The organism is Pseudogemmobacter faecipullorum (assembly GCF_020539525.1).
GTDB classification, from domain to species: domain Bacteria; phylum Pseudomonadota; class Alphaproteobacteria; order Rhodobacterales; family Rhodobacteraceae; genus Pseudogemmobacter; species Pseudogemmobacter faecipullorum.
On sequence record NZ_JACDXX010000012.1, the window covers coordinates 56567 to 147738 of the forward strand.

Sequence of the window (91172 nt, forward strand, 5' to 3'; positions counted from 1 at the left end):
CCGCCCCCCTGCAATGCGCGGTAAAGCCAGAGCAAAGCCGGTTGTGCGGGCTGGCCGGTGTGATGGGTGAAAAACTGCCAGCCAACGGCGCGGCTGAGCGCGGTCAGGCGGTCTTTGCGCGCGGCCAGACGGGCGAGGTAGCGGCTGCGCAATTCGCCTGCCTGCTGGGTCTCATGGCGGACAGCGCCGCCCATCGATTCGAAGACCACCCTGCCGTCGAAGGGGAAATCCTCTTCCGCCGGATCAAGGATCTGCACCAGCGCGCCTTTGACACCGCGATCCGCCGCCTTTGCCAGCGATGCCTCTACCCCCTCGAGCGGGCCGAGGAAATCCGAGAAGAACACGGCGCGGCCATGGCTGACCATGCCTGCGGTCTCGGGCGCGGCATAATCCTGCGTGGCCGTTTCCGCCGCGCGCGCCAGATCCTGGACCAGGCGCAAAAGATGGCTGCGGCCCGAACGCGGCGGGGCCAGCCCGGCAAGCCCGACCCTTTCACCGCCGCGCAGCAACAGGACCGACAGAGCCAGCGCCAGCAGCCGGGCGCGCTCGCCTTTGGCCGCGCGGGATATATCGCCGCAAAAGCTCATGCTTTTCGACGGATCGACCCAGAGGGTGACCGATTGCGCCGCCTGCCATTCGCGTTCACGGATGAAATGCCCGTCCGAGCGGGCCGAGCGGCGCCAGTCAATCGCCCGCGCCGGATCGCCCTGATGCGCGGCGCGGTATTGCCAGAATTCATCGCCCGATCCGGCACGGCGACGACCATGTTCGCCCAGCATCAGCGTGGCTGCCAGCAGCTCGGCCTCGGCCAGCAGCGCCGGCAGCGACTGGCCGAGCGCCTCGGCCCGCGCTTGCAGCAGGCTGGTCACGCGGCAGCCTCAAGCCCGAGAATGCGCGCCGAGGTCCGCGAGATCAGCTCCGGCAGGGTCTCGCCCCGGGCGCGGGCGGCAAAGGACAAAGACATCCGGTGCGTCAGCGTGGCCTGGGCCAGCGCTGCCACATCCTCAACCGAGGGGACAAGGCGGCCCTGCAGCAAAGCCCGCGCCCGTACCGTCAGCATCAGCGCCTGAGCGGCCCGCGGACCGGGGCCCCAGGCGAGGCTGTCTTTCAGATCGCGGCCCTCGGCCTCGCCCGGACGGCAGGCGCGGACCAGATCGAGGATGGCCTCAACCACTTTCTCACCGACCGGCATACGGCGGATCAGCGCCTGGGCAGCCAGCAGCGAGCCGGTGTCAAACACCTGTTTCGCCTCGCCTTCCTCGGTGCCGGTGGTGGCGAGGATGATGGCGCGCTCGACCGCGCGCGAGGGGTAATCAACATCGACCTGAACGAGGAAGCGGTCGAGCTGCGCCTCGGGCAAAGGATAGGTGCCCTCCTGTTCAATCGGGTTCTGCGTCGCCAGAACATGGAAGGGGCGGCCCAGCGGGCGGTGCTGCCCGGCGACGGTCACTTCCTTTTCCTGCATCGCCTGCAGCAAGGCCGATTGCGTACGCGGGCTGGCACGGTTGATCTCATCGGCCAGCAAAAGCTGACAGAACACCGGCCCCTCGAGGAAGCGAAACGCCCGGCTGCCATCCTGCGCGGTTTCCAGCACTTCCGAGCCGATGATATCGGCGGGCATCAGATCGGGGGTGAACTGGATGCGGTTCGCATTCAGCCCCATCACCGTGCCGAGCGTATCGACCAGACGGGTCTTGCCAAGGCCCGGCAGACCGACCAGCAGCGCATGCCCCCCGCAGAGCAGCGCCGAGAGCACCAGCTCGACCACTTTTTCCTGGCCGATGAAGCGGCGCTCGATTGAGCTGCGTGCCTCAGAAAGCCGCGCTCCGAGCGCCTCGATCCCGGCCACGAGGGCCTGGTCTGCACCGGCAAGGTCCTGCATCGAAAAGCTCCCTGATCTTCTGTTGCGCTGTATTAGATCGAAATCCCGCGCCGGGTACAAACAGCAAAACCCGACCCCCAGCCGGGCAGGCACAAATCCTCGTGAGAGCGCCGGCGGAGCAGGCTGCCGGGCCGCCGCCCCGGGATAATCTGCAAAGGCGGCGGAACAAAGACCAGAGCACGCGATTGTCAGCCAGCCCCCCCTTGCCAGAACCGGTGCAAGCGCGGAAACAGGGCGCAGTGATCCGGGAGAAGGCCAGGATGGCACAGGAAGATGCAAAATCGCCTTCGGCAGAAGGACTGGCTGCGGCCGCGAGTTCGGCGGCAAAGGGCGGGAAACTGCCCCCCGTTCATCTGTGGAACCCCGATTTCTGCGGTGATCTTGATATCCGCATCGCCCGCGACGGCACCTGGTATTATCTCGGCTCTCCGATTGGCCGCGCGCCGCTGGTGAAGCTTTTCTCCTCGATCCTGAAGCTGGAAGCGGGAAAATACTACCTGGTCACCCCGGTCGAGAAGGTCGGGATCACGGTCGAGGATGCGCCGCTGCATGCGGTGGATTTTGAGGTCTCGGGCCAGGGTCGCGATCAGAGCCTGACCTTTACCACCCGCACTGAGGATGTGGTCACCGCCGGACCCGGACATGTTCTGCGCATTGTCCAGGACCCGGCGAGCGACGCCCCCTCGCCCTATATCATGGTGCGCGCCGGGCTTGAGGCCCGGATTGACCGCAAAAGCTTCTTCCGTCTGGTGGATTTGGGTTGCCACGAGACCCACGAGGGGGATAGCTGGTTCGGCCTCTGGTCCTCGGGGCAGTTTTTTCCGGTAATCCGATCTTCAGAACTGGCCTGACCCCATTCCCATGCCCCGCTTTGCCGCCAATCTGACCCTGCTCTTCACCGAAGTGCCGATGCTCGACCGCCCCGACTGGGCGCGTCGCACCGGCTTTGACGGCGTTGAGGTTTTGTTTCCCTATGATCACCCGGTTGCCGACTGGGAACGGGCTCTGGGCGATCTGCCGCTCGTGCTGATCAATACCCCGCCCGGGGACTGGCTCTCGGGGGATCGGGGCTTTGCCGCGCGTCCGGGCGATGAGACCACCTTCCGCGATGGTTTCCTGCATGCCGCCGATTATGCCACCCGGCTGAAAGTGCCGACGGTGCATGTGATGGCAGGTGTGGCGCGCGGCCCCCAGGCCGAGGCGGTTTTCACCGAGAACCTCGCCTGGGCCGCCGAACAGGCGCCGAATCTGCGGCTGACCATCGAGCCGCTGAACCCCGAGGATATGCCCGGCTATTTCCTCAATGATTTCGATCAGGCGGCGCGGATCCTTGATGATCTGAACCATCCCCGCATCGGTCTGCAATTCGACATCTGGCATGCGGCCCGGCTGCATGGCGATGCCGAAAGGGTCTGGGAAGACCATGAAGCGCGGGTCAATCATGTACAGATCGCCGGTTTCCCCTCGCGCAATGAGCCTGGCGGCGGTGGCTTCTCGCTGCCGAGGCTCTGCGATGCGGTGGCGGGGCTGGATCAGGTCTGGATCGGCGCCGAATACCGCCCGGCACGCGGCACGGCCCAGGGGCTGTTCTGGCTTCAGGCGCTGAAATCACGCGACCGGCTGATCGGCGACTGATCCCCTGCCGGAAGGCCCGGCCCCAAAACCTGACAAAGTGAAAGGGCCCCGGCATGTTCCGGGGCTTTTTCATTTCCAAAGCAAAATGTTATCAGCCGCAGGGATGGCTAGAGCAGCTGTGCGCGGGCATTGGCCACCAGCTTTTGAAGATCTTTCAGGCTTTGCCCGCCAAACAGCCCGTCATGGCCGGCAATAAAGGTCGGCGTGCCTGCCAGGCCCAGATGATCGCCAAGCGCCATGCTGTGATCGATATGCGCCAGCACATCGGCCGAGCCGGCATCAGCCTTCAGCTTGTCCAGGTCAAGCCCCGCCGCTTTGGCAGCCCGGGTTGCGGTCGCCTTTCCGGCCCGCCCCTTCTCCGCCATCAGCGCCTTATGAAACGCCAGATATTTTCCCTGTTTCAGCGCCGCGAGCGAGAAGGTCGAGGCCTCATAGCTGTCTTCGCCAAAGATCGGCCATTCGCGGAACACCAGCCGCAGCTGCGGATCGGCAGCCACCAGCTGCAGCATCACCGGCATGATCTTGCGGCACCAGGGGCAGTTATAGTCAAAGAATTCGGTCAGGGTGATATTGCCTGCCGGATTGCCCAGCACCGGCGCCATGCCCTCGCGCTCAATCGCCGCGCGCAGTTCCGACGGCATCGGATTGTCATGAGGCTGCGCCTGCGCCGCACCCGGGCCAGGCCGGAGCAGTAAAGCCCCTGCCGCCCCGGCTCCAAGGCTCAGAAATCCGCGCCGGTCGCTCATCTGCATTATCCTGTCCCTCTTCGGCGCAGCCACAGTCTCAGATCAGCCGGACCCGCGTGCCAACCGGCACCATAGCGAAAAGCTCGGCAATATGTTCATTATAAAGGCCTACACAGCCCGAAGACGAGGGCCGCCCGATCTTGCGCGTGTCATGGGTGCCATGGATCAGATAGGCCGGCCAGGAGAGATAGAGCGCATGGGTGCCGAGCGGATTATCCGGCCCCGGCGGCAGGAAAGCCGGCAGGCTGGGATCGCGTTCCCTCATATTGGCGGTCGGCGTCCAGCTCGGGCCCACTTTCTTGCGCACCACTTCGGTATAGCCGCGCCGGGTCAGCTCTTCGGTCAGCGGGATAGAGCTGGGGTAGAGCCGGTAATCCTCGCCATTGCCGGCCCAGTAATGCACCGCGCGCGAGGCGAAATCGGCGACGATCACTCCACTCCCGAGCCGGTCGAAATGATCGCGCCAGCTCTGCATGCGAAAGGCCGAGGAATTGTGACGCGGCGCGGCGCCCTCGGCTGCCAGCAAAAGCGTGGGCGCGGCGAGCGCCACCAGACCCGCGCCCGCCCCCAGAAGCGCGCGCCGTTTCATCAGATTGCCACTCATGACCCTACACTCCGTCTGTTTCCGGCAGCTTAAGTGCGGCAAGGTGCAAAATTAACCCCGCTGCCGATCACAATCAGCGCAGCGGGGTCACAGAGATGTGAATGTACCGGGCGCGGGCCCGATTATTGCAGGGGCGAGCCCGCCGCGACCGAAAGCGAGACATAGCCCGCCGCCAGGTCACGTACCGCACCGGCAAGGGCACTGCGCGCGCTCAGCAGGTTGCGCTCGGCATCGAGGACGGTGAAGAAATCGGTCTGCCCCGAGCCCCAGGCCTCACGCGCCAGCGAGACCGTTTCCTGGGCATTGGCCACCAGACGACGCTGCGCCGCCACGTTGGAAGCGCCGCGGTTCCAGGCCGAAAGCCCGTTCTCGACCTCTTCCACCGCATTCAGCACCGAACCACGCCATTTCAGCTCGGCCTGGACCGCATTGGCCTCTGCCGCCGAGAGACGCGCCTTATTCGCCCCGCCGGTGAAGATCGGCAGGTTGATCTGCGGACCGATCGCCCAGGAGGTCGGATTGGCGCCGCCGCGGATATTGGCCGGGGTAATCGAGCCCGAAAGCGTGACCGAGGGCCAGAAGGCGGCCTCTGCCACACCGACGCGGGCGGCGGCGGCGGCAAGACCTTTTTCGGCAATAGCCACATCGGGACGGGCACGGATGACATCAGCTGGCAGGCCGACCGAGGGTTTGAACCGCGCCGAAGGCTGCGAGGCGCCTTTCTGCAGCTGCGGGCGCAGCGTGGCCGAGCGGCTGTTGACCAGCGAGGCAAGGCGGTTCAGCGAGCGGTCAAAGCCGATCTCCAGCGCCGGCAGGCTGGCCTGGGCCTGGGCCACGGCCTGCTCGGCCTGCAGCTGGTCCAGACGGCTGGCCTGACCCACCTCAACCATATCCCGGGTCAGATTCAGGGTTTCCTGGCGGCTGGTGATGCTCTGCCGGGTCAGCGCGATGCTTTCCTGATAGAAGCGCAGATCAATATAGGCCGAAGTCACGGCCGCAGCCACGGTGCGCCGGGCGACTTCCTGCGACAGCTTCGCCGCCTCCCATTCCGCGACAGCCGCCGCGCGGGCAGCGCGGTTGCCGCCAAAGATATCAATCATCCACGAGGTCGAGAGCGTGGCCGAGGTGGATTCGGTGATCCCCCCCTGGGTGCTCTCGGCCCGGCTGGCATTCGCCCCGGCGCTGACGCCGGGCAGATCGGCGGCACGGGTGATCTGTGCCGCAGCCTCGGCCGCATCAATCGCCGCAATCGCTTCCTGGATCGAGAGGTTGCGCGACAGCCCCTGGCGGATCAGCCCGTCAAGGGTAGGATCACGGAAGCTCTGCCACCAGGCACCACTGGCGCTGCGGCCGGGCGCGCTGGCGGCGAAACTGCCGGCCAGATCCGGCGTCGGCCTGGTAAACTCCGTGGTCGCACAGGCGGCCAGCGCCAGGGTCAGCGGGAAAATGGTCAGGAAGCGGCCAGGCCGCGCGCGCCGGGGAAGAGATGTGCTGCTCATGGTTTCTTCTTTTCAGATCGCGGAAACGGCGTGGCCGCAGTTTTTGGAAAGGGTGACAGGGGCACGGCTCAGACCACGCCCCCGCTGTTATCTTACTCTGCCGGATGTGCGGCAGCCTGGGAACCTGTCTGTGTCGCCTTCGGCTTCAGTTTCTTATGTGTGCCAAACAGCTTCATGATGAAGACGAAGAACACCGGCGTGAACAGCACCCCGAGAACCGTCGCCGAGACCATACCGCCCACCACGTTGATGCCGATGGCATTCTGAGAAGCAGCCGAAGGGCCGGTGGCAGTTGCCATCGGCACCACGCCCATGGTGAAGGCCAGCGAGGTCATCAGGATCGGCCGGAAGCGCAGACGACAGGCCTCGACCGTGGCCTCGATCAGCTCGGCGCCCTCGGCGATCAGGTCCTTGGCTACCTCAACGATCAGAATCGCGTTTTTCGCCGAAAGTCCCACAATCGTGATCAGACCCACGGTGAAATAGACGTCATTCGACAGGCCCGCCAGGGTCACCGCAGCGACCGAACCGATGGCGCCCATCGGCACGATCAGCATGACTGATAGCGGGATCGACCACGAGCCATAGAGACCAGCAAGGCAGAGGAAGACGAAGAGCACCGACAGGCCGATCAGCATCGGGGCCTGGCTGCCGCTCTCAATCTCCTGTTTCGACTGACCGGTCCATTCAAAGGCAAAGCCCGGCGGCAGTTCAGCGGCGATCCGCTCCATCTCGGCAATCGCATCGCCCGAGGAATAGCCCGGATTGGCCGAACCATTGATCCGCACCGAAGGATAGCCATTATAGCCAATGATCTGGCTCGGACCAAAGCCCCATTCGGCAGTGGCAAAGCTCGACAGCGGCACCATCCCGCCCTGCACATTGCGCACGTTCAGCTTCAGCACATCTTCAATATTGGTGCGGGCCGAGGCTTCGGCCTGGACCATGACGCGCTGCATTTTGCCGTCATTGGGGAAGTCATTGACATAGCCCGAACCAAGCGCGACCGAGATGGTGCGGTTGATCTCGCCAAAGGTCACGCCAAAGGCATTGGCCTTCTCGCGGTCGATGCTCAGCGAAAGCTGCGGACCGGCGGGCAGACCCTCAGGATAGGTCTGGCCCAGAACCTCACTCTGTGCCGCGGCTCCGAGGATCTGCCCCATGGCAGCCTGCAGCGCAGGCTGACCATTATTGGCGCGGTCCTGAAGACGGAAGGAGAAGCCCGAGCTGCTGCCCAGACCCATGATCGGCGGCGGCGACAGCGCGAAAGCAAAGGCGTCACGGATGCCCATCAGGCGCATGGTGAAGCCACCCGCCAGCGCATCAGCATGCAGTTCCGGGGTCTTGCGCTCGCTCCAGTCTTTCAGCTGCACGAAAGCAAGGCCGGAATTCGGACCCTGACCCGAGAAGGAGAAGCCCTGCACCATCACGATGCTGGCCACGCCCTCCATCGAGAGAGCCGCGCCCTCAACCTGTTTGGTCACTTCACGCAGGCGGTAGCTCGAGGCACCGGGCGGGCCCTGGATATTGGCCAGCAGGAAGCCCTGATCCTCATTCGGCAGGAAGGAGGCCGGGATTTTCACGTAGAAATAGCCAACCCCGGCCACCAGAGCCAGATAGATCACCATCATCCGGCCAGCCCGGCGCACGAGGCCCGAGACAATGCCGGTAAAGCCCCGGGTGGTGCGGTCAAAGCTGCGGTTGAACCAGCCAAACACACCCTTTTTCGCATGGCCATGGCCTTTGGCCACCGGCTTGAGGAAGGTGGCGCAGAGCGCCGGGGTCAGCGAGAGCGCGAGGAAGGCCGAGAAGAAGATCGACACCACCATGGTCAGCGAGAACTGCTGATAGATGATCCCGACCGAACCCGGGAAGAAGGCCAGCGGCACGAAAACCGCCATCAGCGCCAGGGTGATGCCGACAATAGCGCCGGAAATCTGACCCATTGCTTTCTTCGAGGCCTCATAGGGAGAGAGCCCCTCTTCCGACATGATCCGCTCGACGTTTTCCACCACCACGATGGCGTCATCGACGAGAATGCCGATGGCAAGGATCATCGCGAACATGGTCAGAACGTTGATCGAGAAGCCCGCCGCATACATGACGGCCAGCGTCCCCGACAGCGCAATCGGCACCACAAGGGTCGGGATCACCGTATAGCGGAAGTTCTGCAGGAAGACGAACATCACCACAAAGACCAGCGCCACAGCCTCCACCAGGGTCATCAGAACCTTGGTGATTGAGGCCGAAACGAAAGGCGTGGTGTCATAGGGAATGCTGTATTCAACCCCCTCGGGGAACAGCGGCTGCAACCGGTCCATCACCGCCCGCACGCCCGCTGCGGTATCGAGCGCATTGCCCGTGGGCGACAGCTGCACCGCCAGCGCGGCGGTTTCCTGACCATTGAGGAAGGTGCTGAAGGCATAAAGCTCGGCATCGACCTCGATCCGCGCCACGTCTTTGAGACGCACCAGCGAGCCGTCATCGCGTGAGCGCAGCACGATATTGCCGAATTCCTCAGGGGTTTTCATCTGACCGGAAACCAGCAGCGAGGCCTGGATCTGCGTGCCCGGAGGCATCGGCTCAGCCCCGATCGAGCCTGCCGCGACCTGCGCATTCTGCTCGGCAATGGCAGCGCTGATCTCGGTGACCGAAAGGTCAAGGCCGACCAGTTTCGCCGGATCGATCCAGACCCGCATCGCGCGCTCGGTCGCAAAGAGCTGCGCCTTGCCCACACCCGGTACACGCCTGATTTCATTTACGATATTGCGCGACATGTAATCGCCGAGCGCCACGTCATCGAGCCCCGATTCCGGGGTAGCGGTGAGAGCGACCACCATCAGGAAGCCGGCACCGGCCTCTTCAACCGTGATGCCCTGCTGACGCACCTGCTGCGGCAAAGCCGCCTCGACGCGGCGCAGGCGGTTCTGGGTATCCACCACCGCCTGCGAGATCTCGGTACCCGAAGCGAAGGTGACGTTGATCGAGACCGCGCCGGTGGCTTCCGAGGTGCTCTCGAAATAAAGCAGCCCCGGAATGCCGTTCAGCTCTTCCTCAATCGGCTGGGTGACCTGCTGATAGAGATCCTCAGGCGATGCGCCCGAGAAGCGGGTCGAGATGGTGACCTGCGGCGGTGCCACATCGGGATATTGCGATACGGGCAGCATCGGCAGGGACAAAGCCCCTGCCAGTACGATGAAGATCGAGATGACCCAGGCCAGAACCGGGTTGTCGATGAAAAACTTTGCCATTGCTGCTGCCTCAGTTCACAGCCGCTTCCGCAGCGGCCTCAGGGGCGGCCGGGGCTGCGAAACGCTGGGTGCAGACCCCGGCCGGAGCCGCGTCTTTTGAGGGATCAGCCCAGCAGACCGGAGCGACCGGAGCGCCCGCGCCCATTTTCTGGAAGCCGTCGACAATCACCACATCCCCGGTCGCAAGGCCCGAGCTGACCGTCATGCGATTGCCATCCGAACGGCCCAGCCTGACCTGACGCACCTGCGCCAGGCCCGCCTCATCCAGTACATAAAGGAAAGCATTGCCTGCCGGATCGCGCTGCACCGCCTGGCCCGGCACGGCAATCGCGCCGGTCTCGGTGGCCTGCTCCAGCATGACGCGCACATACATGCCCGGCAGCAGATCGCCCTCGGCATTGGGGAATTCGGCGCGCAAAGTGATCTGCCCCGAGGTACGCTCCACCGAGGCCTCGGCAAACAGCAGCTTGCCCGGCTCGTCATAAAGCGAGCCATCATCCATCAGCATTTCCACTTTCGCCGCGCCCGGCTCCACCTGGGTCAGCGCCCCGCCCTTCAGCGCAGCGCGCAGGCGCAGCAGTTCCGAGACCGGCTGCTGAATATCGGCATAGACCGGATCAAGCTGCTGGATCGTGGTCAGCACCTCACCGCCGGCGGCAACCAGCGCGCCTTCGGTGACCTGGGCCCGGCCGATCACGCCCGAAATCGGGGCCTTGACCTCGGTATAGGAGAGGCTGATCTCAGCCGCGCGCAGATTGGCCTTTGCCTCAGCCACCGCTGCAGCCGCCTGCAGACGCGCAGCAATGGCGGTCTCATATTCGGCCTGGCTGGTGATATTGCGCTCATTGAGCGAGGCGAAACGCTTTTCCGTCGCCTGTGCATCTTTCAGCACGGCCTCAGCCCGGGCCAGACCAGCCTGGGCGGCCTCGACGGCAATTTCATAGCTGGCACTGTCGAGGCGGAAGAGCACATCCCCCTCGCTCACCACGCTGCCCTGTTCAAATTCACGCGTCTCAACAATGCCGCTGACGCGCGGGCGTACATCAGCAACCCGGGTGGCCGCGATACGGCCCGGCAGTTCAGAGGTGACAGCCAGATCCTCGGCCTGAACCACGATCACGCCAACCGGCGGCGGCGGCCTGCCCTCCTGGGCTGCGAGCGGGGTCAGAGCCAGAAGCGAAACAGAAGCGCCAAGCAAAAGCGCGCGGGACAGATCAATGGACATGCGGATTCCGTCAAAAGCGAGAATGAGGGCAGGTTGCGTTGGGCATATGTCCAACTTGAACACATGTCCAGTTTTAAATCGTAAAACTCTGTGTTAGGCTGAGAGAAATAATGAAATCGGAGGCGCGGCATTGGCGTATTTGTCTCGCGAGGCTCGGCGGGAGCAGATCATGAATGTCGTCCGGGTGCTCGTAACAAGCGAGGGCCTTGCGGCGGCAACCGTCCGGCGTATCGCTCAGGAACTCGGCTGCTCGCCGGGACAGATCCACCACCATTTTGCTTCGGCCGAGGCCTTGCGGGCCGAAGCCGTGCGCGATGTCTGGGCGCGGATTGAGCCGATTCTCAGCGCGGCTCTGGCGCCACTGCCCCCCCGCCAGCGCCTGCTGATCGTTCTCGCCAGCTGCGTTGAATATCTGCCTGATGACATGCAGCCCGCCATGATCGCCGCCAAGCGCCTGTGGCGCGAGGCCCGTGATGCCCATCCCGGCCCGGAAGTACGCGACGCGGTGGCCGAAGGTCTGGGCCGTCTGCGCAGCGAGCTGGAAACCACGCTCCGGCGCGGTATCGCCGAAGGAGAATTCCCCGCCGGTCTCGATGTCAGAAAGGTACTGCTCGACCTGATGACCGCGACCATTGGCTATGACAATCTGACCGATCTCGGCGCCGTCCCCGATCTGACCGGGGATAAACGCGCCTTTATCGAGGAACGGATGCGCCAGCACGGCCTGTAAGGCTGCCGCTCAGGCCATCCCCGTTTTAGCCCGGACCAGGACGGCAGGCCCGGCGAATCAGCCCTGCGCCTGCCCGGACCGTCAAGCATAGCAGCTCAGGCCAGGCCCCGGAGCCACAGCCTGAGAGCATGACACATTCAGGGGGCAGCCCAGGCAGAACCAGGGATACCCCCTCTCCTCGGCCCGAAAGCCCCCCTTCATATGTCAGCCCTCGGCTTCTGCTTCAGCCTCATCCTTCGCGATCTTGAAAATCCGGTATCCATCGACGATGAACCCAGCAGCTTCAGCCCGAAGCTTCAAAAGGCGATAGGTTTCAGGGATCGAAACAACAGCAGACCACGGCCCACTGATTACGCGGCGCTGCGAATTCCCGCCCCGGGTGTCACAAGAGGAACCGACTTTCTTCACCTCCGCCGAAATACAGTCGATGACCTCAGCCTCGGTACCGTATCCATGCAGATCAACCGGCATCCAAGCAGGGCCGGTCCAAGTGTCTTCGACGCCGCGCAGCAACGCCAAGACGAAACGAGGCGTAATAACAGGTTGTGATTCCGTGACTTCATGCAGGAAGAGCTTGATTGCGTTCCCATGAGCGCGCACGAACTGGCCTGCCAGATCCATACTGATCTTCTGAGCCATCAGGCCCTCAGCCAGCATCAGAGCAAGGGCGTGATAGCCGTCATAGCGGCGTTGCCCCCCCTCTACGAACTCGGCTTCATCCCAAGGCGCGGCCCCGGCTTTTTGGGCATTTCGAATTGCTTCGCGCGGACGGCTGGTAAGATCGGAGAGCGATTGCAAGCGAACGGTTCCAAGAGACATTGTGGGTTTCCTTATACTGGTTCTCAACAAACCCATTACCGAAAAAAGGGTTTCTTAAAACCCATAATTGTGATCCATCAACCATTAGGCAAATTGCGAGGGAGTGCAGCGACAAAGTCTCGCGCCTGTTCGGGCGCCCAGACATCACCACTAACCTCGGTCGACCCGCACTCCCCCAGCAGCGCAAAGGCAGCGGCCCACAACTCATTTGCGCGATCTGCACCGATAATGCAGACAGTTCCGTCGATGCTGTGGGTCATAAGCTTGCCGATGAAATCGAACGGACCGGTGGAAGGCAGATCGAGGATCTCTTCGGCAAGGCGCATTGCCTTGCGACCCCAGAGATCTCTGACGCATCGCTCGCATCGATTTTCAGGGCCGCGTCCCAATCCCGTAGGCATCTCTGCCATTCAGCGCGCTTCCGCATCACCGGGGATTGCGGGGAGGGGAGCACTAGATGCGGGATCTGCCTCCAGGCACAGATCGGCGACGGTTGCGGTGACGAGCAGCTCGCTATGGCTCATTGCGGCACCTCCGCGAAGCGCATCATCTCGCATAGGGGAGAGACCCCCTGAACCCATAGGGCAAAGCGCCATCGCCGAAGCTGGTCGCAAGCAGGAGCTTCAGAATCACATCAGATTCACAGATCGATGGCACGGCCAGAACTCCGTCTTCCATGTGGGTCCGTGAGCTTTTGCTTTAACTCGCTGGCAGAATAGCCAAGCCGCTCGAATGCCTCTGCCGCAGATCCACCTCCGGTAACTACAAATTCATCTGCCCGCAGGTTCAGTTCTTTCAGCCCATCGGTCAGAGCATCCACCCCGGCCTTGTCCGTCTCGACCTGCACATTCTCAAAATTCCAGCGCAGGATCGGATTGCCGCCATGGCGGAAGCGCCCGGCCAGAATGACCCGCTCAAGCTCTTTCACCGCTGGCCCCATCGTAACTCAGCCCTGCCGCATCTCGACCGCTGGCAATCCGGCCTCGACCTGATCCGCCATGATCACCCCGGCGAATGTCTTGTCGTATGCGATTTCCTGCACATGGAAGCGGGCGCAAAGCTCGCGAATGAAGGCGTCAACCGCGCGCAAATCGACCGTGTTGCCAGGCGTCGGGATGATATGACTATCCTCGGCCCACATGACGTAACCCGAGAAATCGCCGTAGAGGATCGGGAAGGCACCCGCCGCAATGTCGGGCATATCCAGAACCTCGACCACCGGACGCCCGAGGATCATTTCCGGCTGGCCCGCCTGATAGGATGGCTGCCAGAGGAACCGGCCATCCCCGTCTTTCAGCTTGCGGATGGCGCCAAGCGTGGTGCCGTTCATCGCCCAGGCACCCGCATTGCGATAGTTCGCGGGCATCGCATAAAGCAGATTGATCAGCGCATCTGCCGAAAGATTGGTCGCATGGCCGTTTTTCGTTTTGGCGATCTTGCTGTTGACCATGACGCCTTCCGGCTGCGTCACACCATTGCCGTTGACGAAGGCCACGCTTCCTTTCTTCGCGTAGTCCTCTGCCAGCGCCGCCCGTACTTCGGTTTCAACCTCGGGCGCGTCCTGCATCAGCACATTGCTGATATCCACAAAGGTGGACATGCCGCGCAGGGTCAGCTCGGTCATGCCGAAAATATCTTTGGTCGGACTTTCCGTGGTTTCGTCAATCTCATCATCCCAGACCGCATTCCCGAAAGGCTTGCGGGTCGGATAGACGACAGACGGGGCCGAAGTGCCGCGCACGGATGCAAGCGAGTGCAGAGGCGAAAACTCGACCAGATCACGGATGATTTCCGCCGAGAACTCGGGCGGGGCCAGATATCCGCCTTGCCCGTCAGAAACCATGGTCAGGGCTTTCAGGTCCAGCTCCGGCGCACGATCCCCGAACTTGAGATAGGACTGGAATGCCTTGCGCTCCAAGGTCACTTCCGTGCCGCCGCCTTCGCCACCAGGGCGATTGCTTTTCGCCTCGATCCCGTCAAGGCGCGCGGTCAACGGTTTCAGCGCCTCGGCCAGCGCAGGCGCAATCGCGCCAATGGCTTTCGTCTCAACGCCTTGCAGCGCCTTTTCAAGCTCTTCCGGGTCCATGTGATCCCCTTTCTGTTGTTCAGCCGACTTGGCCAATGTGATGCGCGCGCCTGGATGCATCGGCACCCCAACCACGCTGATTTCTGCAAGATCGACGGCCCGCAAATCGCGCCCGCCACCCTTCCGGCGCGGCGCATTCAAGGCCCGATAGCCGATGGACAAACCGCCCATAGCCCCCATTTTCACCTTGTCGCGCACGATCAGCGCGGCAGGGTCTGACATGGTGAATTGACCCTTGACCCGCAGGCCCTCTGGCGTCTCGATACCCTCAGACCAAACGCCGATCACCTTTGTCTGGTCGTGGTTATCCAGCATCGCGATCGGGAACTTGACCTGAGCAAAAGCGCCCTTGTGGACCACATCGCCGCCGCGATCCGCCGTTCCGAAAACCGAGGCCAACCCTTCAATCGCGCCTTCATCGGTGACCGAAAGCGCTGCCTTGAAATCAAGCCGCAGCATCGGCTTCCCCCTCGAAATAGACGCGACGCGAGGCGGCGAAGGCATCGACCTGCGCCCTGACCCATGCAACCGAAAGCAGCTTGACAGCGCGGTCAAAGGTGAGCGGCAAAGGCTCTCCGCCCTCGGTCACATCCCAATCCAGCACGATCCGCGCCAGAAGCTGGACCTGCGCCCGCGCCTGATCCTCACCGGCAACCCGGCCCGTGGCGTCTGCCATCTCGGCAAGCTCATCGGTCATGATCGCCATCGCCTTGGCCTGCGCCCGGCTATCCGGCCCAGCCACGCGAAACCGCATCCCGGCAGGCTCGCCGGTCACCGGATGCAGTAAAGGAAACCATTTGCCTCGGTCCTGATCCTCAACCATGAACAGCACGTCATTAAACTGCATTGGGCGGCACCTCTTCGCTTGTCGGGCGTCCGCCCTGATCCGGGTTGATGTTGCGATTGCCGAACTTGTCGCCGCCCGCGTAAGGTCCAAGGCCGATCCAACCCCGGCCCTCATTCGGGTTGAGGACTTCCGAGGCGATCAAGCTGTTGATTGCAGTGGCGCGGGCGGTCAGATCGGCGCGGGTCAGGTCGTCACGGTCGAACCGGATCACCAGCCCGTCAGCCCGTTCTTCGCGGGTCAGCAGCGCACGGGCCAAAGCACCCTCACGGCCTTTCAGCCACAGCTCAAGGCAGTTGATCAGAAAATCCATGCCCTGTTGTTCGCCATTGGCATAGGTCGCCCGATCCAACGCGAACAGCATCGAAGGCGGCACCCCGAAGGCACGCGCGATCTCATAGATCTGAAACATGCGGTTTTCGATGAACTGCGCATCGGTGCTGGCAAAAGCGTAGGGCTTGTAATCGGCCCCGTCATACAGGATCGCAGTTGCCCCGCCGCTATCCTCGCCCTCATGCGTTTCACGCCAAGCCTTGCGAGCTTTCTTAACGCTTTCTTCACCCATGCCCTTAGGGAAGATCAGCGCCCCGGAAGGGCGCGCGCCGCGACCGAACAGCTTTTCTGCATGGCTAGCCAGGGCGCGGGCAACCGCGATCCCTTCGCGGGCTAGTGTGGGGGGTGCTTTGCCGAAGGGCGCGCGCAAATGGATCACGTCAGCGGCAGGCGTCAGGCGGTTCTCAATCCGATAGATCGGCTCGCCCGTGGTCTGATTGTAATCAACATTGAACACGCCGGACCTAAAGCGGATCAGCTCATATGGGCGGCCATCCCCAAGCCGGTTGACCCAAGCCAGCCCGCCACGATCATCGGTCAGGGCGTCAATCACTAGGTCGCGAACAAAATCGAAACCCGAGGTCCAGTCATTGGCAAAGCCGGTCAGAAGAGTGCTAGCGGGATGATCACGAACCTCAACCTCTGACCCGTCCGCCTGCCGCGCCTTGACCTGAACATCAAGGCTAGCAGCAACCCCGGAAATCAGCCTGATCGCGGAACCCACAGCCGGAACCCGCAGCGCCTCTGCCGAACTGATCGGCCCAACAATGCCGAACTGGGCAAAAATATCCGGCCCCGGATCAGCCAGCGAGGACTTGATCAGTGGCCGGAAGAGGCGGGCGAGAATGGACGGGTTTTTCATAGTCCATTTTGTGCGCTCGCCCGCCGTTTCGTTTCTAGTCGCTTAAATTGATCAGGATTGATCAAGATTGATCACTAGGGCAGGCGTACTTACCTTTTCGCCCCCGATCCCGGCTCTGAACCTGTCAGCCAGCCCCGGATTTCCGCGCTGGCGGCGAACCAGCGCCCGCCCACCTTCCGGGCTGGGAAGCCGGAGCTTTCATCCCATAGCCACCTATTCACCGTCGCAACCCCAACCCCGACAAAGGCGGCAATCCCCTTTGCCCCGTAAATCCATTCGTTCTTCTCGGACTTCTGTCCCATGCTCTGCCCCACCCTTTTTTTATTATCTGCTTCTCAGCCAGCCCGCCCAGCCCAAGGCGATCCGGTAGGCTATCTCGGAACTTTCAGCCGGTGCGGTCGTGGTCGGCATGATCCAGCCCCCGCCCTCGACTGCCTGCCCGATCCGGTCCAGCGATGCGAACCCCCGGTCAGCCAGCCAGATATCCCAAGCCTCATGCGCCGCCGATCCGGGGGCAACGAGAGTGGTCGCAATGTTCGGGCGTTTCGGCGGGCGCAAAGCTGCCCTCGGATGCACCCCGTTTGCAGCATGGTTTTTATTGTTCAAATTTGGTTCCTCCATATAGGGGGGTCTGATGGCTGTTCACCCGGCAGAAATGATGGCTGTTCACCCTTGAAATCTGATGGGTGTTCGGTCGCAGTTGCGTGGCGATCTTCTGGGAAGCAGAACCTGATCGCGGCCCGGACGCCGGGCGCGTTGCCGCCCTTGCGCTCGATCCATCCAGCGCGCTCAAGGTCGCGCATAGCCCGCTCGATTGTGGGAACAGAGGTCGCGCAATCTTCGGCCAGCGTGGCAGCCCCAAGGCGACACTCTGCAGTCTCCGATTTGGCGAATCCGATGGCGAGCGAATGTGCGACAAGCCGGGCCATGGGCGACAGATCACCGTCACGCCGAACCCGCTTAGACCATTCCCAGCGGTCTTTCGCCCAACCGCCAGGGCGCGCACCGCGAAGGCTATAAACCTTAGCCATGCGCAGCAATTCCCGTGGAAATGGCTGTGTCAGATTTGTGCCAGTTTAGGAGTTTCGTTCCCGGATCGTTCAGGGCAACATGGGATGAATTCCCAGCCGCCGCAAACATTTCTCTTGTGTATTTAAAGGGCTGCGCGTAATCCCGGCGGCGGGACACCTCTCCCCAACGAGAGGCATTTATCTGTAAGGATACCAGATATGGCACTCACCGCCCCGGCAACGCGCCCGGCCAATCCGCGTTTTTCTTCGGGCCCCTGCGCGAAGATCCCTGGCTTCCAGCTCGACATGCTTGCTGATGCGCCGCTTGGCCGCTCGCACCGCGCTGCAGCTGGTAAATCCAAGCTCAAAGAAGCCATTGAGCTGACCCGTGAAATTCTGGGCGTCCCGGCGGATTACCGCATCGGCATCGTCCCCGCTTCCGATACCGGCGCGGTTGAAATGGCGCTGTGGAGCCTGCTGGGTGCGCGCCCGGTGGAAATGCTGGCCTGGGAGAGCTTCGGCGAAGGCTGGGTGACCGATGTTGTCAAACAGCTGAAACTCGACGCCACCGTGCGCAAAGCCCCTTATGGCGAGATCGTTGATTTTGCTGAGGTTGATTTCAACAAAGACGTGGTCTTCACCTGGAATGGCACCACTTCGGGCGTGCGTCTGCCCTCGGCGGATGTGATCCCGGCAGAGCGCGAAGGCCTGACCATCTGCGACGCCACCTCGGCCGCTTTCGCGATGGATCTGGACTGGGCGAAACTCGACGTCACCACCTTCTCCTGGCAGAAAGTGCTGGGCGGCGAAGGCGGGCATGGCGTGCTGATCCTGTCGCCCCGCGCGGTTGCGCGTCTGGAAAGCTATGTGCCCGCCTGGCCGATGCCGAAGATTTTCCGCATGACCAAGGGCGGCAAGCTGATCGAGGGTATCTTCCAGGGTGAAACCATCAACACCCCCTCGATGCTCTGCGTTGAGGATTACCTCGTCGCGCTGAAATGGGCCCAGACCATCGGTGGTCTGAAGGGGCTGATCTCCCGCTCAGAAGCCAATGCCGATACGGTGAAAAACTTTATCGCTGACAAAAGCTGGATCGCCAATCTGGCGGTGGATCCGGCCACGGCATCTTGCACCAGCGTCTGCCTGAAATTCACCGATGCGCGCATCAAGGACGCGGCGGCTTTCGCCAAATCCGTGGCAAAACGTCTGGAAAAAGAAGGCGTTGCCCTTGATGCAGGCGCTTACCGCGATGCACCGGCAGGTCTGCGCCTGTGGTGCGGCGCAACGGTCGAACAGGCCGATGTCGCAGCGCTGATGCCCTGGATCGAATTTGCTTTCGAGGCCGAGATCGCCGCTCAGGCCTGATCTCTTTGCAGAACTGACACGACAAAACCAGCGGTCAGGGCGATATCACGCCCTGGCGAATGCCCCCTTATATCCCTGAAGGATGAAGCCCATGGCACCGCGCGTTCTCGTTTCCGACGAACTTTCCGAAACCGCCGTTCAGATCTTCCGCGACCGTGGCGTCGAGGTCGATTACATGCCGAAGCTCGGCAAAGACAAAGAAAAACTGGCGGAAATCATCCACCAGTATGACGGTCTGGCGATCCGCTCGGCGACCAAAGTCACCGAAAAACTGCTGCAGAATGCCGCAAATCTGAAGGTCGTTGGCCGCGCGGGCATCGGTGTCGACAATGTCGATATCCCGGCCGCCTCGAAAAAAGGCGTGATCGTGATGAACACGCCCTTCGGCAATTCGGTCACCACGGCCGAACATGCCATCGCCATGATGTTCGCCATTGCCCGCCAGCTGCCCGAGGCCTCGGCCTCGACCCATGCCGGTAAATGGGAAAAGTCGAAATTCATGGGGGTTGAGCTGTTCAACAAGACCCTCGGGGTGATCGGCGCCGGCAATATCGGTGGTATCGTCTGCGACCGCGCCGTTGGCCTGAAGATGAAAGTCGTGGCTTTCGATCCCTTCCTCTCGGAAGAGCGCGCCAAACAGCTGGGCGTGACCAAGGTCGAACTCGACGAGCTGCTGGCCCGCGCTGATTTCATCACGCTCCACGTGCCGCTGACCGACAAGACCCGTAATATCCTCGGCCGCGAAAACCTCGCAAAGACCAAAAAAGGCGTGCGCATCATCAACTGCGCCCGCGGTGGTCTGATCGACGAGGCTGCGCTGAAAGACTTCCTCGACAATGGCCATGTCGCAGGTGCCGCGCTTGACGTGTTTGAGGTGGAACCGGCGACCGAGAACGTTCTGTTCAACCATCCGAATGTTGTCGTGACCCCGCATCTTGGCGCTTCGACCACCGAGGCCCAGGAAAACGTCGCCCTGCAGGTGGCCGAGCAGATGTCGGATTATCTGTTGACCGGGGCCGTCTCCAACGCGCTGAACATGCCCAATGTCACCGCCGAGGAAGCCACGGTCATGGGGCCCTGGATCAAGCTCGCGGGCCATATCGGTGCCTTCATCGGCCAGATGACCGATGAACCGGTAAAGGCGATCAATATCCTCTATGACGGTAAAGTCGCGGATATGAACCTTGCCGCGCTGAACCAGGCGGTGATCGCCGGTGTGCTGAAAGCGCAGAACCCGGATGTGAACCTGGTTTCGGCCCCGGTTGTGGCCAAGGATAAGGGCATCCAGATCTCGACCACCAAACAGGATAAATCGGGCACTTTCGACGCCTATATCAAAGTGACCATGGTCACCGACAAGCGTGAGCGTTCGGTTGCGGGCACGGTGTTCTCGGATGGCAAGCCGCGCTTCATCCAGATCAAGGGCATCAATATCGATGCCGAGATCGGGGCGCATATGCTCTATACCACCAATGAGGACGTGCCGGGCATCATCGGTCTGCTGGGCATGACCATGGGCAAGAACAACGTCAATATCGCGAATTTCACCCTCGGCCGTTCCTCGGTCGGCCAGGATGCGATTGCGATGCTCTATCTCGATGCGCCGATCGACACCAAAGTGGTCGAGACGCTCGAGGCGACCGGCATGTTCCAGCAGGTCAAGCCCCTGGCCTTTGAGGTCTGAGATCGGGCCGGTGCAGGGGGGCCAGCCCCCCGCGCCCCCCGGGATATTTCCGGACAGATGAATAGGAAAAAAAAGGGGCACCATAACCGGTGCCCCTTTTTTTGCTTGTCAGGCGTGATTGCCCCAGGGGCCGTGATGGATGTCTTTGCCATCCAGCCGGTCAAAGCCATGCGCGCCAAAGAAGTCGCGCTGGCCCTGCAGCATATTCGCCGTGCCACGGCTGGTGCGCATCAGATCAAACCATGCCAGCCCGGCCGAGAGCGCCGGCAGGGCATGGCCTTTCAGCGCCGCAGTGGCGACGACCCGGCGCAGGGCGCCATGATGCTTTTGCAGATAGGCGGTGAATGCCGGAGCCAGGATCAGATTACGCGCCGGATCCTCACTCAGGGCCTGGGCCATTTCATCGAGCATGGCCGAGCGGATGATACAGCCCTCACGCCAGACCCGGGCGCATTCCGGCAGCGGCACGCCCCAGCCGAAGCTTTTCGAGGCCGCATCCAGCATGGTGAAGCCCTGGGCATAGCACAGGATCTTGCCCGCGATCAGCGCGCCTTCCAGCTCATCAAGGCTCAGCTCCCCCTGCAGCGCCTCGGGCCCGGCGCCGAAAGCCGCCTCGCCCGCTGCACGTTCTGTCAGCCGCGACGAGACATTGCGCGCCATCACCGCCGCCTCGATCACCGGCACCGGCGCCGCCAGATGCTGCGCCTCAATCGCGGTCCAGCGCCCGGTGCCCTTCTGCCCGGCGGCATCAAGGATCACATCCAGCATGGCCGCGCCGGTCGCAGGATCGGTGGCCCGGGCCACCTTGCCCGAAATCTCGATCAGATAGGATTTGAGGACCCCTTCATTCCAGCCCTCAAACACCGAGGCGATCTCAGCGGCACCCTGCCCCATGCCATCGCGCATCAAACCGTAAACCTCGGCAATCATCTGCATATCGGCATATTCAATGCCATTATGCACCGTTTTGACGAAATGCCCGGCCCCGCCCGGCCCCATCCAGGTGGCACAGGCCTCGCCCTGGTATTTCGCCGCAATCGCCTGCATCACCGGCGCGATCCGGTCCCAGGCGGCACGCGGGCCACCGCCCATGATCGCCGGACCATGGCGCGCGCCCTCTTCACCGCCCGAAACCCCCATGCCGATGAAGGGAACGCCTGCCGCTTCTGCCTCGGCCGAGCGCCGCTCGGTATCGTTGTAATTCGCATTGCCGGCATCGATGATCAGATCATCCGGCCCCAGCAGCGGCCGCAAAGCCGCAATCTGCTGATCAACCGCCCCGCCCGCCGGCACCATCAGGATGATCGCACGCGGCGCGCGGATCGCCGCCACCAGCCCTTCCAGGCTTTCCGTCGGCACGATCTGTGCGGCCAGCTCACCTGCCCCGGCGTGAAACGCCCGGGTCACTTCGGTGGTGCGGTTCCAGACTGCGATCCGGTGCCCTTTTTCAGCGATGTTCAGCGCCAGAGCCGCCCCCATCACCCCCAGCCCGATCAGACCGATCTCTGCTTGCTGCATTCTGACCTCCTTATGCTTTCGCCCGTCAATGTTAGCGCAAACACATCTGTCACTTTGCGCCAGCGGGGGCAAGGCGGGCCTTGCTCTCGGAATGCGCTAAAGCCTAAGCCTTCCGCATCTCAGAAGGGAGCCTGCTCATGCGCAGCTATGCAATCGGCGATATCCACGGTCAGCTCAGCCTGCTGAAATCCGCTCATGAGCTGATTGCCAGGGATATGGAGCGCTATGGCTCTGCGCCGGTGATCCATCTGGGCGATCTGGAGGATCGCGGCCCGGCCAGTGCCGGGGTGATCGATTATCTGATGCAGGGCCAGCAGAGGGGCGAGGACTGGCTGGTGCTGAAAGGCAATCATGACCGGCTGTTCACCCGCTTCATGCAAGATCCCTGGTGGGCCGATCCCTTTCTGTCGCAGCCGCTGAACTGGCTGCATCCCAGGGTGGGCGGCGCCGAGACCATGCGCTCTTACGGCGTCCAGAAAGCCGCTGACCGGCCGGTCGAGGCGGTGCACCGCGATGCCCTCGCCGCCGTCGATCCGGCGCATCTGGCCTGGCTTGAGGCTTTGCCGCTCAGCCATCAGCGCGGCGAGGTGTTCTTTGTTCATGCCGGGATCCGGCCCGGCATCGCCCTGGCCGATCAGGCCGAAGACGATCTTTTGTGGATCCGCAAAGCCTTTCTTGAAGACAGCAGCGATCACGGCCGGCTGATCGTGCATGGCCATACCGCGATTGAGACCCCGGCGCATTTCGGCAACCGGGTGAATATCGACAGCTCGGCCGGCTATGGCGGCCCGGTCAGCGCGATTGTGATCGAGGGAAGCGATGTGTCTGAGCTGACCCCTGAGGGGCGGCGGCCGCTGCTGCCGGGCTGACTTACCAGAGCCGGACCCTGGCCCGGGCCGAGCGGCCTGCCGCATCAATCACACTCAGGGTGACAAAGCCGGTGCCCTGCAGCGGCAGAAAGGTCTCGCGCGCCGCCTCGGCCACCGCCAGCGGCGTGCCATCGGCCAGCCAGGTGAAAGGCCCGGTGCCGCCCGAAACCTTTACCTTCAGCCCGGCGCGCAGCAGCTCGACCTCGGCCCCGTCGGGCGGGAACTCCAGCTTCGGCGCCCCCTCCTCGACAAAAGCGGCATTGCGCGGACGAAAGCGCTGCAAGGGCTGCGGCAGCTGGCGATTAGCCACCAAAAGGGTCGCGGCAGGCGCAGGCGGCTGCGGCGTCAGTGCCGGTTTCAGCCGGCTGAAGGCCTGAAACAAAACCGGCGCGGCGGTATCGGCGCCAAAGGCGCCCGGCACCGGCGTGCCATCGGCCCGCCCCATCCAGACCCCGATCACATGCGCACCGTCATAGCCGATCGCCCAGGCATCGCGGTGGCCGTATGAGGTGCCGGTCTTATAGGCCAGCCGGTTGGCAGGCGCGCCGGGCGGCGGCGCAAGACCGGCCAGAATATCGCTGACCTGCCAGGCCGCCACCGCAGAGACCAGCCTCTGCCCCTCGCCCCGGCCCTCACCCAGACGCCAGCTGAGCGGCAGGGCCACCCCGCCGCGCGCAAGGCCGGCGTAAAGCTGCACCATATCCTCAAGGCTGACCCCCACCCCCCCCAGCGCGACGGCAAGGCCAGGCTCGCCACCAGGGATGCGGTATTTCACCCCGGCCCGGCCCATGGCGGCGATCAGTTTCGCCGGGCCGAAAGCATCGGTCAGCGCCACCACCGGAATGTTGAGCGAAATCTGCAAAGCCTCCCGCAGCCGGATATCGCCGCGATACTGGCGGTCAAAATTCTGCGGCGCATAGCTGCCAAAGGACATGGGCCGGTCCGAGATCAGCGTCTCGGGATGGGCCAGGCCCTCGTCAAAGGCCAGAGCATAGACCAGCGGTTTCAGCGTCGATCCGGGCGAGCGCAGGGCACGGGTCATATCGACAAAGCCCTGGCGGCCATCATCCTTAAACCCGGCCGAGCCGACCGAGGCGAGGATTTCGCCCGAAAGGTGATCGGCCACCACAATCGCGATCTGCAGGCTTTCGCCGCGCGCCGCCACGGTTTCCACCGCCAGCCGCTCGAGCCTTTTTTGCAGATCAAGGTCCAGGGTCAGACGGTGCAGGGGCAAAAGCGGTGCCCCGGCCCGGGCGCGGTCGGCGAGATGCGGCGCATAGGCGGGGAAAGGCTGGCGCAGGCCGGGCACGACCTCGCGCAGCGCCGCCTCAGCCTCCTCGGCCCCGATCAGGCCAAAGCGCACTGCCCGCGCCAGCACCCGGTCGCGCGCCGCCTCGGCCCGGTCGGCGGCGCGGTCAGGACGGCGGCTTTCGGGCGATTGCGGGATCGCCACCAGCAAAGCCGCCTCGGCCGGGGTCAGCCGGGCCGGTTCCTTGCCGAAATAGCTGAGGCTGGCGGCGCGCACCCCCTCAAGATTGCCGCCAAAAGGGGCAAGCAGCAGATAAAGCGCGAGGATCTGGTCTTTTGAAAGCGCGCGCTCCAGCTTCAGCGCCAGCCGCATCTGGCGCAGCTTGCCGCCCATCTCGCCGGTGCTGCCTTCCTCCAGCAGCCGCGCCACCTGCATGGTCAGGGTCGAACCGCCCGAGATCACCCGGCCATTTTTCAGCGCCTGCAGCACCGCCCGGCCCATGGCACGCGGATCAACGCCCACATGGTCGCGAAAGCGCCGGTCCTCATAATTCAGCAGCATCTCAATATAGCGGGCATCAACGCTGGCCAGATCGGCCTTCAGCCGCCAGCGCCCGTCGGCCACGGTATAGGCGCGCAGTAAGGCGCCATCGCGGTCGCGCACCTCGGTCGAGGTCTGGATCACCAAAGGCGGCAGAACCGTCGCATCGACCCAGGCATCAAATCCGTCACGCAGCCCCGCCGCAAGCCAGAGGCCTGCGGCGAAGCTCAGAAGCCAGCGCCCGCGCATGGGACCGCGCCCTGCCTTATTCTGCCGTGACCGTCACCTGGCCGATACCGGTCCGGGCGCGGAAATCGGGGCGGTACATATCCTCGACCGAGGCCGCCGGATGGTGGAACTGCCCGGGCGAGATCGCCCGCACGATGTAAGAGGCGCGGAAGGCATTGCGCGAGGTCCAGTCCACCTGGGTCATGAAGCGCTCCTGGCGGAATTCGGCATGATTGGCGCGGTTCGAGATATCCTCGCCCGGCAGATCATTCAGCCAGCCAAGACCCGAGGTCGATCCGCCCGAAATCAGGTTCGGATTGTCGATCTCAAAGCCTGCGGGCAGCGGATCGGCCAGCAAAAGCCGGGCCGAAGCCTGATCCCAGGGCGTCACGGTCAGCACGACCACCAGGCGATCCCCCGATTTCACGCTCTCAGCCGAAGCGGGCTCGCCCTCCAGGGTGTAATAGGCGCGCTCAAGCGTGAACCCATTGCCGCCGGCAGGCTCGGCTTCTGCCGGGATACCATAGGTCGAGAGGGTCAGGATGGTATCCGCACCTTCGTTTTTCACCACCACCGGCTCAGCCCCATCCTGCAGGATCCGCACCAGCGGCCCTTCGGCGGCAGCGCCATTCAGGGTGATCCCCGAAGTGTCGGGCCGGTCGATCAGCGCATTCGAGGCCATCAGCATCCAGGTCGCTTCCTGGGTCGAAAGATTGCTGCCACGGCTGACCAGACGGTCGGTCAGAGCCTCGCGATCAATCGCCTGCGAGCCGGATTCAACGGCAAGGGTCAGCAATGCCGCCGCATCGCGGCTGTTGGTGCCATAATCGGCGCGCCAGTAGCTCTCTTTGCCGCTTTCAGCCGCGAAACGCTCCTGCATCCTGGTGCCGGCTTTGCGGAACAGCTGATCCGCCCGGGTCTGATCGCCATAAGAGGCCAGAGCCGCAGCCAGCTGGCCCTGGGCCAGCGGCGTGGCGAAATCATCGCCTTTCACATCGGCATAATAGCGCAGATCGCCGATCGCCGCCGCGCCTTCGCGCGCCAGAACCATCAACGCATAGGCCAGAGCCGTGCCGCCACCCTCGGTTTTCGCATCAAATTCGGGCGCATAATTCACCTGATTACGCAGGTTCGACAGGGCATTGCGGAAGGCCAGATCCGGCACCGCATAGCCCTGGGCCTTTGCCCGGCTGAGGAAATCGGTCACATAGCTGTCGAGCCAGAGATCGCCCGAGCCGGTCGACCAGAGGCCGAAACTGCCCGAGGAGGCCTGGCGCGTCAGGATCTCGGCCACGGCCTGTTCGACCCGCCCGCGGATGTTATCGGCGCCTTTCAGATCGAGCAGCCGCGCCATTTCATCGAAATAGATCAGTGGCAGTGCGCGCGAGGTCATCTGCTCGGTGCAGCCATAGGGATAGTGATCCAGCGCAACCAGCAGACCCGGCGCATTCAGCCGTGCCAGCGGGCCGATGGTCATCACCGATTTGCCGCTGCCCGGCTGCAGATCGGCAAAGACTGCCTGATCAAAGGTAAAGCTCTCACCCGATTTCAGATCGAGCCGCGAGATTTTCGCCACCTCCGGATCATTGGCCTGAACCGGCAGGGTCAGCTCTTTGACCAGGGCTTTGCCTTCGGGCGTGGTCAGGGTGACGGTGATCTTATGGATCCCCGGCAGCAGGGCGGTGACCGGAACCTCAATCACCTGTTTGCCATGCTCAGCCAGGGTGACATCCGCCGGGAAGGCGCCAAGGGTCACGCCCTCAGCCGCAGCCGTAACCGACATTTTGCCCGAGGGACCGCTGGCATGGACCAGCTCGAGCAGCAGGCGGCTGGCATCGCCCGGCGCCATGAAGCGCGGCAGCGAGGCGGTGACCACCACCGGATCGCGCACCAGCACCTCTTTATCGGCCTGGCCCACCCCGGTCTTCGACCAGGCCACCGCCATCACTTTCACCGAACCGTTGAACGAGGGCAAAGTGAACGAGGTCCGCGCATAGCCATCTGCGCCCACCTCAAGCGGGCCCGAGAAATAGGCCACCAGCTCTTCGGTGGGAGGCGGAGCCTGCAGGCGCGCCTGGGCGCCGGCATCACCACCCGAGCGCACCTCACCCTCGGCCCCGTTCAGCCCGTCGATCAGCCGGCCATAGATATCGCGGATGCCGACGCCCAGCTTACGCTGGCCGAAGAAATGGCCCTGCGGATCGGGGGATTTAAAGGCGGTCAGGTTCAGAATGCCCTGATCGACCGCAGCGATGGTGACATAACCGGTCTCACCCGGCTCAATCCCCTCAACCTTCACCGCCACATCCAGCGCCCCGCGCGGATCGACGGCATCGGCGGCCTCAACTGTCGCCTGCAGCGCGCGTTTGCCCGGATCGATTTTGGCATAGGAGAGGCCAAGTGCGCGCGAGGGCACCCGGCCCGCCGCCACATCCATCGGTCGCAGCACCGAGGCCGTCACATAGACCCCTGCGCCCCAGTCATCGGTGACATCGAGCGCGATCAGGTTCTCGCCCTCGCTGACCTCGACCGCTTTCATCCCGACCAGACGGTTCGAGACCACGGTGACCAGTGCCGTACCGGCTGCGCGCGGCACGATGCGCAGCTGCGCCTGGTCGCCCGCTTTGTAATCAGGCCGGTCAAGCGACAGCTCCAGCGTGTCAGGCGTCGCGCTGACATCGGCAGGCGCATACCAGCCCGAGTAGAAGCCGGTCGAGCTGACCACCTTGCTGCCGCCGATCTCTTCCACTTTCAGCTCATACTGACCCCAGTCGACCTTGGCGCTGATCTCAGCCGGATCGCCGCCGAGGCTGGCCGCGCCTTCCGCGACCACGCTGCGATAGGTCACCGGCTCCCAGTTCCAGGAGCCATAGCTCTGATACCACTGCCAGTCGGTCTGCAGACGGGTCAGGGTCCATTTCACCTCCATCGGCTGCGGCGCCAGATCCGGCCCCAGCGCGATCAGGCTGAACCTTGCCTCTGATCCTTCGGCCACCACACCGTCAAATCCCGGTTTGACGCCGATCATCGGCCCGTCGGGCGTGACTGGTACTGAGAGGCGGCGCTCGACCGGACGGCCCGAGCCCTCCGACACGCGCAGCACGAAATCGGCCTGCAGCGGACGGTCCACATTTTCCGCCACCGGCAGCGCCGCATCGATATAGGCCTTGCCATCTTCCAGCGTTTCCGCGCCGCCAAGGCCTTCACTCAGCGTCTCAAACGGCTGGTCATGGCGGCCAAAGACATAGCCCGGGAAGGCCGTCAGGCCAGGCGCCGCGCGCAGGAGCACCTCACCCTCGACCGCGAGACCCGCAGCAGGCGCGCCAAAGAGATATTTCGCATCCAGCGTAAGCGCGGCCACCGGCTCGCTGAGCGAGAGGGTTTCCCCTTCGGTTTTCAGCGTGAAATCAATGCGTTCCGGCAGGAAATCCTCGACAAGGAAGGTCTTGCGGGTCAGCGCCTCGCCTTTGGCATCGGCCAGAATGGCCAGAGACCAGACCCCGCGCGGCGCCGATCCCGCCACCGACAGCTCAAAGACATAGCCGCCGGCGCCTTTATCCTCGACCAGCTGGCGCGAATATTCGACCCCATCCGGGCGGGTCAGCACGGCGGTCAGCGGCAGGCCCTCGACCGCTTCGGCGACCGGATTGCGGGCCACAGCGGTGGCATAGACCGTCTCACCGGCGCGGTAGGCGCCGCGATCGGTGGTCAGGAAGACATCGACCGGCGGCGCAGGCTCACGCCCCTCAACCCCCCGGTCCGACAGGTCAAATTCCGGATCGGTCAGCGACAGGAAAGAAATATCGCTGTCGCCATCGCGCAGAACGATCATCGCCGGGGCCTGGGCCCCGGTGCCACGCGCGAGGCCTGCATCAAACCGGGCATAGCCCTGATCATCGGTGGTGGTGGTGCCAAGCACGGCATTGGCGCGGCTCAGCAGTTCAGCGGTGACCCCGGCTTTCGCCCCGGCGCTGGCAAGACTGCGCACGAAGACATGCAGCCCGTCGACGCCCGAAAGCGTGGTCACCCCCAGATCCGAGATCACAAACCACTGCCAGGCCGGTGCGGTATCATAGCTGTCCGAGCCGGGAATAGCGGCACGCAGAGCGTAGATCCCGGCCTCTTTACCCTGCAAGGCCTCGCCCAGCGGCAGGCGGGTGGTGACATCGCGGTTCACCTCACGCAGCAGCCTGGCCTCGCCCTTCCAGACGCTGGTGCCGATATCGGCCCGGAAATCATATTCCTGGTAATAGGCCATCGGCGTGCCGAAGTAATATTCCTGGATCGAGCGCAGCATATTGCGGTCGGTGACCTGATAGAGCTCCAGCTCGATCGTATCGATATTCACCGATTCCACCGGCAGGGCCGCATCGCCGGTTTTCGGCAGCACATAGCCCCGGCCCGGGAAGCGCACCGCAGCAGCACGGTCGCGGATATACATCGACAGCTCGATATCTTTGGCGAGGCTCTGGCCATCAGCGGCGGGCAGGCCCTGACGGAAGGTCAGGCTATAGCGCTCGCCATGCTGCACGCCGGTCAGGCAGAGCTGGCGCTGATCGGGCATCTCAACCGCAAGACCCGCGCCCGGCAGTTTGATGTAATCGCTGTAATCCACACCGGTTGCCACCAGATCCTCGGTAAAACGGGCACAGATACGCGGCCGGGCCAGATCGGCCTCAACCACATGATCCTCGATGCGGAAACCATATTTACCCATCGCGGTCTCGAGCAGCTGCGCGGTATCGCTGCGCTGCTGCAGATCCTGGGCCAGACGCAAAGCCGGGACCATTTCGCGCCCCATGCCCTGCTGTTCCAGATCCAAAGCCATCTGCACCAGCAGGCTATGGCGCTGTGCCGGATGCTCCGAGCGCAGATAGCCATTGATCGCCGCCAGCAGCGCGCGCTGGCGATACCAGTAACGGTTATTCTCATCGCGATCAGCGGTCTGCGAGGCGCGGCGGGCATATTCCAGCCACAGATCGGGGCGGTCCTCGACATTCAGCGCCGCGCCGGTGAAGGCGGTGGCCATGATCATATCGCCCTGGGCCTCGGAATCTGCGGCTGACTGCAGATGTTCCTCCGCGCTCCAGCTGCCGCTGGTATGGGTGCGGCCGAGCGAGCTGGCCATATCCAGCGCTTCGCTGAACAGATGGGGAGGCAGGAAATCCAGCTCGGCGCGGCGGCTGCTTGCAAGGCCCGCAGCCGCGGGCGGTGCGCTGACGATCCGGGCCGAGATCGCGCCCTGGAAGAAGCTTTCCTCGCCTGGGCCCTGTTTCAGGAAGCAGCTGTTATTGCGGCTGTTGAAAGTATAGGCCTCGCAGCTTTTATTCGCGATACAGGCCCGCTCACAGGCATCCGAGGTTGTATCAAATACAGAAGAGAAATCGCCGCCCGGCAGATCAGCATCGCTGCTCACAATCGCGCGACGGGCCGGAATCAGCTCTTCGGCGCTGAGCGCGGATGGGAGTGCAGAGACCGCCAGGACCATGAAAAATCTGAACAGTTTCCGCATAACGCTCTCTCTCCCTACCAATAACCTGTGACAGACTGCCACGCGCATAAATCCACGACAAGGCGCACAGCCCTGCGTTGTCTTTAAGTCCTGCTTCACTTTTTACGGTAATGCTAGTGGTGAAAACCTTGCCTGCCGGCGAGAGGGGAAATGTCGTACCCCCGCTCTCCCCCGGGCAAAGCTGCGCTGCGCCGCCAGCGTGATGATCCGCCTCAGAAGGAGGGTGCTGTGAGCGATATGCCGATGCGAAACCCGCTGAGCGGGCCCAGCCTGCCAGTGCCGGCACCGCCCGAAACCCCCGGCAGGTGCCCGGACGCGGCTTTTTCCGGCAAAACAGCGCCGGGGCTGCGGATTGATCTGGCGGATCTGGCCGCAGCGGCACTTGAAGACCGCCTCTCGCCCTCTGCCCGGGCCCCGGCCCGGCCGCTGGCCGCCGCACCCCTCCGGCCTGCCGGAAGCGCCGCCACGCCGCCGCTGTTCAGCCCGCCGCCGCCGCTGTTCGGCGCCGGGCTGGCACGCCCCTGCCCGCCGCCCCGCCCCATCCCCCGCCCCGGCCCGTGCCTCGAGACGCCCCTGCGGCTGCTGGCGATGGAGGAAAACCTGACCTGCCAGCAGGTGCTGCGAAAATTCTGTGCCAGGTTTAATGTCATCCTGGCATTTGCCGGTCAGACCACAGCGCTGGCGGTGCCGATGGCGGCCTTTCGTCCTGATCTGGTCCTGCTCTCGCTCCCCGCCAGCGCCGGCGCGGCCGGGATTTTTGCCGATACTCTGGCCAGGCTGCGCCGCGAGACTACAATCCAGCCGCTGATCGCGGCTATGGCAGAACCACACAGGCGGCAGGAGCTGCCGCCCGGTCTGCTGGCCCGGCTGGATGGCTGGCTCGATAAGCCTTTGCGCCGCTCGGGCTTTGCCGCCCTGCTGTCACTTTGCGGGCACCATCAGCCTGGCCCGGGCTCAGGCGACGTCACGCCCGGCGTTTTCGAGAATGGTCAGGAAAGCCGCGCCAAAGCGTTCGGCTTTCAGCGGCCCCATGCCCTGCACGCGCTCCAGCTCTGACAGGCTGCGCGGGCGGCGTTCGGCGATCTGGCGCAAAGTGGCGGCAGTGCAGGACAAAGGCTTGCCGGTGCCATCCTCGCCCCGCGCCAGCCGGATCTGAGCCTCGGCCAGCATATCATAGACCTGGCCTTCCGCCCGGCCCGCCAGCGCCATGCGCGCCGGATGCGGCACCCCGGCTGTGCCATCTTCGGCCAGGCGCAAAACCTCAAGGAAGGCCAGTCCATAGCTTTCCAGCTTTTTCGCCCCGATGCCGGTGATCCCGGCCATGGCATCAAGGCTGGAGGGGCGTCTGGTCGCCAGCTCGATCAGCGTGCGATCGGCAAAAATCACATAGGCCGGAACACCCGCCGCCTCGGCCAGGGCGCGGCGCTTTGCTTTCAGCGCGGAAAGCAGCGGCGCATCCTCCTCGGCCACCAGCGCTTTGGCGGTGAATTTGACCCCTGAAACCGGCGCCGGTTTGCGCAGCATCACGCTCTCTTCGCCGCGCAGCACCGGGCGGGCCGCTTCGGTCATGCGCAAAGCACCATGGCGCTCACTATCGGGGCGGACCAGATCACGCCCCGACATCTGCAGGAACACGGAGGTCCAGGCCCCTTTCGACATCTCGCGGCCCACGCCAAAAGTCGGCAGCTGATCATGGCCCCGGCCCCGGATCCGCTCATTGCTGGTGCCGGTCAGAATATCGATCAGATGGCCGGCGCCATAGCTTTCGCCGGTGCGCAGCACGGCGGACAGCGCCTTGCGCACCGCTTCGGTGCCGTCAAACACTGCAGGCGGGCTGGCGCAGAGGTCACAATTGCCGCAGGGCCCGCTCGCTTCGCCGAAATAAGACAGCAAGAGCTGACGGCGGCAGGCCAGGGCCTCCGCGAGGCCCAGCAAAGCATTCAGACGGCCGTGATCCGCCGCCTTACGCTCTGCCGGGGCCAGGCCCTCATCAATCTGCGAACGGCGGTAGCGGATATCTTCCGCGCCATAAAGCGTAAGCGTTTCAGCGGGTTCGCCATCGCGGCCCGCCCGGCCGATTTCCTGGTAATAGCTTTCAATTGATTTTGGCAGATCGGCATGGGCCACCCAGCGGATATCGGGCTTGTCGATCCCCATGCCAAAGGCCACGGTGGCGACGACAATCAGCCCGTCCTCGCGCTGAAAACTGGTCTCGACCGAGCGTCTGACCTCGGCCTCCATACCGCCGTGATAGGCGAGAGAGGAATGCCCGGCCTCACGCAGCGCCTGGGAGAGGGTCTCGGTCTTGGCGCGGGTGCCGCAATAGACAATGCCCGACTGGCCACGCCGTGCCGCCGCATAGCGCAGGATCTGCTCGCGCGGGCCATCCTTGGCGGCAAAGGCCAGATGGATATTCGGCCGGTCAAAGCCATGCAGGAAGGTTTCGGGCGTCTGGCCGTCAAACAGCCGGGTGACGATCTCGGCCCGGGTTTCCTCATCCGCAGTGGCGGTAAAGGCGGCCAGCGGCACATTCAGGCTGCGGCGCAGCGCGCCGATGCGCAGATAATCGGGGCGGAAATCATGGCCCCACTGGCTGACGCAATGCGCCTCATCCACCGCGATCAGCGAGACATTGACCCGGCGCAGCAAAGCCTCGGTCGCGCCGGTAGCAAGACGCTCCGGCGCCATATAAAGCAGTTTCAGCCGCCCCTCATCCAGGGCCTGAAACACCGCTTCGGTCTCTTCATCGGTATTGCCCGAGGTCAGCGCCCCCGCCTCAACCCCGGCCTCGCGCAGGCCGCGCACCTGGTCGCGCATCAGCGCGATCAGCGGTGAGATGACAACGGTCACCCCCTCACGGCACAAAGCAGGCAGCTGAAAACACAAAGATTTTCCACCACCCGTCGGCATGATGGCAAGGGTATTGCGCCCCTCGGTAACCGCGGCGACGATCTCGGCCTGACCGGGCCGGAAGGCCTGAAAGCCGAAAATATCCGCCAGAAGCCTGGCGGGTTCGCTGCGGTCTGGCGCGCCCATCAGTAGAAGGCGGCGGCGTTATTGGTCAGCACGATGCGCAGGGCATAGATCGCCAGCAACACCGCCAGCGGCGCCAGATCCAGCCCGCCCATCTGCGGCAGAATGCGGCGCACCCGGTCATAGACCGGCTCCAGCAGGCGGTTCAGCCCGTACCAGATCTGCGCCACCAGCGGCTGACGGATATTCAGCACCTGGAAATTGATCAGCCAGCTGAGGATCACATGCGCCAGCACAATGAATTGTGCCACATCAAGGATCAGCATCAGGATCTGGAAGAGAGAGGTCATCGCGCCCTCGTGGTTTTATGACTGCCCGGATTTGGATGAGAGGTAACCTGCAGCGCCCGGAAGGGCAATCCCCGCCCCGCCCTGCCTGAAGCGCGGAAGGTTCGGACGCCGGGTAAATCTTGACCTTCGCGTCAGCTTTCGTCACCTCCCTCTTAGCCACGGGCCTCACAGCCTGGCGCGCCGGGGTAAAGACCAGGTTGAAGGAGCCGGAAATGTATCCTCTCATTCGGATGATGGCGGTTTTCCTGCAGGCCCGGCGGGCGCCACAGATTCAGGCTCTCGACACCCTGGTCAGCCACCATATCTGTATGCCCTGGGATATCGATCCCTGGATGGAGCTGAACAACGGCCGCACGCTGACGCTTTATGATCTGGGCCGGATCGGGCTGGCCGCGCGCACGCCCCTGGGCAAAACCCTGCGCCAAAGGCGCTGGGGCATGGCGGTGGCCGGGGCCTCGGTGCGCTACCGCAAAAGGATCCGCGCCTTTGACCGCTTTGAGATGCGCTCGCGCCTGCTCGGCTGGGACGAACGCTTCCTTTACCTTGAGCAGAGCATCTGGCGCCAAGGCGAATGCGCCTCGCAGGTGCTGATCCGTGGCGCGGTGACAAAGGGCGCGCGCGGCATCCTGCCGCCCGCCGAACTGGCAGCCGTGCTGGGCCTTGCGCCGGAAAGTCCGGCCCTGCCCCGCTGGGCCATGGCCTGGATCGCCGCAGAGGCCGAGCGCCCCTGGCCGCCCGAGCCCGCCCCTGCCGCCAGGAGCTGAACTGCCCGCACCCAGGCTACCTGCTTGCCTTAGCCGGGATTTCGCGATTCACTCGGGTCCTGGAGATAAGGGGCAGTGTAAATGGTCAGTGCGAAGAAACGGATCTGGGGATGGTATTTCTTCGACTGGGCCAGTCAGCCCTACAGCACCCTGCTGCTGACCTTCATCTTCGGCCCCTATTTCGCGGAAATCGCCAGCGGCTATTACCTCGGCACCGGGCTTGATGCCGATGCGGCCGATGCCGCGGCGCAAAGCTTCTGGGGCTGGGGCATTGCCGCCAGCTCGGCGATTATCGCCATTCTCGCCCCGATCCTCGGCGCGATTGCCGACAGCACCGGGCGGCGGCTGATCTGGGTCTGGATTTTCTCGGCCTGCTATATCATCGGCGCCTGGGGGCTGTGGTGGGTGGCACCGGGGGGCGAGATCGGTATGCTCTGGTGGGGCGTGGCCTTCTTTGGCCTTGGCTTTATCGGCATGGAATTTGCCACGATTTTCACCAATGCCCTGATGCCCTCGCTGTCCGATCACGAGGATCTGGGGGCAATCTCCGGCTCGGGTTTTGCCTTTGGCTATCTGGGCGGGGTGGTTGCCCTGGTGATCATGCTGGGCTTTTTCATCACCGCGCCCGACACCCGCTCGGAAATAGACACCGCCGTGGTCTCGGCGCTGGAAGAGGGAGAGCCGCTGGTTCCCGATGATGACAGCCTCGCCGGGCCGGAACTGGGGATTGTCGGCGCCACCGCCTCTGAGATTGATCAGGGGCCGCGCACCTATCTCGGCCTGCCGCCGCTGCTGGGCGAGGATGCCGAGACCCGCACCGGCACCAGGATCGTCGGCCCCTTCACCGCGATCTGGTTCATTCTGTTCATGATCCCCTTCTTCCTCTGGGTCAGAGAACCGAAGACCGAGGCCCGGCCGTTGCAGATGGGCCGCGCCATCAGTGATCTCAAAGAGCTGATCCTGTCGCTGCGCTTTCGCCGCAGCCTCACCGCCTATCTCGGCTCCTCGCTGCTTTACCGCGATGCGCTGAACGCGCTTTATGCTTTCGGTGGCGTCTATGCCTCGCGCGTGCTGGGCTGGTCGATCGGCCAGGTCGGAATCTTCGGCATCATCGGCGCGGTGGCGGCGGTCTTTGCGGCATGGCTTGGCGGGCGGGCAGACCGCGCCTTTGGCCCGAGGCCGGTGATCGCGGTCTCGGTCCTCATCCTGACCCTCGTCTGCCTCGTTCTGGTCGGCATGACCCGCGAGCAGATCTGGGGCATCGCGCTCGATCCGGCCTCTTCCACCCCGGATCAGCTGTTCATGATCTGCGGCGGCCTGATCGGCGCGGCAGGGGGCTCGGTTCAGGCCGCCTCGCGCACGCTGATGCTGCGTCATACCACGCCTGAGCGCGCCGCCGAAGCCTTTGGCCTCTTCGCGCTCTCGGGCAAGGTCACCAGCTTCATCGCCCCGGCGCTGATCGCACTTGTCACCATGATCTCCGGCTCGCAGCGCATCGGCTTCTCGCCGCTGATTGCCTTGTTCCTGCTCAGCCTTATCCTTCTGGCCTTCGTTCACCCCAAAGGGGAGCAATCCCGATGATCCGTTTTCCGCGTTTTCTGAGCATCCTGTGTCTTGCCCTGGCTCTGCCGGTTCAGGCCGGGGCGCAATCACTGGCCAAAGACCTGTTTGGCAGCCACCGCGCCCCCTCGGCCCAGGCCGCCATGCCGATTGGAGCCTATTCCAAAGGCTGTGCGGCCGGGCTGCTGAAAATGCCCGAGAACGGGCCGCACTGGCAGGCGATGCGGCTGTCGCGCAATCGCAACTGGGGCCATCCGGTAATGGTCGAATATCTGATGGACCTGTCCTATGCCGCCACCCGGATCGGCTGGGGCAAGGGGCTATATATCGGCGATATCAGCCAGCCGCGTGGCGGGCCGATGATCACCGGCCATGCCAGCCATCAGATCGGCCTTGATGCCGATATCTGGTGGCTCGCGCCGTCACGGCTCGATCTGAGCGTGGCCGAGCGTGAAAGCCTGTCCTCAATCCCGATGCGTTCGGCCGATCAGCGCTCGGTGACCCGGGCCTGGAGCCCGGCGGCGCGCAATCTCCTGCAGGTCGCAGCCTCAGACCCGCGCGTCGACCGGATCTTTGTCGCCGCCTCGATCAAGCTGGAAATCTGCAAATCGGCAAAGAGGTCGGACCGCGAATGGCTGCGCAAACTGCGCCCCGTGGCCGGACATGACACGCATTTCCATGTGCGGCTGAAATGCCCCTCCGGTTCAGGCGGGGCCTGCGAGACCCAGAGCCCGAGCGTGGAAGAGCTGTCAAAGGGCGGCGATGGCTGTGATGACACGCTGACCTGGTGGGTCACCGATTATCTGAACCCGCCGAAAAAGACCGGTAAACCCGCGCCGAAAGACGAAGACCTGCCGAAGAAAAAGCATCCGCGCCAGTTCACCATGGCTGATCTGCCTGCGGCCTGCGCCTCGGTCGTTTCCTCGGACTGACATGCGCTCCGGGCCCGAAAGGGCCCGGAGGCCTCCGGCGGGGATCTTTCAGGGACAGATGAAATCGGCCCGCTCACGCCCCGCTGCTGATCCCTGCCCCGCGCTTGACGCGGCCAGGGGCGCGGCGTAGATGCCGGTCTGTACGCGCTCTGAGCAGCGCCAAGTGTCCGCTACCTTGTCAAAACGGAATTATATCCATGACGCGTCTTCTGCCTGGCATTATTGCCATGGCGGCCATTGTTCTGGCCTCCAATATCCTCGTGCAGTTCCCCTATGGGGAATTTCTGACATGGGGCGCTTTCACCTATCCTTTCGCCTTCCTCTGCGGCGATATCATCAACCGGGTGCAGGGCGCGCGCGCTGCCCGGATCGTGGTGCTGTTCGGCTTTATCACCGGGCTGATCTGCTCGCTGATCGGCTCGCAGATCAGCGGCGAGTTTGGCCCGCTGGTGACATTGCGCGTCGCGCTTGGCTCGGCTCTGGCCTATCTGGTCGGCCAGATGAGCGATGTCTCGGTGTTCAGCGCCTTGCGCGGCCGGGCCTGGTGGCAGGCGCCGCTTGCCTCCACCCTGGTCTCGTCCTCAATCGATACCGTGCTGTTTTTCAGCATCGCCTTCTCGGCGCCATTCGCCTTTCTTGAGCCCTCGGTCGACACCTCCTGGGCCTCGGAACCCGTGGCTTTGCTGGGCTTTGGGCCGCTGGCACCGTTCTGGGTCTCGCTGGCGATCGGCGACTGGTGTGTGAAAATCAGCCTGGCTTTGCTGGCCCTGGTGCCCTTCCGCATCATTACCCGACGTCTGATCACAAAATATGCGTAATTTCACTTGATTGACACAAAATCTGTGTCAGCATCGACCTATCGGAAACATTCGAAAGGAGGTGATCCAGTGTCTAGAGTGATATTGGAGAGGGGTGTCAAGACAGTCAGAGGGGGTGTTTTCTGAGGGCAGCCCCTCAGCGGACAACCAGCTGATTGGGCCATTATCCTAACTGGCCCATCTCCTGAGAACTCGGAAAGGGTCGCCATACCGGCGGCCCTTTCTCTTGTCTGCCAGCGCTCTTTCAGGCAGGCTCGCAGGCCCCTGCCCTGTGCTTCTGCCCCTGCGGATCCGTCTCGCCATGCTTTATATCACCGAAAGCCTCTCTCTCGCCGACTGGGAGCTGAGCGAGAGCTTCATGCGCGCCTCGGGCCCGGGCGGGCAGAATGTGAATAAGGTCGCAACCGCAGTCGAGCTGCGCTTTGAGGCCGAGCGCTCTCCGCATCTGGCGCCCGCGGTCAAAGCCCGGCTGAAGCGGATCGCCGGACGCAAATGGAGCCAGGAGGGGGCGCTGATCATTCAGGTCGATGAAACCCGCAGCCAGGCCCGCAACCGTGAAATTGCCCGCGAACGGCTGGTCGAGATGATCACAAAGGCGCTGACCGCGCCGAAGAAACGCATTGCCACCCAACCAACCTGGGGCAGCCAGCAGCGCCGGCTGAGCGCAAAAACCGCGCGCGGAACGGTCAAATCGCTGCGCGGGGCCGTCAGTGATGACGACTGAGGCGGCAGCCGGGCATCAAAACAGGTTGCCAGCGACAGAGCCAGGGTCTAGTCAGCGCGCGAATTGTGACAATTTCCTGAGGATTTTGTCACTCCTATGTGACGAGAGTTGAATGACCGACCCCCGCCCGCCCCAGATAAACCGCTTCAAGACACTCGACAAAGACCTGGACCGCCAGAGCGTCTTCGAGCATGCCGCCGATGCGGTCTCGCGTCCCATTGTGGCGCTTGGCATTGCCGCGCTGTTTATCGGCATCTGCGCCCTGATCGCCGCCGCCTTCGCCGGTGAAGGCCAGACCATGCTGATCATCACCGCTGCGGCAGGGTTCGGGGCCTATATGGCGCTGAATATCGGTGCCAATGATGTGGCCAATAATATGGGCCCGGCCGTGGGGTCAAAAGCCCTGACCATGGGCGGGGCGCTGATCATCGCCGCTGTCTGTGAAACCGCAGGCGCGCTGATCGCCGGCGGCGATGTGGTCTCGACCATTGCCGGTGGCATTGTCGCTCCCGAAGCGGTTGCCACGGAAAGCGTCTTCGTACGCGCCATGCTGGCGGCGCTGATCGCCTCGTCGCTCTGGCTGAATATTGCCACCTGGGCCGGTGCGCCGGTCTCGACCACCCATTCCATCGTCGGCGGCGTCGTCGGTGCCGGCATCGTCGCCGGAGGCTTTGCCGCGGTGAACTGGGGCATGATCGGGCAGATCGCCGCCTCCTGGGTGATCTCGCCCGTGCTGGGCGGAATTTTTGCCGCGCTGTTTCTTGCCATCATCAAGGCCCGCGTCAATGATGTGCCCGATAAGCTGGCCGCGGCCCGGATCTGGGTGCCTGCCCTGGTCGGCCTGATGGCGGGCACTTTTACCACCTATCTCGCCACCAAAGGCCTGAAGAAGCTTATCGATATTTCCGGCCTGACCGCGGCGGGTCTCGGCCTTGCCGTCGGTCTGCTGGTCTGGGCCTGGATGCGCCCGGTGATTGCGCGCAAATCCGCGACCATGGAGAACCGCAAGCGCTCGCTGAAACAGCTGTTCGGCCTGCCGCTGGTCGCGGCTGCCGCCCTGATGTCCTTTGCCCATGGCGCCAATGACGTCTCCAATGCCGTTGGCCCGCTGGCGGCGATTGTTCATGTCGTTCAGGGTAATGGCATGGCGGCGGGATCGGTTGGCCTGCCGCTGTGGATCCTCGCCATCGGTGCCTTTGGCATCTCCTTTGGCCTGATGCTGTTTGGCCCAAAACTGATCCGCCTCGTCGGCGATCAGATCACCAAGCTGAACCAGATCCGCGCCTTCTGCGTCGCGCTTTCGGCGGCGATCACCGTGATCTTTGCCTCGGCACTCGGGCTGCCGGTCTCCTCCACCCATATCGCGGTGGGCGGCATTTTCGGGGTCGGCTTCTACCGCGAATGGGAGGCCGAGCGCCGCGCCCGCAGGCAGAACCTGCATAAAGGCACGCCGCTGTCCGCCGAAGAGCGCCGCCGCCGCAAGCTGGTGCGCCGCCACCATGTCGTGGGCATTGCCGCCGCCTGGGTGATCACCGTGCCGGCAACGGCGCTGATTTCGGCCCTGGTGTTCTGGCTGCTCGGCACCCTGATCTGAGCCCTGCCCCCTGCGGCAAAATCAAAGGCCCCCAGGCGCAGATGCCGGGGGCCTTTTTCGTTTCGCGGTAAGGCCTCTGCTCAGACAAAAATCTCGCGCCGCTGCTGCTCACCGACTTTAAAGACCCGCTTATAGCGTTCGATCTCCTGGGTCGGGCCCATGGCTTTATTGGGATTATCTGAGAGTTTGACCGTCGGTCTGCCATCGGCTGAGACCGCCTTGCAGACCAAGCTGAAGGGCGCCAGCGCCTCATTCGGGACAAGGCCGCGGAAATCATTGGTCAGATTGGTGCCCCAGCCGAAGGACACTTTCACCCGGCCCTGGAATTGCTGGTGCAGGGTCTCAATGGTGCTGACATCCAGCCCGTCCGAGAAAATCACCAGCTTCTCGCGCGGATCCTCGCCGCGCTCCTGCCACCAGCGAATGGCGGTCTCGGCCCCCTCGGCCGGATCGCCGCTGTCGATGCGGATCCCGGTCCAGCCCGCCAGCCAGTCCGGCGCATGCTGCAGGAAACCGGCAGTACCATAGGTATCGGGCAGCATGATGCGCAGATTGCCGTCATGTTCATCATGCCAGTCAGCCAGCACCTGATAGGGGGCCTGGGCCAGCTCGGCATCATCCCCGGCCAGCGCGGCATAGACCATGGGCAGCTCATGCGCATTGGTGCCGATCGCCTCAATATCGCGTTTCATCGCGATCAGACAGTTTGAGGTGCCGGTGAATGCCTCACCCAGCCCCTCCTGCAGGGCCTGAACGCACCAGTCCTGCCACAGATAGCTGTGGCGGCGTCGGGTGCCAAAATCCGCCATTTTAAGGCCCGGCAGCTCGCGCAGCTTTTCGATCTTCTCCCAGAGCCGGGCCTGGGCGCGGGCATAGAGCACCTGCAGCTCGAACTTGCGCATATCTTTCAGAACCGCGCGCGAGCGCAGCTCCATGATCACCGCCAGCGCCGGAATTTCCCAGAGCATGACCTCGGGCCATTTGCCCTCAAAGGTCAGCTCATACTGGCCGTCGCGCTTTTCCAGCTGATAGGCAGGCAGGCGCAGCCCCTCGAACCATTCCATGAAATCGGGGCGGAACATCTGGCGCTTGCCGTAGAATGTATTGCCGCGCAGCCAGGTGCTTTCGCCGCGTTTCAGCGACAGCGAGCGCACATGATCAAGCTGTTCGCGCAGCTCGCCCTCATCGATCAGATCAGCAAGGCGCACATTCCTGCTGCGATTGATCAGCGAGAAGGTGACATTGGTGTCACGGCGATTGCGAAACACCGACTGGCACATCAGAAGCTTATAAAAATCGGTATCGATCAGCGAACGGACGATCGGATCGATCTTCCAGTTGTGATTGTGAACGCGGGTGGCGATATCGACCATTATGGCCTCCTGAGGGCGCGGGCAGGGCTGTTAAATCAATTGCTTGTCCTGCTGTCCAGCCGGATAGACAGGCACATCCTGCTGCCCGGCGCGCAGTGTTCTGACAAAGACCCCGGTTCAGGGCTGAGGGATCAGCCTGACCCCGGCCTTTGTCATGGCGGCACAGGCCGCATCCAGCGAGCCCTGCTGATCAATCGCCCGCGACAGATCGAGCCGCACCTCTGCCGCAAATCCAAGCCGCACCGCATCAAGCGCCGACCAGGCCACGCAGAAATCGGTGGCAAGCCCGGCAAGGGTCAGCTTCTCAATGCCCCGCGCGCGCAGCCAGGCCTCAAGCCCGGTCCCGGTCACCCGGTCATTCTCATAAAAGGCCGAATAGCTGTCGATCGGACGGCGAAAGCCCTTGCGCAGGATCAGCTGCGCCGGCTGCAGATCAAGCCCGGGGTGAAACTCCGCCCCCCGGCTGCCGGCAATGCAGTGATCGGGCCAGAGCGTCTGCAGCCCATAACCGGCTTCGCTCTGAGAGAAAGGCGCGGCCCCGGGGTGAGAGGAGGCAAAAGAGCTGTGGCCGGGGGGATGCCAGTCCTGGCTCAGCACCACACAGGAAAACTCCGCCATCAAAGCATTGATCCCGGCGATAATCTCATCGCCCCCCTGCACCGCCAGCGCACCGCCGGGGCAGAAATCATTTTGCAGATCAATGACGACCAATGCCTCATTCTCGCCACGCATAAAGCTCTCCTCTGCGGCTTTCCCCCTTGGACGACAGCGGGCCCCTCAGGTCAAGCAAAGCTTGATTTCAGCGCAAAACGGGTCCAAATCGCGGCTATGATCATCGTCTGCGCCCTTTATCACTTCACCCGCTTCCCCGATCCTGCTGCGCTGCGCGAGCCGCTGGCAGCGCTTTGCCTTGCCGAAGGCGTCAGAGGCTCGCTTTTGCTGGCGGGCGAAGGCGTCAATGGCACCATCGCCGGCAGCCGTTCCGGGATTGATGCGGTGCTCGCGCATCTGAAATCCCTGCCCGGCTGCGCCGGTCTCGATAGCAAAGAAAGCTATGCACAGACCATGCCTTTCGGGCGGATGAAGGTGAAGCTGAAGCGCGAGATCGTCACCATGGGGATCGAGGGCGTCGATCCCAAAGCCAGCGTCGGCCATTATGTGCAGCCGCAGGACTGGAATGCGCTGATCTCGGCCCCCGATGTGGCGGTGATTGACACCCGCAATGATTACGAGGTCGCGATCGGCACCTTTGAGGGCGCGGTCGATCCCGAAACCCGCAGCTTCCGCGACTTTCCGGCCTGGTGGGAAGAAAACAAAGAGCGCTTCCACAATAAACGCATCGCCATGTTCTGCACCGGCGGCATCCGTTGTGAGAAATCGACCAATTACCTGATCAGCCAGGGGGTGGAGGATGTGTTCCACCTCAAGGGTGGCATTCTGAAATATCTCGAGGAAGTGCCCGCCGGGCAATCGCTGTGGAAGGGCGAATGCTATGTCTTCGACGGCCGGGTCTCGGTGGGGCACGGGCTGGTACCGGGCGATTACCACAGCTGCGGTGCCTGCCGCCGCCCGATCCCGGCCGAAGACCGCCAGAGCCCGCACTATGAGCCTGGCGTTTGCTGCCCGGCCTGTCTTGAGGAATATTCAGCCGAGGACCGCGCCCGCTTCCGCGAACGCGAAAAGCAGATGCGCCTCGCCGAAGCGCGGGGCGAGCGCCATCTCGGCGGCAATCCGGTTCCGGAATGACAAAGGGGGCCCTGCGGCCCCCTTCCCTTTCGCGCCCTCAGCCCGCGAGAATATCGCGCACCATCGGGATCACCTGCTCGCCATAAAGGCGGATGCTGTCGCAGAGCTGATCATGGCCCATCGCGCCGGTGGCATATTTCAGATCAAAGCGGTCAATCCCCAGATCTTTCACCGTCGCGGCGATCCTGCGCGCCACGGTCCCGGGGCTGCCGACATAGAGCGAGCCGGTTTTCACCTCTGACAGGAAGCTGTCTTTCGTCACCGGCGACCAGCCGCGCTCACGCCCCAGCCGGGTGGTAAAGGCCTGATAGGCGGGCCAGAACTGCTCCATCGCCTGTTCATCGCTCGCCGCCACATGGCCCGGCGAATGCACCCCCACCGGGCGGCGCGGCCTGCCCAGCTGATCGGTGGCGCGGTTATAGAGATCGACATAGGGCAGGAAGCGGCGCGGATCACCCCCGATGATCGCCAGCATCAGCTGCAGATCCTGGCGCACCACCCTGACCACCGATTCCGGGCTGCCGCCCACCCCCACCCAGGTGACCATGCCCTCCGGCCCCAGCGGCGGATAGACCCGCTGATCCTTCAGCCCGGTCCGGGTCGAGCCACTCCAGGAAACCTGTTCCTCTTTCACCAGCCTGGCGAAGAGGTCGAGCTTTTCCTCGAACAGCACATCATAATCCCCGGTATCATAGCCAAAAAGCGGATAGCTTTCGGTGAACGAGCCGCGGCCAAGGATCGGCTCGGCGCGCCCGCCTGAGATCGCATTCAGGGTGGAAAAGCGCTGAAACACCCGCACCGGATCATCGGTCGAAAGCACGGTGACCGCAGTGCCAAGCCTGATCCGTTGCGTCTGTCCGGCGATGGCGGCCAGCACCACTTCGGGGGCGGAAATCGCGAAATCGTCGCGGTGATGTTCGCCAAGGCCGATAAAATCAATGCCAGCCTCTTCGGCCAGCACGCCCTGGGCCACGACATTGCGCAAAACCTGATCCTGCGGCAGCGGCCTGCCGTCAGCGCCGTTCTGCACATCGCCGAATGTATCAAGGCCAAGCTCGGTTCTCTGTGCCATGGCACCCTCCATTCTCACTGTAGCCGTCAAAATAGGCGCGGCGGCGCAAAGGAGAATTCCGCATTCGGGCAGAGGGTTGAGGCCCCCTGCGCACAGTGACGCAGGGGGCCAAGCGCTCAGCGCCGGGCTTCCATCACTGTCTTGATCACCAGCACCACCAGCGCGATCAGCGTCAGCGTTGTGGCGGCGGCAAAAGCGCCGCTGACATTCAGATCCTGGAACAGCAGATCAATCTGCAAAGGCAGGGTATTGGTCTGGCCACGGATTTTCCCCGCCACCACCGAGACACCGCCAAACTCACCCACTGCCCGCGCACCGCAGAGCACAGCGCCATAGAGCAAAGCCCAGCGGATATTGGGCAAGGTCACCCGGCGGAAAATCTGCCAGCCGCTCGCGCCCAGCGTCAGCGCCGCCTGCTCCTGCTCCGAGCCCTGGGCCTGCATCAGCGGCAGCACTTCACGCACCACGAAAGGCGCGGTGACAAACATGGTGACCATCACAATGCCCGGCAAAGCGAACAGGATCTGGATATCATGGGCGAGCAGGTAAGGGCCAAGCAGCCCGTTGCGGCCATAGAGCAGCAGATAACAGATCCCGGCAATGATCGGCGAGATCGAGAAGGGGATCTCGATAAAGGTCAGCAGCGCCTTGCGGCCGGGGAAGTCAAACCGGGCAATCGCCCAGGCGGCGGCAATGCCGAAACCGATATTCACCGGCAGAACGATCACTGTCACCAGCACCGTCAGCCATATCGCATGCAATGTATTCGGCTCGAGAATATTCGAGAAGAAGGCCGCCGATCCGGCGAGGAAAGCGCGATAGAAGATAAAAGCCAGCGGCACGACGACCAGAAGCAGCGTCAGCACCACGGCGAGGCCAATCAGCAGGCGCGGGATCAGCGCGCTTTCCTTTGGCGCAAGGGCGGCGGGTGGCGGGGCGGCATGGCTCATCCGGTTTTCCCCTTATAGCGCATGGCCCGAGCCTGCAGCAGGTTCGAGACCACCAGCAGCACCAGAGCGATCAGCAGCAAGACCAGCGCGATCACGGCCGCGCCATTGTAATCATATTCCTCGAGCCGGATCACCGCCAGCAGCGAGGCGATCTCGGTCTGCATCGGCAGATTGCCGGCGATGAAGACCACCGCGCCAAATTCGCCAAGGCTGCGCGCAAAGCTCAGCGTCACCCCCACCATGAAGGCGGGCAGGATGGCCGGAAAGATCACCCGGCGGAAAATGGTAAACCGGCTGGCCCCAAGGGTGCGCGCCGCCTGTTCATATTGCGGATCCAGATCCTCAAGCACCGGCTGCACGGCACGGATCACGAAGGGGATCGAGGTAAAGCTCATGGCGATGGCCACGCCCCAGATGGTGAAGACCACCTTCAGGCCGAGGGGTTCGAGCAGCGCGCCATACCAGCCATTGGCGGCAAACAGCGCCGAAAGCGCAAGCCCTGCCACGGCGGTGGGCAGAGCAAAGGGGATATCGACCAGCGCATCGAGGATGCGCTTGCCCGGGAAGTCATAGCGCACCAGCACCCAGGCCATCAGCAGGCCATAAAGCGCATTGAACACCGTGGCCATAAAGGCCGCCAGCAGGGTCAGCTGCAGCGCCGCCAGGGTACGCGGCGCGGTGGCAATGGCCCAGAACCGCGCCGGACCGATCTCGGCGCCTTTCAGCACCAAAGCGATGACCGGCAAAAGGATAATGACGCCGAGATAACTCAGCGTCACACCCATGGTCAGGGCAAAGCCAGGAAGAACCCGCTTCGGCTTTACAGCCGGAGCGGGAGCAGTGTTCGGGTTCATTGGTTCACGAAGACCTGATCAAGGATGCCGCCTTCGGCAAAATGTTCTTCTTTGATCTTCGCCCAGCCGCCGAAAGTTTCCTCGACATTGACCAGTTTCACTTCGGGGAAGCTGGCGGCGAATTCGGCTTTCACCGCCTCATCATGCACGCGGTTGAATTTCCCGGCGAGGATACGCTGGCCTTCGGGGGAATAGAGGAAGTCGAGATAGGCTTTCGACAGCGCTTCCGTGCCGTTCTTTTTCGCATTCTCGGTCACGATAGCGACCGGGAATTCGGCATAAAGCGACAGCGAGGGCGTGACGCGGACAAAGTTCTTATCGGCATATTGCGCCGCAATGCCGCCGGTCTCGGCCTCAAAGGTGATCAGCACATCGCCGATTTCTTTCTCGGCAAAGGTCACGGTGGCGGCGCGGCCGCCCTGGTCAAAGACCGGCACATTGCCAAAGAGCGCTTTAACGAATTCCTGGGCCTTGGCCTGATCGCCTGCATTCTTCTCCAGCGCATAGGCATAGGCCGCCAGATAGGTATAGCGCGCATTGCCGCTGGTTTTCGGATTGGGGAAGACGACCTTCACATCTTCACGCACCAGATCATCCCAGTCTTTGATATTCTTGGGATTATCGGCGCGCACCAGGAAGGCCGGCAGCGAATAGAAGGGCGAGGCCTCATTGGCGAAAGCCTCACGCCAGTTGGCATCGACCATGCCGCCCTCGGCCAGCACGTCGATATCAGTCACCTGGTTAAAGGTCACCACATCGGCGGGCAGACCCTCCAGAATGGCGCGGGCCTGCGAGGAAGAGCCGCCATGCGACTGATCAACGGTCACATCGCGGCCGGTCTCGGCCTTCCATTTCGCGGCAAAGGCCGGGTTAATCTCGGCGAAAAGCTCACGCGAGATATCATAGGACACGTTCAGCAGCTTATCCTGCGCAAAGGCCGGCAACGCGAGAACGAGGGAAAGTGCAGTAGCGACAAGACGGAATTTCACGGGAGTGACTCCTTAATTTGGCTATATGGTCTTCAGGCGGCGCGGCTGGTGAGGCGCGCGGCACCCGGGAAAATCTGCCCCGTTTCGGGGCGCAGCCGGACCTTCGTCCCAGCAGCAAGGCCAGGAGCACCCGCGCGACGCGGCAGCTCGGCCTCGATGATACAATTGCCCGGCCCCTCCAGCCGCAGCCGGTGCAGAGCGCCGGTCGAGAGGCTTTCGGTGACAATGAATGCCCCTTCGGGATCCGCGACAGGCGCAATATCTGAAGGGCGCAGGAACAGGGTGGCCGGCCCGTCCGGCAGATCGCGCAGTGCGAGCGCCGAGGCATCAATCCCCGGTGCCACCGCCCGGCCCGCCTGCAGCGTGACCCGGATCTCGACCGTCAGCCCGAGGAAGCTGGCGGTGAAGGGGGTGGCGGGATTGTCGTAAATCTCTTCCGGGCGGCCGATCTGTTCGATCTGCCCTGCCCCCATCACCACCACCCGGTCGGCCAGCTCGAAAGCCTCTTCCTGGTCATGGGTGACGAAAATCGTGGTGGTGCCGGTGGCCTCATGCACCTCGCGCAGCCAGCGGCGCAGATCGCGGCGCACCTGGGCATCGAGCGCACCGAAAGGCTCGTCAAGCAGCAGCACTTCAGGATCGATGGCAAGCGCGCGGCCAAGCGCGACGCGCTGGCGCTGACCGCCCGAAAGCTCGGACGGATAGCGGTCAGCCAGCTGCGGGATCTGCAGGAACTGCAAGAGCTCCTCCACTTTCGTGCGGATCTGCGCGGCAGAGGGGCGCTGTTCACGCGGCAGCACGGTCAGTCCAAAGGCGATATTGTCACGCACTTTCATATGCGGGAACAAAGCATAATGCTGGAACACAAATCCGGTGCGGCGCTGTTCAGCACGTTTGCTCAGCCAGTCCTCGCCGGCAACACGCAGCTGACCCGAGTCGGGCCAGTCAAGGCCCGAGATGATGCGCAGCAGAGTGGTCTTACCCGAGCCGGAGGGCCCGAGCAGAGCCACCAGCTCACCCTTGCCGACCGTCAGGTCGACACCACGCAGAACCTCGGTCTGGCCGAAGCGGCGGGTCATCTGGGTGATGGAAATACTCATCTGTGCGGATCCCTGTCTCTCTGACGGAAGCTACCCGCGACCACCCCCTCCTCACAAGGAAAGGGATCGGGCGATTTTTGCCCCTGTTAGAGAATAATATTCTACACCAACCCCCCGATTTCCCGTGGTCCTGCCGCCGCCCGGCAAGACAGCATGCACCAGAGGGGCAAGGCCCGAATGTAGGCGTTGCACCAGCGCGGCTCCGCCGTTACCCTGCACGTCACCCTCTTGTTGCGAGGGCTTATCCCGGCCTTTTCCGGAGCAGACTGCCGGACAGTGTCAGTTCATGTTCAACGGTACAGGGCTAAAATTTGCTCAAAAGACGTCGCAGAACCCTTCTCACGTTCTTCTTTACCCTGGCGATCGGGGCAGTGGTCACAAACCTTGTGGGCCGGATCGAATCTTCCAGACATCAGGCGGCGTTTGAGCGGACCCTTGCCGAATTCGGCGGCAGCGCTACCGAGCAGATCACCCGCGACATCACCATCCTGCGTGCCACAAGGGCTTGGGTCGAGACGGCTTTTCAGTCGGGCCATACCACTGGCTTCAGCACCCTCACCCGTGATGTCTTTGCCAATTACGTGCATAAACTGGGCCTGCAGCCTTCGGATGCCGGATTGCAGGGGCTGGGCTTCGTGCCGATCATCCGCCCGGAGAATGCCGCCGAAATCGACGCAAGGCTTGCGCGCGACTACGGCGGTAAGCGCCGGGTCTGGCCCGACAGTTCCGCAGCCCTGCGCACCACCATCATGCTGCTTGAGCCCGCCAATGCGCGCAATCAGGCCGCTATCGGCTATGATATGTACAGCGAGCCCTCGCGGCGCATGGCAATGGATGCCGCCCTCAGCTCGGGCGAGCCTGCCGCCTCGGCCCCGGTGGTGCTGATCCAGGATATGAATGACGGTCGCCAGGCCGGGATGCTGATTTTTCTTTCTGTCAGCTCGCATCCCGGGCCCGGCAGCCCGCCCGACGCCCTCGTCTACGCGCCTTTGCGCGCCGGGGATCTGTTTGAAAATGTGTCAGCCGCCTACCATAACCGGCTGAAAATCCGCGTCACCGATGTCTCCTCGCCCGGACTGGCGCTCTATACCAGCCCTGATTTCTCAGAGCATTCAGGCATTCTGCGCGGCAGCATCATCATTGAGGTGGCAAATCGCAAATGGCGTATCGAGGCCCATGATCCGGGCGGCGAGGATATGTTCGGCATCCGTCCCTTCACCCTGCTGACCGCGGCGATGATGCTGCTGCTGGCGCTGCTCGCAGCCCTGGCCGCCCAGGCCACCGGCGCGGCAATGGCGCGGGCGCGCGAGCTGAACCGGCTGCAGCAGACCGCGCTGCGCGAGAAAGATCTGCATCTGCGTGAGATGTCGCACCGGCTGAAAAACTCGCTGACTAGGGTCGCGGCCATGGCGCGGCAGGCGGCGCGGGGCGCCGAAAGCAAAGAGGATTTCGTGCTTTCGATGAACCGGCGGCTGCAGGCCATGGCGGGGGCCCAGGATATGCTGACCCGGTCCGAAAATGGCCGCGCCGATCTGCGCTCGCTGATCGAGGCCGAGCTGGCGCAGATCGCCAGCAACGACGGCCATGCCAGCGAGGCCGAACGCCATATTGAGGGACCAACAGTGCTGCTTGACGCCCGTGAAACCCAGGCTTTGGGGCTGACGCTGCATGAACTGGCCACCAATACGCTGAAATATGGCGCCGGCAGCCTGCCCGGTGGCAGGCTGAGCATCCACTGGCAGGTCAGCCGCGAGGGAAGCTGCCGCAGGCTGGAGCTGATATGGCACGAAGAGGGCCTCTGTGATCAGCCGACCAGCACCCCCGATGCCAGCAGCGTCGGCCGGCAGAAAAAGGGCTTTGGCACGCAGCTGATTGAGGCCTGTATCCGCATTGAGCTGGGCGGGGAGATCCGGCGCAGCTTCAGCCCGGGCCAGATGCGGGTCGAGATCAGCATCCCGCTGAACAGCTGAGTTCTCCCGGAAGCGAAGCCCCCGCACCACGCCCGGGAGTGACCGCAGCAAAAAGGGCAGAAGGGTTTATCCCCCTTCTGCCCTTTTAAAGTCTGACGCCCTTCAGAAGGTGACCACGGCGCGGATCGATTTGCCCTCATGCATCAGATCGAAACCATGGTTGATCTCTTCGAGCTTCAGGTGATGGGTGATCATCGGATCGATCTCGATCTTGCCATCCATGTACCAGTCGACGAATTTCGGCACATCGCGGCGGCCTTTGGCGCCGCCGAAAGCGGTGCCTTTCCACTGCCGGCCGGTGACCAGCTGGAACGGACGGGTCGAGATCTCCGCCCCCGCCGGAGCCACGCCGATGATCACCGAGACACCCCAGCCACGATGCGAGCATTCCAGCGCATCGCGCATCACTTTGACATTGCCGGTCGCATCAAACGAATAATCGACCCCGCCGATATGATCATTGCCGCGTTTGGTCAGATTGACGATTTCCTGCACCACCGAGCCCCCGATCTTCGAGGGATTGACGAAATGCGTCATGCCGAATTTCTTCGCCATCACCGCCTTATCGTCATTCAGATCGACGCCGATGATCATATCGGCCCCGGCCATGCGCAGGCCCTGGATCACGTTCAGCCCGATGCCGCCCAGACCAAAGACCGCCGCCGTCGAGCCGATCTCGACCCCGGCGGTATTGATCACCGCGCCGATGCCGGTGGTGACGCCGCAGCCGATATAGCAGATCTTATCGAAAGGCGCGTCATCGCGGACCTTGGCCAGCGCGATCTCGGGCATGACGGTGTGATTGGCGAAGGTCGAGCAGCCCATATAATGATAGATCGGCGTGCCATCGAGCATCGAGAAGCGGGTGGTGCCATCGGGCATCAGGCCCTGGCCCTGGGTATTGCGGATCGCGGTGCACAGATTGGTCTTGCCCGAGAGGCAGGAATAGCATTCGCGGCATTCCGGGGTATAGAGCGGGATGACGTGATCGCCCGGCTTCAGCGTGGTCACCCCCTCGCCGACCTCGATCACCACCCCTGCGCCCTCATGGCCCAGAATACAGGGGAAAATCCCCTCCGGATCGGCACCCGAGCGGGTGAATTCATCGGTATGGCAAAGGCCGGTGGCTTTGATCTCAATCAGAACCTCGCCCTTTTTCGGGCCTTCGAGGTTCACTTCCATAATTTCAAGCGGTTTACCGGCAGCAACGGCCACGGCGGCACGGGTGCGCATAGAGGATCTCCTGATAAGCTCCCGGTTTTTCTGATTGAGGCCGGACCCAAAAGCAATCCGCTTTACCTCTGCCCGGAGTACAGCCCCGTGTAAAGCCGAGCCTCCTGGCATCCTGGTGGTGACAGCCCGGTGCACATGCCATTTCACCCCAGCTCCCCCATGACAGGGCCCGCAGCCGGGCGATTGCCGGAACTGCGGTAATTTTTTCGCAGCATGGAACCAGACCAGCGGGGCCTGGCGTTATCTGCAGTGTCTTATTTCCGGAGGTTTTCTATGACCCTTAAATCCATCGCCCTGATCGCTGCCCTGCCGCTGGCTCTTGCAGCCTGTGTCGAGACCGAGACCACAACGGTTGTTCCCGATATGAGCAATCACCCGTCAAAATGTGGCGCGGATCAGCTTTATGGCCTGATCGGTCAGCCGGTCAGCACCCTGCCCGCCCGCCCCTCCTCCGAGCCGATGCGGATCCTGACGCCGAATGGCATTGCCTCGGCCGATTACTCGCCCAGCCGCCTGAATGTGAAAGTGGACGGGCGCAACCGGATCACCGAACTGACCTGCGGCTGAGAAGCGCCGGATCCGGCAGCGGGGCGGTTCAGCCGGCCCGCACCGCCCCGCTCAGAATGACCAGTGCGCCTGCCAGCGCCAGCCCCGCGCCGATCAGATCACTGGCGCGGGGGATCTCGCCTTCGGCCAGCCAGAGCCAGCCAAGCGAGGCGCAGATATAGACCCCGCCATAGGCCGCGAAAGAGCGCCCGGCCTGATCGGGCGGTGTCAGTGCCAGCGCCGAGGCAAAAGCCGCCAGTGCCAGCACCCCTGGGACCAGCCAGAGCGCCGAAGCCCCCTGTTTCCACCAGGCCCAGAAGGCGAAGCAGCCCAGGATCTCGGCCAGGGCCGCAAAGAGATAAAGCCCCGCCGTCACGCGCCGGAACTGTCGCGCCAGCGGTTGGCGATCGGGTAGCGACGATCCAGCCAGAAGGCCTTCTGGGTCAGCCTTGTGCCCGGGGCCGACTGGAAGCGCTTATATTCGCTGATCGCCACCAGATGCGCGATCCTCTGCACCGTCTCGCGCTCAAAGCCCTTTGCCATCAGATCGGCGACCGAGAGATCCTGCTCGATCAGCCCCTCCAGGATCTGATCGAGCTCCTCATAGGGCGGCAGGCTGTCCTCATCTTTCTGATCGGGCCGCAGCTCGGCCGAAGGCGGTTTGGTGATCACCCGTTCGGGGATCACCATGCCTGCCGGGCCTTTCATCCAGGGCCGGTGGTTCGCATTGCGCCAGCGCGCGGTTTTGAACACCCGGGTTTTATACATATCCTTGATCGGATTATAGCCGCCGTTCATATCGCCATAGATGGTGCAATAGCCGACCGCGACCTCGGATTTATTACCGGTGGTCAGCAGCATGGCGCCGAATTTATTCGACACTGCCATCAGCATCACCCCGCGCAGGCGGGACTGGATATTCTCTTCGGTCAGATCGGGCGAGGTCCCGGCGAAGAGATCCGACAGGGCCTCTCCGACCGCGCTCTGAGCGCCGCTGATCGAAATGCTGTCAAGCCGGCAGCCCAGCGCCTGTGCCACGCCTGCGGCATCCTCCAGCGAATGCTGGCTGGTATAGGCCGAGGGCAGCATGATGCAATGCACATTCTCCGGCCCCAGCGCATCGGCAGCCATTGCCGCCACAATCGCCGAGTCGATGCCGCCCGACAGGCCGAGCAATGCTTTTTTAAACCCGGATTTGCGCATGTAATCACCCAGAGCCAGCACGCAGGCCCGGTAATCAGCCTCATAGACCGGCGGGATTTCGGCGATGGTGCCGCGCTCTGCCTGCCAGCCCTCTGGCCCGCGGGTGAAGCTGACCATTTCGGTCACCTCATCGAACTGCGGCAGCTGCACGGCCAGTTTGCCGCCCCGGTTCAGCACCATAGAGGAGCCGTCGAACACCTGATCATCCTGGCCGCCGACCATATTGAGATAGACCAGCGGCAGGCCGGTCTCGATCACCCGCGCCACCATGATATTGAGCCGCAGATCGGGCTTGCCACGGTGATAGGGCGAGCCATTCGGCACGATCAGGATCTCGGCCCCGGTCTCTTGCAGCGTCTCGGCGACATCGGGGTGCCAGCTGTCCTCGCAGATCGGCGAGCCGATCCGGACACCCTTCACCACATAGGGCCCGGTCACATCGGCCGAGGCAAACAGGCGCTTTTCATCGAAAACCGCATCATTCGGCAGGTGATGTTTCAGCACCCTGGTCTGCACCTGGCCGCCCTCAAGGATATAATAGCCGTTATACAGCGCGCCATCCTGCCAGACCGGACCACCGATCCCCAGGGCCGGCCCCTCGGCGCAGTCGCGCGCCAGCGCCCCGATCGCCGCAATAGCCTCATCGCGAAAGGCGGGTTTCAGCACCAGGTCCTGGGTCTGATAGCCGGTGATGAACATTTCGGTCAGCACAACGAAATCGGCGCCCCTGTCGCGGCCCTCGGCATGGAAGGCACGGGCCTTTGCCGCATTGCCGGCGATATCGCCGGTCACGGGATTGGCCTGGACCATCAACAGCTGGAATCTCTCGCGCATCACCTGTCCTCATCTGCCTGTCCCCGCTTTTGCCATGATCAGCCCTGGCAGGAAAGAGCAGGCAGGGCCTCACGCAGCTCTGAGGTGCGGCGTCTGGACAGCAACCCCGCGCAGCGCATAGGCTTTCGCCACAATCCAATCCGGAGACCTCCCGCAATGCGCATTTTCCCGGCACATATTCTCGCCGTCACACTTGCCGTTCCGCTGGCGCTGTCCGGCCCCTTCGCCTTGCCGGGCCTTGCCCAGGCCGAAGGCGAGATCATTACCAAGCAATATGACAACGGCTCTGTTTATGAAGGCACCTTCAGAAACGGCCGTCAGCATGGCCAGGGAAGCTACCGACTGCCCAACGGATATGAATATTCCGGTGACTGGGTGGATGGAGAGATCCGGGGCCAGGGCAAAGCGCGCTATCCGAACGGCTCAGTCTATGAAGGGGCTTTCGACAAAGGCCAGCCCGAGGGCAAAGGCAGGATCACTTTCGCCGATGGCGGCACCTATGAGGGGATCTGGCTCCAGGGCAAGATGACCGGCGAGGGTGTCGCCACCTATCCCAATGATGCGACCTATACCGGGGCATTTCTGAACGGCCAGCGCCACGGCAAGGGCGTTTTGCAAAATAAGGGCGGCTACCGCTACGAGGGGGACTGGGTTCAGGGCGTCAAGGAAGGCAGCGGCAAAATCGCCTATGCCGATGGCTCGCTCTATGAGGGGGCGATGAAGGCCGATCAGCGCGCGGGCCAGGGCCAGCTGACCATGCCCGACGGGCTGATCTATACCGGGGAATGGTCTGAGGGCCAGATCAACGGCACCGGCAAAATGACCCAGCCCAATGGCGATGTCTATGAGGGCAGCTTTGCCAATGGCAAGCGTGAGGGCAAGGGCAAGACCACCCATGCCTCGGGCGATGTCTATGAGGGCGATTTCAAAGCCGATAAGCGCCAGGGACAGGGCATGTTCACCACCCAGGACGGGTTCAAATATGAGGGCTCCTGGGTTGAGGGCCGGATGGAGGGGACGGGTTCCGTCACCTATCCGGATGGTTCGGTCTATGTCGGGGCGATGAAAGGCGATCAGCCGAACGGCCAGGGCGCGATCACCTATCCCGATGGCTCGACCTATCAGGGCAACTGGCTGAACGGGGTGATCAATGGCCAGGGCAAGGCAAGCTATGCCAATGGCCAGGTCTATGAGGGCAGCTTTGCGCGCGCGAAGCCCGAGGGCCAGGGCGTGATGACCCGGCCGGATGGCTACCGCTATGAGGGCGAGTGGAAAGCCGGGCTGCGCGAGGGCAAAGGCAGTGTCACCTATGCCAATGGCACCAGCTATAACGGCGATTTCAAAGCCGACAGACGCGAAGGCAAAGGCGAGCTGACCACGCCCGAGGGCTACCGCTATTCCGGCGACTGGAAGGACAACCAGAGTGAGGGCGAGGGCATCGCCAGCTATCCTTCGGGCGATGTCTATGAGGGCAGCTTCCAGGACGACAAACGCCATGGCCCGGGCAAAATGACCTATAAGACCGGCGAACTGGCCGAGGGCACCTGGCAGGAAGGCATCCTCACCCAGCCCTGACAGGGGCCAGGGGCGCTGAAAACAGCCACGCGGGGCCGGAAAGGTCCCGCGTTTTGCTTTTCAGGCCAGGCCCTGCCCCCCGGGGCAAGGCAGAGGCCGGCTCTGCAGCACCCAAGGGCGCGCGCGGCATCGCGCCCCAGACCCGACCCGGGCGCAGATCCTGTAAGAATCAGAGCCTGTTCTGACCTTTCTTCCCGCCCTGCCCTGCCCCGCAAGCGGCCCCCTCATGCCTGCCCGCCTCTGCCCGGGGGATAAAAAATCGAGCCCGCGCCTGCATTTGGGACAAAAACAGCTTTTCTTAGCCCGCGGGCTTCGCTAACCCTTGCAGCATGACCAGGGGTTCGAACATCACTTCGGCAGCGCGCACGGGCTTTTGCCCGTCCCTTCCCTTTGGCCTTCTTCTTCTCAGCCTCCTCTGAGCGTGCCCCCGGGCGCGACCGCTCAGAGTGACCAGCGCCCGGCCCCCGCTACCAGGAACAGCCCCTGAAATCAGGAAAACCTGGAACAGCTGAGATCCAAAAGATACGAAGGAACATTCCTATGGCACAGAACGACAGCCAGGATCGCGTATTCATTTTTGACACCACCCTGCGCGATGGTGAGCAGTCGCCCGGCGCGACCATGACCCATAATGAGAAGCTGGAGATTGCCAGCCTGCTCGATGAAATGGGCGTGGATGTGATCGAAGCCGGTTTCCCCATCGCCTCGGAAGGCGATTTCAACGCGGTTTCCGAGATTTCGAAACGCTCGGTCAATTCAACGATCTGCGGCCTGGCGCGTGCCAATTTCAAAGATATCGACCGCGCCTGGGAGGCGGTGAAACACGCGAAATCGCCGCGCATTCATACCTTTATCGGCACCTCGCCTCTGCACCGCGCCATTCCGAACCTGACCATGGATGAGATGGCCGAGCGCATTCACCAGACCGTGACCCATGCGCGCAATTTGTGCGACAATGTGCAATGGTCGCCGATGGATGCCACCCGCACCGAACATGATTACCTCTGCCGCGTGGTCGAGATCGCCATTAAGGCCGGGGCCACCACGATCAATATCCCCGATACCGTCGGCTATACCTATCCGATGGAATCGGCGAAAATCATCAGGATGCTGCTGGAGCGGGTTCCGGGCGCCGATGAGATTATCTTTGCCACCCATTGCCATAATGACCTCGGCATGGCGACGGCGAACAGCCTCGCTGCGGTTGAGGCCGGGGCGCGCCAGATTGAATGCACGATCAATGGCCTCGGCGAGCGCGCCGGTAATACCGCGCTGGAAGAAGTGGTGATGGCCCTGCGCGTGCGCAATGACATCCTGCCCTTCCGCACCGGCATCGACACCACCAAAATTATGCATCTGTCGCGCCGGGTCTCGACCGTTTCCGGCTTTGTCGTGCAGCCGAACAAGGCCATCGTCGGCAAGAACGCCTTCCTGCACGAATCCGGCATCCATCAGGATGGCGTGCTGAAGAATGTTGAGACCTTTGAGATCATGCGCCCCGAGGATATCGGCCTGACCGCCAAGAATATCGTCATGGGCAAGCATTCGGGCCGCGCCGCTCTGCGCTCGAAACTGAAAGAGCTGGGCTTTGATCTGGCCGATAATCAGCTGAACGACGTTTTCGTGCGGTTCAAGGCGCTCGCCGACCGCAAGAAAGAGGTCTATGACGAGGATCTGGTCGCCCTGGTTGCCGATGAGCAGACCAATGACGCCTATGACACCCTGGTGCTGAAAAAGCTGCGGGTGATCTCGGGCACCGACGGCCCCCAGGAAGCCGATATGATCCTGACGATTGACGGAGTCGATCACCATATCGACGCCACCGGCGATGGCCCGGTTGATGCGGCGTTCAACTGTGTCAAACAGCTCTGGCCGCACCAGGCCCGGCTGCAGGTCTATCAGGTCCATGCTGTCACCCAGGGCACCGATGCCCAGGCGACAGTTTCGGTCCGTCTGGAAGAAGAGGGCCGCATCGTCACCGGCACTTCGGCCGATACCGATACTATCGTCGCCAGTGTCAAAGCCTATATCAACGGGCTGAACCGCCTTGTGGTGCGCCGCACCAAATCGGCGCCCGGCGATGATCTGAAGTCAGTCTCCTATACCGACGCCCCCTGAGGCGGTGCGATTTAAACGGGCGGGCGCTAGAAGCCCGCCCGTTTTTCGTGCCTGCTATTAGGCCACCCTTCCGTGCGAAAGTTGCACACAGACAAAAGAACCGCGGGCGGCCCCGGGTTTTAGGCTTCACAATGTGTGAAATCTGCAGCAATCAACATGCACGCAGATTTGTTCCGATCCTGGCCAGCCGGGGTTTCACAAAAACTCTGCCCTCTTTATATGAAGACGCCCGCAGGATTTTTCGGCTGAGTCGCGGGTCGGGCTTGATTCCCTCTCATCTCTGAGAGCGGGGGCTGACAACAAAGGCCGGAAAGCAAAGGACGCTGCCCGCATGTCGTTTATCCCCGGCATCTTTTCATCGGATATGGCCATCGACCTCGGCACCGCGAATACGCTGGTTTATATCCGGGGCAAGGGGATCGTGCTGAACGAGCCTTCGGTGGTCGCCTATCACATCAAGGATGGCAAAAAGCAGGTGCTCGCCGTTGGCGAGGATGCCAAGCTGATGCTGGGCCGGACCCCGGGCTCGATTGAGGCCATCCGCCCGATGCGCGACGGTGTGATCGCCGATTTTGAGGCCGCCGAGGAAATGATCAAACATTTCATCCGCAAGGTGCAGAAACGCTCGGCCTTCAGCCGCGTCAAAATCATCGTCTGCGTGCCGCATGGCGCCACTCCGGTGGAAAAGCGCGCCATCCGTCAGTCGGTGATCTCGGCCGGTGCAAAACGGGCGGGCCTGCTCTCCGAGCCGATTGCCGCCGCCATTGGCGCCGGCATGCCGATCACCGAGCCGACCGGCTCGATGGTGGTCGATATCGGTGGCGGCACCACCGAAGTTGCGGTCCTGTCGCTGGGCGATATCGTCTATGCCCGCTCGGTCCGCGTCGGCGGTGACCGTATGGATGAGGCCATCGTCTCTTATCTGCGTCGCCATCAGAATCTGCTGATCGGTGAATCCACCGCAGAACGTATCAAAACCTCGATCGGCACCGCGCGCATGCCCGATGATGGCCGTGGCGCTGTCATGACCATCCGGGGCCGCGACCTGCTCAACGGCGTGCCGAAAGAGACCGAAATCAGCCAGGCCCAGGTGGCCGAGGCGCTGGCAGAGCCGGTGCAGCAGATCTGCGATGCGGTGATGCAGGCGCTCGAGGCGACCCCGCCCGATCTGGCGGCCGATATTGTCGACCGCGGCGTCATGCTGACCGGCGGCGGCGCGCTGCTTGGCGATCTCGACCTGTCGTTGCGCGAACAGACCGGCCTGCCGATCTCGGTGGCCAATGAATCGCTGAATTGTGTTGCTCTCGGCACCGGCAAAGCGCTGGAATATGAAAAGCAACTGCGCCATGTGATCGATTACGACAGCTGAGCCGCCGCAGCGCGCGCTTTACCGATCACTCAGACCCGAGGCGATTTTGAGCAGAACCCGCAGCGGACCAGAGGAATATTCCCGCCCGATCAGACGTTTGCTGATCGGGCTTCTCACCGTTCTGCTGCTGGCTCTGTTCGTACTCTGGCGCATCGACAGCCCGCGCGTCGAGCGTTTCCGCGCCGCGCTGATCGATGCGGTGGTGCCCAATCTGGAATGGGCCCTGGTGCCGGTCACCCGCAGCATGGGGATGATTGAGAATTTCCGCTCCTATACCCGGATCTATGAGCAAAACCAGGAGCTGAAGCGCGAGCTGCAGCAGATGAAGGCCTGGAAAGAAGCGGCTCTGCAGCTGGAGCAGAAAAATGCCCGGCTGCTCGATCTGAACCAGGTGCGGCTTGATCCGAAACTGACCCATGTCACCGGCGTGGTGCTGGCCGACAGCGGCAGCCCCTTCCGGCAATCGGTGCTGTTGAATGTCGGCGCGCGCGACGGGATCCGCGACGGCTGGGCGACGATGGACGGCATCGGCCTTGTCGGGCGGATCTCGGGCCTTGGCCACCGCACCAGCCGGGTGATCCTTGTCACCGACAGCTCATCGCGCATTCCGGTCACCATCCAGCCCTCGGGGCAGAATGCTCTGCTCTCGGGCGATAATTCCTCGCTGCCGCTGCTCGATTTCATCGAATCCACCGAAGAGGTCCGCCCCGGCGACCGGGTTATCACCTCGGGCGATGGCGGGGTCTTCCCGGCCGGGCTGCTGGTGGGCCAGGTCGCCATGGGCTCAGACCGGCGCCTGCGCGTGGTGCTGGCCGCCGATTCCCGCCGCCTTGAGTTTCTGCGCGTGCTGCGCAGCCATGAGCTGGAGCCGATCCTTGATCCCGGCGGGCTGATAGCCCCGCCCCTGCCCTCGGTCCCGGTGGCCAGCGTCGATGCCGAGGCCGAGGCCGCCAGCCAGCCGGTGCGCGGCAATGGCGAGGTATCCGAGGCCGGCTCGGGCGCGAATGAAAGCGGCGATGCCCCGGCCGAGGGCACGGGAGACGGGGGATGAGCGCCTGGCTGCGCGCCGATCCCTGGGGCTACCGGCTGCTGTATCTGAGCATCGCTTTCCTGCTTCTGTTCATCCGGCTGCTGCCGCTCGGCGCCGAGCCGGGCACCTTCCCAGGCCCCGATATCCTGCTCTGCCTCACCCTTGCCTGGATGATGCGCCGGCCGGATTTTCTGCCGGTCGGGCTGATCCTTGCGGTGGTGCTGACCGAGGATCTGCTGCTGATGCGCCCGCCCGGGCTCTGGACCGCGCTGGTGGTGCTGTCCAGCGAATTTCTGCGCGCCCGCATTGCCCTGACGCGCGAGCTCAGCTTTGCCGTGGAATGGCTGCTGGCCTCGGGCCTGATGATCGCAATGTTGCTGGCCTGGCGGCTTGCCTTTACGCTGGCACTGATGGATGTGCCGCCCTTCGGCTTTTCGGTGGTCCAGGTATTGTGGTCAATTCTGGCTTACCCGGTGATTGTCCTGTTGTCGCGGCTGGCTTTTGATCTGAAAAAGCCCGCGACCGGCGAAGTCGATCATCAGGGACGCAAATTGTGATGCGGAGGGTTGCAAGATGAGACGCACCCAGAAAGACACCGAGGAAAGCAGCCGCAGCATCACCCGGCGCGGCCTTTTGCTGACCGGAGCCATGGGGGCAATGGTCGCCGCCCTCGGCATCCGCATGCGCTATCTGCAGATCGACCAGGCCGAGGAATTCCGCCTGCTTGCCGAGGAAAACCGCGTCAACGTCCGGCTGATCCCGCCCACCCGCGGCCTGATCCAGGACCGCAATGGTAAGCTGATCGCCGGAAATGAGCAGAATTACCGGGTGGTGATCACCCGCGAGGATGCGGGCGATGTCGCCCTGGTGCTGAACCGCCTCTCGGGCCTGATCCCGATGACCGCCGAAGAGCTGCAGTCCACGCTTGATGAATCTATGCGCAACTCGCCCTTCGTGCCGGTGATCGTCAAGGACCGCCTCTCCTGGCAGGATTTCTCAAAAGTCGGCATCAATGCCCCGGCCCTGCCCGGCGTGGTGCCCGAGGTCGGCCTGTCACGGATCTATCCCTTGGGCTATGATTTCGCCCATATCGTCGGCTATGTCGGCGCGGTGTCGAAAAAAGACCTGGAAGAACAGGTCAATCCTGATCCGGTGCTGCGCCTGCCGAAATTCCAGATCGGCAAAATCGGCTCGGAACGCTGGATGGAGGAAACCCTGCGCGGCCATGCCGGCACCCGGCGTATTGAGGTCAATTCGGTTGGCCGGGTGATGCGTGAGCTTGAGCGCAAAGAGGGCACGCCCGGCAGCGATATCCGCCTGACCATGGATGCCGATCTGCAGAACTTCGCCCAGGCGCGGCTTGGCGAGGAATCCGCCGCCGTGGTGGTGATGGATGTCACCAATGGTGATCTGCTCTGCTGCGCTTCGGCGCCTTCCTTCAACCCCAATCTTTTCGTGCGCGGCATCTCGCATACCGATTATGCGATGCTGACCGGCAATGATCACCGGCCCCTGGCCAATAAGGCGGTGTCCGGCGCCTATCCCCCCGGCTCGACCTTTAAAATGGTCACCGCCCTCGCCGCGCTCGAGGCCGGGGTGATTGATATGGGCTATACGGTGCATTGCCCGGGCTATCTGGAATTTGGCGGGCGCCGCTTCCACTGCCATTCGCGTGGCGGGCATGGCCGGGTCGGGCTGACGAAAAGCCTCGAGAAAAGCTGCGACGTTTTCTATTATGACATCGCCCAGAAGGTCGGCATTGATAAGATGGCCGAGATGGGCCGCCGCCTCGGCCTTGGCATCCGCCATGATCTCGAAATGTCGGCCATCACCGAGGGGATCATGCCGGACCGGGCCTGGAAACAGGCGCGCCATGCTCAGGACTGGCGCATCGGCGATACGATCAACGCCTCGATCGGCCAGGGCTATGTTCTGGCCTCACCGCTGCAGCTGGCGGTGATGACAGCGCGCATTGCCTCGGGCAAGGCGGTCCGGCCGCGCCTGGTGCGGATGATTGATGGCAAGGAGCTGCCGGTGCCCGAAGCCGAGCCGCTGGGGCTGGAGCCGCGCCACCTGCAGGGGATGCGCCAGGGCATGTGGGATGTGGTCAATGCGCCGGGCGGCACCGCCCGCTCGAACCGGATCGTCGATCCGACCATGGTTCTGGCCGGAAAAACCGGCACCAGCCAGGTGCGCAATATCACCGCCGCCGAGCGCGCCTCGGGCGTGATCTCGAACAGCCAGCTGCCCTGGAACCGGCGCGACCACGCGCTTTACGTCGGCTATGCGCCCTATGACAATCCGCGCTATGCGATCTCGGTGGTGGTGGAGCATGGCAGCGGCGGCTCGACCACAGCGGCGCCGATTGCCCGCGATGTAATTCTCGCCGCCCTGGGCGGCGGGCGCCCGCCGCTTGCCGCCTATCCGCAGGATCAGCGCGGCCGGATTTCGACCATGCTCGAAGAGCTGCCGCTGCGCGATCCCGAAACCGGCATGCTCAGCGACAGCGACCGGGTCTGAGGAGCAGGCATGGCATTCTTTGAAAACCGCCTGAAACAGGTTCCGACCGGGTTTCGCAAAATTCTCTATCTGAACTGGCCGGTGGTGGTGCTGATCAGCGCTGTGGCCTCGGTCGGCATTCTGATGCTCTGGTCGGTGGCCGGGGGTGATTTTGATCTCTGGGCCAAGCGTCAGGCCCAGGTCTTTGTTGCCGGGCTGATCCTGATGTTCTTGGTTGCCATGGTGCCGGTCTGGTTCTGGCGCTCGATGGCGGGGGTGGCCTATATCGCCTCCTTCATCCTGCTGATCATCGTCGATCTCTACGGCGTGGTCGGCATGGGGGCGCAGCGCTGGATCGATTTAGGCCCATTGCGGCTGCAACCCTCTGAGATGATGAAATTCAGCCTGGTGCTGATGCTGGCCGCCTATTACGACTGGCTCGATATCCGCAAGGTCTCGCGCCCGCTCTGGGTGCTGATCCCGGTCTTCCTGACCGCCGCCCCCACCGTTCTGGTGCTGATGCAGCCCAATCTCGGCACTTCGCTGATGCTGCTGATGGCGGGCGGAGCGATGATGTTCGCAGCCGGCGTCAGCTACTGGTATTTTGCCGTGGTCATCGGCGGCGTGGTCGGGGTGATCGCCGCAATTTTCCAGAGCCGGGGCACCGAATGGCAGCTTTTGCATGATTATCAGTTCCGCCGCATCGACACTTTCCTTGACCCCTCGGCCGATCCCCTGGGCGCGGGCTATAATATCATCCAGGCCAAGATCGCGCTTGGCTCGGGCGGCTGGTCGGGCAAGGGTTTCATGCAGGGTACGCAGAGCCGGCTGAACTATCTGCCCGAGAAACAGACCGATTTTATCTTCTCGACCCTGGCCGAGGAATTCGGCTTTGTCGGGGCTTTCTCGCTGCTGATCCTCTATGCGCTGGTGATCGGTTTCTGCATGGTCTCGGCGCTGCAGAATAAGGACCGCTTCTCCTCGCTGCTGATCATCGGCGTGGTCTCGAATTTCTTCTTCTATATCGCCGTCAATCTCTCGATGGTGATGGGCATGGCCCCCGTGGTCGGCGTGCCTTTGCCGCTGATGTCTTACGGCGGTTCGGCCATGCTGGTGATCCTGATCGGCTTTGGTCTGATGCAAAGCGCGCATGTGCATCGCCCGCGCTGAAGGCGTTTTGCGATCGCGCTTGACCTCGCCCGCCCGGCTCGCGCAACCTCTGCGCTATGACACTGATTTATTTCGCCTCGCCCGAATGGGCCGCCTATGAGCCGCATCTGCCCGCCGCTTTGAAAGCCGCCGGAATTGATGCCGAAATCCAGACCACAGCCGAACGGCCCGAGGATGTTGATTACATCCTTTACGCCCCGAACGGGCCTTTGCAGGATTTCGCCCCCTTCAGCCGGGCAAAAGCGGTCTTCTCGCTCTGGGCCGGGGTCGAGAAGATTATCGGCAATCAGAGCCTGACCCAGCCTCTGTGCCGCATGGTTGATCCGGGCCTGTCGGAAAGCATGGTCGAATATGTGACCGCCCATGCTTTGCGCGCCCATCTGGGCCTCGACGCCCATATCACCCGCAGCGAGCCCGGCTGGGACCACCGGCCGCCGCCGCTGGCGCGCGAGCGTGTGGTGGCGATGCTTGGCCTCGGCGAGCTGGGTCTGGCCTGTGCGCGCCAGCTGCAATCGCTGAATTTCCGGGTGAAAGGCTGGAGCCGCAGCCCGAAACAGATCGCCGGGCTGGAAAGCTATCACGGCGACGCAGGCCTCGGCCTGACACTGGAAGGGGCGGATATCATCGTCACTTTGCTGCCGAAAACCCCGGGGACCGAGAATATCCTCAATGCCACCAGCCTCGCCCGGGCAAAGCGCGGCGCGGCGGTGATCAACCCCGGTCGCGGGCCGCTGATTGACGACGAGGCTTTGCTCGCCGCGCTCGACAGCGGCCAGATCGGCCATGCGACGCTGGATGTGTTCCGGGTTGAGCCGCTGCCCGCCGACCACCCCTACTGGGCCCATCCGAATGTGACCGTCACCCCGCATATCGCCGCCGATACCAGACCGGCGAGCGCTTCGCTGGTGCTGGCGGAAAACCTGCGCCGGGCCGAAGCGGGCGAGCCTCTGCTCAATCTCGTCGACCGCCTGCGCGGCTATTAAAAGACCCGGCTGTGCCGGAGCCTCCGGCGCGGATATTTCAGGACAGATGAAAACCGCCTTTTCATCTGTCCGTTAAATATCCCGGGGTTTGCGGGGGTTGGGCCCCGCGCTTTTGCTGTCAGTGCCCCATTTTCGGGGCGCGAAACAGCCGGGTGCGGGCGAAACAGTCTTCCAGCCGGTTCAGCCGCTCCTGCACCTGGCCTGGCAGATGGCTCTGCACCCGCGCCAGCAAAGCCTCAACCAGCACCAGCAGCGTGGCGGTACTGTCCCAGGCGGCGGGCATTTCAATATGGCAGGGCAGAACATGGCGGGCCGAGCTGGCGGCGGGCGAGAGCCAGCGGTCGGTGATCAGCACCACTTCCGCGCCCTGAGCTGCCGCGAATTCGGCAAACTGCACCGCATTGGTCTCATAGCGGCGGATGTCGAACAGCACCACGACATCGCCTTCGCACAAATCCAGCAAAGCCTGCTGCCAGTCGGTCAGATGGTCGGCAATCCAGCTGACATCGGGGCGGATCACCCGCAGAAGCGTCGCCATATAATCGGCCAGAGCATGGGTCAGCCGCCCGCCCATCACCGCCACCCGTCGCTGCGGATCGGCGAGGATCAGCGCCACCTCATCGAAGCTTCCGGCCGGGATCAGGCCAATCGTGGCCTCGATATTCTGCACCACCTGGGCGGCATAGGCCTGCAGCGGATGCTCGGCCGCCTCGCGCGGACTCTCGCTGCGCGCGGATAAAGGCGCCACCAGCAAGCGCTCAACCTCATGGCGCAAAGCGCTCTGATAATCAGACCAGCCCGTGAAGCCCAGTTTCTGCACCAGCCGCACGATGGTCGGGGCGGAAACATCCGCGGCCCGCGCCAGGGTTCCGACCGAGCCCAGAGCCGACATCGGAAAATGCGACAGGATATGCGTTGCCGCCTGCCGCTCGGCCCGCGTCAGATCCCCAAGCCCGGCCCGCATCCGCTCTTCTATCGTCACCCGCTGCTCCATCGCCTGCCCTTCACGCGGCCGCGCCGCCTTGCAGAAACATTTGTAACAAAAATCTTTGCTCTGGAATATTCTTGACAGAAGCAGCGCAGAAGTGAAGCCTGAAAGAAAAACAGGGAGCCCGATTCACTCATGGACTTTGCTGCCCATCCCGGCTGCGGCGCTGCCCGCCTGCGCGGGAGCTGACATTGCCCCAATTCCTCGTTGCCTATGTCCGCATCATTGAAGCGGTGAATATCCGCATCGGCCGGATCGCCATGTACCTGCTCTTCGTGCTGGCGGCGATTTTGCTCTGGTCGGTCGTCTCCAAGGCCTTTTTCACCCCCGCGCTCTGGACCCAGGAAATGGCCCAGTTCACCATGGTCGCCTATTTTGTACTCGGCGGTGCCTATTCACTGATCCTCGGCGCCAATGTGCGCATGGATCTGCTCTATGGCCGCTGGTCCGAAAAAAAGCGCGCCCTCGTCGACTGCATCAGCATTTTCGCGCTGATCATCTTCCTAGGCGTGGTGCTCTGGGGCGGTATTGAAAGCACAATTTACGCCTTTGAGGTTGGCGAGCGCTCACGCACCGTCTGGCGGCCCTATATGGCGCCGATCAAGATCGTGATCTGCTCGGGCGTCTTCCTGATGATCTTGCAGAGCTTTGCCTTCCTCATCCGCGATATCGCGACTTTGCGTGGGGTAAGGATCTGATGGGATACGAATTTATTGCCCTCGCCATGTTCGCAGGCATGATGGCTTTGCTGCTGACCGGGGCGCGGGTCTTCTCGGGCATTGGCTTTGTCGCGGTGATTGCGGCTGTGGCCCTCTGGGGGGACCGGGGCGGCTATGACATCGCCTTCACCACCTCGATCAAGCTGATGAACTGGTATCCGATCCTGACGCTGCCGATGTTCGTCTGGATGGGCTATGTCATGTCGGAAACCCGGCTGGCTGATGATCTTTACAAGATGTTCCACGTCTGGTTCGGCCCGATCCCCGGCGGTCTGGCCATCGGGACCATCCTGCTGATGGTGCTGATCTCGGCGATGAACGGCCTTTCGGTCGCCGGCCTTGCCATTGGCGCCACCATCGCTTTGCCCGAGCTGCTGAAACGTGGCTATGACAAGAGGATGGTCACCGGCATCATCCAGGGCGGCTCGTCGCTGGGCATTCTGGTGCCGCCCTCAATCGTGCTGGTGCTCTATTCGATGATCGCACGCCAGCCGGTGGGCCAGGTCTGGCTGGCCGGGGTCTTCCCCGGGCTGCTGATGGCGGGGTTCTTCATCCTTTATGTGGTGATCCGCTGCGGCATCAACCCGGCCCTCGGCCCGGCGCTGAGCCCGGAGGAGCGCGCTTCGGTCAGCTGGGGCGAGCGTCTGCGCCTGCTGCGCGCCGGTATCCTGCCGGTGGTGATCTTCGGCGCCATGATGGGGCCTTTCGTGCTGGGCTATGTCAGCCTCGTCGAAAGCTCGGTGATCGGCGCCGGGATTGCCACCCTGCTGGCGCTGGTCAAAGGCCGGCTGACCAGACAGGTCTGGGAGACCTGTGTGACCAATACCCTTGGCATCACCTGTATGTTCATGTGGATCCTGCTGGCAGCCATGGCTTTTGGCGCGGTCTTTGACGGGCTTGGCGCGGTGCGGGCGATTGAGAACCTGTTCCTTGAGGATCTGGGGCTTGGCCCCTGGGGTGTTCTGATCCTGATGCAGGTCTCGTTCCTGGTGATGGGGATGTTCCTTGATGACACGGCGATGCTGGTGATTGTGGCACCGCTCTATATTCCGCTGGTGGCCAAACTGGATCTTGGCATGCCGCCCCAGGACGCGCTGATCTGGTATGGCGTCATGTATACGATCACCTGCCAGGTCGCCTATATTACGCCGCCCTTCGGCTATAACCTGTTCCTGATGCGGGCCATGGCCCCCGAGCATGTGTCGCTGGCGGATATTTACCGCTCGATCACGCCGATTGTGGCCATCATGATCCTGACGCTCGCGGTGATCATGCTCTTCCCTGATATCGCGCTCTGGCTGCCGCATCAGGTCTACGGACAATAGACCGGGACGAACCCGGCGCATCGACCCAAACAGCATTGGAGGTAATTATGACCACGAACAGACGCAGTTTCCTGACCACGGGCGCCCTTGCCGCCGGGGCTGCCGCGCTTGCCGCCCCCGCCGTGCGCGCCCAGGCTGCTCCGATCAAATGGCGCCTGCAGACCTATGCCGGGGCCGCGCTTGGCGAGCATGTGACCAAACCCGCGATTGAGAAATTCAACAAAATCGCCGCCGGGCAGATGGAGATTGAACTCTATTTCGCCGACCAGCTGGTGCCGACCTCCGAGCTGTTCCGCGCCATGCAGAACGGCACGATCGACGCGGTGCAATCGGATGACGACTCGATGCAGTCGCCGACAGAGGTCACTGTTTTTGGTGGATATTTCCCCTTCGCCTCGCGCTATTCGCTCGATGTGCCGGTGCTGTTTAACCAATATGGCCTGAAACAGATCTGGGAAGAGGAATATGCCAAGGTCGGCGTGAAGCATATTTCGGCCGGGGCCTGGGATCCCTGCCATTTCGCCACCAAGGACCCGGTCCGCTCGCTGAAGGATCTTGAGGGCAAGCGCGTCTTCACCTTCCCAACCGCCGGCCGCTTCCTCGCCCAGTTCGGCGTGGTGCCGGTGCAACTGCCCTGGGAGGATATTCAGGTCGCGCTGCAAACCGGCGAGCTGGACGGCATCGCCTGGTCGGGCATCACCGAGGATTACACCGTCGGCTGGGCCGATGTGACCAAATACTTCCTGACCAACAATATTTCCGGCGCCTGGATCGGCCATTTCTTCGCCAATCAGGACCGCTGGAATGAAGTGCCCGATCACCTGAAGGCACTGATGGAAGTCTGCTTCGAGCAGTCGCATTATTACCGCCAGTGGTGGTACTGGGGCGGCGAGGCAGATCTGCGCGTCAACGGGCCGAAGCTCGAGCTGACCTCGATCCCGGATGATGAATGGGCCACGGTTGAGGGCAAGGCGCGCGACTTCTGGGATGAGATCGCGGCCGAATCCGAGACCAAGGCCAAAGTCGTCGAAATCTTCAAAAAGTATAATGATGTGATGGCCAAAGCCGGCCGCCCATATCGTTACAGCTGATGCAGAGCGGCAGGGGCGCAGCCCGCGCCCCTGCCCGGACTATCACAGCAAAGATCCCGCGAAACCTGCGGGAAAGGACCAGGGACGTGAAGAGACTTCAGATCGCAACCGATTGCTGGCCAAGAAAGCCCGAGTTCGGTGGTGGGGGTGGCGGGTTTTAACCTCTCTCCCTGCAAGCTCTTCTCTTTACTGAACTTATGAGGCCAATATGCCCGCCAATCTTACCCTCGACACCCTGAAAAAAGCCTATGAATCCGGCGAGATCGACACCGTTCTGGTGGTCGCCCCGGATATGCAGGGCCGCCTGATGGGCAAACGTTTCCACGCCGGTTTTTTCCTGAACGGCGGCGGCGATGAGACCCATTGCTGCAATTATCTGCTGGCCATCGATATGGAGATGAACACCGTCCCCGGTTACGCCAGCTCGAGCTGGGAGAAGGGCTATGGCGATTACGTCATGAAGCCCGATCTCTCGACCCTGCGCCGCCTGCCCTGGCTGCCCGCTACCGCCATGGTGATCTGCGACCTGCTCGATCATGACACCCATGAAGAGATCGCCGTCTCGCCGCGCGCCATTCTCAAACGCCAGATCGCCCGCGCCCGCGATATGGGGCTCGAGGCGATGATGGCCTCCGAGCTGGAATTCTACCTGTTTGAGAACTCGTATGAATCCCTGCGTGACGACGGGCTGGGCACTCTGCGTCCCGCCGCCGCCTATAATGAGGATTACCATATCTTCCAGACCAGCCGCGAAGAAGGGGTGATGCGCAAGATCCGCAACCATCTCTTTGGCGCCGGTATCCCGGTCGAAAACACCAAAGGCGAGGCCGATGCCGGCCAGGCCGAGGTGAACTACCGCTATTCAGATGCGCTCGACACCGCCGATAATCACACGATCATCAAACAGGCGGTGAAAGAGATTGCCTGGTCCGAAGGCAAATCCGTCACCTTCATGGCCAAATATGACACTTCCAAAGCCGGTTCGGCCGCGCATGTGCATCAGTCGCTCTGGAGCCTCGACGGCAAACCGGCATTTTACGACAAAGACGGCCATCTTGGCATGTCAAAGCTGATGGAGCATTTCGTCGCCGGTCAGCTCGCGGCAGCCGAAGAAATGACCGTATTCTTCGCCCCCTATGTTAACAGCTACAAGCGCTTCTGCGTCGGCCTGTTTGCGCCGACCAAGATCGTCTGGTCGGGCGATAACCGCACCGCCGGCTTCCGGGTCTGCGGCGCGCATAGCAAGGCCGTGCGGATCGAATGCCGCATCCCCGGCTCGGATGTGAACCCCTATCTCGCCTGTGCGGCTTTGCTGGCCGCCGGTCTGGACGGGATCGAGCGCAAGCTGGAGCTGGAACCGGAAGCCCGCGGCGATCTCTACAGCCGCCCCAATCTGCGCGAAATCCCGAAGAACCTGCGCGATGCCGCAGCGGCGCTGAAGGGCTCGTCGATGCTGCGCCGGACCCTCGGCGATGAGGTGGTCGATCACTATCACCATGCCGCGCAGTGGGAAATTTCGGAGACCGACCGCGTGGTGACCGATTTCGAACTGCAACGCCTGCTCGAACGCGCCTGATCGCGGTCCGGCACATCACAATCTGACAGGCAGGGGTTTCATGCCCCTGCCCCTTCCCTCTCCTGTTCTTGGGTGCCCCATGAAATCCATCCAGCTTATCTCGCCGGTTGATGGCTCGGTCTATACCGAGCGCCAGCCGCTGCCCCTGGCGGAGGCTGAAGCCGCCGTCGCCCGTGCCCGTGTCGCCCAGAAAGCCTGGGCCGCCCGCCCGCTGGCCGAGCGCATTGCTCTGGTCAAAGCCGGTGTCGCGAAACTGACCGGAATGAAGGACCAGATCGTGCCGGAACTGGCGGCACAGATGGGCCGTCCGGTCAAATTCGGGGCCGGTGAATTTGGCGGCGTCAATGCCCGGGCCGATTACATGGCCTCGATCGCCGAAGAGACCCTCGCCCCGAAAGTGGTTGAGGACAGCGATAAATTCCGCCGCTACCTCGCGCGTGAGGCGCTTGGCGTGATCTTCGTTATCGCACCCTGGAACTATCCGTTCCTGACTGCGATCAATACCATCATCCCAGGGCTGATCGCGGGCAATGTGATCGTGCTGAAACATGCCAGCCAGACCCTGCTGGCCGGAGACCGGCTGGCCGAGGCCTTCCATGCGGCAGGCATTCCGGCGGATGTGTTCCAGAATGTGGTGCTTGATCATGCCACCACCGAAAAGCTGATCGCAGAGCGCCAGTTCGATTTTGTCAATTTCACCGGTTCGGTGACCGGCGGCAAAGCGATCGAGCGCGCCGCCGCCGGGACCTTCACCCCGCTGGGGCTGGAGCTGGGCGGCAAGGATCCGGGCTATGTCCGGGCCGACGCCAATGTTGATGCCGCGGTCGACACGCTGATGGACGGGGCGATGTTCAACTCGGGGCAGTGCTGCTGCGGCATCGAGCGGATCTATGTCCATGAATCGCTCTTCGATGAATTCGTTGAGAAATCCGTCGCCTGGGTGAAGGGGCTGACGCTGGGCAATCCGAATGAGGCTGCCACCACCCTCGGCCCGATGGCCAATGTGCGCTTTGCCAAAGTGGTGCGCGGGCAGATCGCCGAGGCCCTGGCCAAAGGCGCAAAAGCCCTGATCGACCCAGCCCTGTTCCCGGCAGATGACGGTGGCGCCTATCTGGCACCGCAGATCCTGATCGATGTCGATCACTCGATGTCGGTGATGACCGAAGAAAGCTTTGGCCCGGTTGTCGGCATTATGAAAGTCTCTTCGGATGAAGAGGCTTTGCGCCTGATGAATGACAGCGCCTACGGCCTGACCGCCTCGGTCTGGACCGGGGATTATGACACTGCCGCCGCCATCGGCGATCAGATCGAAACCGGCACCGTCTTCATGAACCGCGCCGATTATCTCGACCCCGCGCTCTGCTGGACCGGCTGCAAAGACACCGGCCGGGGCGGCTCGCTCTCTTATCTCGGGTTCCATTCGGTAACCCGCCCGAAATCCTACCACCTGAAGAAAGTCTGACCCATGTCCGCGATTGACAAACAGGGCGTTCCTGACCGCAACTGGTCCTATCCGACCGCGATCAAATTCGGCGTCGGCCGGATCCTGGAACTGGCTGAACATGCCGCTTCGCTGGGCATGAAAAAGCCGCTGCTGGTGACCGATAAGGCGCTGGCTGCGCTGCCGATCACCGCCGCAGCTCTCGACACGCTCGAGGCGGCCGGCCTTGGCCGTGCGGTGTTTTCGGAAGTGGATCCGAACCCGAACGACAAAAACATGGCCGATGGCATCGCGGTTTACAAAGCCGGTGGCCATGATGGCGTGATCCTGTTCGGCGGCGGCTCGGCGCTGGATCTGGGCAAGATGATTGCCCTGATGGCACATCAGCGCCCCGAGCTGTCGGTCTGGGATCTTGAAGATATCGACGACTGGTACACCCGCGCCGATGCAGACAAGATCGCCCCGATCCTCGCGGTGCCGACCACCGCCGGCACCGGCTCAGAAGTCGGACGCGCCGGGGTTCTGACCAATCTGGCCAGCCATAAGAAGAAGATCATCTTCCATCCGAAACTGTTGCCCGGCGTGACGATCTGCGATCCGGCGCTGACCGTCGGCATGCCGCGCTTCATCACCGCCGGTACCGGCATGGATGCGCTGGCACATTGCCTCGAGGCCTATTCCTCGCCGATCTATCACCCGATGAGCCAGGGCATTGCCCTTGAGGGCCTGCGGCTGGTGAAGGAAAACCTGGTTACCGTCTATAATGAGCCGGGCAACCTGGTGGCACGCGGTCATATGATGGCCGCCGCAGCCATGGGGGCCGTGGCTTTCCAGAAGGGCCTCGGCGCGATCCATTCGCTGTCGCATCCGGTGGGCGCGATTTACGGCACCCATCATGGCACCACCAATGCGGTTGTGATGCCGATGGTGCTCGACTTCAACCGGGCCGCCATCGAAGAGCGCATCAATGCCGCTGCCGCCTATCTGGGGCTGAACGGCTTTGACGGTTTCCGCGCCTGGATCATGGAGCTGCGCGCAGCCCTGAACATCCCGGAAAACCTGACTGCCATGGGGGTTGAGGCCTCGCGCCTGGACGAGATGACCGAAATGGCACTGGAGGATCCGTCCTGCGGCGGCAATCCGGTGGAAATGACGCGCGAGAATACCCGTGCGCTCTACAACGCCTGCATGTAAGCAAGGTCTCTGACTCGCCCGGGCTGACTGCGGTCGGCCCGGGTTTTTCATGCAGAAATGATACGAAATACCATGCAGCGCCTCTCGACTGAAATTGCCGTTATCGGGGCCGGAGTGATCGGCCTTTCCATCGCCGAAAGGCTTGTCGCAGAGGGGCATGAGGTCACACTCATCGATCCGGGAGAGCCCGGAATGGCCGCCTCTTACGGTAATGCCGGCACGATTGCCGATTACGCGGTCGCCCCGGTTGGCACGCCTGCGGTACTGAAAAACCTGCCCTCGCTGCTGTTTGACCGCAATTCACCTTTGTCGATCCGCCACTCGGCCCTGGCCTCGCTGACGCCCTGGCTCCTGCGCTTTGCCTGGCAAAGCCTGCCCGGCCCGGCGGCGCGCAATGCGCGGGCACTTGCCGGCCTGCTGGCGGGCACCGGCAAGCGCTGGAAGGATCTGGCGCAGCGTTGCGAGGCCGGGAGCCTGATGGAAGCAGGCGGCGGGCTTTATCTTTACCAGACCGAGGCCGCGCTTGCCGCTGCCGCAAAGGAAATGGAGGCGCGCCGCGCTTATGGCATTGCGGTTGAGATGATCGACCGCCAGCAGCTGGCCGCACTTGAGCCGCGCCTGCAGGGCATGGCCGGGGCCGCCTCATTCACCGGCGCGATTTTCCTGCCCGATCCCGGCCGGATGATGCAGCAGATCGCCGCGACTGTGCTGCGCCGGGCCAGCCTCGTTCCGGCCAGGATCGGGCGGCTGAGCCGCCAGGCCACCGGGATCAGCCTTGAGGGGCGGATGACCGATGGCCGCACTCTGCATCTCCTGGCGCAGAAAGTGGTGATCGCCGCCGGGGCGCATTCGCGCAGCCTCGCGCGCCAGGCCGGTGACCGCATCCCCCTTGATACCGAGCGCGGCTATCACGTTGAATGGGATATGGAGGAGCTGCCGATCAGCCGCCCCTCCTGCGTCACCTCGCGCGGCTTCTATCTCTGCCCGATGCAGGGGCGGCTGCGCGCCGCAGGCACTGTCGAGCTGGGCGGCCTGACCGCGCCGCCCTCGCCGCACCGGATCGCAAAGCTGGTCGAGGGCGCGCGCAGCGTCTTCCCCGATCTGGGAGAGCCTTCGCGCAGCTGGATGGGCTTCCGCCCCTCGATCCCCGACAGCCTGCCGGTGATCGGCCCTTCGCGCGGGGGCGCCGATGTGCTGCATGCCTATGGCCATGGCCATATCGGCATCACCCTCGCACCGGTCACCGCCGAGATCATCGCGGCCCAGATCCGCGGCGAGGATCCCGGTGATTTTGCCGCTGCCGCCTCGCCTTTGCGGTTCTGAGGTCCGGGTGAGGGAGGTTGCAACCAAATCCGGCGCCGGTCATTGATGAATGAGCCTTTTCCTGTGACGCCCGGAGCAATCCTCCCTTGACCGAGACCAGACCTGCTTGCGATCCCACGCGCCCGGATGTCACGCGCCCCGACAGCCTGCGCATCGCCAGCTATAATATCCGCAAAGCCATGGGCACCGACCGCAAACGCGATCCGGCCCGGGTTTTGCGGGTGATTTCCGAACTGGGCGCGGATGTGGTGGCGCTGCAGGAGGCGGATCTGCGCCTGCCGCCGCGCCGCCCGGTGTTTCAGCGCGAAGAGGTGTTTCAGCAAACCGGCCTCGTGCCGGTCAGCTTCACCCATGGCCGCGACAGCCTTGGCTGGCATGGCAATGCTTTGCTGGTCTCGCCCGGTTTTGAGGTGATTTCCCGCGACCATCACGATCTGCCCGGGCTCGAGCCGCGCGGTCTCGTCTCGGCGCTGCTCGAGCGCAACCGCCCCGGCTTCGCGCCCGAGCGGCTGCGGGTGATGGGGGTGCATCTTGGTCTGTGGCGGCAGTCGCGGCGCGCGCAGCTGACGGCGCTGCTGAAAATGCTGCCCGAGGCCGAGAATGTCGCCACGCTGATCGCCGGAGATTTCAACGAGCGTTCGCTGGAAGTGGGCCTTGGCCGGCTGTCACGCCGCTTTCGCATCCTCTCCGGCGGGCCGACCTATCATTCGCGCCACCCGGTCTTTGCCCTCGACCGGATCGCGATTTCGGATCAGTTCGCCGGTGGGGAGGCAAGGGTGTTTCGCAATCACGATGCCAGCCGGGCCTCGGACCATCTGCCGCTGATCGCCGATGTCAGGCTGAAAACCGCCTGACAGAAGCCCGTTTCCATTGCGCCGGGCCTATGGCTGAGCAGAGCTTGTGCGCCGGGCTTAAAGCTGGCCCGGCACCACCTGATCGGGCGGGCGGTGGCCATCGGCGAAGGTTTTGATATTGATCAGAACTTTCTCGCCCATATCAATCCGCCCCTCAATCGTCGCCGAGCCCATATGCGGCAGCAGCACCACATTCGGCACTTCGCGCAGGCGTGGATTGATCTCATTGCCACGCTCATAGACATCAAGCCCGGCCCCGGCGATCTCGCCCGCGCGCAGGGCCCGGGTCAGGGCATTCTCGTCGATCACCTCGCCGCGTGAGGCATTCACGATCACCGCCGAAGGTTTCATCAGCTTGAGCCGCCGCGCATTGATCAGATGGAAGGTCGAGGGGGTATGCGGGCAGTTGATCGACAGGATATCGACACGCGCCAGCATCTGATCGAGGCTTTCCCACCAGGTCGCCTCCAGCTCGGCCTCGGTCTCGGGCCGGGCCCGGCGGCGGTTATGGTAATGCACCTGGCAGCCAAAAGCACGGGCGCGGCGCGCCACCGCCTGGCCAATCCGCCCCATGCCGAGGATCCCCAGCCGCTTGCCGGCAAGGCGTGAGCCGAGAAAGGCCATCGGCGACCAGCCCTCCCATTCGCCCTGGGCCATGCTGGCAATGCCTTCGGGAATGCGCCGTGTCACCGACATGATCAGCGCCATCACCATATCGGCGGTGTCTTCGGTCATCACCCCCGGAGTGTTCGAGACCAGAATGCCCCGCGCGCGCGCGGTGGCGACATCGATATGATCGACCCCTGCGCCGTAATTGGCGATCAGCTTCAGCCGGTCCCCGGCCTGGCCGATCAGCGCGGCGTCGATCTGATCGGTGATAGTCGGCACCAGCACATCGGCATTGCGCATCGCCCCGAGCAGCTCGTCACGGCTCATCTTCGTGTCCGGATCGCGCAAAGTGACATCGAACAGCTCTTTCATCCGGGTCTCGACCGGCTCAGGCAGACGTCGCGTGACAACAACACTCAGGCGCGGCGATGGCATTCTTCGATCCTCATGTCTTCCAACAGACGCAGTTTCAGGTCAGACTGCGGGCAAGCGGGGCGGATCACAAGCCCTCACGAGAGCAATGATACGCGGTGCTGAATTTTGCCGCGTAAGGAGCAGGCCGAAGATGTGTAACGCCAGTGCCTCCGGGCTTTTCGTCCCGGTCCGCCCCGTTTCGGGCCAATTTTCACTGGCCCGGGCTTGCGGCATGGCATTGCGCCGACTGCTGATCGCTCTCACTTTCGCCGCCCTGCCGCTCGCGACCCTGGCCCAGGAGGCCGGGCCCGACAGCGGTCAGGAAAGCACCATCACCGCGATTGAAAATGCCGCCGCCGCCTCGGCACCGGCTGATGACGCTGGCCCCTCTGCCAGCAGCAAAAAGAAAGAATGCCAGCCGAATATCGGCTGCGTCACCAATCTGCCCCTGCCGCGCTTCGTCTCGCTGAAGGGCAATGAGGGCAATGTGCGGCGCGGCCCCGGCCTGACGCACCGCATTGACTGGGTCTTTACCCGCCCCGGCATGCCCCTGCGCGTCACCGCCGAATATGAGAACTGGCGCCGGGTCGAGGATATGGATGGCGCCGGTGGCTGGGTGCATTACGCGCTGATTTCAGGCATGCGTTCGGTGCTGGTGGTAACCGATATGGCCGAGTTCCGCGCCTCACCCGATCCCCAGGCCCGGGTGATCGCCCAGGCAGAGATGGGCGTGGTGGCCCGCATCCTGCAATGCAATCCCGACTGGTGCCGGATCGCAACCGGCGGCGAGAAAGGCTGGGTGCATAAATCCGCGCTCTGGGGCGTCGATCCCGGCGAGATCGTAGACTGACGGCAGAATACGGACCATAATCCGGGCCAGAATTCGCGTCAGGCGATGCATTTTGCCGCGGCGGCAGGGCTTGCCTGAATCGCAATGGGACAATAGGGAGTTGAGCCTGCCCGGCGCGCCGGCGCACCATATTTTTATTCCAGATCACTGCAGGATTCGGGCTGATGTCGAATTCCAAACTGAGCCTCTCCGCCGGCATTGCCTCGGTGGCCGTTGCCCTGACCCTTGTTCTCCTCAAATTCCTGGCTTTGTCGGTCACCGGCTCGCTTTCTGTTGCGGCCTCGCTGGCCGATTCAGCGGTCGATCTGATGATGTCGCTGATCGCGGCACTGGCGATTGTCTATGCCGCGCGCCCGGCGGATCAGGATCACCCCTTTGGCCATAATTCCGCCGAGGATCTGGCGGCGCTGACCCAGGCGCTGGTGATCACCGCCTCGGCGCTGTTCATCGGCTGGTCGGCAATCACTAGGCTGCGCGCGCCCGAACCCGTCTCGCTGGGCGATGAGATGATCGGCACCCTGGTGATGCTGGCGTCGATCCTGCTGACCTTCCTGCTGGTGATCTGGCAGAGCTATGTCGCGAAAAAGACCGGAAACCGCGTCGTTGCGGCGGACCGGCTGCATTATATCGGCGATCTGCTGCCCTCGGTCGGTGCTATTATCGCGCTGCAGGCCTCGCAGAGATTCGGCTTCAGCGGGCTGGATTCCTGGATTGCCCTGCTGGCGGCGCTGATCATGCTCAAAGGGGCGCTTGGCATCGGCAAATCAGCCTGGGATGCGCTGATGGACCGCGAGGCGGATCCGGAAGTGGTCAGCGGCATCGCCGAAATGACACGCGGCTGGCCCGGTGTCATCGGCTTTCATGATCTGAAAACCCGCACCAGCGGCAGCCGGATTTTCGTCCATCTCCATATCGAGCTGGATGGCGATCAGAGCCTGCGCCAGGCCCATGACATCGGCGCCTCGCTGCGGCAGGCCATTCTCAGCCGCTGGCCCGAGGCCGATGTGATCATTCATAAAGATGTCGCCGCCAAAGACGGCAGACCCGGCACCTGACCCGCCAGAGGCCGGAAGTCGCAGGTCTGAGGGCGCAGGCCCTGACCCGCGACCCTGTTGTGCTGCGCATATTTCCCCTGCCGTTTCACGCTTCAGGCGACAATTAATCAAACGGGCAATTGACAGCAGGCCAATCGGGGCCGCATCCTGAGGCCCAAATTCCTCCGAAAGGTGGCAGCCGTAATGTCAGCATCTGATCCTCTCGCTGCATCCCCCCGGGACCGCCGTCCCTATATCCGCGACAGCGAAGAAAACCGCCGCGAGGCACTGATCCAGGCCACGCAGGAACTGGTGGCCGAAGGCGGTCCCCGGGCGGCAACGGTTCGGGCCATTGCTGAGCGCGCCGGGGTCACGCCCGGGCTGATCCGGCATTACTTCGGTTCAAAACAGGAACTCTCCCACGCCGCCTATACGGCCCTGATGGACGGAATGACCGAACAGGGGGCTGAGGCGCTTGATGAGGCCGGAGCCTCGGCTGAGGCGCGGCTTGCGGCATTTATCAGCGCCTCGCTGCGCCCGCCGGTGGTTGATCCGCGCCGGGTCGGGCTCTGGGCCGGTTTCCTGCACCAGGTCCAGGCCGATCCCGGCCTGCTGGCCCAGCATGAGGCCTCCTATCTGCATTACCGCGACCGCCTGCAGCAGCTGATTGCCGCGCTCGGCCGCGAGGTCAGTGCCGATCAGCTGCGCCGCGAGGCCATTGCCTGCAATGCGATGATTGACGGGCTCTGGCTTGAGGGCTCGGTCATTGCGGGGCATTTCGCGCCGGGCGAGCTGGAAAACATCGGCCTCAGTGCGCTCGGCACTTTGCTGGGCGTTGATCTGCTCGCCGCGCAGAGCGCCGCGCGCTGACCCTTTGCCGCTACCGGCTGTCATTCCCCCGGGCCTGTCACGGCCCTTTCGTCCTGCTGAAATGAAAGACCCTGCTATGCGCTACGCCTCGCTTCCCGGTCGCCTTGCCGATCTTGGTTCCGCCAAATGGGAGGTGCATGCCCGCGCCCGCGCGCTGAAGGCCGGGGGGCGCGACATTATCGAGCTGACGATCGGGGAGCCGGATATGCCCATGCCGCCGGCGCTGATCGAGGCGGCGCGCCAGGCGATGCGCCCCGGACGGCTGGGCTATTCCAATGGCCAGGGCGAGCCGGGCCTGCGCGAGGCGCTGGCAAAACGCTACAGCACCAGGCGCGGCCGCAGCTTCTCGGCCTCGCAGATCACCTGCCTGCCCGGCACCCAGACCTGCCTCTATGCGATCTTCCGCACCCTGGTCGAGGCCGGCGATGAAGTGCTGGTCGGCGATCCGCTCTATGCCACCTATGAGGGGCTGATCCGCCAGACCGGCGCCACGCCGGTGATGGTGCCTTTGCGCCCCGAACATGGTTTCCGGATGCAGCTCGCCGATGTCGTGGCGCGGATCACCCCCAAAAGCCGCGTGCTGTTTCTCAACACCCCGCATAACCCCACCGGCGCCGTGCTGTCGCGCGCTGAGATCGCCGCGCTCGGCGCGCTGGCGGCAAAGCATGATCTCTGGATCGTCTCGGATGAGGTCTATGAGGAGATGGTCTTTCCCGGCGTGAGCTTTGCCTCACCGCTGGATCTGCCGGAGCTGGCTGAGCGGAGCGTGGCCGCCGCCTCGATCTCAAAATCCCATGCGGCGCCGGGCTTTCGCTCGGGCTGGGTGGTGGGCCCCCAGGAGTTCACCGATCAGCTGCTGCCTTTATCCGAGACCATGCTGTTTGGCAGCCAGCCCTTCATCGCCGATATGACCGAGCTTGCTGTCTCGGCCCCCTCGCCGATTGCCGCTGAAATGGTGCAGAATTTCGCCGCCCGGGCCCGGTTGCTGGCCGATGGGCTCGATGGCAAAGCGGGGCTGAAACTGCATCTGCCCGAGGCCGGGATGTTCGCCCTCCTCGATATACGCGCCACCGGCCTTTCCGGCCAGGAATTCGCGCTCGGCCTGCTCGAGGCGCAATCGGTCGCCGTGATGCCGGGCGAGAGCTTTGGTGACAGCCTCGCCGGCTGGCTGCGTCTGTCGCTGACCCGGCCCGAGGCCGAGCTGCGCGAGGCCTGCCGCCGGATCCTCGCCCATGCGGCAGGGCTCGGGCGGGGCTGAACCCTCAGCCCCGGGCCGCCAGTCGCCGCATCAGCGGCGCCAGCACCAGGGTCAGCAAGAGCACCAGCGCCGCAAAGACAAAGGCGGCGCGCAGGCTGAACAGGCCCGCCACCATGCCAAGGGCCGGCGGGCCGACAAAATAGCCAAAATAGCCAAACAGCGTGGCCCGGGCCACCGCCCGGCCGCGATCCTCATCCCTGGCCAGCCGCCCGACCAGCGACAGGGCCGTCGGCACCAGCACCGATGCGCCGATGCCGCAGATGATGAAACCGATATAGGCCATGGCCGGGCTGAGGGCGAAAGCCGCCAGCAGCGCGCCACAGGCCGCGATCAGCGCTCCGCCGCTCAGCAGGCGTGTGGGCTCAATGCGACGGGTCAGCCCCTGGCCTGCCAGCCTGGCAATCCCCATGGTCAGCGCAATGGTCGCCGGGCCAAGCGCGCCCTGCTCGGGGCTGCCGCCAAGGGTCTTTTCGATATGCAGCGCCGACCAGCCCTCGGTGGCATTTTCGGTCAGAAAGGCAATCAGCACCAGGCCGCCGCCGATCACCGGCACCGGGCCGAGGCCCGGCCCCCGCCCGCCCTCGGGGCGCTGCAGCCCGTGGATCCGGCCATCGCGCTCAAAACTGGCCAGAGCGAACAGGAAGATCACCAGCCCCATCAGCAAAAACACCTGAGCCGGCGCGAAGCCCTGGCCGCGCAGCTGGCCGGTGATGATCGCCCCCGCCGCATAGGCAAAGGAATAGGCGGCATGGGCGAGATTCATCAGATAGAGCCCGCGCCGGGTCTCAAGCTCGGCCGAACGCGCATTCATCAGCACATCGGTCAGCCCGGTCGCCGCCCCACAGGCCATCATCGCCAGCGGAAACAGCGCCACCAGCGTCACCTGACCTGGCAGCAGGAAAGCCGCGGCCATTGCCATCACCGCCAGCGGCAGCGCCAGCCGTCCCAGCCGGTGGCCGAAGGCCGGCGCCAGCAGCATCGCCACCACCGCCGCAATCGGGGTGAAGAATAACAAAAAGCCCAGCTGGCTTTCATCAACCCCCAGCCTCGCCTTGATATCCGGCATCAGTGCCGCGAAACTGCCCCAGGCGATCCCCATTCCGGCAAAAGCCGCCATAACCGGACGGGCTACCGTCATCTGTCCGAGCATATTCATCATCTTCTCCCGCCCCCTCTGCTAGAGAGCGCGGCTTTCTGCGTCCTGGTCAGCCGCGACCTGGCATGTCGCAGACAGACTCCTGCCCCCCCGGCAATCCCGGGGAGTTTGGCCTTTTCTTTCAGCCGATTCCCGGCTATAGCCCCGCGATCCGCCATGCACCCTTGGAGGATGGCGGCATTTTTATATGGAGAATACCAATGGCTCGTGAGATCCCGGATCTTAAAGCAGTGGTGCGTACGGGGACAGGCAAGGGGGCCGCTCGTCAAGCTCGTCGTGAGGGCAACGTACCGGGCATCGTCTATGGCGATAACAAAGAACCGACCCCGATTTCGGTGAACTACAACTACCTGCTGAAGAACCTGAAGAAAGGTCGCTTCCTGCAGACCCTCTTCAACCTGCAGGTCGAAGGTCAGGCTGACCAGCACGTGGTCTGCCGCGGCGTTCAGCGCGATGTGGTCAAGGATCTTCCGACCCATATCGACTTCATGCGCATCCATGATGACTCGCGCATCAACCTGTTCATCCACGTTGACTTCATCAACGCTGACAAGGCCCCGGGCCTGAAGCGTGGCGGCACCCTGACCGTGGTGCGTGCCGAGGTTGAGCTGGAAGTTCTGGCCTCCGACATCCCGGATCACATCACCGTGGACCTGGAAGGCAAGCAGATCGGCGATGTCATCCACATCGAAGACATCACCCTGCCGAAGGGCGTCACCCCGACCATCGCGCGTAACTTCGTGATCGCAAACATCGCTGCACCGACCGGTCTCGCAGCAGGTGGCGACGACGAGGAAGCCGCGGCTGAGTGATCTCAGCACGCGCGCAGATCGGGAAACGGGGGGCCTTCGCGCCCCCCGTTTTCATTCTGAGCATCAGCGCTTGAGACATCGGCGCCCGGCCGTTATATCCGCCGGGCATATTCACGGCCGCGCCCCTTACGCCGCCGGATGATCCCGGAGGCGCTATGAAACTCTTTACCGGCCTCGGCAATCCCGGCGCAAAATATGCCGGAAACCGCCATAATATCGGTTTTATGGCGCTGGACCGTATCGCCGCCGATCATGGATTCAGCCCCTGGCGCAAGGCGTTTCAGGGCGAGATCTCTGAAGGGCGTCTGGGCAGTGAGAAGGTGATCCTGCTCAAACCCTCGACCTTTATGAACCTCTCGGGGCAGTCGGTTCAGGCGGCAATGACCTTTTACAAGCTCGGCCCGGATGATCTGACGGTTTTTCATGACGAGCTCGATCTCGCGCCGGGCAAATGCCGGCTGAAAGCGGGGGGTGGCCATGCCGGGCATAACGGGCTGCGCTCGATCTCGGGCCATATCGGCGAGGCCTATGGCCGCGTGCGGCTGGGGATCGGCCATCCCGGGCATAAAGATGCGGTGGCGCATTACGTGCTGCATGATTTCAGCAAGGCCGATCAGGACTGGCTCGAAGATCTCATGCGCGGCATTTCCGACGGGATTGCCGCCCTGGCTGCGGGCGAGGGACAGAAATTCCTCAATGCCGTCAGCCTGCGCACCGCCCCGCCGCGCTCGTCGAAACCGGCAGAGGATGCGCCCGGACGCAAAGGCCCGCGCGCCGCGCCGGTAAAAGCCGAGCCGGTGGTTAAGCCCGAAGCCGCGCCGGATGAGCGCAGCGCCATGCAAAAGCTGCTCGATAAGTTTCGCTGAAAGAGGCGGCAGCCTGTGCCCTGGGGCCCCGGTCAGAGTGCCTCCGGCGGGGATATTTAAGGACAGATGAAAGCGGCAGGTTTCAGCTGCCCTTCGGGATCAGCCCGGTCACCGCGCGTGAGACCAGGGCCGAGACCGAAGGCCGCGCCGCCACGCGGAAGGGCAGCGGGCGGCAGGTTTCCATCGCCGCGACCCCGACCCTTGCGGTCAGCGCGCCATTCACCACCCCCTCGCCAAAACGGCGCGAGACTTTCGACAGGATGCCGCCGCCCGCGACCGAGCCGATCATATCATCGGCCAGCGACACCGCCCCTGCCGCCAGCAGCGTGGCAAAGACCCGGCGCATCAGCCGCCAGCTGCCAAGCGCGCCCGAGCGCCCGCCATAAATCTCGGCAATGCGGCGGATCATCGTCAGATTGGCATAGAGCGCCACTGCGACATCGGCCAGCGCCAGCGGCACCAAAGCGGTGACCAGCGCCACTTTGCGCGCCCCGGCCTCAATCTCGGCCTCGGCCCGGGCATCGAGCGGCGCGATGATCTCGGCCTCGGCCAGCTCCAGCAAAGCATCGGCATCCATCACATCGGGCGCGGCCCCGGCAAAGCGGGCCTCGCCCCAGGCGGTATCAGCCCGGCCCGAATAAAGCGCGCGGATCTGGAGGGTGACCGCGCGGGCGGCGGGCAGATCGGCCTGCAGATGCGCCCGGTCCGCCTCGATCCGCAGATGATCGAGCCGCGCCAGCCGGGCAAAGCCCATCGCCTCGCGGCCGGCAAAAATCACCAGGATCAGCACCGCGAGGATCACCAGCACGAAGGCGATCCAGCCAAGCAAAGCATTGCTGACGAACAGCCCGGTCACAAAATTCCAGGCCGCGACCGATAGGACGAGGGTGAAAAGGCTGGTGAAGACCCAGAAAGCAAAGCGCGACAGGGCCGAGCTTTTGCGCCCCGCCACCAGCGCCACGCCCTGCATCGCCCGCCCCTCGGGCGGCAGATCACTGATCTCGGGCGCAAGGCCGGGATCGGCGGGCGGATCGCCCGGCTCCAGCTCAATCACGAAAGGCTTCTGGCGCTCTGTCACAACCGGTCTCCGATCAGAAACTCTGCCGCGCGGTCCAGCCGGATATGCGGCGGCCCCTCGCCGGGGCGCAGGCTGAACCGCGCCGGGGCAAATTCCATCAGCCCGAAATCCTCGAGCCAGGCCCCGGCCCCGGAGCGCGCCGGGGCAAGGATGCGCGCCGGATCCGGGGGCAGCGCGCCGGGATAGACCACCACCTGTCTGCCGCTGCCCAGAAGACGGCCGCGCACCGCGGGCAGCGACTGGCCATCGCGTTCGACCCTTTCCTCGACGGTGGCGCGCAGGCTGGCCAGCGACAGCGCCCCCACCCCGGCCCCGGCAAATTCCGAGCGCTGCCGTGCCTCGGCCACCAGCGCCTCGGTGATCGCGGTCAGGGCCGGATGCTGTTCGTGATGCAGATGATCGGCGCGGGTGGCGGCAAAGAGGATCTTCTCGACCCGCCGCCCGCCAAGAAGCCGCCCGATCCAGGAGCCGCGCCCGACCCGGAAGGCGGTCAGCACCTCGGCCATGACCTTGCGCAGATCCTCGACCGCAGGCGGGCCGTTATGGATCGCGCCCAGCACATCCATCAGCACGATCTGCCGGTCAATGCGCGAGAAATGATCACGGAAGAAGGGCGTGACAACGCGGTCCTTATAGGCCTCATAGCGCTTTGCCGCCTCACGCCCCAGCGAGCCGCGCGGGGCCGAGGCCGGTTCGGGCAGGGGCGCGAAAGTCAGAACCGGTGAGCCCGCCAGATCGCCAGGCAACAAAAAGCGCCCCGGGGTGCAATCCGACCAGCCCGCCGCCCGCGCCGCCTGCAGATAGCGGGTGAAAGCGGTGCTGAGCCGCTGAATGCGCAGCTCTTCGAGCGGCAAAGCCCCGTCCTCGGCCCGGGCAATGGCGAGGAAATCGCGCGCCTCGGGCAGAACCGGGGCCCGTTTCGCGATCAGGCTCAGCGTATCCTCGGACCAGGTCGCGTAATCCTTCTCCATCAGCGCCAGATCGAGCAGCCATTCGCCCGGATAATCGACGATATCGAGATGCAGAACCTGCGGCCCGCGCATCCCGGCAAACCAGCCCGAGGGCCGGGTGCGGAACGAAAGCCGCAGCTCTGAGATCGAGCGGGTCGAGCCGGGCCAGTGCGGATCCTCGTCGGTCAGGGCGGCGATATGGTTCTCATAATCAAAGCGCGGCAGGGTCATATCGGGCTGGGGCTGCAAATGCACCGCCGCAATCCTGCCCTCGCGCGCGGCAGAAAGCTGCAGCATCCGGCCGCGGTTCAACAGGCTGGCGATCAGCGCGGTGATGAAAACCGTCTTGCCCGCCCGTGACAGGCCGGTCACGCCAAGCCGCAGGTTTTGCTCAAAGAACAGTCCCGAGACCCCGGACTGCAGGCTGTCTGCCCCGCGCGCGATCCCGTCGGTAATGCCGGAAAATGCCAATGCCTGCCCCTGTCTGCGCTTGCTGCATCAGAAGATAGGCACAGAGGCGAGACTTGGAAAGGCGGGCATCTTCAGCTAAGCGGCGCTTATGCCACGCTATGCTTTCAGAATTGAATATGACGGGGGTCCGTTCTGCGGCTGGCAGCGCCAGGCCGGCGGCCAGCCTTCGGTGCAGCAAGCCATTGAAGAGGCGCTTGCCAGGCTTGAGCCGGGCGCGCACCGGATCGGCGCCGCTGGCCGGACCGATGCCGGGGTCCATGCCACGGGCCAGGTGGCCCATGCCGATCTGGCGAAGGACTGGGATCCTTTTAAACTGATGGGGGCGCTGAACTGGCATCTGAAGCCGGCACCGGTGGCAATCCTCGCCTGCGCCCGGGTCGCGGATGATTTCCACGCCCGTTTTTCGGCGCATGAGCGGCGCTATACTTTCCGGCTGATGGCGCGGCGTGCGCCTGCGGTTCTCGAGCGGGGGCTGGTCTGGCAGGTCGCACATCCGCTTGATCTGCAGGCGATGCAGGCAGGCGCGGCTTACCTCATCGGCAGGCATGATTTCACCACTTTCCGCTCGGTGATGTGCCAGGCGGAAAGCCCGGTCAAATCCATTGATGAAATCCGGATTGAAGAGCTGCCCTGCCCGGGTGGTCAGGAATTCCGGCTGCATCTGCGCGCGCGCAGCTTTTTGCACAATCAGGTGCGCTCGATCACCGGCACGCTGGAGCGGGTGGGTGCAGGGGCCTGGGCGCCCGAGCGGGTGAAAGAAGCGCTGGAGGCAAAGAGCCGCGCCGCCTGCGGCCCGGTCTGCCCGCCCCAGGGCCTCTGCCTGACCGGGGTCGGCTATCCTTCGGATCCTTTCGCGGGCTGAGGCCTGAACAAACTGCAGCCCCTCTGCCCCCTCGGCCCGGGCGGGGAACCCATCCCCGGAGGATATTTACCGCGAGGGAGAGGCGACAAGAGGTCGGGCGCATCCACCAAAGATACGCCTTCCCCTTCGCGGTCATCGGCGTTCCCGCCTGTACCGCCCCGCCAGTTTCGCAGCCCCTGATTAAAAAAGGCCGGAGCCGCAATTCCCCTTCTGCAAATATCCTCGGGGGGAGCGCGCCATCCGGCGCGCCGGGGGGGCAGAAAGCCCGCCGCTACCCCATCGGTTTTCATAGACCGGCGGCCGGTTTTCCCTTACCCCTTTGGGCAAAGCGAAGAGGGAACACGCATGACATTCGGCCAGCTGATCATTTCACAGCTCAGCGATCCGTTCCGGATCGCGCTGCTCATCGCCCTGATCTGGACGATGATGCGCACCCGCCGCGAGACCGGCATGGTGATCCCGCTGCTCGCCGGTGTGGTCTTTGTCGCAGCGCTGATCCCCTCGACCACCTCTGCGGCCAGCCTTGCCCCCTTCTTTGACCAGTTCCTCGCAGGCCTGCTTGCCAATGCCATGCTCACCGCGCTGCTCCTCGGCCTGTGGCAGCTGATCCTGCGGCTCAGATCGCGGGGATAAACCCCCGCCTTTCCTGAACGGCAAACGGGCCGGGGATCTCTCCCCGGCCCGCTGCATTCAGAAGGTTCGCCGCCTTATTTGCTGTCGGCGAAAATGTCTTTCTTATGGGTGCCACCCGGCACGAAGAGTGCGCCGATCACCACCGTCATCAGGGCGATGACAATCGCATACCACAGGCCCGCATAGATATCGCCGGACTGGGCCGAGATCGCGAAGGCCGTGGCCGGCAGCAGACCGCCGAACCAGCCATTGCCGATGTGATAGGGCAAAGACAGGCCGGAATAGCGGATCCGGGTCGGGTAAAGCTCAACCAGCATTGCCGCGATCGGGCCATAGACCATGGTCACCAGGATGATCAGATAGGTCAGGATCAGCACGATGGTGATCTTCTGGCCGCTGAAGATGTCAAAGAAATGCTGGGCCTTGGCCACGGTGGTATTATCCGCCGCATTGATCGGATAGCCCGCTGCGGTCAGCGCATCATTCAGCTCTTTGTCGAACCGGGCCTTCTGATCCGCCGCATCGGCTGCCGCACCCGAATAGCCGGCAATCACCGTCTCGCCGACTTTCACCGAGGCAAGCGTACCTGCCGGGGCTGCATCGGTTTCGGAATTGGCCGAACGTGCGGTCAGAGCAGCTTTGGCGATATCACAGGAATTGGTGAATTTCGCCGTACCGACCGGGTTGAACTGGAACGAGCAGTCCGCCGGATCAGCCGTCACCACGATTTCAGTCTGATGCGCATGATAGAGCATCGGATTAGCGGTTTTGGTCAGGAAACCAAAGACCGGGAAATAGGTGATCGCGGCGAGCAGGCAGCCGCCGAGGATGATCGGCTTACGGCCGATCCGGTCCGAAAGCTTGCCGAAGAAGATGAAGCCATAGGTGCCGAGGATCAGCGACCAGGCGACAAAGACATTGGCCGAGAAGCTGTCGACCTTGATCACGTTCTGCACGAAGAACAAAGCGTAGAACTGGCCCGAATACCAGACCACTGCCTGACCGGCGGTCAGACCCAGCAGCGCGATCAGTGCGATCTTGCCATTGGTCCAGTTGCCGAAAGCCTCACGCATCGGGGCTTTCGAGGCATTGCCCTCTTCCTTCATCTTCTTGAAGGCCGGGCTCTCATTCATCTGCATCCGGATATAGAGCGAGACGATGAGCAGGATGATCGAGCCAAGGAAGGGGATACGCCAGCCCCAGGCATTAAAGGCCTTCTGCATCACCGGGCTGCCATCGGCGCCAACCACGGCCACACCGGCCGCATCGAGCACCGGCTGATCCGGGTAATTGCCGTTCACATAGCCCTGCACCATCAGAATAACGACCAGCGAGAGCAAAAGCCCCAAAGTCGCGGTGGTCTGGATGAAGGCGGTGAAATAGCCGCGCTGGTTCTGCGGCGCATGTTCGGCCACATAGACCGCCGCGCCGCCATATTCACCCCCCAGCGCCAGGCCCTGCAGCATGCGCAGCGCGATCAGAATGATCGGGGCCGCAATCCCCCAGGAATAGTAATTGGGCAGAAGGCCGACGATGAAGGTCGAGACCCCCATGATGACGATGGTCATCAGGAAGGTATATTTCCGTCCGATCAGATCGCCGAGCGAGCCGAAGACCAGCGCGCCGAAGGGGCGCACAATAAAGCCTGCCGCAAAGGCCAGCAGCGCAAAGACGTTGCGCGTGGCTTCCGGGAAGGGGGTGAAAAACTGCGCGCCGATGATCGCGGCCAGCGAGCCGTAGAGATAGAAATCATACCATTCGAAAATCGTCCCCGCCGAGGAGGCAAGAATAACCTTCTTCTCCTCGCGGGTCATGGGACGCGAGCGATCGCGCACGTCCGGCGTTGCATATGCCATAGCCTTCCTCCTTGTTGGCCTTCGCCTGCTTTTGCAGGTCCGGCGTTCCCCTCGCCCGTCCGGCAGCTCCGGCACTGCAGCCCGCCCGCTTTCTGCAGGCCGGGCGCCGCACCTCGCCTGCCTGGCAGGTCTGGCCCTCTCCCATTACTCCGGACAGTGGCGGCATCTGCCGAGGCCCGGCATCATCCACCCTTCACCCGCGGCCTGGCCTTCTGTGCCAGGCGGCGCCTGTCCTGCCGGTCTGAGCCCCGGCTTTGCGCCGAGCAGATCAGGGCGAGTGCCCCATCCCCTCCGCTCTTTGCCACAACCCGGGGCCCTCCTTCCCCGGATCACAGCTTTGCAGACCGGATCAGACGGCGATGATGCCGCCGGCGATCCGGTGCAGCGCCTGCCGCACCTGCGCGATGTCCTGCATCGCATCCACAGGTTCGAGCAGGCCGCGCGCCTGGTAAAAGGCGATCAGCGGCGCGGTCTGGGCGTGATAGGCTTTCAGCCGCTCCCCCGCCGTTTCCGCCGTATCATCCGCGCGGCGCTTCATGTCGCCGCCGCCGCATTTATCGCAGCGGCCCGGATGGACGGGCTGACGGAACTGATCGTGATAGCCCTCGCCGCAGGCCGCGCAGCTGTAGCGCCCGGCAACGCGGGCGATCATCGCCGCATCATCCACCTCGAGGCTGATCGCAGCGGTCACCCGCAGGCCGAGCCCGCCGAGCAGCTCTTCCAGCGCCAGGGCCTGGCCTTCGGTCCGCGGGAATCCATCGAGGATCACGCCCCGCGCGACATCCGGGCCATGCATCCGCTCGGCAATGATCGACAGCACGATCTCATCCGAGACCAGGCCCCCCGCCGCCATCACCGCCTTCGCAGCCAGCCCGGCCGGGCTGCCGGCGGCCACCGCGGCGCGCAGCATATCGCCGGTCGAGAGCTGGATCAGCCCATGCTCTTCTTCAAGCATCCGGGCCTGGGTGCCCTTGCCGGCACCGGGCGGCCCCAGCAGGATCAGGACCGGGGCGCTCATGCCTTGCCCCGGTTGGCGCGGTTTTCGATCAGGTCTTCGACGACCGAGGGGTCTGCCAGGGTTGAGGTATCGCCAAGCGCGGCGAAATCATTCTCGGCGATCTTGCGCAGGATGCGGCGCATGATCTTGCCCGAGCGGGTTTTCGGCAGGCCGGGGGCGAACTGGATCAGATCGGGTCTGGCGATCGGGCCGATCTCCTGGCGCACGAAAGCCTCAAGCTCGCGCTTCAGCGCCTCCGAGGGCTCCACCCCGTTCATCAGCGTCACATAGGCATAGATGCCCTGGCCCTTCACCTCATGCGGATAGCCGACCACCGCCGCTTCAGCCACCTTTTCATGCGCCACCAGCGCCGATTCCACCTCGGCCGTGCCCATGCGGTGGCCCGAGACATTGATCACATCATCGACCCGGCCGGTGATCCAGTAATAGCCGTCAGCGTCGCGGCGGCAGCCGTCACCGGTGAAGTAATAGCCCTTATACTGGCTGAAATAGGCCTCCTCGAACCGGGCGTGATCGCCCCAGAGCGTGCGCATCTGACCGGGCCAGCTGTCTTTGAGACACAGCACGCCCTCGGCCTCGACCGCTTCCTGCAGCTCGGCCGTCTGTGCATCGAGCACCACCGGCTGCACGCCAAAGAACGGCACAGTGGCCGAACCCGGCTTGGTGGCGACCGCGCCTGGCAAAGGCGTCAGCATATGGCCGCCGGTCTCGGTCTGCCAGAAAGTGTCGACGATCGGCAATTGTTCTTTGCCGACATGTTTATGGTACCAGGACCAGGCCTCGGGGTTGATCGGCTCGCCGACGGTGCCGAGCAGCTTCAGGCTGCTCAGATCATGTTTCTCGACCCATTCCGCCCCCAGCCCCATCAGCGAGCGGATCGCGGTCGGCGCGGTATAGAACTGATTAACCTTATGTTTGGCGCAGACCTGCCAGAACCGCCCGGCATCAGGCCAGGTCGGCACGCCCTCAAACATCAAAGTGGTGCCGCCATTCGCCAGCGGGCCATAGACGATATAGCTGTGACCGGTGACCCAGCCGACATCGGCGGTGCACCAATAGACATCGCCATCATGATAATCGAAAGTATATTGATGCGTCATCGCC

At 63.4% G+C, this 91172-nt stretch carries 75 protein-coding genes and 2 pseudogenes (1 of these 77 cut by a window edge); 40 read left to right on the plus strand and 37 right to left on the minus strand.

What is annotated here, in order from left to right; translation table 11 throughout:
• Positions 1-869, minus strand: partial view of a DUF58 domain-containing protein gene (locus H0485_RS13555; RefSeq protein WP_226936412.1) — the 5' portion only. 4 nt of this gene lie to the left of the window's left edge; 869 of the gene's 873 nt are visible here — the first part of the coding sequence; the start codon lies at positions 867-869; its stop codon lies off the left edge, out of view.
• Positions 866-1882 carry an AAA family ATPase gene (locus H0485_RS13560; RefSeq protein ID WP_226936413.1) on the minus strand — a complete coding sequence of 339 codons (1017 nt, stop codon included), beginning with the start codon at positions 1880-1882 and terminating at the stop codon, positions 866-868. The genes H0485_RS13555 and H0485_RS13560 overlap by 4 nt, the downstream gene beginning before the upstream one ends.
• Positions 1883-2142: 260 nt before the next feature.
• On the opposite strand from H0485_RS13560, the gene H0485_RS13565 reads away from it, so the two are divergent.
• Both H0485_RS13565 and H0485_RS13570 read left to right on the plus strand, forming a co-directional pair.
• The gene (locus H0485_RS13565; protein WP_226936415.1) at positions 2143-2733 is read left to right on the plus strand and encodes a DUF1285 domain-containing protein; all 591 of its coding nucleotides are present in this window, start codon (positions 2143-2145) and stop codon (positions 2731-2733) included.
• A gap of 10 nt (positions 2734-2743) precedes the next feature.
• Positions 2744-3517: a hydroxypyruvate isomerase family protein gene (locus H0485_RS13570; RefSeq protein WP_226936417.1), complete on the plus strand. Its 774-nt coding sequence runs from the start codon at positions 2744-2746 to the stop codon at positions 3515-3517.
• Positions 3518-3624: 107 nt separating this feature from the next.
• Here the strand turns inward: H0485_RS13570 and H0485_RS13575 are convergent, their stop codons facing one another.
• The 5 genes from H0485_RS13575 to H0485_RS13595 all read right to left on the minus strand — a co-directional run bounded on the left by H0485_RS13575 (position 3625) and on the right by H0485_RS13595 (position 10842).
• Positions 3625-4263: a DsbA family protein gene (locus H0485_RS13575; RefSeq protein WP_226936419.1), complete on the minus strand. Its 639-nt coding sequence runs from the start codon at positions 4261-4263 to the stop codon at positions 3625-3627.
• A 37-nt stretch (positions 4264-4300) separates the two neighbouring features.
• A complete protein-coding gene (locus tag H0485_RS13580; protein WP_435531505.1) occupies positions 4301-4867 on the minus strand; it encodes a L,D-transpeptidase in 567 nt (188 codons plus the stop codon).
• A 122-nt stretch (positions 4868-4989) separates the two neighbouring features.
• The gene (locus H0485_RS13585; protein ID WP_226936420.1) at positions 4990-6366 is read right to left on the minus strand and encodes an efflux transporter outer membrane subunit; all 1377 of its coding nucleotides are present in this window, start codon (positions 6364-6366) and stop codon (positions 4990-4992) included.
• 92 nt (positions 6367-6458) lie between these two features.
• Positions 6459-9617 (minus strand): multidrug efflux RND transporter permease subunit, encoded by a 3159-nt coding sequence (locus H0485_RS13590; RefSeq protein ID WP_226936422.1) that lies wholly within the window; start codon positions 9615-9617, stop codon positions 6459-6461.
• 10 nt (positions 9618-9627) lie between these two features.
• The gene (locus tag H0485_RS13595) at positions 9628-10842 is read right to left on the minus strand and encodes an efflux RND transporter periplasmic adaptor subunit (RefSeq protein WP_226936424.1); all 1215 of its coding nucleotides are present in this window, start codon (positions 10840-10842) and stop codon (positions 9628-9630) included.
• Between the two features lie 169 nt (positions 10843-11011).
• On the opposite strand from H0485_RS13595, the gene H0485_RS13600 reads away from it, so the two are divergent.
• Complete coding sequence (locus tag H0485_RS13600) at positions 11012-11572, plus strand: TetR family transcriptional regulator (protein WP_226936426.1); 561 nt, start codon at positions 11012-11014, stop codon at positions 11570-11572.
• 204 nt (positions 11573-11776) lie between these two features.
• Here H0485_RS13600 and H0485_RS13605 read toward each other — a convergent pair whose 3' ends face one another.
• The 7 genes and pseudogenes from H0485_RS13605 to H0485_RS13635 form a co-directional block, all read right to left on the minus strand.
• A complete protein-coding gene (locus tag H0485_RS13605) occupies positions 11777-12391 on the minus strand; it encodes a hypothetical protein (protein WP_226936428.1) in 615 nt (204 codons plus the stop codon).
• A 77-nt stretch (positions 12392-12468) separates the two neighbouring features.
• The gene (locus tag H0485_RS13610; protein ID WP_226936430.1) at positions 12469-12717 is read right to left on the minus strand and encodes a hypothetical protein; all 249 of its coding nucleotides are present in this window, start codon (positions 12715-12717) and stop codon (positions 12469-12471) included.
• A 314-nt stretch (positions 12718-13031) separates the two neighbouring features.
• A pseudogene (locus tag H0485_RS21670) lies at positions 13032-14537 on the minus strand (phage major capsid protein).
• A pseudogene (locus tag H0485_RS22020) lies at positions 14514-14981 on the minus strand (HK97 family phage prohead protease); the annotation flags it as partial. The pseudogenes H0485_RS21670 and H0485_RS22020, both read right to left, overlap by 24 nt.
• Positions 14923-15324, minus strand: a complete 402-nt coding sequence (locus H0485_RS13625; protein ID WP_226936432.1) for a hypothetical protein — start codon at positions 15322-15324, stop codon at positions 14923-14925. The pseudogene H0485_RS22020 and the gene H0485_RS13625, both read right to left, overlap by 59 nt.
• A complete protein-coding gene (locus H0485_RS13630; protein ID WP_226936434.1) occupies positions 15314-16516 on the minus strand; it encodes a phage portal protein in 1203 nt (400 codons plus the stop codon). Before H0485_RS13630 ends, H0485_RS13625 begins: the two co-directional genes overlap by 11 nt.
• Positions 16517-16840: 324 nt before the next feature.
• A complete protein-coding gene (locus H0485_RS13635; RefSeq protein ID WP_226936436.1) occupies positions 16841-17122 on the minus strand; it encodes a hypothetical protein in 282 nt (93 codons plus the stop codon).
• A 623-nt stretch (positions 17123-17745) separates the two neighbouring features.
• On the opposite strand from H0485_RS13635, the gene H0485_RS13645 reads away from it, so the two are divergent.
• Positions 17746-18891, plus strand: coding sequence for a phosphoserine transaminase (locus H0485_RS13645; RefSeq protein WP_226936440.1), 1146 nt, complete (start codon positions 17746-17748; stop codon positions 18889-18891).
• Positions 18892-18982: 91 nt separating this feature from the next.
• Entirely contained in the window at positions 18983-20575 is a 1593-nt protein-coding gene (serA, locus tag H0485_RS13650) for a phosphoglycerate dehydrogenase (RefSeq protein WP_226936442.1), read from the plus strand.
• 108 nt (positions 20576-20683) lie between these two features.
• Here the strand turns inward: serA and gnd are convergent, their stop codons facing one another.
• Entirely contained in the window at positions 20684-22093 is a 1410-nt protein-coding gene (gene gnd, locus H0485_RS13655; RefSeq protein ID WP_226936443.1) for an NADP-dependent phosphogluconate dehydrogenase, read from the minus strand.
• Between the two features lie 137 nt (positions 22094-22230).
• Here gnd and H0485_RS13660 point away from each other — a divergent pair, with 137 nt between their 5' ends.
• Positions 22231-22962 (plus strand): metallophosphoesterase family protein, encoded by a 732-nt coding sequence (locus H0485_RS13660; RefSeq protein ID WP_226936444.1) that lies wholly within the window; start codon positions 22231-22233, stop codon positions 22960-22962.
• 1 nt (position 22963) lies between these two features.
• Here the strand turns inward: H0485_RS13660 and pbpC are convergent, their stop codons facing one another.
• Together pbpC and H0485_RS13670 are read right to left on the minus strand one after the other, a co-directional pair.
• Complete coding sequence (gene pbpC, locus H0485_RS13665) at positions 22964-25000, minus strand: penicillin-binding protein 1C (protein WP_226936446.1); 2037 nt, start codon at positions 24998-25000, stop codon at positions 22964-22966.
• 16 nt (positions 25001-25016) lie between these two features.
• The gene (locus tag H0485_RS13670; protein WP_226936448.1) at positions 25017-30491 is read right to left on the minus strand and encodes an alpha-2-macroglobulin family protein; all 5475 of its coding nucleotides are present in this window, start codon (positions 30489-30491) and stop codon (positions 25017-25019) included.
• A gap of 228 nt (positions 30492-30719) precedes the next feature.
• On the opposite strand from H0485_RS13670, the gene H0485_RS13675 reads away from it, so the two are divergent.
• Positions 30720-31547, plus strand: coding sequence for a hypothetical protein (locus H0485_RS13675; protein WP_226936461.1), 828 nt, complete (start codon positions 30720-30722; stop codon positions 31545-31547).
• Here the strand turns inward: H0485_RS13675 and recQ are convergent.
• Together recQ and H0485_RS13685 are read right to left on the minus strand one after the other, a co-directional pair.
• Positions 31446-33527: a DNA helicase RecQ gene (gene recQ / locus H0485_RS13680; protein WP_226936463.1), complete on the minus strand. Its 2082-nt coding sequence runs from the start codon at positions 33525-33527 to the stop codon at positions 31446-31448. The two genes, H0485_RS13675 and recQ, sit on opposite strands and share 102 nt — an antisense overlap.
• Positions 33527-33814, minus strand: coding sequence for a YggT family protein (locus H0485_RS13685; RefSeq protein ID WP_226936465.1), 288 nt, complete (start codon positions 33812-33814; stop codon positions 33527-33529). The genes recQ and H0485_RS13685 overlap by 1 nt, the downstream gene beginning before the upstream one ends.
• A 212-nt stretch (positions 33815-34026) precedes the next feature.
• Here H0485_RS13685 and H0485_RS13690 point away from each other — a divergent pair, with 212 nt between their 5' ends.
• The 6 genes from H0485_RS13690 to H0485_RS13715 all read left to right on the plus strand — a co-directional run bounded on the left by H0485_RS13690 (position 34027) and on the right by H0485_RS13715 (position 40206).
• The gene (locus H0485_RS13690; RefSeq protein ID WP_226936467.1) at positions 34027-34578 is read left to right on the plus strand and encodes an acyl-CoA thioesterase; all 552 of its coding nucleotides are present in this window, start codon (positions 34027-34029) and stop codon (positions 34576-34578) included.
• 81 nt (positions 34579-34659) lie between these two features.
• Positions 34660-36159 (plus strand): MFS transporter, encoded by a 1500-nt coding sequence (locus tag H0485_RS13695; protein ID WP_226936468.1) that lies wholly within the window; start codon positions 34660-34662, stop codon positions 36157-36159.
• The gene (gene mepA / locus H0485_RS13700) at positions 36156-37070 is read left to right on the plus strand and encodes a penicillin-insensitive murein endopeptidase (RefSeq protein ID WP_226936470.1); all 915 of its coding nucleotides are present in this window, start codon (positions 36156-36158) and stop codon (positions 37068-37070) included. Before H0485_RS13695 ends, mepA begins: the two co-directional genes overlap by 4 nt.
• A 197-nt stretch (positions 37071-37267) precedes the next feature.
• The gene (locus tag H0485_RS13705) at positions 37268-37888 is read left to right on the plus strand and encodes a queuosine precursor transporter (protein ID WP_226936472.1); all 621 of its coding nucleotides are present in this window, start codon (positions 37268-37270) and stop codon (positions 37886-37888) included.
• Between the two features lie 301 nt (positions 37889-38189).
• A complete protein-coding gene (gene arfB / locus H0485_RS13710; protein WP_226936545.1) occupies positions 38190-38612 on the plus strand; it encodes an alternative ribosome rescue aminoacyl-tRNA hydrolase ArfB in 423 nt (140 codons plus the stop codon).
• Between the two features lie 112 nt (positions 38613-38724).
• On the plus strand, positions 38725-40206 hold the full coding sequence (locus H0485_RS13715; RefSeq protein WP_226936473.1) for an inorganic phosphate transporter: 1482 nt from the start codon (positions 38725-38727) through the stop codon (positions 40204-40206).
• Positions 40207-40286: 80 nt separating this feature from the next.
• Here the strand turns inward: H0485_RS13715 and pncB are convergent, their stop codons facing one another.
• Entirely contained in the window at positions 40287-41579 is a 1293-nt protein-coding gene (gene pncB / locus H0485_RS13720; RefSeq protein WP_226936474.1) for a nicotinate phosphoribosyltransferase, read from the minus strand.
• 117 nt (positions 41580-41696) lie between these two features.
• The gene (pncA, locus tag H0485_RS13725; protein ID WP_226936476.1) at positions 41697-42311 is read right to left on the minus strand and encodes a bifunctional nicotinamidase/pyrazinamidase; all 615 of its coding nucleotides are present in this window, start codon (positions 42309-42311) and stop codon (positions 41697-41699) included.
• Between the two features lie 96 nt (positions 42312-42407).
• Here pncA and trhO point away from each other — a divergent pair, with 96 nt between their 5' ends.
• A complete protein-coding gene (trhO, locus tag H0485_RS13730; protein WP_226936478.1) occupies positions 42408-43325 on the plus strand; it encodes an oxygen-dependent tRNA uridine(34) hydroxylase TrhO in 918 nt (305 codons plus the stop codon).
• Between the two features lie 37 nt (positions 43326-43362).
• On the opposite strand, the gene H0485_RS13735 is transcribed toward trhO, so the two are convergent.
• The 5 genes from H0485_RS13735 to H0485_RS13755 form a co-directional block, all read right to left on the minus strand.
• Entirely contained in the window at positions 43363-44397 is a 1035-nt protein-coding gene (locus H0485_RS13735) for an LLM class flavin-dependent oxidoreductase (protein ID WP_226936480.1), read from the minus strand.
• A 116-nt stretch (positions 44398-44513) separates the two neighbouring features.
• Positions 44514-45347, minus strand: a complete 834-nt coding sequence (gene cysW, locus H0485_RS13740; RefSeq protein ID WP_226936482.1) for a sulfate ABC transporter permease subunit CysW — start codon at positions 45345-45347, stop codon at positions 44514-44516.
• Complete coding sequence (cysT, locus tag H0485_RS13745; RefSeq protein WP_226936484.1) at positions 45344-46201, minus strand: sulfate ABC transporter permease subunit CysT; 858 nt, start codon at positions 46199-46201, stop codon at positions 45344-45346. Before cysT ends, cysW begins: the two co-directional genes overlap by 4 nt.
• Positions 46198-47190 (minus strand): sulfate ABC transporter substrate-binding protein, encoded by a 993-nt coding sequence (locus H0485_RS13750; protein WP_226936485.1) that lies wholly within the window; start codon positions 47188-47190, stop codon positions 46198-46200. Before H0485_RS13750 ends, cysT begins: the two co-directional genes overlap by 4 nt.
• A gap of 32 nt (positions 47191-47222) precedes the next feature.
• On the minus strand, positions 47223-48290 hold the full coding sequence (locus H0485_RS13755; RefSeq protein WP_226936487.1) for a sulfate/molybdate ABC transporter ATP-binding protein: 1068 nt from the start codon (positions 48288-48290) through the stop codon (positions 47223-47225).
• 311 nt (positions 48291-48601) lie between these two features.
• On the opposite strand from H0485_RS13755, the gene H0485_RS13760 reads away from it, so the two are divergent.
• Positions 48602-50260, plus strand: coding sequence for a CHASE domain-containing protein (locus H0485_RS13760; protein WP_226936490.1), 1659 nt, complete (start codon positions 48602-48604; stop codon positions 50258-50260).
• 102 nt (positions 50261-50362) lie between these two features.
• Here the strand turns inward: H0485_RS13760 and H0485_RS13765 are convergent, their stop codons facing one another.
• Positions 50363-51493, minus strand: coding sequence for an S-(hydroxymethyl)glutathione dehydrogenase/class III alcohol dehydrogenase (locus H0485_RS13765; RefSeq protein ID WP_226934110.1), 1131 nt, complete (start codon positions 51491-51493; stop codon positions 50363-50365).
• Between the two features lie 273 nt (positions 51494-51766).
• Between H0485_RS13765 and H0485_RS13770 the strand changes: the two genes are divergently transcribed.
• Positions 51767-52060, plus strand: a complete 294-nt coding sequence (locus H0485_RS13770) for an I78 family peptidase inhibitor (protein ID WP_226936491.1) — start codon at positions 51767-51769, stop codon at positions 52058-52060.
• A 28-nt stretch (positions 52061-52088) separates the two neighbouring features.
• Here H0485_RS13770 and H0485_RS13775 read toward each other — a convergent pair whose 3' ends face one another.
• Positions 52089-52415 (minus strand): YnfA family protein, encoded by a 327-nt coding sequence (locus H0485_RS13775; protein WP_226936493.1) that lies wholly within the window; start codon positions 52413-52415, stop codon positions 52089-52091.
• The gene (locus tag H0485_RS13780) at positions 52412-54076 is read right to left on the minus strand and encodes an NAD+ synthase (protein WP_226936495.1); all 1665 of its coding nucleotides are present in this window, start codon (positions 54074-54076) and stop codon (positions 52412-52414) included. The genes H0485_RS13775 and H0485_RS13780 overlap by 4 nt, the downstream gene beginning before the upstream one ends.
• Positions 54077-54232: 156 nt before the next feature.
• Between H0485_RS13780 and H0485_RS13785 the strand changes: the two genes are divergently transcribed.
• The 8 genes from H0485_RS13785 (at position 54233) to H0485_RS13820 (ending at position 64820) form a co-directional block, all read left to right on the plus strand.
• Positions 54233-55651, plus strand: coding sequence for an MORN repeat-containing protein (locus tag H0485_RS13785; protein ID WP_226936497.1), 1419 nt, complete (start codon positions 54233-54235; stop codon positions 55649-55651).
• Positions 55652-56191: 540 nt separating this feature from the next.
• On the plus strand, positions 56192-57769 hold the full coding sequence (locus tag H0485_RS13790; protein WP_226936499.1) for a 2-isopropylmalate synthase: 1578 nt from the start codon (positions 56192-56194) through the stop codon (positions 57767-57769).
• A gap of 331 nt (positions 57770-58100) precedes the next feature.
• Entirely contained in the window at positions 58101-59138 is a 1038-nt protein-coding gene (locus tag H0485_RS13795; RefSeq protein ID WP_226936501.1) for a rod shape-determining protein, read from the plus strand.
• A 46-nt stretch (positions 59139-59184) separates the two neighbouring features.
• A complete protein-coding gene (gene mreC / locus H0485_RS13800; RefSeq protein ID WP_226936503.1) occupies positions 59185-60189 on the plus strand; it encodes a rod shape-determining protein MreC in 1005 nt (334 codons plus the stop codon).
• Positions 60186-60725, plus strand: a complete 540-nt coding sequence (locus tag H0485_RS13805) for a rod shape-determining protein MreD (RefSeq protein ID WP_226936505.1) — start codon at positions 60186-60188, stop codon at positions 60723-60725. Before mreC ends, H0485_RS13805 begins: the two co-directional genes overlap by 4 nt.
• 16 nt (positions 60726-60741) lie before the next feature.
• Positions 60742-62688, plus strand: a complete 1947-nt coding sequence (gene mrdA / locus H0485_RS13810) for a penicillin-binding protein 2 (RefSeq protein ID WP_226936507.1) — start codon at positions 60742-60744, stop codon at positions 62686-62688.
• A gap of 9 nt (positions 62689-62697) precedes the next feature.
• Positions 62698-63837 (plus strand): rod shape-determining protein RodA, encoded by a 1140-nt coding sequence (gene rodA / locus H0485_RS13815; RefSeq protein ID WP_226936509.1) that lies wholly within the window; start codon positions 62698-62700, stop codon positions 63835-63837.
• Between the two features lie 56 nt (positions 63838-63893).
• Positions 63894-64820: a 2-hydroxyacid dehydrogenase gene (locus tag H0485_RS13820; RefSeq protein WP_226936510.1), complete on the plus strand. Its 927-nt coding sequence runs from the start codon at positions 63894-63896 to the stop codon at positions 64818-64820.
• A gap of 118 nt (positions 64821-64938) precedes the next feature.
• Here the strand turns inward: H0485_RS13820 and H0485_RS13825 are convergent, their stop codons facing one another.
• Positions 64939-65802, minus strand: coding sequence for a MurR/RpiR family transcriptional regulator (locus H0485_RS13825; protein WP_226936512.1), 864 nt, complete (start codon positions 65800-65802; stop codon positions 64939-64941).
• Between the two features lie 197 nt (positions 65803-65999).
• Here H0485_RS13825 and H0485_RS13830 point away from each other — a divergent pair, with 197 nt between their 5' ends.
• The 8 genes from H0485_RS13830 (at position 66000) to H0485_RS13865 (ending at position 75331) form a co-directional block, all read left to right on the plus strand.
• Positions 66000-66506, plus strand: a complete 507-nt coding sequence (locus H0485_RS13830) for a TRAP transporter small permease subunit (protein WP_226936514.1) — start codon at positions 66000-66002, stop codon at positions 66504-66506.
• Complete coding sequence (locus tag H0485_RS13835; RefSeq protein WP_226936516.1) at positions 66506-67852, plus strand: TRAP transporter large permease; 1347 nt, start codon at positions 66506-66508, stop codon at positions 67850-67852. Before H0485_RS13830 ends, H0485_RS13835 begins: the two co-directional genes overlap by 1 nt.
• 47 nt (positions 67853-67899) lie before the next feature.
• On the plus strand, positions 67900-68943 hold the full coding sequence (locus H0485_RS13840) for a TRAP transporter substrate-binding protein (RefSeq protein ID WP_226936517.1): 1044 nt from the start codon (positions 67900-67902) through the stop codon (positions 68941-68943).
• Between the two features lie 208 nt (positions 68944-69151).
• Positions 69152-70519 carry a glutamine synthetase family protein gene (locus H0485_RS13845; RefSeq protein ID WP_226936519.1) on the plus strand — a complete coding sequence of 456 codons (1368 nt, stop codon included), beginning with the start codon at positions 69152-69154 and terminating at the stop codon, positions 70517-70519.
• 79 nt (positions 70520-70598) lie between these two features.
• The gene (locus tag H0485_RS13850) at positions 70599-71981 is read left to right on the plus strand and encodes an aldehyde dehydrogenase family protein (protein ID WP_226936520.1); all 1383 of its coding nucleotides are present in this window, start codon (positions 70599-70601) and stop codon (positions 71979-71981) included.
• 3 nt (positions 71982-71984) lie between these two features.
• On the plus strand, positions 71985-73154 hold the full coding sequence (locus H0485_RS13855) for an iron-containing alcohol dehydrogenase (RefSeq protein ID WP_226936521.1): 1170 nt from the start codon (positions 71985-71987) through the stop codon (positions 73152-73154).
• A 72-nt stretch (positions 73155-73226) separates the two neighbouring features.
• Positions 73227-74477, plus strand: a complete 1251-nt coding sequence (locus H0485_RS13860; protein WP_226936522.1) for an NAD(P)/FAD-dependent oxidoreductase — start codon at positions 73227-73229, stop codon at positions 74475-74477.
• 86 nt (positions 74478-74563) lie between these two features.
• Positions 74564-75331 carry an endonuclease/exonuclease/phosphatase family protein gene (locus tag H0485_RS13865; protein WP_226936523.1) on the plus strand — a complete coding sequence of 256 codons (768 nt, stop codon included), beginning with the start codon at positions 74564-74566 and terminating at the stop codon, positions 75329-75331.
• A 57-nt stretch (positions 75332-75388) separates the two neighbouring features.
• On the opposite strand, the gene H0485_RS13870 is transcribed toward H0485_RS13865, so the two are convergent.
• On the minus strand, positions 75389-76375 hold the full coding sequence (locus H0485_RS13870) for a 2-hydroxyacid dehydrogenase (protein WP_226936524.1): 987 nt from the start codon (positions 76373-76375) through the stop codon (positions 75389-75391).
• A gap of 211 nt (positions 76376-76586) precedes the next feature.
• On the opposite strand from H0485_RS13870, the gene H0485_RS13875 reads away from it, so the two are divergent.
• The 4 genes from H0485_RS13875 to H0485_RS13890 all read left to right on the plus strand — a co-directional run bounded on the left by H0485_RS13875 (position 76587) and on the right by H0485_RS13890 (position 80366).
• Entirely contained in the window at positions 76587-77204 is a 618-nt protein-coding gene (locus H0485_RS13875) for an SH3 domain-containing protein (protein ID WP_226936525.1), read from the plus strand.
• Positions 77205-77368: 164 nt separating this feature from the next.
• Positions 77369-78259 carry a cation diffusion facilitator family transporter gene (locus tag H0485_RS13880; RefSeq protein ID WP_226936526.1) on the plus strand — a complete coding sequence of 297 codons (891 nt, stop codon included), beginning with the start codon at positions 77369-77371 and terminating at the stop codon, positions 78257-78259.
• A gap of 183 nt (positions 78260-78442) precedes the next feature.
• Positions 78443-79108, plus strand: a complete 666-nt coding sequence (locus H0485_RS13885) for a TetR family transcriptional regulator C-terminal domain-containing protein (RefSeq protein WP_226936527.1) — start codon at positions 78443-78445, stop codon at positions 79106-79108.
• 76 nt (positions 79109-79184) lie between these two features.
• Positions 79185-80366: a pyridoxal phosphate-dependent aminotransferase gene (locus tag H0485_RS13890; RefSeq protein ID WP_226936528.1), complete on the plus strand. Its 1182-nt coding sequence runs from the start codon at positions 79185-79187 to the stop codon at positions 80364-80366.
• 4 nt (positions 80367-80370) lie between these two features.
• Here H0485_RS13890 and H0485_RS13895 read toward each other — a convergent pair whose 3' ends face one another.
• Positions 80371-81522, minus strand: a complete 1152-nt coding sequence (locus tag H0485_RS13895; protein WP_226936529.1) for an MFS transporter — start codon at positions 81520-81522, stop codon at positions 80371-80373.
• A gap of 200 nt (positions 81523-81722) precedes the next feature.
• Here H0485_RS13895 and H0485_RS13900 point away from each other — a divergent pair, with 200 nt between their 5' ends.
• The gene (locus tag H0485_RS13900; RefSeq protein ID WP_226936530.1) at positions 81723-82334 is read left to right on the plus strand and encodes a 50S ribosomal protein L25/general stress protein Ctc; all 612 of its coding nucleotides are present in this window, start codon (positions 81723-81725) and stop codon (positions 82332-82334) included.
• A 155-nt stretch (positions 82335-82489) separates the two neighbouring features.
• On the plus strand, positions 82490-83200 hold the full coding sequence (pth, locus tag H0485_RS13905; RefSeq protein ID WP_226936531.1) for an aminoacyl-tRNA hydrolase: 711 nt from the start codon (positions 82490-82492) through the stop codon (positions 83198-83200).
• A gap of 82 nt (positions 83201-83282) precedes the next feature.
• On the opposite strand, the gene H0485_RS13910 is transcribed toward pth, so the two are convergent.
• Together H0485_RS13910 and H0485_RS13915 are read right to left on the minus strand one after the other, a co-directional pair.
• Positions 83283-84278 (minus strand): YcjF family protein, encoded by a 996-nt coding sequence (locus tag H0485_RS13910; protein WP_226936532.1) that lies wholly within the window; start codon positions 84276-84278, stop codon positions 83283-83285.
• A complete protein-coding gene (locus H0485_RS13915; RefSeq protein WP_226936533.1) occupies positions 84275-85699 on the minus strand; it encodes a YcjX family GTP-binding protein in 1425 nt (474 codons plus the stop codon). The genes H0485_RS13910 and H0485_RS13915 overlap by 4 nt, the downstream gene beginning before the upstream one ends.
• Before the next feature lie 88 nt (positions 85700-85787).
• Between H0485_RS13915 and truA the strand changes: the two genes are divergently transcribed.
• Positions 85788-86561 (plus strand): tRNA pseudouridine(38-40) synthase TruA, encoded by a 774-nt coding sequence (truA, locus tag H0485_RS13920; RefSeq protein ID WP_226936534.1) that lies wholly within the window; start codon positions 85788-85790, stop codon positions 86559-86561.
• Positions 86562-86906: 345 nt separating this feature from the next.
• Positions 86907-87194: a hypothetical protein gene (locus H0485_RS13925; protein WP_226936535.1), complete on the plus strand. Its 288-nt coding sequence runs from the start codon at positions 86907-86909 to the stop codon at positions 87192-87194.
• Positions 87195-87268: 74 nt separating this feature from the next.
• Here the strand turns inward: H0485_RS13925 and H0485_RS13930 are convergent, their stop codons facing one another.
• The 3 genes from H0485_RS13930 to H0485_RS13940 form a co-directional block, all read right to left on the minus strand.
• Complete coding sequence (locus H0485_RS13930) at positions 87269-89050, minus strand: MFS transporter (RefSeq protein WP_226936536.1); 1782 nt, start codon at positions 89048-89050, stop codon at positions 87269-87271.
• A gap of 349 nt (positions 89051-89399) precedes the next feature.
• On the minus strand, positions 89400-90068 hold the full coding sequence (locus H0485_RS13935) for an adenylate kinase (protein WP_226936537.1): 669 nt from the start codon (positions 90066-90068) through the stop codon (positions 89400-89402).
• Positions 90065-91172: AMP-binding protein (locus H0485_RS13940; protein WP_226936538.1), on the minus strand; the 1108-nt coding region annotated here is incomplete at its 5' end. The genes H0485_RS13935 and H0485_RS13940, both read right to left, overlap by 4 nt.

Bases quoted from the DNA above. Each gene is read 5' to 3' on its own strand.
- H0485_RS13560 (WP_226936413.1), bottom strand. From the start codon at position 1,882: ATGCAGGACCTTGCCGGTGCAGACCAGGCCCTCGTGGCCGGGATCGAG.
- H0485_RS13565 (WP_226936415.1), top strand. From the start codon at position 2,143: ATGGCACAGGAAGATGCAAAATCGCCTTCGGCAGAAGGACTGGCTGCG.
- H0485_RS13570 (WP_226936417.1), top strand. From the start codon at position 2,744: ATGCCCCGCTTTGCCGCCAATCTGACCCTGCTCTTCACCGAAGTGCCG.
- H0485_RS13575 (WP_226936419.1), bottom strand. From the start codon at position 4,263: ATGAGCGACCGGCGCGGATTTCTGAGCCTTGGAGCCGGGGCGGCAGGG.
- H0485_RS13580 (WP_435531505.1), bottom strand. From the start codon at position 4,867: ATGAGTGGCAATCTGATGAAACGGCGCGCGCTTCTGGGGGCGGGCGCG.
- H0485_RS13585 (WP_226936420.1), bottom strand. From the start codon at position 6,366: ATGAGCAGCACATCTCTTCCCCGGCGCGCGCGGCCTGGCCGCTTCCTG.
- H0485_RS13590 (WP_226936422.1), bottom strand. From the start codon at position 9,617: ATGGCAAAGTTTTTCATCGACAACCCGGTTCTGGCCTGGGTCATCTCG.
- H0485_RS13595 (WP_226936424.1), bottom strand. From the start codon at position 10,842: ATGTCCATTGATCTGTCCCGCGCGCTTTTGCTTGGCGCTTCTGTTTCG.
- H0485_RS13600 (WP_226936426.1), top strand. From the start codon at position 11,012: ATGAATGTCGTCCGGGTGCTCGTAACAAGCGAGGGCCTTGCGGCGGCA.
- H0485_RS13605 (WP_226936428.1), bottom strand. From the start codon at position 12,391: ATGTCTCTTGGAACCGTTCGCTTGCAATCGCTCTCCGATCTTACCAGC.
- H0485_RS13610 (WP_226936430.1), bottom strand. From the start codon at position 12,717: ATGCGCCTTGCCGAAGAGATCCTCGATCTGCCTTCCACCGGTCCGTTC.
- H0485_RS13625 (WP_226936432.1), bottom strand. From the start codon at position 15,324: ATGCAGTTTAATGACGTGCTGTTCATGGTTGAGGATCAGGACCGAGGC.
- H0485_RS13630 (WP_226936434.1), bottom strand. From the start codon at position 16,516: ATGAAAAACCCGTCCATTCTCGCCCGCCTCTTCCGGCCACTGATCAAG.
- H0485_RS13645 (WP_226936440.1), top strand. From the start codon at position 17,746: ATGGCACTCACCGCCCCGGCAACGCGCCCGGCCAATCCGCGTTTTTCT.
- serA (WP_226936442.1), top strand. From the start codon at position 18,983: ATGGCACCGCGCGTTCTCGTTTCCGACGAACTTTCCGAAACCGCCGTT.
- gnd (WP_226936443.1), bottom strand. From the start codon at position 22,093: ATGCAGCAAGCAGAGATCGGTCTGATCGGGCTGGGGGTGATGGGGGCG.
- H0485_RS13660 (WP_226936444.1), top strand. From the start codon at position 22,231: ATGCGCAGCTATGCAATCGGCGATATCCACGGTCAGCTCAGCCTGCTG.
- pbpC (WP_226936446.1), bottom strand. From the start codon at position 25,000: ATGCGCGGGCGCTGGCTTCTGAGCTTCGCCGCAGGCCTCTGGCTTGCG.
- H0485_RS13670 (WP_226936448.1), bottom strand. From the start codon at position 30,491: ATGCGGAAACTGTTCAGATTTTTCATGGTCCTGGCGGTCTCTGCACTC.
- recQ (WP_226936463.1), bottom strand. From the start codon at position 33,527: ATGGGCGCGCCAGACCGCAGCGAACCCGCCAGGCTTCTGGCGGATATT.
- H0485_RS13685 (WP_226936465.1), bottom strand. From the start codon at position 33,814: ATGACCTCTCTCTTCCAGATCCTGATGCTGATCCTTGATGTGGCACAA.
- H0485_RS13690 (WP_226936467.1), top strand. From the start codon at position 34,027: ATGTATCCTCTCATTCGGATGATGGCGGTTTTCCTGCAGGCCCGGCGG.
- H0485_RS13695 (WP_226936468.1), top strand. From the start codon at position 34,660: ATGGTCAGTGCGAAGAAACGGATCTGGGGATGGTATTTCTTCGACTGG.
- mepA (WP_226936470.1), top strand. From the start codon at position 36,156: ATGATCCGTTTTCCGCGTTTTCTGAGCATCCTGTGTCTTGCCCTGGCT.
- H0485_RS13705 (WP_226936472.1), top strand. From the start codon at position 37,268: ATGACGCGTCTTCTGCCTGGCATTATTGCCATGGCGGCCATTGTTCTG.
- arfB (WP_226936545.1), top strand. From the start codon at position 38,190: ATGCTTTATATCACCGAAAGCCTCTCTCTCGCCGACTGGGAGCTGAGC.
- H0485_RS13715 (WP_226936473.1), top strand. From the start codon at position 38,725: ATGACCGACCCCCGCCCGCCCCAGATAAACCGCTTCAAGACACTCGAC.
- pncB (WP_226936474.1), bottom strand. From the start codon at position 41,579: ATGGTCGATATCGCCACCCGCGTTCACAATCACAACTGGAAGATCGAT.
- pncA (WP_226936476.1), bottom strand. From the start codon at position 42,311: ATGCGTGGCGAGAATGAGGCATTGGTCGTCATTGATCTGCAAAATGAT.
- trhO (WP_226936478.1), top strand. From the start codon at position 42,408: ATGATCATCGTCTGCGCCCTTTATCACTTCACCCGCTTCCCCGATCCT.
- H0485_RS13735 (WP_226936480.1), bottom strand. From the start codon at position 44,397: ATGGCACAGAGAACCGAGCTTGGCCTTGATACATTCGGCGATGTGCAG.
- cysW (WP_226936482.1), bottom strand. From the start codon at position 45,347: ATGAGCCATGCCGCCCCGCCACCCGCCGCCCTTGCGCCAAAGGAAAGC.
- cysT (WP_226936484.1), bottom strand. From the start codon at position 46,201: ATGAACCCGAACACTGCTCCCGCTCCGGCTGTAAAGCCGAAGCGGGTT.
- H0485_RS13755 (WP_226936487.1), bottom strand. From the start codon at position 48,290: ATGAGTATTTCCATCACCCAGATGACCCGCCGCTTCGGCCAGACCGAG.
- H0485_RS13765 (WP_226934110.1), bottom strand. From the start codon at position 51,493: ATGCGCACCCGTGCCGCCGTGGCCGTTGCTGCCGGTAAACCGCTTGAA.
- H0485_RS13770 (WP_226936491.1), top strand. From the start codon at position 51,767: ATGACCCTTAAATCCATCGCCCTGATCGCTGCCCTGCCGCTGGCTCTT.
- H0485_RS13780 (WP_226936495.1), bottom strand. From the start codon at position 54,076: ATGCGCGAGAGATTCCAGCTGTTGATGGTCCAGGCCAATCCCGTGACC.
- H0485_RS13785 (WP_226936497.1), top strand. From the start codon at position 54,233: ATGCGCATTTTCCCGGCACATATTCTCGCCGTCACACTTGCCGTTCCG.
- H0485_RS13790 (WP_226936499.1), top strand. From the start codon at position 56,192: ATGGCACAGAACGACAGCCAGGATCGCGTATTCATTTTTGACACCACC.
- H0485_RS13795 (WP_226936501.1), top strand. From the start codon at position 58,101: ATGTCGTTTATCCCCGGCATCTTTTCATCGGATATGGCCATCGACCTC.
- H0485_RS13805 (WP_226936505.1), top strand. From the start codon at position 60,186: ATGAGCGCCTGGCTGCGCGCCGATCCCTGGGGCTACCGGCTGCTGTAT.
- mrdA (WP_226936507.1), top strand. From the start codon at position 60,742: ATGAGACGCACCCAGAAAGACACCGAGGAAAGCAGCCGCAGCATCACC.
- rodA (WP_226936509.1), top strand. From the start codon at position 62,698: ATGGCATTCTTTGAAAACCGCCTGAAACAGGTTCCGACCGGGTTTCGC.
- H0485_RS13820 (WP_226936510.1), top strand. From the start codon at position 63,894: ATGACACTGATTTATTTCGCCTCGCCCGAATGGGCCGCCTATGAGCCG.
- H0485_RS13835 (WP_226936516.1), top strand. From the start codon at position 66,506: ATGGGATACGAATTTATTGCCCTCGCCATGTTCGCAGGCATGATGGCT.
- H0485_RS13840 (WP_226936517.1), top strand. From the start codon at position 67,900: ATGACCACGAACAGACGCAGTTTCCTGACCACGGGCGCCCTTGCCGCC.
- H0485_RS13845 (WP_226936519.1), top strand. From the start codon at position 69,152: ATGCCCGCCAATCTTACCCTCGACACCCTGAAAAAAGCCTATGAATCC.
- H0485_RS13850 (WP_226936520.1), top strand. From the start codon at position 70,599: ATGAAATCCATCCAGCTTATCTCGCCGGTTGATGGCTCGGTCTATACC.
- H0485_RS13855 (WP_226936521.1), top strand. From the start codon at position 71,985: ATGTCCGCGATTGACAAACAGGGCGTTCCTGACCGCAACTGGTCCTAT.
- H0485_RS13860 (WP_226936522.1), top strand. From the start codon at position 73,227: ATGCAGCGCCTCTCGACTGAAATTGCCGTTATCGGGGCCGGAGTGATC.
- H0485_RS13870 (WP_226936524.1), bottom strand. From the start codon at position 76,375: ATGCCATCGCCGCGCCTGAGTGTTGTTGTCACGCGACGTCTGCCTGAG.
- H0485_RS13875 (WP_226936525.1), top strand. From the start codon at position 76,587: ATGGCATTGCGCCGACTGCTGATCGCTCTCACTTTCGCCGCCCTGCCG.
- H0485_RS13880 (WP_226936526.1), top strand. From the start codon at position 77,369: ATGTCGAATTCCAAACTGAGCCTCTCCGCCGGCATTGCCTCGGTGGCC.
- H0485_RS13885 (WP_226936527.1), top strand. From the start codon at position 78,443: ATGTCAGCATCTGATCCTCTCGCTGCATCCCCCCGGGACCGCCGTCCC.
- H0485_RS13890 (WP_226936528.1), top strand. From the start codon at position 79,185: ATGCGCTACGCCTCGCTTCCCGGTCGCCTTGCCGATCTTGGTTCCGCC.
- H0485_RS13895 (WP_226936529.1), bottom strand. From the start codon at position 81,522: ATGAATATGCTCGGACAGATGACGGTAGCCCGTCCGGTTATGGCGGCT.
- H0485_RS13900 (WP_226936530.1), top strand. From the start codon at position 81,723: ATGGCTCGTGAGATCCCGGATCTTAAAGCAGTGGTGCGTACGGGGACA.
- pth (WP_226936531.1), top strand. From the start codon at position 82,490: ATGAAACTCTTTACCGGCCTCGGCAATCCCGGCGCAAAATATGCCGGA.
- truA (WP_226936534.1), top strand. From the start codon at position 85,788: ATGCCACGCTATGCTTTCAGAATTGAATATGACGGGGGTCCGTTCTGC.
- H0485_RS13925 (WP_226936535.1), top strand. From the start codon at position 86,907: ATGACATTCGGCCAGCTGATCATTTCACAGCTCAGCGATCCGTTCCGG.
- H0485_RS13930 (WP_226936536.1), bottom strand. From the start codon at position 89,050: ATGGCATATGCAACGCCGGACGTGCGCGATCGCTCGCGTCCCATGACC.
- H0485_RS13935 (WP_226936537.1), bottom strand. From the start codon at position 90,068: ATGAGCGCCCCGGTCCTGATCCTGCTGGGGCCGCCCGGTGCCGGCAAG.